We start from the raw sequence: 115,343 nt of genomic DNA, 5'->3' as shown, positions 1-115,343 counted from the left end.
GTATAAAGTATGTTTTACGTACCGACATCATGTTTTGCCTGGAAGAATAAAACTAATTGTTAGGCCCGGAAAAACAAGCCTGGCATGTAATTAAGCAACATTAAAAGATTTTCTGAGTTGCGAGCTTAATATGTTTGGAATGCTTTTCTAAGCTTGCGTGTATTGATAAATTGTTAATAAATAAATAAAATTGTTATGGTATTTTTAATAAAATATTCATTTTGTTATTAATATCGTATATTTGAATATGTAGAGGCCAGTCTTCTTACAACTTATAACTTAAAAGACATACTATGAAACAAGGACTTTTAATCGATATGGATGGTGTTATCTATAGCGGCGAGGAACTGATATACGGGGCGGATAAATTTATCAAATATTTAATTGACAGCGATATACCTTTTGCATTTATGACCAATAACAGCCAGCGAACAAGCCTGGAAGTTGTACGTAAATTGAAAGGTTTGGGAATTGAGGTTCAGGACAAGCATGTTTATACGAGTGCTATGGCTACCGGAAAGTTTTTGGGCGATCAGAGCCCCAACGGCACTGCCTATGTTTTAGGCGAAGGAGGTTTACTGACCAGCTTGCATGAAAATGGCATTACGCTGGTAAATACCGATCCGGAATTTGTTGTTTTGGGCGAGGGCCGCAATTTTACGCTGGAAATGGTTCAGCGCGCGGTAGATATGATTTTGGCAGGTGCCAAATTTATCACCACAAACCGTGATCCTTCTCCTAAAAAACCGGGGTGGAACAATTTGGGCATTGCTGCAACTACGGCGATGATTGAAGAGGCCACAGGCCGAAAGGCTTTTGTTACTGGCAAACCAAGCCCGGTAATGATGCGGTCGGCCCGTAAATTCCTGGGGTTGGAAACAGCCGAAACTACTGTGATAGGTGATACTATGGAAACGGATATACAGGGAGGCGTACAAATGGGTTACAAAACCATCCTGGTTTTGTCGGGTATATCAACCAAAGACAGGCTTGCGCATTATGCATTTAAGCCGGATATGGTAGCAAGTTCGGTAGATGAAATTAAATTCCCTTTAAAATGGTGGGATAAAGTTGCCGGTTAAATATTGGTGCATGCTATCGGGGGCTTAGTCATGAAGCCCCCGATGCCTGCCTTTTTTTGTAAGCAATAGCTGATATTTATGCTGCCGAAATTGAAAAATTGGTGCCTGCCTTACCGCATTTTTCCGGATAAACGTGGCGGTAAGCACAGGACTTTGTTTGTTAAATGATTGCCAGGTAATTTTCGATAACCTTATTGATTTCCGATTTATTTTTGGCGGTATCCCATTTTTCTTTTGCAGACCGATCGGCCAGGTCAAAAAGCCTTTCGTATAGCAGCTTTCCATCTGTTTTTCCTTTTAGTTTTACCTGTGCATGCTGCGCATAAACTTCGTCCCAAACCTGCCTTACAGATGTCCAGTAAGACTTCCGGGTTTTCCACCAGCCTTTGGCATAATTAAATTTACTTTCATCTGCTTTGGTAAATTCTTCGTAGCCCTTTTCGCATACCAGTAATTTATCTTCGGTGGCCGAACGTATAATTTTTTGATTATCTTGTTCAAACATCCAGCCGTTAGCTGTCAGGTAAATCCTGTTTCCCCTCCTGAGTACATTATAATCGCTGCGCTTGGTAAACTCCCGCCGGGGTAGGGGGGCATCACATTCGCTGTGCCACTCATGCCTGCCATCAACATGTACCCATGTGCCTATGCTTTCATAGCGGGGACTGTCATCAACCTGAAATACTTTTTGTACCCAGCGGCCTTTTACTTCGGCTGGTTTTAAGCCCACCTTTTTCCAGGTATTGTCCTTGTCAAATGTCAACAGGTTATCTTCTTCATAAACCCAATCCTCCCGCCAATGCTTGATTACAGAGGTATCACCGGTAACCAGGATATGCTGGATCACGATTTTTTTGGGCGATTCTTCCTCAACCACAGCCCACTCATAACCAGAGGCATGGTATTTAGGATGGTTTTTGTAAGCAGTATCGGGCGCAAAAGTTTCCGCATAGTCAAAGGTTACTTTATAAAAGCCGCCGAGCGAACGGATGGCCGTGCGGTCCTGGTCTGTTTTTGATTGCGCATACAGGGCCGCTGTAGTTATAACCAGCAGGCCAAGTGTTAAACATATTTGTTTTTTCATGATGATTTGAAGTGTTTTATTTGTTTCTTTTTTAAAGCAAACTATTGTAAACTGGTTGTGCCATCGCCCTGGTAAGCAAAACGGAAGGTATAATAGCGCGATGCCGGCCTGGTGGCCAGGTTGGCAAATTCGGCGGTTGTTGTGTTTGGGTTGCCTTTGTAATAACTTATCATTTCAATCTTGGCATAATTACCCGCCGATGTTTTAATCACGATAATCTTACCTGGCACGGTAAGGATAGCATGCTGTGGCTCGGTGGTAGCAGTGTAGGTGTACCATCCTGATATGGCAGGCGCACCGGTTGCATCCGTTTTATAATCGGCGGTTGGCGCCGTAGTTAAAGTTTCAAAAGTGCTGCTTACTATTTGGGCCTGGGTAGTTCCGGTGCCTGATGTGCCGCCGTTTATAAATATGCTTGTCCCCTTAAATTTGATATCCCATTTGGTAGTGGCCGTATCGGCACCGGTAATTTGCGCACCGGTTGAAAGGCTATAATAAACGTTAGTTGTTGAGCCGTCAAGATCGGTAACTGTTTTTGTGCTGAGTTTACTTACTGCCGGAGTAGCGTCGTCGCTGTTTTTACTGCATGATGATGTTAGTAAAATGATAGCGCTGCTTAATGCCAATGATAAAGTTGTGAATTTGTTCATGTGTTTTATTGTTTGAATGGTTATTTAATTTGTGTGTTGTTTTTTATTGAAATTATAAGCTATCCCGGCGTAGATGAGCCTGCCCGGCAGATTAAGAACAACCTGGGCATCTTTGTAATTCAGCAGGTTTTGCGCCGTAAGTTGTACCCTGATCGCATCTTTCAGTACGGACTTGGATAGTGACGCGTTAACCAGTACGTATCCTTTTGTATATTCATCATTGCGGTTTACAATGCCATTTCCATCCGCATCCTTATAGCCATACCTGCCACGATAGATGGCCCTTACTGAAGCATTGATGCCTGAACTTTCATGGAGATAGTTTACACGAATATTGTATGTGTATTTTGACCGGCCGAGCAGACCGCCGTAATCACTTCTTTTGATAACTTTAGTAAGATTGGTTTCGGGATCTTTGGTAAAAACTTTACCCGCGGCTATCTGGTTCAACACCTCCTGGTCATATGCTTCCAGGTATTGAAAACCGCCTGCCACCTGTAACGATTTGAATAGCTGGTAGCTCAGGTCGGTTTCAATACCCTGCGTATAAACTTTATTGAGGTTGAAGTAGGAGAAAACAGATTGACCATTGGTTTTTATAGCTATGGCCGCTGTTTCGATGAGGTTGGTGATGTTATTGCGGAAAAGGTTGGCTGTCCAATAGAGTTTGCCTGTTGGTTTGTACCGGTAACCTAAATTAAAAGCGGTGGAACTTTCGGCATTTAACCTTTTCAGCGTAGCGGGATCTATCAATATGGTTTCAATTTGCCCGGCCTGCTGTAAGCGCTCTATGCCTGCACTTGCTTCTTCGTAACCAAAAACACTGTAGCCAACCTCGGCATTAGTAAAGTTTAAATAAAGCTGGCGAAAGTCGGGGGCCTTATAACCTTTACCAACCGACCCTAATACCGTAAATTTTGGACTAAGTGCATAGCTTGCCGCCAGTTTGGGGCTTAACTGCGATTTATAAACACTGTGCACATCATACCTGCCACCGGCTATAATATCCAGTTTTTTTACCGGCAGCCAGTCGGCCTGGAAGTAGCCGTAGCCGGATGTGAACGATTGTAGTTTGGTGTAGCGTGTAGCCTCAACCGTTTCATACTGACCACCTGCACCGCCGGTTAGTTTCAGGTTATCCTTTAAAGCATAATCATTTTGCAGTTCGGCACGGTTAAAGGCCTGGTTAAAATAGGTCTGGTCGTATACAGACTGGTCATCCTCATACCTTACATCCGATTTTGTTTTATAGGTTGAGCGGTAAAGTTGTAAGGTTGAAAGTAGCTTATTGGTAAAGCGATGGGTAATTACCGGTGCTATGTTAAAATCTTTTTCGGTGCCCGTCCCTGCAGCATAACGGTTATCAACCAGGTACCTGCTGTCCTGGTCATTGGTATAATACCTTACAGAAAGTTTGATGGTTGTTCTATCGTCTATTTTGTAGGATGTTTTGCCATTAAACGTATAGCCCGCGAAGGGCGAAACCGTAGGCAGTCCTGATGAAGGCTGCAATGTATAACCGCCGCTGCTATAACGGTTGGCAAAGCCCGAAATGTAGAACCGGTCATTTTTGTAGGCCGAATTTAAGCTAAGATCTGCGGTATTGTTGGTACCGTACCTGGCTGCCGCCCCGCCCGATATTCCCTTTACCGGATCGGCAGTAATGATATTTACAACTCCGGCCATAGCTTCACTGCCGTACAGGGAAGATGTTGGACCTTTTACAATCTCAATCCGGTCGATATTATTAATGGTGATCCTCGAAAGCTCCAGTATACCCGTATTGCGGCCAATTAAAGGTAGCCCATCTATTAAAATCATGGTATAGGCAGGGTCAAATCCCTGGATTTGTATGCCCTGTCCGTGCGGGTCATCTAAAATGGTCATTCCGGTTTGCTCGGCCAAAATCTCGTTCAGCCGTACCAGGCCCTTTTTCTTTATTTCGTCAGCTGTGATGCGGGTAATTGGTATTGGCACCTGTTGCAGGCTTTTCTGCGTGCGGGTGCCGGTAACCACTACTTCTTTCAGCTGCTTAATATTTGCCGTATCCTTTTTTATCGTATCCCGCCTTTGCGCATAGGCCATATTGAATGTAAATGACATGACAAAAGCGCAAAGGATATATTTTATTTGCATTTATTTAGACTAATTAAAAATAATGATGCAAATTTGAGCGATTTACAAACAGTATGATAACGCCAGCGGGATTTTAATAAACGCGATACGGATTAATAATGATCAGGATTACTTCTGCCTTATTGGATGATGATGTTTACCATTTTGATGGTATTTTAAGGGATAAAGCCTTATTTAATCAAACCGGGAACTGGGGCCATGTAAGCATTATCACCGTAAAACTGGCTGATATCCATTTCTTTGTGATAGATTTCAAGAGTGATAAAATATGCCCGGCGACTGTGGAGATTGATACCTTATGCCTGATGATGAGCTTTACCTTATCAGGGCCAACACAACCAGGTTTAGCGGGCTTCCCATTTTGTGAAGGCGAACACAATAGCCTTTTTTCGCCCGGCCAGTTAAGATTTAAGGCCAGCCTTCGGGGCCATTTATTACTCTTTGTGGTTTGTTTCCTGGGAGATAGTTTGAAAAAAAGTATACCGGGTGCAATTGATCCCGAACAATTGGAGTTGCTGCAAGCAAGCAGGCCAACCACGCTGCAAATGAGCCAGGCTATTCAGGGCATAATGGCTAATATTGAAAAAAGGGGGAACCATCACATTTATTTTGAAGCGAAGGCGTTGGAGCTACTTTTCCTTGAATTGGAACAGGTAGCTGTTTTAGCCGGGCAACCGGCCAATTCATTTTTGAAAATGCACGACCTGGAGCGTATTAGCCGGGCCAAAACCATAGTAGAGGAAAATTTGTTAAACCCCTGTTCGCTTATTGAACTGGCGCATAAAGTTGGCCTCAATGATTTTAAACTAAAAAAAGGATTTAAGGAGGTTGTTGGGACAACGGTTTTTGGCTATTTATATGATTTGCGGATGGATAAAGCAAAACTGCTTTTAAAAGAGGGGAAACCTGTAAGGGAAGTAGCCTTTGAAGTGGGTTATAAAAACGCCCACCATTTTACAACGGCATTCAAAAAAAAATTTGGCTACCTGCCCAGTAAAATTAATAAGCTTTTGGGGCTATTGGCTTTTATGCTTTCACTTATTGATTAATGTTGCCGCCACCATCGGGGGCAGGCAACAAAAAGAGAAAGGGTTCGAAGGCAAGAAATGTAATCGTATTAGTTAAATGCCGCCTGGCAGCTTTAAAATATTATGAGCCATCCAGGCATTGTTATTGATTAACGGTTAAGCAATTATTTAAGAACATCCTAACTAATATTCACTTATCTTTACTTTCGGAGAAAATACTTTGACTTTATGCAAATGTTCAATCAGTATAATTTATCCTACATAGTGCTGAATGCACCGGTGGGTATTTGCATAGTAGATGCGGCCACCCTGGTGGTCGAAATGGTTAATGCTCATTTTTTGAAACTGACCGGTAAGCCGGAAGAGGCGGTTTTGGGGAAGCATTACCGGGAAGTATTTCCTTTGGACAGGCTTGATCAGGATGACGTGATCCTTAATAAAGCCGTTCGGGAAGGCCGCCCGTATACTGCCCGGGAAAGGGAGATCCCGCTGGTACATGACGGTGAGATGGAAACGGTAATGGCTAGTTTTGTTTATTCTCCTATAAAAAACAATGAAGGCAGCGTCACCAGTTTAGCGGTATGGCTGCTGGAGAATTCCGCCCATGGACTTAATGAAGAATTGGCTGCTACCAATGAAGAATTTGCCGCCGCCAATGAAGAACTCGCCGCGGCCAATGAAGAACTGGCGGCCACCAACGACGCATTAGTTGAAACCCAGGCCAGCCTGCAGCGAAGCGAGAAATTGTTCCGCTCCATCGCACTGAATATTCCCGGATCATTGATCATGGTGATTGACAGAAGCCACCGCTACATGACAATTGAAGGCGATATCATGGAAAAGATGGGCTTTAATCGCGATGGGTACGAAGGCAGGCACCCCGCAGAAGTATCGCCCGAAAGCTACGAAGTTTCAAGGCCCCTGTATGAAAGGGTTATCGGCGGAGAACAGTTTTCGATTGAATGGAAAACTGGTACCGGCGAGTTTTATATTGTTCATTTTGTGCCGTTAAAAAATGAAATGGACGAAGTAGATGCGGGTCTGATCATCACCCTGGATATCACCGGCATTAAACAAGCCGAAGAAAAAAGCGCGAAATTGGCAGCAATTGTTCAATCTTCTGATGATGCTATTATTAGCAAGACCCCGGAAAGCGTGATCACGAGCTGGAATGCGGCAGCCGAACGGATGTTTGGCTATACTTCAGATGAGATGATAGGCCAGACGATTTATAAAATTATCCCTCCCGACCGCCAGGATGAAGAGCCCCGCATACTGTCCCGGTTAAAAAGAGGCGAGCGCGTAGAGCATTTTGAAACTAAGCGATTAACAAAGGATGGGCATCTGCTGGATATTTCTTTGACAATTTCTCCCATCAAAGATGCCCGGGGCAATATTATCGGTTTATCCAAAATAGCAAGGGATATCACCGGGAAAAAACAGGAAGAGCAGCGTAAAAACGATTTTATTGGGATGGTTAGCCACGAACTTAAAACACCGCTTACCTCCCTTAGCGCTATCATCCAGGTAGGCACAAGCAAGCTACGGTATAATGAAGATGAGTTTTTATCCGGCGCCATGGAAAACGCCAACCGGCAAGTCCGAAAAATGACCAGTATGATCAATGGTTTTCTGAATATTTCACGGTTGGAGTCGGGGCAATTGTTCATTGAAAAAGAGCCTTTCGCGCTTGAGCAATTGTTACAGGAAAACCTGGAAGAAATCAGGCTTACCGTTAACAGTCATAGCTTTAGTTTGGCGGGATGTAATGATATCATCGTAAACGCCGACCGGGATAAAATCAGTTCTGTGATTTCCAACCTCCTCAGTAACGCGGTTAAGTATTCGCCAAAAGGTAAACTGATTGATGTTGATTGCCAAATTAAGGGCCAAACGGTAGTTGTGAGTATAAAAGATGATGGTATCGGGATTAAGCCACCAGATATTCACCGGATATTTGACAGGTATTACCGGGTTGAAAACAAACACTTGCGTCATATTTCCGGTTTCGGTATCGGCCTATACTTAAGCGCCGAAATTATTAAAAGGCACGACGGCAAAATATGGGTAGAAAGCGAAAGCGGCAAAGGCTCTACTTTTTATTTTTCGCTGCCCCTGGCCTGAGCACGTGCTCAAATTGCGTAGCTGCCACATCACCTTGACGTATTTATACGATTGTATATCTGTGCTTTAGGCTGGATATTTATCCCAATTTAATCATCTGATAAACATCATGAAAAAATTGATCATCCTGCTGCTGTGCGCTGCTATTGGCGTGCATACGGCCAACGCGCAAAGTTGCAACCAGTTCATCAACAACGTTAACGGCAAAAAACTCAGCTATATTAACCACGATGCCAAGGGCCAGCCACAAATGACCGCCGTTTATACCAGCATCAAAAAAGACGCGTTGACTGTGGCGGTGCATGCCGTTATCAGCGACCATAACGGCAAGGTTATGGGCACCGGCGATTCGGAGATGATTTGCAGCGGCAACGCAATTAAGATTGATATGAAATCGTTTATCCCGGCCGCCTCTATGAAGCAATACGGCGATATGCAGGTGAGCGGCGAAGCCAGGTACCTTACTTACCCCGCTGATATTAAAGCCGGGCAAACGCTTGACGATGGCTCGATAACTATTAATCTGAACAACGGCGGCGCAGCCAAAGGCGAGATGCAAATGGATATTGTTAACCGTAAAGTAGAAGCGGCCGAGACTATAACCACAGGCGCAGGTAGTTTTGATTGCTTTAAAGTAACGTACGATGCTACAAACACGATGAAGATGATGGGTATCAGCATACCATTCCGCATAAAAGTAACCGAGTGGTTTGCACCAAAACTGGGCCGTTTTGTAAAGTCGGAAACCTATAGTAAAAATGGCAAGCTAATGGGCACCATGACGCTGGAATCTATTAACTGACCAAACAATGGCGGTGCTTTTACTTTGCAGATACTGGAATAAGCGTCAATCACCGACTTGGTATGTTTCTGATGAATTGAACAAATTTGTTACGATTATACCCGGATAGTCGCCAGGGAATCCGTTGCTATAAAAAGGATTAGATTTCTAACTTTGGTAACGAAATGAAATGGATTACCCGCGAACATCCGAAGATAGACCGTATTGCCTGTCCCTGGCTCATTAAACGCTTTATTGACCCTGATGCCGAGATTGTTTATGTGCCGGTAGACCAGGTGATTGCGCAGGCGGCGATTTTAAATGCAACTCCTTTTGACCTGCCGGACGTTGAATATACCCATTATGATGACCAATGTACTTTTGATTATTTTATAAAGAAACATCAGCTTAAAGATGCAGCGCTTGATCGTATTGCTGCCATTGTTCGTGGTGCTGATACCGACCGGCATGATTTCGCCCCGCAGGCATCGGGTTTGTCGGCGATCTTTTTAGGGTTATCAAAAAACATCCCAGACGACCACGAACTGCTGGAACTGGGTATAAAAGTATATGACGGCTTATACACCTGGGCCAAATACCTGTACGAGCAAAAACATATACAGGAGCCTGTAGAATTCCTTTTACTGGAGGTTTTTAATAAATACCTGAAGCAGCAGGGATCAAAAAAAGCACCGGTATGGGCAAAGGAAATTAAGGAGATGATCCAGGACCAAATTGATACCAATATGAGCTTAAGCTTGCAACAGGTGTCGGAAGAACTAAAGATTAACCCGGCCTACCTGTCGCGGGAGTTTTCAAGGTACTTCGAAAATTTATCCTTCGGCGACTATATCCGTAAAATGCGCATCGAAAAATCAATAAACCTGATGGAAACCACCGACTACTCTTTAACGGAGATTGCTTACCTCACCGGATTTTCGGACCAAAGCCATTTTAACCGGATTTTCAAAAAACAAATGGGGATGAGGGCGTCTGAGTACAAAAAAAACGTGGTAAAAAAGTAAAGCAGATTCTATTCGGTAAAATCTGTTCTATTTTAAAATAGTAAATTGCCATAGTATTGCGCTTACATATACAGCACTGGATTTCCAGCTATGAAATATTCCGATTTACCCGCCTTTCCAAAAATCAGCATGCTTGCAGGTGTGCTTCTTTGTTTTTTACTTCCCAGGCAAACTTTGGGGCAGCAAAGTAAGCCCTATCTTGATTCCCTGCTGCATACTGCAACGGCTAATTATCCTTTGATAAAAGCCAAAAAGTTGCAAACCCAGGCCCTGCAATATGCTGTAAAGTATAAGCAGAACGGTTTAATCCCATCGCTAAACGCATCGTACCAGGTTGATTACGCCACCGCGAACAATATTACCGGGATGATTTATCCGCAATATATTACGCCCATCAGCGGGCCGCCAACGAGGGGCAATGATTACAGTGGCGTGCCAGGCAGCGCGGCCGCGCTTAACCTGCAATGGGAACCCATTACTTTTGGCCAGCGTAGCGCCGAAGTTGAATTGGCTAAAGGGCGGTTGAAATATGGGCAAGCCGACGAGAGCTTAACCTTGTTTCAGCACCAGGTAAATGTAATTGGCGCCTGGTTAAACTATTTACTGGTAAGCGATTTGGTTAAAGTTTACCAGTCTAACATCAACAAATCGGCTTTTAATTTAAAACAGGCGCAAACCCTTGTAATTAGCGGTTTGCGGCCGGGAACAGATTCTTCTTCCTTCCACTCAGAATACGCCCGGGCCCAAATGCAATTGATTGCTTTTGAATGGCAGCGGGATTCTACACTGATAGCCCTCAAAGAATTGGTTGGTGGCAAGTTACCAGCCGGCCTGGTGGTTGATTCTTCACTTTTTGAAAATCTACCGGTAATCGCTTTAACTGATACCATAACAACCGATCATCCCGAAGTGCAATTGGGGAAGGCCAATGTAAGCACTAACGAACTGGCTTTAAAATCGCTGAAGAAAAACATCCTGCCAAAGTTAACTTTATGGAGCACCGGCTATGGCAGGGGATCTGGTATCGGCGCGGATGGTACAGTTAACTCCGGCGACGGCTGGCATTTTCAGCGGTATAATTATGGGGTAGGTGCCCAAATCGCTTTTCCAATACTGGAAGTTTTTAGGCAGAAACCCCTATGGAAACAACAGGAACTCATTACAGCATCCAGCCGGGAACAACTTGCTCAAACCGAGCTGCACCTGAATACCCAAAAAGAAATCGCGGTATCCAATTTTCAAAAAGCAGTACAATCGGCACAGCTGGCGCCACAGCAATTCCATTCTGCCGAATATTCTTATAAAGCCATCCAATCCAGGTATAAATCGGGCCTTATCAATTATTATGATGTGATACAGGCACAGCAATTATTATTTCAGGCTGAAGCCACTGTCCGGATAGCTTATTACGGGGCATGGCGGGCATTATTAAATGAGGCGGCCTATAGCGGCAACCTGAACCTGTTTTTAAATCAATACGGCAAATGAACATCATCCAGTTTTTATACGCCTCATTAAGAAAGCCGGTCACCATCATCGTTGCCGTTATTGCCATAGTTTTTTTCGCGGTGGTATCCATCAAAACCATGCCGGTAGATATTTTCCCTAAGCTGGGTACCCCCACCATTTATGTGGCACAAACCTACGGCGGGCTGTCGGCCGAGCAGATTGAAGGTTTTGTAACCTCGTATTATGAGTACCATTTTTTGTATGTAACCGGCATTAAATCTGTCGAAAGCAAAACCATCCAGGGGGTTACTTTATTAAAACTTAATTTTTACGAAGGCACCGATATGGGGCAGGCCACCGGCGAGGTTGTATCAATGGTGAACCGCGCAAGGGCTTTTATGCCTCCCGGTACGGTATCGCCCTTTGTAACCCGTTTTGACGGGGGCAGCGTGGCGGTTGGCCAGCTGGTTTTCAGCAGCCCGACCAGGTCATTGGGCGAGGTATCAGATCTGGCCCTATTTAAAGTACGCCCTATGTTCTCCACATTACCGGGTGTTTCGGCACCGCCGCCGTTTGGCGGTAACCAGCGTTCGGTGCTCATCAAGGCCGATCCCAATAAACTAAGGAGCTATGGGGTTAGTCCCGAAGAACTGGTAACCGCCATTGCCAAAGGGAACACCATACTGCCGGCAGGTAACCTGCGTGTGGGCGATCAGATGCTCATTGCCCCCCAAAATACGGTGGTAGATAATATCCAGGATTTGGGCAACATTCCCGTAAAAACCGGCAGCGGCCCGGCCGTGTATGTACATGACCTGGCACAGGTAGATAACGGCGCCGATATTACAGCAGGTTATGCATTGATTAACGGCAAACGTTCGGTTTATATCCCCGTTACCAAAAGGGCCGATGCATCAACCTGGGATGTAGTACAAAAAGTGAAAGCAGCCTTGCCCGACATGCAGGCAGCTATCCCATCGGATATTAAAGTAAGTTATGAGTTTGATCAATCGGGCTATGTTATCAATTCATTAAAAAGCTTAATGACGGAAGGCATTTTAGGCGCTTTGCTCACCGGGCTTATGGTATTGTTATTTCTGCGCGATTGGCGTGGTTCGCTCATCGTGGTTTTAACTATCCCGCTGGCCTTGCTTTCGGCGGTTATCTGCCTCAAACTTTTTGGACAATCCATCAACATCATGACCCTTGGCGGCCTGGCACTGGCCATAGGTATTTTGGTAGATGAGGCCACCGTAACGATAGAAAATATACACCATCACCAGGAAAAAGGCGAACTGAAAGGGCGGGCCATTTTAGAAGCTTGTAAGGAAATTGCTTTGCCTAAATTGTTAATCCTCCTTTGTATACTGGCGGTGTTCTTCCCTGCTTTCTTTATGTCGGGTATTCCTAAAGCCATGTTTCTGCCGCTTTCGCTGGCTGTTGGATTTGCCATGATAGCATCTTTCCTGTTATCGCAATCTTTTGTGCCGGTTGTTGCCAATTGGTTGTTTAAAGACCAACCGGCCGAAACCGCAAAAGAAGGCAAGCGTATGACCCGCTTTAAAGAACAACATGAAGGACTGATTAACCGGCTTTCGCCCGGCAGAAACATCCTGATACCCGTTTACCTGATCCTTTCATTTGGCCTGGTGGCGCTGCTATTTTTAACAGTTGGTAAAGAGTTATTTCCGAAAGTTGATGCCGGGCAGTTCCAGGTAAGGCTAAGGTTGCCAGAAGGGACGCGTATTGAACGGACGGAAGCAAAAACAAAACAACTGCTTCACCTGGTAGATAGCCTTTCGGGCGGTAATAAAATTGCCATATCATCGGCCTATGTTGGTTTGATGGGTTCAAGTTACCCGGTGAGCGTTATTCACCTGTGGACGAGCGGACCCGAAGAGGCACTGCTAAAGGTTAAATTTATTACAGGCTCCGGTATCAAAATAGATGATTTCAGGGAAAAGGTACGCCAGGCGGTAAGTATGCAAATGCCCGGGGCACATATTTCTTTTGAACCCGCCGATTTGGTAGGCCAGGTAATGAGCCAGGGAACGGGCACTCCTATACAGGTGCAGGTTTTAGGTAAAAGCCTGGCACAGGACCGCCAGTTTGGGAAAAAGATTGTTGAGCGTTTGAAAACCCTGCCTTACCTGCGCGATGTGGCTTATAGCGCCCCGCAGGGTTACCCAGCCATGAAAATTGAATTTGACAGGGTAAAGCTGGGACAATTAGGCTTAACCGTGGAAGATGCCGGGAAATCATTGGCTGCGGCTACTTCATCCAGCCGTTTTACGCAGCCCAATTATTGGGTAGATAAAACAGCCGGGACAGCGTACCAAATACAGGTGCAGATACCAGAGCTGGTGATGAATGATCCTGCGCAGGTGGATAATATTTTGTTAAGCTCCAATAACGGCAAGCAGGTTTACATGCGCGATGTAGCAACCTGGAAAATGGGCAATACCGAAGGCGAGTTTGACCGCTTAAACCAAAAACGCTTTATTACCATAACTGCCAATTTGCAAGGCAAAGCGCTGGGTTCGGCCATTAACGATATCGATAAGATTATCAATGAAAGCGGCAAACTGCCCGAGGGCATGAAAATACAGCAACCGGGCCAGGCCGAAGTTTTTTTACAAACTTTCCAGGAATTGCAGAATGGTATTTTGCTGGCTATCGTGGTAATTTTCCTGTTGTTAGCGGTAAACTTCCAGTCGTTCAGGTTATCGCTGGTCATTATCTCGGTTATACCGGGCATATTAGCCGGGAGCCTGCTGTTGTTATGGATCTGCGGTAAAACACTGAATATACAATCCTATATGGGCTGTATCATGGCTGTAGGTGTGGCCGTGGCCAATGCCATCCTGTTTGTGACGCAGGCAGAAAAATATAGAAGTGAAAAATTACAGGAGCCCTATTTGCAAGGAATTAAAGACCGGATAAGACCTATCCTGATGACCAGCTTAGCAATGATTGCCGGAGTGATGCCAATGGCCTTAGGCTTAGGCGAGGGGGGCGATCAAACATCCCCCTTAGGTACAGCCGTGATAGGTGGCCTTATCTTTTCCATCTTCTCCAGCCTGGTTATTTTGCCGTTAATATACCAGTTCTCCATAGGTAACCGGCCGGTGCCTGTTATCTCTTTAGATCCGGATGATCCGCAAAGCAAATATCAATCCCTAACCGAAAATCAATCATGAAAGCTGTCAATTATATATTCTTAGTCCCTGTTTGCCTTTTGGCGGCCTGCGGGGGCAACCAAGCCGAAAAAGCAGCCCCCCAGGGCCTGCCGGAAAAGCCGGTGGTTAAACTGTTAACCCTGAAACCAGAACCCATTGCTAACAAACTGAACCTCACCGGAGAAATTATTCCGTTCGATCGCGCCAATATTTATGCCCGTACACCGGGCTATGTGAAGGAAGTAAAGGTTGATATCGGCTCAAAAGTTACTAAAGGCCAGGTTTTATGCGTCCTTGATGCTCCCGAATTAAAAGCGGCGCAAGCGCAAAGCCAAAGTAACAGCATGGGCACCAGGTCAAAATATGAATCCAGTAAATCAACATATTTAAGGTTATTAAAAGCTGCGCAAACGCCCGGTGCTGTGGCTGATAACGAGCTGGAAATTGCGCATAACCAAATGCGGACGGATAGTGCTGTTTACCAGGCTTCCCGTTCGGCTACCCAGGCCAATAAAGCGATAGAAGATTACCTGGTGATCCGGTCGCCTTTTAACGGTGTGGTTACAGCCAGGAATATATTTAAAGGCGATTTTGTAGATAATACCGGTAAAACGTTGCTGTTCCGTGTTGAAGATAACTCGTCGTTAAGGGTTGATGTAGCAGTGCCCGAGGCGTATAATTCCACCACGCTAAAAGATAATGAGGCAAGTTTTACGGTATCGGCCAATCCCGGCCAGGTGTTTAAAGCCAAACTGGCACGAAAATCAGATGCCATTGATCCGCAAACCCGCAGCGAAACCTGGGAGCTTACCTTTCCAAATACTAACGGTTTACTTAAGCCTGGCATGTTCGCCCAAATTGTATTGCCGGTTAGCCGTCCCAAAGAGGGCTTCCTGGTGCCGTTTAAAGCAGTGGTATCTACCCAGGAACGTAAGTTTGTGATTAGGGTAGTAAACGGAAAAACCCAATGGGTAGATGTAAAGACCGGTTTTACCGGCAAGGAAAAGACCGAGATAGCCGGCGATTTGAAGCCCGGCGACCAACTGGTGGCGCAGGCCAATGAGGAACTGAAAGAAGGTATAACCGTGCAGGTAAAGCAATAGGAAAAAGGCAAATATTGTAACCTGGCAAAATATGCGCAGAGAGGAGAAAATACCCATGGAAGAGCAATTAACCAAACAACAACCGGCCTATTCATTGCCGGATATTACAAAATACTTTTTAAAACTGGGCACCTGGGGTTTTGGCGGCCCGGTAGCTTTGGTAGGCTATATGCAGCGCGACCTTGTTGAGCAAAAAGGCTGGCTGACGGCCGAAGAATATAAAGAAGGATTAGCTTTGGCCCAACTGGCTCCAGGCCCTTTGGCTGCCCAATTAGGTATCTATATCGGCTTTGTTCACTACGGGCTCATTGGTGCAACACTAACAGGATTGGCTTTTGTACTGCCGTCGTTTATCATGGTGGTATTGTTAGGCATGGCTTACCAGCTTTACGGCGGCTTAACGTGGATGCAGGCCGTATTTTATGGGGTAGGTGCAGCGGTTATTGGTATCATCGCGATGAGCGCTTATAAACTAACTGTTAAATCTATCAGCAAATTTGAACCGGCTGCCATGAAATCCAAATGGTTGTTGTGGCTTTTTTATATAGCCGGCGTTGTGATTACGGTTATTACCGAAAGAGAAGAAATACTATTGTTCCTGAGCTGTGGCATCATGTACATGATTATCAAAGCGCCGCCGCGGTGGATTAAAAAGCCTGCGGTACTGCCGGCCGGAATATTGATAAGCACCGGTTTCTGGAAATACGATGGCAAGACCTTGCAGGAGATTGCCTGGTTTTTTGCGAAAGCGGGCGCGTTTGTATTTGGCAGCGGCCTGGCAATTGTGCCGTTTTTGCATGGTGGCGTGGTTAAAGAGTTTGGCTGGCTTAATGAACACCAGTTTGTTGATGCGGTTGCCGTAGCTATGATCACACCGGGGCCCGTGGTTATCACGGTTGGGTTTATCGGTTACCTGGTTGCCGGTTTTCCGGGCGCTTGTGTGGCGGCTTTGGCTACTTTTCTGCCTTGTTATTTATTCACTGTCGCCTTAGCGCCATCCTTCAAAAAGATCGCCAAAAATACCAGCATCAAAGCATTTGTAGAGGGCATCACTGCATCCGTAATAGGCGCCCTGGTAGGGTCGGTAATCATTATCGGGTTGCGGTCAATTGTTGATATCCCGACAGCACTGATTGCTTTAGCTACTATAGCGGCGCTTATCTATATCAAAAAAATACAGGAACCTTATATTATTGGTATAGCTGCCGTTATCGGTTTAATCATCAAAATCAGTAGTTAAAATGCTGAAATCAGTGTGAAATCACCGGAGCAGATGGAATAATTAAGGCTTGTTAACTTTATACAAGGCTTTTTTCAATCGTGCATCGGCATAAAAAATATCTTTATAGGTAACCAGCTGGCCGTTTTTGATATCGCAGGTAAGGTAAGTAAGCGATACAGGAACAGGCTGCTTTTTGCCGATGTTTGATAACTGTGCGGCAAGTTTAGCCCGGTGTGCAACGCTAAGCAGTATAGCGGTGGTATCCCGCCTGGCCTGGTTAACAACCGGGTTTATAGTTAACTCTCCCGGCTTTTGATATGCAGGCTTGCTTATCTGTAAAAAAATCTGCCCTTTATTGGTGATGATATTTATGGCCGAATAATCCAGTCCTGCCGCCAGCAGATCCATGCCAGGTTTGTCGATTTTTATTTTGAAGTATTGATCGCCGTTTTTGGTATGTACAGTTAAGATACCTGAAGGGACGTTGATATCTACAGGTGTTTTTTTCCTGGTGCTGCACCAGCGCAGGCGCTCCATATTGATGGCTACCCGTTGCACATCGGCTACGCTAAATTCGTAACAATCCAGCTCATATAGTCCTTTCATCAAATACATTTGATGTTTCAGGGAAGCGTAAGCCTTGGTTTGAGGTTGTACGTTGCTAATCTCTTTTTCAAATTGCTGGCTTTTAAGTGCCGTAATCAGCACCTTTTCGGCATTAAACCCATTTTTAATTCCCGAGTCGATTTTTGCGGCAGGGTAATTAGGGTTAAGCCGGCCATAATGGAGGTTGTTTTCAAAAGCGAGGATTGCATCGGTTAACAGGATGTCGAACATCGCTTTTTGCCTGTTGCTAACGGGGGCGGTAGTTGATCTGAGTAACTTTAACTTATCGTACAATAACTGATCGGGATGATAGTCAGCATGTTTTAGCCCATAGGTAACTACACAATCAAGCAACAGCATAGCATCGGTAGCATGAGTTTTAACCGTATCGGGCGCTATCCAGGCCAGCTTGAAGCCAGTTTGCCGGTAAAAGCGTTGAACGCTGTTTGGAAAATAAAGATCGTTACGTTGTGCCGCTAACTGGCTTTTTATAGCGGTTGCTATGGACGTATCTTTCCTGGCACTATGTGCGGCATTTGCAACAGTGCCAATTAACAATAACAACAAAGTTACTCCTGCCGAAAAGAAAAACAAGCGGTGATATTTTTGCATCTTTATCTGATTTTAGCTTTATAAAGATCGCGCTAAAACCTGCCATTGTTCATGATGGCCGTCATGGTAAAAACTGATATTGAGCACAAAACGCCAAATCAATTAACAATTAATATATAGATACGTTACTACGGTCTATACATTTTTTCGTAATATTCGGCTGCCAGCCGCCCGGCTTCGAATGCCGGTACCACATCCGCGGCCGCCTGTTTCATGATGCCTAACCATTTTTTTGGAGCGCCATAATACATGGGCAATACCGTTTTTTCCAGCACGTCCATCAGGTTCCTGTTTTCCTTGCTGTCTTTTTCGTGCTCCTGAAACTCGTTAGGTGCTGGCTGAACCAGGAAACAGTTTTTCAGGTCTTTGGCAAACTCAGGTACCCAGCCATCGGGCAGGGAGAGGTTAATGCTGCCATTCATGGCCGCAGTCATGCCGCTGGTGCCCGATGCCTCGCGGTACATCTGCGGATTGTTAAGCCAAACATCCGATCCTTTTTTTAGCAAGGCCGATAATTGCAGTTCGTAACCGGTTAACACGGCACAGTTAGTAAATGCCCGCGTACGTGCGATGATCTGGTTGAATAAGGCGATAGAACCTTCATCCTCCGGGTAGGGCTTGCCCGCCCAGATGATTTGTACAGGATATTTAGCATTATTTACCATGGCCACAAACCTGTCCCAGTCCTGCATTACCAGGTCGGCGCGTTTATAGCCGGCAAAACGGCGGGCCCATACAATGGTCAGCACATTTGGATCAAACAGTTTTCCGCACTGGTCTGCTATCACCCGGAACAGATCGAGCTTCATAGCCTTTTTACGGGCAACAATAGCTTCTGCATTGTTCGCAGCGATGGCCTCATCTAAAGCAGCATCCCGCCAATAGGCTTTATTTTGTGCGTTGGTAATGGATGTAATTTCGCAAACACCGGGATTATCGCCCCACATTTGCCGGGCTACCTCGCCATGAAGTTTAGATACGCCATTGGCTTTACCCGAAAATTTGAGTGCCGCCAGGGTGTAGTTAAAACTATCTCCGTCCATCCCTAACAACGATTTTACTTCATGCTCCTGTAAATGATAAAAAAACGACATTTTTTTTAGCAGGTCATATCTATGCGCTTCGTTACCGGCCATTTCGGGAGTATGGGTGGTGAAAACCACTCTTTTCTTCACTTCTTCCAGGCTTTTATATTTGGCGTACAGGTAAAAGTTTAATGATACCGAGTGCCCTTCGTTCATGTGGTAAACATCTGGTTCAAAGTTTAAAATATCCAACAGCATAGCGCCGCCAACGCCTAAAATAATGGTTTGCGCTATCCGGGTTGCCTCGTTTGAATCGTATAGCCTATAGGTAATCGACTTCGACACCTCATCGTTTTCCGGAACATCGGTGCTCAGCAAGAACAAGGGCGCCGAACCAAATGTCTCCGGTTTTAACAACCAGGCTTTAACATGTACAGGCGCATCATGTACCTGTACTGTAAAAACGATACCGGTATCCTGTAAAAAGGAATATTGCTTTTCAATAAAATCGGGCTTCATAAAGCCGTTGCCATCCCTCACCTGGTCATAATAACCGTATTTCCACAGCATCCCTATGCCTACCAGGTTTTGCTTCAACTCATAAGCACTTCTTAAATGCGAGCCGGATAAAAACCCCAGCCCGCCGCTATAAATTTTTAAAGCCTGGTCAACCGCAAATTCCATTGAAAAATAAGCAACCGATGTTTTATATTTCTGATCCGGCTCATAGCCGAAAATTTCTTGTTTATTCAGCATATTTAACTTTTAATCCTATAAGGTGTCCATTTAAAACATCTGTCCTCTGTTATTTTACGTTCAACCAATTGAATATTTGCATCAACAAGGTTTATGTGCAAATCTTCATAATGGTCCATCCGGTATTGCAATAATGCTGCCATACCGGCCTCGCCTTGCTTAATGTAAGCGTTTATGCAGGCCAGCGCGCCCTCCTTGGCTTTTTTCATGGCGTTTACCAAACTGGTGGTTTGATAATATAGGCGATAACCGTCCTGTAAAGTATAAACCGCATATTTACTGTAAACAAATAAGGAAGGTACCGGCTTAAAATCATTTGCCGATACCACTTTTATCCCGGTGTCGTTTTTATCAACGCGATAGCTGCGGTAATAGGTGTGCATATCGGGCCTTACAACTACCTCTTGCGCTATTGTTTCCATTTCCAGTTAAGTATTTCGGGCATATCCTTGCCGTTGGCTTTAATGTATTGTTTGTGCTGCGTTAGCTTATCTGTTAGTTGTTGTTTTAGATAAACGCCTTTGCTGCCTGTTTGCGGCAGGCGGTCAATAACATCCATCACCAGGTGAAAACGGTCCATTTCGTTAAGTACGGTCATGTCGAAAGATGTGGTGATAGTGCCTTCTTCTTTATAACCCCGCACATGCATATTAGCATTATTGGCGCGGTTATAGGTTAAGCGGTGTACCAGCCATGGGTAACCATGAAAAGCAAATACCACGGGTTTATCAATGGTGAACAACGCGTCATAATCCTTATCGCTGAGGCCGTGGGTATGTTCGGTGCTTTTTTGAAGTTTAAACAGGTCTACAACGTTAACAACCCTTATTTTTAGTTCAGGCAGGTGTTCCCTCAAAATCGAAACCGCGGCCAGGGTTTCTAAAGTTGGCACATCGCCGCTGCAGGCCATTACCACATCAGGTTCGGCTTCCCGGTCGTTGCTGGCAAAATCCCAGATGCCAATGCCGCGGGTACAATGCTCAACCGCCTGTTGCATATTAAGCCATTGCGGCGCTGGGTGTTTGCCGGCTACGATAACATTTACATAATGATAGCTGCGCAGGCAATGGTCCATTACCGATAACAGGCAATTGGCATCGGGCGGTAAATAAACCCGCACAATGTTGGCCTTTTTGTTCACCACATGGTCAATAAAGCCGGGGTCCTGGTGGGTGAAGCCATTATGGTCCTGCCGCCAAACGGTAGATGTTAATAAAATATTAAGCGATGCTATGCGCCTGCGCCAGGGCAGTTCGAGTGTTGTTTTTAACCATTTGGCATGCTGGTTAAACATCGAATCGACAATATGGATAAAGGCTTCGTAACAATTAAACAGGCCATGCCTTCCGGTAAGCAGGTAGCCTTCCAGCCAGCCTTCGCATTGGTGCTCGCTCAGCATTTCCATTACGCTGCCGTCTGCTGCCAGGAATTCATCGTACGGAATTATTGGTGCGTCCCACTGGCGGTTGGTTACTTCAAACACAGCATCCAGCCGGTTTGATACCGTTTCATCGGGGCCAAAGATCCTGAAGTTTCGCTTTTCCTGGTTCGCCTTGATCACATCGCGCAAAAAGCGGCCGCTTACGTAAGTATCACCTTCGCCATTAGCGCCGGGACTTTCTACCGTGGTCGCATAATCCCTGAAATCGGGCAGGCGCAGGTCGCGCAGTAAATTGCCGCCATTGGTATGCGGATTGGCCCCCATCCGCCGGTCGCCTTTCGGGGCAAGTTCGGCCAGTTCGGGCACCAGTTTGCCCTGTTCGTCAAATAATTCTTCCGGATGGTAACTTTTCATCCAGTCTTCCAGCATTTGTAAATGTTCGGGCGGTGCCGAAGCGGAAACTGCCAGCGGGATCTGGTGCGAACGGAAGTTACCTTCAATTTTATGACCATCCACTTCCTTTGGCCCCGTCCAGCCTTTGGGCGACCGTAACACGATCATCGGCCAGCGCGGGCGTTTGGTATTGGGTTGCCCGGCATCATATTTTATTTGTTTAATGCGGTCAACCGCGTAGTCAAGCGCGGCGGCCATGTCCTTGTGCATTTGCTCAGGGTCTTCGCCTTCCACAAAAATGGGGTTCCAGCCGTAGCCGCGGAATAGTTGCTCCAACTCTTCATGGGTGATGCGGGCTAAAACCGTTGGGTTCGAGATCTTATAACCGTTCAGGTGCAGTATAGGCAATACAGTTCCGTCGGTAAGCGGGTTCAGGAATTTATTGGAGTGCCAGGCTGTTGCCAAAGGGCCGGTTTCAGCTTCGCCATCGCCTACAACACAGGCAACCACCAGGTCGGGATTATCCAGCACAGCGCCGAACGAATGGCTTAAGGAATAGCCCAGTTCGCCACCTTCGTGGATAGAGCCCGGTGTTTGCGGCGAAGCGTGGCTGGATATGCCGCCGGGATATGAAAACCGGGTGAACAGTTTCCGCAGGCCGTCTTCATCCTGGGTAATATCCGGATAAACTTCTGTATATGTTCCTTCCAGGTAGGTGCCGGCAACAACAGCCGGGCCACCATGCCCCGGACCAGAAACATAGATCATATTCAGATCGTATTTATTGATGATACGGTTTAGGTGCGTATAAATAAAGTTTTGCCCCGGTGTAGTGCCCCAATGCCCCAGCAGCATGTTTTTTACATGCTCCAGCTTAAGCGGTTCTTTTAGCAAGGGGTTGTGGTGCAGGTACAATTGCCCCACCGATATGTAATTTGCAGCGCGCCAGTAGGCGTGTATTTTTCTTAATAGTTCGGGCGATAATTCAGCCTGTTCTATATCTAAAATTTCGGTTTCCATGGTGAGTTTTATTTTAAAATAATAGTTTGTGTATGTTTTGCAATCATTGCTTCTTCATTAGTTTTTAGTACCATAACCTTGACCTTGCCTGTTGGCGACGAGATGTTTTTGTTATGATGGTCGTTCAGTTTTTCGTCGATGCGGATGCCTAAAAAATCCAGGTCGCGGCAAATCAGTTCGCGGATAACGGCCGAATGTTCGCCTATGCCGCCGGCAAAAACCAGCAGGTCTAAACCACCCATCGCCGCAGCCAGCGAACCGATGAACTTGCGCGCCTGGTAACAAAATGTGGTAATTGCAGCGTGGGCTTTGGCATCATGGGCTGCAAGGCCCAGTAATTCCTGCACATCACTTTTGCCGGCAATGGCCTTTAGCCCCGATTGTTTGCTGAGTAAGGTATCAAGCTGCGTGGCTGTTAATCGTCCTTGTTTCAGCAGGAACAATAATACACCGGGGTCAAGATCGCCGGAACGGGTACCCATTACCAGCCCGCCAATAGGGCTAAGGCCCATAGTAGTTTCTACACTGGTCCCATTTTTTACCGCGGCCATGCTTGCACCGTTGCCCAAATGAGCTATAATTATTTTTTGCTCTTTTACCTTTACACCATCGGCAGCCAGTTTCTGCATAATGTATTCATATGAAAGGCCGTGAAAGCCATAATGCAGCAGGCCTTGTGCGCGGTATTTATCGGGCAGGGGGTAATATTTAGCTTCATCCGGCATATCAGCGTGGAAGGCTGTATCAAAGCAGGCTACCTGTGGTAACTGCGCAAAAGCTTTTTGAAAAGTCTTGATAGCTTTTATTTCATCGGGCAGGTGGTTAGGTGCCAGGTAAATAAATTGATGCAGGGTTTTCAGTAAATCGTCTGTTATGAGTTGCGGCGCCCTGTGGTTTGGCCCGCCCTGCACCAGCCGGTGCCCTATGGCCAACAGCCTATCGTTGTATGGGCTTTTTTTAACCCAACGGATCACCGCTTTTACCGCTGTATCCAGGTTTTTAAATCCGCCGGCCTGGCCGGGCAGCGATTTTTGCTGATTGGTTATAACCAGTTTACTTGCTGTACTGCCAATAGCATCAACACTGCCCGATAACTCCTGCTGCAGCGAACCTGTATGGTACAAACTAAATTTAAGGCTGGACGAACCGCAATTAATGGTTAATAGAAAAGTATTTAAGGAGACCGCCATACTTGTTTTTATCATGCAGTTTTAAATGGACTACAATGCAAAGCTATAGCTTACTACCGGCTCGCGGAATGACGCTCATGACCATAAATAGTGATGTATATCATATCCTTAGGTACAACTCGGCGGCCTTTGAAATGTTTTGAATGGTTTTACACAAACGTTCGCTTGAACGCTGGCGGCGACTCACCCGGTCGGGTTACGGCCGACCATCTTCTCTCCGGCTGCGCCGCGAAGAGGGTAACCTCAATTTTTTATCTTTCGCCCCCTATGCGCGAAGCGGAGGAGGGGCAGATGGGCGCGGCCTCGTTGGGGTGAGTCGACTCGCCGCTATGCGATATACGTCATTCCTCCTTCAGAATCCGCGGATTTGCCACTACCTATGACATAGTTAATTTCCCTGTCATCCTGAGGAACGAAGGATCTATCAGCTGTGCATGACCGATAGAAAAGTTCGCGAATAGATGCTTCGTTCCTACCCATGACATGTTATAAATAGCCCCTCTGTCATTCTGAACGGAGTGAAGAACTACCTCTTGAACGAAGTGAAAAATCTGTTAACCGACCTGCATAGCCGACGGAAAAGTTCGCGAATAGATCCTTCACTACGTTCAGGATGACAGTTCTCTTATTGTATGTCATTCTCCCTTCAGAATTTCGCGAAATTTTACCACTCAGCATGACAGTCTTTTATTTTTGAATGTCATTTCACCTTCAGAATTTCGCGAAATTTTACCACTCAGCATGACAGTCTTTTATTTTTGAATGTCATTCCTCCTTCAGAGTTTACCTAAATTTGATAACTACCCATGACTGGCATGTGTGATTTGCACGGGGGAGACGCAATTATGCGTCTCTACAGAACCCCATTTGCAGCCATGTCATTACTGTTTTTACCAGCTGAGCTGATGGGTTCCTCGCGATGATGTTACTTATTAATGTGATAAACAGATACTTAAAATTGTGTCATTTAAGGTACTGGTAATCCCTGCCTTACAGGTTGGCAAGCATAAATACCAAAAAGGCCCCATCAACTATGCCTGGAAAACCAGTAGTGGAACAGAAAGGTGGGCAGCCATTTTTTTTGTATGACTTAGGTTAAGAATATCGCCGATAACGCTATAAGGGCCATGGTTCATGGCCAGGATATCTACCTGCCCGTGTTCACATAGCCAGGTAAGGCCTTTTTCGGCATCGGTGTCCTCCAGCGCGCGGTAATAAATGTGGGGATAATCAGCTTTGTTAGATAGCTCGGTCATCAAGAGGTCTGTCAATGGTTGCATAACCGCAGCATCATGCTTGCCGGTATAAACGTGCGTAAGCAGAATTTCGGCTTTGAGCGGCCTGGCCAATGCTATTAATTCATATATTGATTTAAGGTCATTCCCAATCTTGTTAAAATCAGTAGCAAAGGCAATCTTTTTCACTATTTGCACGCGCGCCTGCGGCGGAACGATTAACAGTGGTTTTTTGGCAGCGTCAATTAGGGCACCGGAATGGTTTCCTAACAAAAAACTACTTAAAGAGCTGTTGCTATGTTGCCCTATCACAACCAGGCCAACGTGGGCAGCTGCGCTGTGGGTGTTCACTACATTGGTAACCCGGCCAGCTTCATTTACATAACCCACTTCGGGCCTGAAGCTATCGGTTTGGTCGGTAAGTTCGAGATGGGCTTTCAGGCGTTGTAACTCATCGGTACTGTCATCTATCAATAATTCGCTTTCTTCCGCCATGCAGCTTGTAAATCCTGTTTGCGGCATTTCTGCCGGTACAATTACCGCATTGCACAGTAATACATTAGCTCTCATCTGTTTGGCCAGGTAATAGCCGTATTCGGCAGCATGCCTGGCATTGGCCGAAAAATCGGTAGGAATTAATAATGTTTTCATTTTTTGCCGTTTTAACCGGGAGTAAAGTTGGCTAAAGCACCCGGCCAAAAGTATGACGATGGTCACGGCACAAAATGATATGTGCTACAAAATCAAAAGGGGTAATGGGTGAAACATGGTTCACCCAATAGCTACCAAAAATATTGTTGGATCTGGGTTATAAAACCTCCATTAAATGAAAACCGAAGGGCTCAATAATCAGGTATCCGCCACTATTGGCAATTTCGTATTCATTGCCGGTCCAATGGTCGGTTAACGGTGTTGTAATACCCTCATTTAACCCAAAGGCTTCCCATGCGAGATAGCATACCTCATTACTGAAATTAAATATCCCGTAAAAGGTTTTGTTTTCATAAGTCCTGGCGTAGCCCGCCACATGAATGTTATATGGCTTAAACCAAGTCAGGTTATTATGATCGGCCAAGGCTGGTATTTTTTTGCGGATGGCGATTAGCTTTTGGGTGCCCGAAAAAATAATATTTTCAACTGTTCCGGGGGTGTTTATCAATTCATTTTTGTGCCAGTCAATCACCGGGCGGTGCATCCACCGGTTATCATAACTTTTAGCCTCATCGGTTAAGTACGAATAGTCGTTAGTATAGCCGGCCTCATCGCCGTAAAAAATCATGGGTATGCCACCAAGAAAAAAGCTGTGCGCCTGCATCAGTAAAATTTTTTGAACGGCGGTGTTTATTGCACCTGTATCGTTACGTTGTATTGCCTTTTCAAGGCCGCATAATGAAGCCAGCGAACCGCTGATACGGGCATCGCCCGTTTGGGGGTTCGCCGAAAATAAAGCGCCTGCCGATGGGCTCGATACAAAATTACCTGTGTAATAATCCTGCAAAAACCGGCGATGGCGATAGGGATCGTAGCCCGCCCTCCTGATCATTTCATCATCGTAACCTAAACCAATATCGTCATGGCACCTGGTATAGGTAATCCACGAGGCGCCGTATGGTTTTTGTTGCAATTGGTTTTGCGCGGCAAGCATTACACGGGTGTCGCCGGTGGCCAGCATATCCCATTGTAGCGCCATTTGGGTGGCATTGTAGGCAAAATCACATTCTTTGGCGGCAAACCGGCCGCTGCCAAAGTATTTCATAATCTCGGCCGGGGCCACAATAGCTTCGCCAAGCAGCGCCATCCCGGGCGAGGCTACCAATACGCATTGCTTAATAAGGCGCAACAAGGCATGTGCCTGCGGCAGGTTTTGGCAATTGGTACCCAGTTGCTTCCAGATGAACGCGGGCGCGTCAATCCGCAGAAGATCTACACCCAGGTTGGCGTAAAAAAATACGATATCCAGCATCTCCAGGAACACAGCGGGGTTGGTATAATTTAAGTCCCACTGGTAGTGGTGGAACACGGTCATTACCCATTTATTACACTCCGGTACGTAAGTAAAGTTTCCGGGCGAACTTTCCGGGAAAATCTCGGGCATGCTTTGGTCGTATTGATCGGGAATTGCCCTGTCATCATACATATAAAAATAATCCTGGTATTTAGGGTCGCCATTTTTTGCCTTTAGCGCCCATTCATGCTGGTTGGATGTATGGTTAAGTACAATATCCGTCATGAGGTACATTTGTTTGGCGTCCATCTTCCGGCGCAACCGTTTTAAATCGGCCAATGATCCAAACCGCTCATCTATCTTCCTGAAATCGGATACCGCGTACCCGCCATCGCTTGCAGCGGGCGGGCTTTCAAACAGGGGCATCAGGTGCAAAAAGTTTACACCCAGTTTTTCAAAATGGGCCAGTTTATTGCCAAGGTTGCCTAATGTGCCGCAAAACCTGTCGACATATAAACTCATGCCGGTAATTTGGTTGCTTAAAAACCAGTTGCCCTCTGCAGCTTTTGCTTCATCTTTATTTTTAAACGCCGCCGGCCTTTTTGAATAGGCTTTGATGATATTTAAGAACAGTTGTTCAAATACAGGTGCAGCGGCCGCGTGGTTGCCGTAGATCTCCTGATAAAGGTCTTGTATGGTATCGGCACTGGTCATCAGCCGTATATAAAATGCGTTGTCGGTACCGGCAATGTCAATATTGTATTGGTTTAAAATACTGTTAACCTGCTGATGTAATTGATGGTTGTACACGATTATAATTTTTATCCAAAAATGGGTTGATAAAAGAAGTTCTATGACCGATGGTATGGTTAACCATTTTTAATCATTTTATTGGCCTTGTTTAATTTTTACCCCGGGCCACAACAACGGCGCGATAGCGAACCGGGCAGATACCCGATTTTTCAGGCTGCTTTTTCGGAAATTTTGCGCAAAAAACCTCCATTTTATTTTTTTGAAATTACTTGTATTATTTTTGAAATAAACTGCGTTTTTTTGTTTAAAAATTGAATTTAATTACCTTATTTTTAACTATTTATGGATGAATAAAGAGCGGTTTTTAAATATAAAAGCAAGCATGTAAATTTGTACTGTTTACCCATAAATAAAAACGGTTTCTATGTTGTTTTTCAAGCATTGGGTTTGTGGAATCCGCTTTAATTTCATGAATTAGCTTCTGTTAATTTTGTCCACGATATTATACGTCACAGATCCATAAAAGATGTTATCCATGTGGTTAATGCACAGCTCCGGCGGGCACTATTACATCATCTGTTATTTTATCTTTTTTAATGCGTATGGTTGCTGCGGCTGCAATTAATAACAATACTCCTGCAAAAGTGATGGCATTTAAGGGGTTATCGCCCAGGAAATTTTTATAAATAAAGCCAAAGCTAATGGTTTGTAATATCATAGGTACAACAATCATCATGTTGATGATGCCCATGTAAACGCCATACCGCTCTTTGGGGATGCTGCCTATTACCATAATGTAGGGTACGCCCATCATGCTGGCCCAGGCTATACCAAAGCCCACCATTGGCGCAAATAGCAAATTTCTGTCGGTAAGGTGCGGGAATATCAGCAAAGCGGCACCGGCCATGAGCAGGCAGCCGATATGCACATATTTGGCGCTGAACTTGTGCGCGAGCCAAACCAGGCCAAATGCCGAACAAAAGGTAACTATATTATAAAATCCGTTTACTTTGCCGGCCCATACTACGGCCTGCTCATACAACTCTTTGTTGCCGTCGGGCGTGGTATGAAATACCGATTTAGCTATGCTTAACGATACAAACTGCCAGTAACAAAACATGGCATACCATTGAAACAGGTATACCAATGCCAGTTTCCACATAACGCCGGGCATATCTTTAATGGCCGCAAAAATTTCTTTTACCGGTTCAAAAAGGCCTCTCTTCCTGCGCCTTAGTTCGGCCAATTCCGCTTCGGTAGGCGGGATCTCGGGCGTAGTGGTTACCGACCAGATGACCGAAACGATAGAGCATATGGCGCCCACAAAAAACGACCCGAAAACCCAGTAGGGGATACCCGACTGCCCGTCGCTGGTTTTTGTACTGCCCGATATAATGTTTTTAAAAAAACCAAGCGATAAGTTGGCCAGGGTAATACCCAGGCCAGTAAAAAAACTTTGTGTTAAAAAGCCAAAGGCCCGTTGCTTTTCGGGCAGTTTATCGGCAATAAAGGCCCGGTAAGGTTCCATGGCCGTATTATTGGCTGCGTCTAATATCCATAGTAAGCCAACAGCCATCCATAGCGCCCGGCTAAAGGGAAACGCAAACAGGCAAAGGCTGCAAAAAATGGCTCCTATTAAAAAGAAAGGCTTACGCCGGCCCCAGCGCGGGTGCCATGTCCTGTCGCTTAAGGCGCCAATAAGTGGCTGGATGAGCAAACCTGTCATTGGCCCTGCTAAATTGAGCAGCGGCAGGTCTTCGGGCCTGGCGTGTAGAAAGGTATATAGGGGATTTATAGCCGTTTGCTGAAGCCCGAAACTATACTGGATGCCAAAAAAACCGACATTCATGTTAATGATTTGCCAGAAACTTAAACGGGGTTTTAAAACGGACATGGATGGTTGTTAAATTGTGATGAGTTAAGAAAGTATAGCATATTTAAGCTGATTTCACATAACGGCCGGCTTCATTAAATGAAGCTTTAAACAAAGTAACCCCATCCGTGTCATCGGCAGGCATATTAAGCCTGGCCTTAACGCGCATTTTATAAACGTAGATGGTATTGGCCGAATATTCTAAAATGCCGGCTATAATTTCACAATCGGTAATGCCAAGTTTCATGAGGGCAAAAATGCGCAGTTCGGTATTTAACTGCCCGATGCGTTTTGGCCATATCTGGTCTTCCTTTTTCAGCATCGCGTTAAATTCCATAACAAAATTAGGGAAGGCTTTTAAAAAATATTTGTCAAAGTCGCGGCAAAGCGATTTGCGTTCCTGTTTAATGTCTGTTTCGTTGAAAAATGGAAGTATATCCCGGTAAGTTTTTACATCGGTATAGCGTTTTATGCTTCGGTGCAGTTTTTCAAATTTGGTAATATAGTCCGATACCAGGCAAACAAAGTAGCCTATATGGTCGGCTTTACTTTGGCCGTTCTGCTCTATTATGGTATTTAAACTATGTAACCTTGATTGCTGGTCCGCAATAATATCCTGCTGCAGCTTTGTTTGCTTTGATAATGTAAAAACTCTGGATATACAGGTAACCGATATCAATACTGATATTGCCAAAGCAATAGCCATACCGGTATTTATTTGCGGCACATGAAGCATAAGCGCAGGAATATCTTTTAAAAAAGATGTCCCGCTTATTTCTAAAAGGTACGTATAGCAAAAAAATGAAAAAACGGAGGCAGTATGATATATGCTCATGTCTTCGGTAATTTTAGCTGGCAAAAAAAAATAACAGGTTATAATTGGGAATACTTTGCTAAAAGTAGGGTTTAGCTTTCACGTTTTATACGCACGGCAAACAAAATAAGGTTCGCAAAACCCTGCAAACGTTTGCGATAATGTTTGTTGTTGAAAAATAGTTAGGAAATGCCGGCCATAAGCGCCGGATGAATGTAACGACAGCCCGGGTACGGACTTTGTTTAACAGGATATTAACAGTTAGCATAACTGTTTAAAGCAGGCACATGAATTGAAACAAAAAAATATACTACTTTTAATAACCGATTACCAACAGCCAATGCTATGCCCGATATAACTTTGAAAAAACTTGCCGAAATGCTTAATTTAAGTATCTCAACAGTTTCGCGGGCACTTAAAGACCATCCGGACATCTCAAAAGAAACCAGGCAAAAGGTTAAGGAACTTGCTGCCGTTGCAGAATACGAGCCTAATACCTACGCAATTAACCTGCGGACCAACCAAAGCAAGGAATTGGCGGTAATTATACCAACAATAGCCAATGATTTTTACCAATCATTCATCAGCTCGCTCGAAGAAGAGGTGAGGTTGTATGGTTATTCGTTAATGATGCTGCAATCTGGCGACGATCCGCTGGTAGAGCAGCAAAACCTGAAACGATGCAGGCAGGGGAGGGTTTCGGGTATATTTATCTCGGTAACTACCAAAACTACAGATATCAGCAGTTTTTTTAAGCAAGGCGATCATCCTATCCCCATTGTTTTTTTTGATAAGGTACCCGCGGCCGAAAGCTGTATTAAAATATGTGTTGATGATGTAATGGCGGCAACCATAGCAGCCAAAACACTGATAGCTAAAAACAAACAAAATATTCTGGGCATTTTTGGAAATGAGGAGCTATCCATCACCAAAAAAAGGTTATCTGCTTTTACCGAAACGATACAGGGGGCTGATCCCGAAGTTAGGTTAGCGATTCATCACGCAGGCTCAATAAATGAATCTTTTGAGGTTGTGATGAGTACGTTAGTCCGGCAGCAGGCCGATGCCATATTTTGCATGAGCGACGAGATATTGATAGGGGTAATGAAAGCTGTACAAACCTCACAGTTAAGGGTGCCTGATGATATAGGTATTATAGCAATAAGTGAGGGCCAGGTGCCCACATTTTATTATCCGCAAATTACCTATATTGAAACCAGCGGCTTTAAACTGGCAAAAAGCGCTTTTGTAAAAATGATGGCCTGCATAGCCGGAAGTACCGGTATGCAGGAGATAAAAATTAACTCCATCCTTGTAGAAGGTGGCTCGCTTTAGTACGCGGTGGTGGTATTACCAATACGCCTGTAGGGTTTAATAATGTTAATAAAGTAAGCCATAAAGACTGCTCCTTTATATATCTTTGAGATATAAACCCTTAATTTTAATTTCATAGTAGTAAAGTAAAAAACGAGCTGTGCCGGGCGCTATTTAGTTTACCTGAATATTGTTCCGTGAAGGGTTGGTTAATCAATTTGTTTAAACCTTTGAATTATATAAGCATGAAGTATTTTTTCTGTTTCTTATTGTTATTAACTTCTTTGTCAACATTTGCATCTGATACTACAAATAATTTACTTGAAGAATTAAAAACCGAGATTGGAAAAAAAAGCGCTTACGAGCATACTAAAGAGTTGCGGATTAACAAGCTGAAATTATACAGATCGAGGCTATCCAAAAATGATTATGACGCTCAGTTTTCTACATTAAACAGCATTTACAGCGAGTATAAGGGTTACCAGTTTGATTCGGCCTATGTTTACGTGGATAAGATGATAGCCTTAAGTAAGCAGCGGGGCGATAAGCAGGGCGAGTATTATAGCTATGTAAAAATGGCGTTCATCCTGCTATCATCGGGCATGTTTCACGAAGCTTTTGACTATTTGCACAAGGTTGATGTTAAGGTTTTGGAGAACCCGGCCAAAATTGATTATTATTTTTTTTTGGGCAGGTGTTATTACGATATAGCTAATTATAGCAACGATAAGTATTTTACGCCCGGTTACATTACAGCCGGCAATAAATCTATTGATTCGGCAATATCTTTTTGCGGCGATGATTTTGTGAGCCGTAATTACCTGCTGGGTTTACAAAAACTGCAGGAACGTAACTACGTTCAGGGTAAAGTTTGGTTTGGTAAGCTGCTTGAAAAAGACATGGTGATAACCATGCACTTAAGAGCGATGGTTTCCTGCTCGTTAGGGATGATTTATCTGCAGGATAATCAAAAAGAAGAGGGGATTAACCTGATGATTCAATCGGCCATAGCCGATATTAAATCTTCTACACGTGAAACGGTTGCACTTTATACCCTGGCCGACCTTTTATATAAAGAGGGTAATATAAAAGATGCTTATAGCTTTATACAATTGGCCAAAGAAGACGCCGATTTTTATGGCGCAAGGCAGCGAAAAATACAAATAGGGTCGATTTTACCGATTATTGCCGCCGCCGAACTCAATAACTCCGAACATCAAAAAAACCGCTTCCTGATCCTGCTGCTTACATTAACTGCCCTGGCATTGTTGGTAGTATTTTTCCTGGTGATGATTGTAAAACAGCTTAAAAAACTAAAAACCAAGGAAAAGATAATTGAAGGGAAAAATGTACAGCTTAACGATATAAACGGCAAGCTGCTGGTAGACGCCAAAATTAAGGAAGAGTATATCGGGCAGTTTTTTAAAGCGATCTCGGGATATATACTAAAACTCGAGAACCTGAAGGTTTCTATCGAAGCCAAAATTTCGATGAAAAAGTATGATGCCATTACCTCCCTCATCAATAATATAGATATTAAAAAAGAGCGCGAGAATTTATACTATAGTTTTGACCATATTTTTGTGAAAATATTTCCAAACTTTATTAACGTATTTAACAGCCTGTTTGACGAGAAGGATCAGATTTGGCCGCAGGAGGACGAGTTATTGAATACCGATTTAAGAATATTCGCGCTTATCAGAATGGGTATTTCCGATAACGAAACTATTGCAAAAATATTAGAATATTCTGTGAATACCATCTACGTTTACAAAATGCGCATCAAAGCCAAATCACTACACCCCGAACAATTTGAGCAACGCATCATGAATATCAAACCATTTGACATCAACTAATTCTTAGATACCCCAATAAGCGTTTATAAAGTTTAAAAAGTAATTTTTAGATAATTTAGTACCGGATTTTGTTAAAATAGAGGTAATAAAAACTTTATATTTTTATAGTGCTATTGTTTTTTAAATAGCTGATAATTAGATTAGTAAGAAATAAAAACATCGAAAATGTTTATATAAATTTAAAATTATCCACATTTTAGCAATCTTGTGTCCTTCATCACATTTTTCTACTGCTTTAATAACTAAATTGCATAAGATTTTCAGGTGTAATATTATAAACCATTACATTTTCAGTAGCCGGTATTGTTAGTTAAGTTCTTAGTAACGCCATGTTAATTGGCTTTAAACGAGAGTTTTTAACGTTTAACTAAGTATTTTTTTCTCAAGGTCTCAACTAAAAATACTTAAATATATGCCGGTCGCTAATTTGAAAGGTTATTTTATCAACCAAAAAGTCTAAACCAGTTAATTAAACCAATTCAACTAAATCTCAGTAATTATGCAATTTAAACACTTACTCAAAGTATGTTTCTTTGCTGTAATTCTCTTTTTCTCGGCCGCAGCAATGGCTCAGAATAAAGTAATCACAGGAAAAGTAACTGACAAGAAAGATGGATCAGCACTTCCGGGAGTATCGGTAACCGCCGTAGGCGCTACGGGTGGCGCCATTACAACCGCAGATGGTGATTACAAATTATCTGTTGCCGGTAACGTTACCGCAATTAAATTCACTTACATCGGCTACGTTGGCCAAACGGTAAACCTTGATGGCCGCACATCTATTAATGTAAGCCTTGAAACTTCAAGCAGATCATTAAACGAAGTAGTGGTAATTGGTTATGGTACCCAAAAGGTAAAAGATGCAACAGGTTCTGTAGCTTCTCTTAGTACCAAAGATTTCAACAAGGGTGTTATATCAACCCCCGATCAATTACTTCAGGGCCGTATTGCCGGTGTTACGGTAACACAGTCAAGCGGTGAGCCGGGCGCCGGAGCGTCAATCAATATCCGCGGTACAGGTTCTATCAGGGCCGGTAACGATCCTTTGTATGTAATTGATGGCGTGCCGGTATCAAATGATAGCTATGCTGCGTCAAGCGGTTCAAGCCCGATTGGTATGTCATCGGCCAGGAACCCTTTATCTTTCCTGAACCCTAACGATATCGAAAATATCTCTATATTGAAGGATGCTTCGGCTTCGGCAATTTACGGTTCACGTGGCGCCAACGGCGTTGTTTTAATTACCACCAGGAAAGGCCGTAAAGGACAAGGTATCCAGTTTTCAGAAAATACTTCATTAAGTACCACTGCAAGCCGTTATGATATCCTGAATGGCCCCGACTTTTTGAAGGCAGTTGCGGGTGTAGGCGCCGATGCTAACGCCATTAATAAAGGTTCAAACACCAACTGGCAGGATCAGATCTTCCGCAAAGCTGTTTCACAAACCGTGAACCTTGGTTTCGGTGGTGCTAAAGATGGTTTTACCTACAGGGCTTCGTTTGGTTACGATGACCAAAATGGTATCATCAAAAAATCTGGTTTAAAACGTTTAACCGGTCACTTGAACGCCAATCAGTCGTTATTTAAAGATGTGGTAAAATTAGACCTTACGCTGGCTGGTTCAAATGTGAAAAACCAATACGCCCCGGTAACCAACGATGCTGGTTTTCAGGGTAGTTTAATTGGCGCTACAATTGGCCTTAACCCAACCTATCCGATTAAGAATGCCGATGGTACTTATTACTTTGATGGCAGCAACCTTAACCCGGTTGATATGTTGAATAACACCTATGACAGCGACAATGTGAACAGGTTACTTAGCAATATAGGCATCACTGTAAAATTGGCCAAGGGCTTAAGCTACCGTGGTACTTTTGGTAACGACTATTCGCTGGCAAAACGCACCACGTTTTACGACCCAAGAATTCAAGGATATACCAGTAGCACCACTATTAGGGGCAAAACAGTATCATCAATATCGGGCATTGGCCAGGGCGATTTGCAAACTGTAAAATTGAGCAGCCAGATCACTGAGCAAACCTTAACCTATGAAAAGAAATGGAGCGATAACAGTTCATTTACTATTTTGGGTGGTTATTCATACCAGGTATTCAACAACAAAAGCCTTATTGATATCAGGACCCAAACCTCTACAAAAAACGTGTTGGTAAAAAACATGAATGATTTTACAACCAGGTTTCCCCTTTTTGGCGATACAACCAAGTCTGAACTGCAATCATATTATGCAAGGTTAAATTACTCTTATAAAGACAAGTATTTATTGACCGCTACAGTACGTACCGATGGATCATCTAAATTCGGTTCGAACCATAAATATGCTACTTTCCCGGCTTTAGCACTTAAATGGAAAATCATTAATGAAAGTTTTGCCCCTAAAAGCTTATTTGATGATTTAAGCCTGCGCTTAAATTACGGTAAAACAGGTAACCAGGAATTCCCTGCTTATCAGTCGTTGTCTGTATTCCAAACAGATTTGGCAGGCAACAGCAGCCAGCTTTATTTTCCTAACCCTAACTTGAAATGGGAAACAACCACTGCTTACGGCGCCGGTATTGATTTCACAATTGTTGGCGGCCGCTTGTCAGGTACCATTGATTACTTTAACAAAAGCACTAAAGACCTTTTGTTTTTCAATGCGTTCCCGCAACCTACAGCAGCTCCAGGTATCTGGATTAACTTACCAGGTAATGTTATTAACAAAGGTTTAGAGATTGGTTTAAATCTTGAAGCTGTTAAAAGTTCAAAATTTCAATGGGATGTTAATTATAACATGACGTTCCTGAAAAACAATGTGCAGAACTTTACAGGTCGTGTTGTACAAACAGGTGCTATCAACGGCCAGGGCCTTTCTGGTGCGTTCTCGCAGGTTATCCAAAACGGCTATCCATTGTTCACATTTAAAGTGGCCCAATACAACGGGTTAGATAAAGATGGTTTTGGTATTTACCCTAATGGTATTGACGTGCAGACTTTGCAAGGAAGCGCGCTTCCTAAATTTACCGCCAGCTTAACCAATAACTTTACTTATGGCAACTGGAATTTAAGCGTTTTCTTAAATGCGGTTACTGGTTTCTACGTGTATGATAACACTGCCAACGCTTACTTCTACAGAGGTAGCTTGCTTACTGGCCACAACGTATCGCGCGATGTAGCTTTCACTAACGAAAATGCGTTAAACTCTGGACAGGTATCAACCCGCTGGTTAGAAAAAGGCGACTTTTTACGTGTATCAAACGTTAACCTTGGTTATACATTCCCTATCAAAAACAGCAAGATATTTAAAACGCTTAGGTTTAGCTTAACCGGACAAAACCTGGCTTTAATTACAGGCTACAAAGGACTTGACCCCGAAATTAACGTTAACAAACAAATTAACAACGTGCCATCAAGAGGTATTGATTATACCGGCTATCCAAAGGCACGTACCTACACTTTTGGAATTAATGCAGGATTTTAAAAATATTGATATGAAAAAATTAACAATAAAAATTGGAACAACCTGCCTGGCAGTACTTGTGCTTGCCTCATTGAGTTGTACAAAGCTGAATGAAAAGGTTTATGGTTCAAAGGAAGTTAGGGCGGCAAGTAATGGATCTTCCGGTGACCTTGGTGGCGTATACTCGCAATTAAACGGTCAATCAAACCAGGCCAATACTTACGCTTTGCAAGAGCACCCAACAGATGAAATGATGGGCCCAACAAGGGGTACTGACTGGGGAGATTTTGGAACATGGCGTAAATTGCATACCCACACCTGGGATGCCTTCCACAACCAGGTAAATGATACCTGGGACGAATTGAATACAGGTGTTTACCGTGCTACACAGGTTATCAATGCATCTGGTGTAACCAACCAGGTAAAAGGCGAAGCCAGCTTTTTAAGGGCTTACTTTATGTTTGAAGTAGTTGATCTTTACGGTCAGGCACCTTTCAGAGACCCTGCCGGTTCGGTAGATGCAATCCCTACAGTATATAACCGTAGCGCAGCAACAGATTTTATCATTAAAGATTTGGAATTTGCAGAAGCTAACCTGGGTACTGCAGTTGATGTGGGCCATGCGGGCAAAGCTGCTGCCCAAGCGCTCTTAGCAAAAGTTTATCTAAATAAAGCGGTTTACAAAGCTACTGCAGTTGGTGGCCCTTTTACATTTGATGCTGCTGATATGAACAAAGTTATAGGTTATTGTAACGCTGTAACTGCCGCTGGCTTCCATTTAAATGGCCCTGGCAAGTACTTTGATAACTTTTCATGGGATAACACCACGTTAAGTACCGAGATCATCTTCGGTCGTATCAATACTTCAACAAATGCGCCTGCCAATACCCACAACCGTTGGAGAATGGGTATGCACTACAACCAAAGTCCAAGCAGCTGGAATGGTTTTACAACCCTTGCCGATTTTTATCACAGCTTTGAGGCCGGCGATGAGCGTGTTGGTGGTACTTATCCAAAACTAACCGAGTACAATGGTTTAAGAACAGGTTTCCTTATTGGCCAGCAATACGGCCCGGGAAATGTGGCCTTAAAACAACGTGGTGGCGCTCCATTGATTTTTACTCCGGATGTAAACTTAAATTACTCAACAGAGGCACAAGGTATCAGGGTTATTAAATATTTCCCTCAGCCTAAACCAGATGGCTCTGTAAATGATGATTATGCTACAAATACATACATCCTTTTACGTTACTCTGATGTGTTATTGATGAAAGCTGAAGCTATTATGCGTGGCGGTACCGATCCTAACGGCCAAACTGCTTTGGGTATTGTTAACAGCTTAAGAACAACACGTGGTGCTACTGCATTGGGCGCATTAACAGCAGCCAATATATTAGCCGAACGCGGCCGCGAGCTTTATTACGAAGGATGGAGAAGGAATGACCTTATCCGTTTCGAAAAATTCAATGACCCGGTTGATCAGCGGCCTAACAAAACTGATAAAACAAGAACTTTATACCCTATCCCTCAGCGTGCTGTGGATACCAATCCTAACCTTAAACAAAACGCAGGTTATTAATATATTGGGGTTTATTTGATTTATAACAGAACGTAGCGGAAAATTTCCGCTACGTTTGTTTTTTGCCAATTATATGATGCTATTTAAAAAGTGGTCCTTAGTTTTTACAGGAGTTGTTGTATTATGGAGCTGCAACGGTGGTAAAAAACACACGTTGTTTTCTTTACAACCCAACGATGAAACCGGCATAACTTTTATAAACCAGTTAACCGATAAGGACCGTACCAATGTATTTAGCTACCGCAACTATTATAACGGCGGCGGGGTTGCCATTGGCGATGTTAATAACGATGGGCTTAATGATGTTTACCTTACCTCAAATACCGGGGGCAACCAGCTTTTTATAAATAAAGGCAACTGGAAATTTGAGAATGTTACGGCCAAAGCAGGAGTAAAAGGCACCAAGTACTGGAGCACCGGCGCAACTATGGTTGATATTAATGGTGATGGCTGGCTGGATATTTATGTTTGCCATAGTGGCAACGCCCGGGGCAAAGAAAAAGGGAACGAATTATTTATTAACCAGCACGATGGGACGTTTAAGGAAGAGGCCGAAAAATATGGCCTGGTAGATAATGGTTTATCAACCCAGGCCATATTTTTTGACTATGATAACGATGGCGACCTGGATTGCTTTGTGTTGAATAACTCGTTCAGGCCAATTGGCTCTTTTGATTTCAGCAAAAACCTGCGCGAGGTTGTTGATCCGCTGGGTGGCGCACGTTTGTACCGGAACGATGGTGGCCATTTTACCAACGTAACGCAACAGGCCGGTATTTTTTCAAGCGATATAGGTTTTGGGCTTGGGGTATCCGTGGCCGACGTAAACCAGGATGGCTACCCGGATATTTATGTATCAAACGATTTTTTTGAACGCGATTACCTCTATATTAACCAAAAAAACGGAACTTTTAAAGAGGATATCCAAAACGAGACGGGCCACCTGAGCCTGGCATCCATGGGATCGGACATCGCCGATATCAATAACGATGGGCAGTATGATATTTTTACTACCGAGATGCTGCCCGAAGGCGATAAGCGCCTCAAAAAGATGACCTCGTTTGAATCGTACGATGTAATCAAGGCTAAACAGCATGATGGCTATTACAACCAGTACATGCAAAACTGCCTGCAGGTAAATAATGGCGACGGAACATTTTCCGAAACAGCTTTTTACTCGGGTATAGCCGCTACCGACTGGAGCTGGGGAGCGCTGATGTTTGATATGGATAACGACGGCTGGAAAGATATTTTCATCTCCAACGGAATTTACAAAGACCTTACCGATCAGGATTATATCGAATTTTTGGGCAATCGCGATAACATGGCTAAGATAGCCGAGGGGCGGAAAAAGTTTGATTTTAAGGATTTTACAGATAAAATGGTATCAACCCCTTTATCAAATTACGCCTATCTCAATAATCACAACCTTACTTTTAGCAATAAGGCAGCCGATTTTGGTTTGGATAAGCCATCCTTCAGCAACGGCGCCTCCTATGCCGACCTTGATAACGATGGTGATAATGACCTTGTGGTTAATAACGTAAACATGCCTGTATACGTTTATAAAAGTAATGCCGAAAAAAATGGCAATCACCGTATTCAACTAAAACTAAAAGGCACCGGGTTAAATACCTTTGGCGTGGGCACAACCATCAAAGCCTTTATGAAGGGCAGCGCGCTTATTTATTACAACCAGCCCACCCGTGGTTTTCAAAGCTGCACATCGCCCAATTTGCTTACTATTGGTATTGGCAAATTTAAACAGGTCGATTCGCTGCAGGTGATATGGCCGGGCGGTAAATATCAGCTCATTAAAAATGTTAAAGGCGATAGTGTTTATACCTGCAAACAGGTCAACGCAAATTTGAATTATAACTGGAACAAGCCGGTAATCAAATCATTATTTGCCGATGTAACCAAAGCTGTGTTTGATAGCATCCCCAAACACAAAGAAGATGACTTTATCGATTTTGATAACGAGCGGCTAATGCTGCAAATGCTGTCAACCGAAAACCCTTACATGGCAAGCGCCGATGTAAATGGCGATGGCTTAACTGATTTTTATTTTGGCAGTTCCAAAAACGGGGCGGCGGCTATCTACATACAGCAAAAAAGCGGCAGTTTTAAACAAACCATCCCCGATGATTTAGCTAAACAAAACTATCTTGAAAATGCAGGTGCTGTATTTGCCGATTTTGACGGCGATGGCGATCAGGACCTCATCATTGGAGTAGGGGGCAATGCCGATGAAGCAGGCACGCCGGTATATTTCCCCAGGTTTTATGAAAATGATGGCAAAGGGAACTTCCATCGTGATGCAAGCCGTACCTTACATGCGGGGGTTAACGCGTCGATGATCGTATCTGCAGATTATGATGGCGATGGTCACCCCGATTTGTTTATTGGCGGCAGGAGTGTACCGGGGCTTTACGGCTGTTCGCCCAAATCATACGTTTTTCATAACGATGGTAATGGCCATTTTACCGATGTGTCTGCTTCGGTATTAGGGAAGGATACCAAATTGGGCATGGTTACATCGGCCAAATGGGCCGACCTGGATAAAGATGGCTACCCCGATTTAATTGTAGCCGGTGACTGGATGGGCATCCGCATTTTCAGGAACAACAGGGGCAAATTTACCGAAGATACCCAACTGGCCAACTACAAAGGCTGGTGGAGCAGCCTGGAAGTAGTCGATGTAGATGGTGATGGCCACTTGGATATTATTGGCGGCAACATCGGGTTAAACTCCAAATTCAGGGCATCGTTTACCGAGCCGATGAAGATTTATATTAAAGATTTTGATAATAATGGCACAAAAGAATGCGTAACATCCATGTACCGCAGCGATGATATTAGCTATGTTTTTCATATGAAGCCCGATTTGGTTGGGCAACTGCCGATATTGAAAAAACGCTTCCTGCAATATGTGGATTATGCCGGTAAACCTTTTAATGAAGTATTTACCCCCGAGATGCTGGAAGGTGCCGAAACCCACGAGATGAACTTTTTAGCATCGGCCGTATTTTTAAATAACGGCAAAAAATTTACCTGTAAATTGCTGCCTGCCGACGCACAGTTATCTATGGTGAATACCATTTTGTGTGATGATATGGGTAGCGCCGGTAATACTAAAATAATTTTAGCCGGCAATTTTTATGGCTTTAAGCCAGAGATAGGCCGGCTTGATGCCAACCGCGGCCTGGTTTATCAATATAACAAAAATGGCTTTACCTATCTGCCTCCGGAAAAAACAGGGTTTGATTTACGTGGTCAGGTGCGGTCATCGCTGGTTATAAAAAATCCGCCGGGAGGCAAATACTACCTGTTTGGCATCAATGACGAACCTTTAAAAGCTTATAAACTCCGTTAATATTTAAAATGTTGTTTTACAAAATATACAAATCATTGCCGGCGAAGTTTTTGTTGTGGAGCTGTTTTATCGGGATGGTTTTGCTATCGGCCTGTAAGCCTAAAAAGGCTGGCGAGGGCGTTTTTAAATTGTTGCCTGCTGATGAAACCGGGTTGGATTTTGTAAATAAAAACACAGTTTCTGATTCTGTTAACATTCTCGATTACCTGTATTTCTACAACGGTGCCGGTGTGGCCGCTGCCGATTTTAATAACGATGGTTTGCAGGATTTGTATTTTGTATCTAACCAGGGTTCCAATAAACTATACTTGAACAAAGGCAATTTAAAATTTGAAGATATTACCGCCAAAGCAGGCGTAGCGGGTACCGGTAACTGGAAAACCGGCGTAACGGTTGTTGATATCAATGGCGATGGGCTTAAAGATATTTACATATCAGTAGTATCGGGCTACAAAGGTTTTAAAGGTAAAAATCAGCTTTATATCAACAACGGCGATTTAACGTTTACCGAATCTGCCGCCAAATACGGTCTTGATTTTGCAGGTTTTTCAACCCAGGTTTCGTTTTTTGATTATGATAAAGATGGCGACCTGGATATGTTTCTGCTCACCTCATCGGTACATAGCAATGATACCTACGGCGATTCTACCTTAAGGTTTAAGTACAGCCACGATGCCGGTGACCATCTTTTCAGGAACGATAACGGGCATTTTACCGATGTTACTGCCAAATCGGGCATTTACAGCGCCCCGATAGGCTATGGCCTTGGCCTTAGCATTGGCGATTTGAACAATGATGGCTGGGACGATATTTATGTAAGCAACGATTTTTTTGAGCAGGATTATTACTATATCAACCAGCACGATGGCACTTTCAAAGAACAGCTAAAAAGCGCTTTCGGTCATACCAGTTTATTCTCGATGGGTAACACCATCAGCGATATCAATAAAGACGGCCATCTGGATGTGCTCACCACCGATATGTTGCCCGAGGATTTGAAAGCGCTGCGGTCGACAATTAATGATGAGCCACTGGATATTTACAACCAGGAAGTTAATGCCGGTTATTACTACCAGTATTCAAAAAATTGCCTGCAGCTTAATGTTGGTAACGGCAATAAGTTTGTTGATATGAGTTTGTACAGCGGCGTATCGGCTACCGATTGGACGTGGTCGCCCCTGGTGCAGGATTTTGATATGGATGGCCGCAAGGATATGTTTTTTAGCAACGGCATAAAAAAACGGCTTAACGATATGGATTACCTGAAATACCTGGGCAACCCTGATGTAATGAGAGAATATAAAGCCAGCCGGGTATTTGATAAAGACAAGATCAACATGATGCCTGATGGAGCTGTGCACAACTTTTTTTACCATGGCGATGACTTGTTGAAATTTACCGATGCATCTTTTACCAATGATATGCAAAAGCCCTCTATCTCGGCGGGCTCGGTAGCGGTGGATCTGGATAATGATGGAGATCTGGAAATTGTAACCAACAACATGGATGAGCAGGCTTACATTTACAATAACACCACCATAGAAGGTAGGGGGAAAGATAACCCATCGTATTTGAAATATGCTGTTAAATATACCAAGGCCAATCCGGATGGTATTGGTACAAAGTTTTTTCTGAAATCGGGTAAACAGTTGGACCACCAGGAAATTCAAACCAGTAATGCCTACGCCAGTAACCTGAGCAACGAGTTGCTTTTTACTTTTTTGCCTAACGATAAACCCGGCGAACTGTTGGTGGTATGGCCGGATAACAGCTGGCAACTGGTACGGGATTTTAAGCCGGGGACTAAAACGGTAATGAAATTTGATAGCGCCCAAACGCAATCAACGGGTGATGTATCGTCGGTAATAAATACATTTATCAGTAATAAGCAACCCTTTGATTATACGCCGGTTCAGGCTAAGTTATTGGCAAGGTTAAAGCCTTTTGATACGCCCGATTTTAATTACTATTCGTTGTTGCCACATACTTATTTGCCGCACACGCCTGCTGTTGCTGTGGCAGACGTTAATGGCGATGGTATTGATGACATTTATGTGGGTGGCTTTGCAGGCGAGGAAAAATACCTGCTGGCAGGCGACAAAAGCGGCGGCTATACCAAAGTTGTGGTGCCGCAATTTAACCAGGTTAAAGATTACGGCGATGGCCAGGCAGTTTGGGCCGACGTTAATAATGACGGCAAACCCGATTTGCTGGTGATCAGCACCAATCATCCCTTACAGGAAAGTGATAAACTGCTGCCGCCACGGTTGTACATTAATAAAGGAAATTTCCAGTTTGAGTATAAGGCATTACCCAAAATAGTTAATCAAGCTGCTAAAATAGCCGTGTTTGATTTTAACGGAGATGGACGGACTGATGTTTTATTAACAGGCAGCATTTCTTATACCAACTATACCGCACCGCGCCCGTCGACCATTTTGATTAACAAGGGTAACGGGAATTTCGAGGTGAGTCATGATAAACAATACAACGATATTACAGCCATTCAGTACGTAACGGATACAGCCACAGCTGATATTGACCACAATGGTAAACCCGATTTGGTAGTCACCGCCGAGTGGCAGCCGATACAGATATTTTTGAATGATGGTAAAAAACTGAATAAATTTTCATCGTCGGTGCTGGATAGCCAAAAAGGCTGGTGGCAATCGGTAATGGTTGCCGATGTGGATGGCGATGGCAAAGCCGACCTGGTAGCAGGTAATTGGGGAACCAACAATAAATACAATGTATCGCCGGAACAACCATTATATGCTTACAATAACGATTTGGATAAAGATGGCAAAAACGATTTGATACTATCCTACTGCGTGAAAGGACTATACTATCCATTTCGCCCTAAAAACGATTTGGAGCAGGAGCTACCCTATCTGAAAAAAGAATGGCTGAGCTACCAAAAAATGGCCGATAAAACCACAGCCGAAATATTTAAAGATAAACTGGATGAAGAAAACCGTTTAACCGCCAATCAGTTCAGCAGTATTTTTGTGAGCGATGTGCTGCATGCCACCAAATTTGAGCCCTTGCCTTATCAATACCAGCAGGCACCCATCCGCTCGATTATGCGTGCGAATAATAAAACCGGCGATTTGCTGTTGAATGGCAACTTTTGGGGTGTGGTACCTTACGAAGGTAAGTACGATGCTTTAGGCCTGGTTGGCCTGCACTATGATAAAAATCAAAAACAGTTTTCGGCACCCGGCTATATGGTAAACGCGGCTTTTAATTTCCAGGAGCTTCCGTACATCAGTACTATAAAAAGGGCTACATCCACCAATTACCTCATCGTCACTTATGATGGCAGGCTGATGTTGGTTACCCAATAATCGCCTTTAAAATATGGGGTAATATATTTTGGTAACCCATTTTGAGGTGTCCTTTTCAAGATACCTATCGGTCACCATCGATTCAAAAGGCATGGCAGGGGCTATCAGTTTATGATCTTTCATGTAAATCCTCACTTCTTCAAATGCATCGTTCACTGTATTGGGGCCGCCTTTTACATCGGCTATCAGTAAATTGCCACCCATTACCAGGTTGTTGATAATTGATCCTTTACCCGGAGTTATTTTTTTATCAATTGGGATAGCATAGCTAATTTGGTATTCTTTACTGCCCACCTGGGTGATATTCAACATCGGGAAATTTGTCATTTTGGCCCCTTTGGCAATAGCTTCTTTTTTTAGGTTTTCGATACTGCTATATATACTTTGCATGTCGGGATAGGTAGCAGCGCTTGCGGTTGTTGTCAGTAAAAACGGGTCTGTTACTTTATTTATGTAAATTTTATAACCGTAGGCGTTTTTCTGATCCTCTAAAAATGTTTTAAAGCCGACTAAAACCTGCTCTGTTTTGTTTTGAAGATCGCGCGCGGCAAAATAATCCATCACCCTTTTTACCGGGTTTATGCTGCTTTGCCTTTGCGCCTGCAAAGATATTTTGGCTGCGAAATCTTCGGCTAAATAACTGACATCTGCATTGAGTTTGAAATTGCCTTGTTGCAGATCAACATTTGCGCCGCTGTTGGTGGTTTTATTGATGGTAAATTGCACGCCTTCAAAAGCAAACTGGTTGTCATTAACTTTTGTGCCCGGCCACCATTTTTCCCAACGATGCTGGTGTACCAGGAATTTAGCTACCACACCATCAGATGCTTCAACGGTTAATTGGTTGCTTACGGTTAGGGTAGATGGGATTATCAAATATATTGGGGCGGCAATAACTACAATTGCAGCTAAAATTATCAGTACGGTTTTCTTCATTTGGGTTATAAAGGGCATTCAAATTTAAAGATAATGGATCAATGCACGGCATTTGAAACGCAAATAAGCAGCGGTATATTAAAATAAAGCCGATGGCTATGTTATTCGGCTACTGTGCTCTTATCATAATGAAATTGAATATATCAGTTTTTTATAGATACTTTTTCATAATAACTTATCTTTGTATAAGACGTAAAAACTACGATTATGCAAACCTGGATATTGATTTCTATAGCTATAGTTTGTTTAGGATTGCCCCTTATACTTGCGATAATTAAGCTTGTTAGGATTTTAACTTCTGACAAGATTACTTTTATAAAAGGCGATAAACAATTAACAGTGTCAACAGGCCATTTAACATCAGAAGAAAAAAAGCAGCTTCTTGATTTTTAATGGCTATTTAACATGTAACTTTTTATTTAGAATTGCGTTATATTTGTGTAGGACTTATTAAACGAATACAAGGAGGTATCATGACCTTAAAAGTTAATATCATTAAAACTAATAATGCTTCCAACTTTAAAAGAGTAGAAGTAGATAAATATATTATATCCAGTCCGCCGGAATTAGATCAAGACCTGAAATCTGATTTTAAAGAATCATTACATCAAGCTTATGATATTTTAGAAGGTAAACAGCCTCATAGGACCATAAGAGATATGATTAATGGTTAATCAGGTTATCCCGACCCCTAAATTTGAAAATCAATATAAAAGGCTAAAGAAAAAATTCAAGACTTTAGACAATACTATATATGAATTAGAAAATCAACTAATTCAAAATCCGTATTTGGGTAAAAGGTTAAATCAAAATATTTTCAAAATAAGAATATCAGACCCAAGCAAAGGAAAAGGAAAAAGTGGGGGATTTAGGGTGATAACTTATGTAATAGAAGAAACATCGGATTTAACGAGCATATTTCTGCTGACAATTTATGATAAATCAGAACAAGGCAGTGCCTCGTCATCAGATATTGCCGGCTGGAAACGAGAAGTTGACAGTGAAAGAAAGTGAAGGTCGCCATCTTAGTAAGGCGACTTTTTTATTATAAAAGCTTAATGTTTTGATGAATGGGAGTGTGGTTGACTTATAGTTGGCATTTTAAGTTCTGAACGCCACAGGTGTAAACGAAGTTTGTTTTTTAAAGTATTTAGAAAAATGTGCAGGGTCATCATAACCCAGTGCATAGGCAATTTCGCTCACGCTCCAATGGGTTTGTTTCAACAGTATTTTGGCCTCCTGTATTATCCTGTTGCTAATAATTTCGGTTGTTGTACTGCCTGTAACCTCTTTTAGTACCTTGTTAAGGTGATTGACATGCACAGCCAGGCGGTCGGCATAATCTTTAGCAGTTCGTAAACCAAGTTTTTGGTGTGGCGGCTCAAGCGGGAATTGTCGTTCCAGCAATTCGATAAACAGGGAAGATATCCGTTCAGACGCGTTTTGCGCGGTACTTATGGCCAACATGGGCTGTAGTTTTTGGCCGTAATGAATAAGTTCTAAAACAAGGGTGCGTAAAAGGTCATATTTATACTGGTAATCGGCATCAAGCTCCCGCTGCATCTTCCTGAAAATGTACTCAATTTCGTTTATTTCTGTTTCAGAAACCTGGAAAACCGGTACCTGCCCGGGTTGAAATATGGGCAATTCATCCAACAATACCGTCGACTTGCCTGGCGAAAGAAAATCGGGTGTGAAAATGCAAAACATACCAGTTTGGTTACCATCTTCGGGCAGCCAGCGATAGGGGATTTTGGGCGTGGCAAACAGGAGGGCATTTTTCTGTATATCTATTACCTTATCGGCATACTCGGCCTTGCTTTTGCCTCTTAACCAGCTAATTTTGTAGTACGCCCGGCGGCTGTAGGGCATTATTCTTGTCCCTGTCGTTTTATCAAACAACTTTTCGGCTTCAAACACATTGAAATGGCCAAGCTCTTTACTCGTCCCATCATGAAACGGTGCGCCGTTCCGGTGGTAAAAATCTTCGAGGGATGTATTGGTGATCATGCTGCTTTTTCCGAAATTTAAAGTTAGCAATTTAATGCATTGTTATCAGCAATTGCCATTAGCGGCAGGTAAAAGCAGGACGCACCATTCAATCAAGTACTGCCCTGCTTTTTACTCAGTTTTATTATACCAGCATGCCGCCCGAAGCTTCGATGCGTTGCCCGTTTACCCAGCGTGCATCTTCGGTACATAAAAAGGCTACTACGCCGCCAATATCTTCGGCCACAGCCGGCCGGCCTAATGCCGTTACCGAGCTTACTTGTTTTTGTGTTTCTTCACTTGCCCGGAAGTGCCCGCCGCCAAAATCTGTCATTACCGCGCCGGGTGCCACAGTGTTGGCCCTGATGCCCCTTGAACCTAACTCTTTGGCGAGGTAACGGGTAAATACTTCAACCGCGCCTTTCATAGCAGCGTAAACCGACGACCGTGGAAAAGATACCCTGGTTAAACCGCTGGATATGTTAACAATGCCCCCGCCATCATTCATCAGCGGGATTAAGCCTTGGGTTAAAAAATAAACGCCTTTAAAATGAATGTTTAGCAGCTCATCAAAAAACTCGTCGGTAACCTCTTCAATCAATTTATATCCCCCGATGCCGGCGTTATTAATCAAAAAATCAATGCGGTTTGCACCAAAAGTATTGGTTAAAATATCTTTAACCTGATCAGTAAAAGCGGCAAAGCTTTTAATGTCGCCGGCATTGAGTTGTAGCGTTGCCGCTTTTCTGCCGCTTTGTTGAATTTGGTTAACCACATCTTGCGCCTCTGCCAGTTTGCTGTTGTAGGTAAGTATCACATCAATACCCTTTTCGGCAAGCCGAAGCGCCATATCTTTACCTAAGCCCCGGCTGCCACCGGTTACTAAGGCTATTTTATTTTTACTCTCCATTTTGATAATTTTTATGATACAAAATTGCCATTATTAGTATTGCAATCGTTTGTAATAATCAATCCGTTACTTGTACAATTCAAATGATATTGATGCTGCAGCCTTGTAATGGTTAATTAAAATTTGGGTAGCTTAAATTCCAGCAAAAAATCACATAACCCCCCCCCCCTTTTTATAGCGTAGTATAGGATATAAAAGCCTATATTAGCTGTCAATCAATGCAAAAAACAGCAGGATTATCCTCTTTGTCCGGTTTGTTTTTTAACCTATTTTATAATTTATGAGATCCTTTCTATTTTGTATTGCAGGCGGGCTATTTTTACTCTCCTCCTGCAAAAAGCCCGAGTACCAAAAAATAATGCACGATCCTGAACTGTACCGTGTTACCGTAAAGAAGCTGAACGATATTGTGCTGGAAAATAACTTTCCGCCAGTTACTGCTTCACGTAATTATGTGTATGCCAATATCGCGGCCTACCAGGTTATCGCGGCCGGCGATCCGGCGCATTTCAGGTCGCTATCCGGCCAGATCAAACATTTGCCGCCAACACCAAAGCCCTCAAAAGATACCACTGTTGATTACCAGTTTGCATCGCTGCTGGCATTTTGTTATGTGGGTAATGCGGTAACGTTTCCGGAGGGTAGTATGGACCAGTATGTAGATGGGCTTAAACAAAAAGCAAAAGATGCCGGCATGCCCGACGATTTGTTTGAAGGATCGGTAAATTATGCCAATAAAGTGGCCAAATCTATCATGAAATGGAGCAAGGGCGATAATTATTTAAAAACCCGTTCGGCAAGTAAATTTACGGTGAAACAGCAGGATGGCCGCTGGATCCCGACGCCGCCTATGTATGCCCAGGCACTGGAAGCACACTGGGGCGAGATAAGGCCAATGGTTTTGGATTCTGCTTCGCAATTAATCCCGCCAGATCCTCCGGCTTTTGATGTTAAAAACAAAAACGGAAGGTTTTACCTGCAGGCGCTTGAAGTGAAAAATATTGTTGACAGCCTTACCACCGAACAAAAGCACCAGGCCGATTTTTGGGACGACAATGCATTTAAGCTGAACGTAGTGGGCCATGCCTCTTTTGCCACCAAAAAGTTTTCGCCGGGCGGCCACTGGATGAATATTACCGGAACGGTTACCCGCGCCAAAAAGCTTGATTTTAACACCACAGTAAGTGTTTACACCGAAACTGCCATTGCCTTATTTGATGGTTTTATCAATTGCTGGTACCTCAAATACAGGTCGAACTACGTACGCCCGGAAACTATTATTACCAAATACATCAACCCGGATTGGAGACCGTATATTCAAACCCCGCCGTTCCCCGAATACAGCAGCGGGCACGCGGTGATCTCATCAGCCGCGGCCGAGGTACTGACCAGCAAGTTTGGCGATAATTTTGCCTATACCGATTCGTCGGAGATGGAATTTGGGATAGCGCCGCTCTCGTTCAAGTCATTCAGGGAAGCCGCGAAGTCAGCAGCTATGTCGCGGGTGTTGGGCGGTATCCACTTTAAAAATGCCTGTGTTGTGGGCAATGAACAAGGTGCCGAAATTGGGCAGCTGGTGGTAAAAAAACTGCAATTGAAGAAATAATATATACAATATTGATGATGAATAAGCTATCAAAATGGCTCATGTTGCTGGCCTTTGTTGTTCCTGTTGCAGCAAATGCCCAGGGTGCCGACCCCTGGACGGTTAAAGCAGATAAAATAGACCCGGCAAATTATTACGGTATCACGGTTGCCAACGGGATGATAGGTATTGTATCGGCACCCGAGCCTTTTAAAGTAAAAAATGTGGTGCTGGCAGGTGCGTACGACCTTTACGGCCGGGGCAGGGTAAGCAATTTTTTGAACAGCTTTAACCTGTTGAATATGTACCTGGAGATTGATGGCCGACGTATTGATGCCAAAAATATCAGCAATTTTAAGCAGGAACTGGATATGCGGCATGCCGCCTTTACCACCACGTTTGATTATGGAGATAAAGCAACCATCAAATATACTTACTATTCCCTGCGTCAATTGCCTTTTACCGTATTGATGGATGTGGCCGTTATAGCCAAAAAGGCCATTAATATTACATCGGCCAGCGTAATGGAAGCGCCGGATGCTTTAAAGGAAGTTCAAAACTATTATAACGAGATTGACAGGCCACATGTAACCATCAGCCTGTTAACCTCTACAGCGAAAAGCCCCACAGGCAAAATGCAGCTATGTGCGTCCACCTCGTTTTTATTCAACGAACCACACGGCCAGGAACCACGCATTATCCACGAAATGTGGGATAATAACATGCACCTGATGAAATTCGGCAAAGCCGTTGCCGCAGGCGAAACTTATAAATACGCGGTTACGGGCTCATCCATAACTTCGGCGCACCATGCCGATCCGTTAAACGAGGCCGAACGCCTCACTATTTTTGCCAAACTGGAAGGCCGCGACCGGCTGATCAAATTTCATAACAAAGCCTGGGACGACCTTTGGGCCAGCGATATCCAGATTGAAGGCGATGCGCAGGCGCAGCAGGATGTGCATAGCATGCTGTATCACCTGTATTCGTTTTCGCGCGCGGGTACTGCTTACTCGCCGTCGCCAATGGGACTTTCCGGTTTAGGTTATAACGGCCACATTTTTTGGGACTGCGATATCTGGATGTATCCCGCTATGCTGGTGCTACACCCCGAGATTGCCAAATCTATGGTTGAATACCGTTTTGAACGTCTGGATGCTGCCCGAAGAAATGCTTTTTCGCATGGTTATAAAGGGGCTATGTTCCCTTGGGAAAGTGCCGATAGCGGGGTAGAAGAAACCCCTGTTTGGGCCCTGAGCGGGCCGTTTGAGCACCACATTACAGCCGATGTTGCGCTGGCTGCCTGGAATTACTATTGCGTAACCCAGGACAAACAATGGCTGCGCGAAAAAGGCTGGCCCATACTATCGGCCACTGCCGATTTTTGGGCAAGCCGGGTTGAGCGTAACGGCCCAGGGCACTACGATATCAAAAACGTGGTAGCCGCCGATGAGTGGGCCGAAAATATTGATAACAACGCCTTTACAAATGCTGCCGCCATTGCCAACCTGCAAAACGCAACCGCCGCTGCCAAAATATTGGGCGAAAAAGTGGATGCCGACTGGCAGCTGGTAGCGCAAAATATCCCTATCCTGAAAATGGATAACGGCGTAACCCGCGAACATGCCACCTATAACGGCGAAGGTATTAAGCAGGCAGATGTTAATCTGCTGGCCTATCCGCTGAAAACAATTACCGATGCCGGCCAGATTAAAAAAGACCTGGAATACTACGAAACCCGTGTACCCAACGAAGGGACCCCGGCTATGACCCAGGCTGTTTTTGCCCTGCTATATGCCCGCCTGGGTAACGGCGATAAAGCATATCACTTTTTTAAGGACGCTTACGAGCCAAACCTCAACCCGCCATTCCGCGTAATTGCCGAAACCAAAGGCGGTACCAATCCCTATTTTGCAACAGGCGCGGGCGGTATTATCCAAAGTTTACTCATGGGCTTTGGAGGGCTGGATATAACCCCCACAGGTATTACACAGATTAAAAGCAAGCTGCCATCCAACTGGAAATCGTTAAAGATAACCGGCGTTGGGGTGGATAAACGTACTTACGTTATTAAATAGCCGATGGGTAGATCTGCTTCATGTGAATGTTTGAGAAACGGAAATTAACGACTAACTCTTTTGTTGCAGATGATAAAAATGAGAGGTAGTATTTGTAAATGCTGTGTAAGGAGATCGAAAAAGCTTTGATATAATGAAAAGCTTTGTAAGGAGTTTTTACGAAAATAGCTATATTTGTATTGAAGTTTATCAAGTACAGATTTAAGAACCACCAAATTATGGCAAAGCCTATTAAAGAAACGCCAATTCTTCGAGGTAAGGATGCCGTTAAATTTTTTCAAAGAATAAAAGAATCAGAAAACGTAAAGATTTCAGCTGAAAAACTGAATCAAATTAAAATGGATGCTAATAAACTAATCTCGATTGCTAAGTTTTAATGGAGTTATTAAATACCGAGTTTAAGAGAATATCTCTTGATTTCGAAATAAAACCATTTGATTGCGGCGATGAAGATTTAAATGATTTCTTTTTAAATAGTTCAAAAAACTTTTACAAGCAACTTTTAGCTGTTACATATGTAATTGAAAGCGATGATAAAACCATCGCTTTTTTTAGTATAATGAACGATAGGGTTTCTGCTGATGAATTGGAAAGTAATAATCAATGGAAAAAATTCAAACAATTGATATTTCCACCCGATAAAAACTTAAGAAGTTATCCTGCGGTTAAAATAGGTCGGTTGGCAGTACATAAAGACATTAAAGCATCTGGTTTTGGTAAAGCCATAATAAATTATCTGATATATAGTTTTACAAACGGGAATAAAACAGGGTGCAGATTTATCACTGTTGACGCTTATAAAACATCTTTGAAATTTTATGAAAAATGCGGATTTGTTTTCATGACAGAAAAAGATAAGGAACGAGATACACGGTTAATGTATCTGGATTTATTACCGTATACAAAATGAAAAAGCCACTACTCTAAATGAGGGCACTGAAAAAGTCCCGTTAAATCGGAGAAAAAAAAAGGGGTTGTGTCATAAATCATGAACAACCCCTTTTCCTTGCCCTAAAGCAGGTAACGACATATCTTTGATTCGTATAAACGATTCTCAGGGCATCAAATTGGATTTTTAACTTCCTTTTTTCCGCCTAAAATATTGAGGGGACTTTTTCAGTGCCCTCCTCTAAATGAAGTGGCTTTTTTATTTTCAATCAGGCTAAATAAGCCATTATTTTAATCCGGCATCGTTATCCCTGTCAAAAACCGAACGCTTTTTTAATTCTGATTTTCCGGCAAATCTTTGCTTTCATGTTCGGTATCTATATGGTACCGGTTAATCAGGTGGAGCAATACCCCGTTGGTCCAGCCGAAGCCGTCTTGTAGTGGGTACTCGCCGCCGCCGGCGGTAACTTTGGTGTCTACCACGTTATATTTTTCCAATAGCTTTCCGGTCTGCTTAAACACTCTGATGTTCAGCCTGAGCCAGCGCGTAGCAATTTCTTTGGCCAGGGTGTTGTAATGGTAATTTTCTAAGCCATCAATAGCCATATATTGTAACGGGGCCCAGCCATTTGGCGCATCCCATTGCTGGCCCGAAAAGTTAAGGGTAGTAACCAATCCTCCGGCTTTCAGGAAGTTGTTCTTTAGTCCTTCGGCTACCAGGCGGGCCTGCTCAACGGTAGCTATTTTAAATTCCAGCGGGAACTCGGCTGCCAGGGTGGGCACAGTTGATAGCTGGTTTAGCTGCCAGTTATAGTCATCAAACCAACCTGTCTTCTGGTTCCAGCAGTACTTTAAAATGGCTGCTTTACGGCGGGCGGCCCTTGCGCTGTATAGCTTGGCCAGCTTGGCGTTTTGAATTTGGTTAAGGCTTCTGGCTATGGTAAGTTCAAGGTTATACAACAAACAATTCAAATCAACAGGTACCAGGTCGGTTGTTTGTATGGTTGGCAGCTTGCCCGATGCATCAAACCAGCGTGTGCTGAAATCCCAGCCCGAAGCTGCTGCCGCCCTGATGTTATGGTAAAACTGTGGCAGCGGCTGTTGGGTTTCTTTGCCGGCGGTTACATCCTGCACAAATGACTCCTCGCGTGGTTGATCGCTTTCGTCCCAGTAGCGATTCAAAAGTTCGCCATCTGCCATTCTCACCACCCTGTGCGAGGCCTGGTTGGCAGCCAAACCTTCCCAGCCCTGCATCCAGTACAGATATTCTTTAATTAACTGTGGTCTGAAATGGATCAATACTTTCTCTCCTTCGTTTTTTGCCAGCAGGTTTACCATCATGGCAAAAAATGGCGGTTGCGACCGGGTGAGGTAATAAGCCCGGTTACCATTGGGTATAAAACCATATTTATCAATCAGGTATGCAAAATTCTCAACCATATTGTGGATCACCTTTACCTGGTGACTTTCCTGCAGGCCCAGCATGGTAAAGTACGAATCCCAATAGTAAATTTCCCTGAACCTGCCACCCGGTACTATATAGGGGTTTGGCAAGGCCAGTGATGACGAAAATGGTTTGGCCTCATCCGGATGGCGTTGTAAAACATGCCATAAGGTATCAATGTGTTTGCGGATACCCGCCTCAATATCGGTCTGGAACGAGTTATGGCTAACCGGCATATCAAAATGTGCCAGTACAAATGTTTTAATGTCAAAGCCAGGTTTATCCTTTTCGTCCTGGTAGGCTTTCATGATCATGGCCGGGTCCTGTTTGGGCACCGCATCTACAAAAGTTTTATTATCCGGAAAAATCTGGCCAAGCTGAACGGCTTCAAATAAGCCCGGAAACTGCTGTCGCGGTGTTAGCGTTTGTGCTTTAACGCCAAGGGTAAAAAATAAAAACGCGAGTAAAAAGAGTTTTCTCATTTAACGTATTGATGTGCCTTTTTAAGGGTAAGGCAATTGGTTTATAATAATGTATAAATTTAATGTTTTTAAGTATAAATGTGTATTGTTAACACTATTAATTTGCGGCGTTTTTTAAACATATTTTGCAGCATGCATAAATTGTTATAACTTGAACATTATTACCAGGAACGCCAATTTAACCTGCTGCTGTTTAGTTATTTGCTCATCATGAAAATTTTTAACACGCTTATCATAAGTGCTGCCTTTTTGCTATTGGGTAGTAATTACAGCTGTGCCCAAAACACCCAGCCCCATAAAGATAGCCTTGATCGTAAATGGTGGAAAGAGGCTGTTGTTTACCAGCTTTATCCGCGCAGTTTTAATGATGTAGATGGCGATGGCATTGGCGATTTAAAGGGAATAATTGCCAGGCTTGATTATATTAAAAGTTTAGGTGTCGACGCAGTGTGGCTTAACCCGATATATGGGTCGCCAAATGACGATAACGGTTACGATGTGAGCGACTACCGCGACATTATGAAAGATTTTGGCACCATGGCCGATTTTGATGCCATGCTTAAAGGCATGCATGCCCGAGGCATAAAGCTGGTGATGGACCTGGTGGTAAACCATAGCAGCGATGAGCATGAATGGTTTAAAAAAAGCCGCAGCTCGCGCAACAGCCCTTACCGCGAATATTACCATTGGTGGAATGCCGAAAAAGGCAAACCGCCTTACCGTTACAGCCTTTTTGATGTAAACCATGATGCGTGGCGGTATGATTCGCTTACCAATGCCTATTACCTGCATTATTTTTCGCGCAAGCAGCCCGATCTTAACTGGGAAAACCCCAAATTAAGGCAGGAAGTATACGATATCATGAAGTTTTGGGGCGATAAAGGCATCGATGGTTTTAGGCTGGATGCTTTCCAGTTTGCGGCAAAAGATACCACCTTCCCGGCTTTCCCGAATGGGTTTGAAAAAAACTTTACCCAATATTACGGCATGCAGGGCAACCTGCACGGTTACCTGCAGGAAATGAACCAGCAGGTTTTGAGCAAATACAATGTAATGAGTGTGGCCGAGGGGGCTGGCAATACGTTTGAAGATGCACACAATTTGGTTGATGCCGACAGGAATGAACTGAACATGGCTTATGCATTTGAAGCAGTAGACATAGCCAAGCCCGAGGGTTATAGCGTGTTGCGTTTAAAGCAGATATTTACCAAATGGGATAGCGCGTTTGCTGCAAAAGGATGGTTATCCATTTTCCTGGCCAATCATGACCAGGCAAGGCTGGTTACCCGGTTCGGCAACGATAGCCCGGAGTTTAGGGCGGTATCATCAAAAATGCTGACCACCTTTTTAATGACGATGCGCGGTACCCCTTATTACTATAATGGCGACGAACTGGGAATGACCAACGCCGGATTTAGTAAAGCAGAAGACTATCGTGACGTGCAAACCCTGAACGAATACCAGCGCCAGAAAAACCTTGGCACCGATATGCAAAAGTATTTACAGCGTATGAGTTTTGAAAGCAGGGACAATAGCCGCACACCCTTTCAATGGAACAACCGCAAAAATGCCGGCTTTTCGACCGGAAAACCATGGATTGCGGTAAATCCCAATTATATCACCATTAATGTAGCTGCCCAGGAAAAGGATGCCAATAGTACCCTTAACTATTTCAGGAAGGTTGTAAAACTGCGTAAAGACAACCTGGCGCTTGTATATGGCAAATACACGTTGCTTGATGGCCAAAACGCCGATACTTACAGCTATACCAGGGAACTGGATGGTAGAAAATTGCTGGTATTATTGAATTTTACAAGCAAGGCGGCCACAACCAACACCGGGGTAGATTTTAACAAAGCCAGTGTTTTATTGGGTAATTATCCCCAATCTTCAACAAACGGAACGCTTAGACCTTATGAAGCGGTAGTTTACGAATTGAAATAAAGTATTTGAAATCAGTTATTTGATTGCGAATGGCTGCGATTATTGCGGCCATCGATTTTCTGCGTTTATACCTAATGGCGAGGGCTTTGTTGTCACCCCTTAGAAATCTATAAACTCCACACAAATTTATTGGATAATCACCGCCGCCTTTGCCGGTACCATGCTTATGGGCTACAGTTATTGATGTATCAATGAGGGATAAATATTTTTTTTAAAGCACATGTCCTATTCTGTACATCTCAATCGCTATCAGGGCATAAGTAAAACATCAATAAATAACACCATGAAACAACGACTCAATGTTTTTGAAAAAGGCCAGGGCGCTATGAAAGCTTTGTATGGCCTGGGTATCTACCTGGCTAAGTCGCCGGTTGATCAAAGGCTTTTAAATTTAATTTATTTCCGGGTATCGCAGGTTAACGGTTGCGCCTATTGCCTGGATATGCACTCGAAAGACCTGCGTGCTAACGGCGAAACCGAACAACGCCTGTATATGTTAAATGCCTGGCGGGAAGCCCCTTTTTATACAGATCGGGAACGCGCTGCATTGGCATGGGCCGAAGCTTTGACAAAAATTGCAGGTGGCCCCGTACCCGACGAAATTTACGCAGCAGCCCGTGAACAGTTTACTGAAGAAGAATTGGTTGATTTAACGTTGGCTGTTATTACCATTAACAGCTACAACCGCGTTAACCTTGCATTCCCTAATGTGGCTGCTGTTGGTACGTACAAAGTTGGCGCGCACGCCGTTCAATAATCAACAAAGCATAAGGTAACAAATTGAACACCTTAATTAAATAAGCCCGGGTATTTATCGAAAGATAAATACCCGGGCTTATAAATACAATTTCAAACATACGTTCTGCCGGTTTTGGCTTCTGTATCAACGGGATAGCATCAAATGGTTACAACCAGGCGTTGCCCGTCGGGTACATCTAAATTCCAAAGTTCGGCAATGTCTTCCAGTTTAACAGCGATGGTATCCACTTTGAGTTTTCCTTCGGCCGCAAGGGCAAACATTTCGGGCAGTATAGTGGTAAAAAGCTGGCCAACCTCCTGCTTTGACCATGCGCCAAGCCCCGACCCGGTGAGCTGAAGATCGACGCTTCGTAAATTAGCGGCAGATAGCTGGATGATATCACCCGCCATGCTGCCAACCGATACATACCTTACCTTGTTTGTAAATGAACCATCGCCCTTTAAACAAGCAAGTATCATTTCGGCGGTGTGGCCCCACAGGTAATCTATAATAATGTCAATAGGTGTCTGTGAATGGATGGCTTTAATACGGGCCTTAAATTGTTCATCATCCTGCAAAACAGAAACCGCCTCATCGCCACCCATCGTCAGCAGGTCATCAAGCGATTTTTGATTTCTGCCGGTTACAATCACCCTTTTTGCGCCATAATGTTTGGCAATTTGCACGGCTACCCGGCCTGTAAAACCGGTAGCGCCATTTACCAGTACCACATCGCCCGGTTTAGTACCCGCTTTAAACCGTAAACCCATTGCCGCGCCTATTATGGCGTTAGGCAAGGCTGCTGCTGCCGCATCATCAAGTCCATCGGGTATTTTTACTATCCGGTCTTTGTTAATGGTTGCTTTTTCGGCCAGCATACCACTCACACCCATGCCATAAACCCGGGTTCCATCTTCCAACAGGCAAACGCCATCGCCTCCAATTACCCGGCCGCTTGCCGCAGGCGCATCACTTGAGTAATGTTTGCCGGCGGCACGCCCCTTATCAAAGTGTTTAATGGCCACGGCCTTCACCGTTACCAATAGCTCATCGCTATTTTGAATTGCCGGCTCCGGAAAATCTACATATTGAGGTAATTCCCCTTTTTGATACATTACTGCTGCTTTCATCTTTTTATTTTTTTGTTAAGACAAAATTAACTGCAACGTTAGCAGCGCAACGATAACATATGTTATCAAGTTCAGAAATGTAATTTGCCTTTTGCAAGCTTGCTTTTGATACGGCTTAAGTGTACTTTGCTGATACCCAGGTATGATGCGATATAATGTTGTGGTATCCGCTGCACAATATGCGGCCTTTCGGTCAGCAGTTTCTGATAGCGCTCTTCGGGCGTATCCCTGATGAAAGAAACAAGTTCATTAATGTAATGGGATTGCCTGGCGGCAGATAGCCGAAGGGTCAATTGTGCAAAATCGGGCTCCCGGCTTAGTTCATCCATCAATTGAGTTACGTATTGTTTTGGAAGCAAATAAACTATGGAAGGCTCTATCGTTTCAACAGTGAACGCGCTTGGCGTATTATTGACAAAACTTTCGAGCGAAGCGAGACCTTCATCTTCAAAAAAAAATTGTACAGTTTTGTCATCCCCCTTGTTGTAAAAAAACGCGCGCACACAGCCTTTCTCAATGAAAATATAATGCTGCGATACCTTTCCTTCTTCCAGCAAAATGGTTTTTGCCGGTACCTCCAGCCGTTTCTGATATTCCAGGTACTTATCCCAAAAAGGATTCAATTGGGGAAACTTATTTCTGAAATGGAAAATCATAACCTGTATAATTAATATGCTAAGATAAGCTCCCTGTTTATAAAATACGTTTTTTATAAAACGAGATGTAAATTCGGCATTAATGATCAAGAGGCTTAAAGAGCCATTTGCGGCAGGTAGCCCGCACTAAAGGCATTGACTGTTGATCGGGGTGTGAGTACAGTAACCTGTTCCGCCTTTATTGGTAAGCCCGGTTTTTCATACCCCGCAGGCGTCCAACGATAAAGCTGGTTATTGGCTACCAGGTAGGGTTCGCCGTCAACCTGGATAAAAGTACCGTTGGGCAGGCCCTGTACATCGGCTTCGAACATTACTTTGTTGGCATCTTTATCTATCCTTTGCTGGTGAATGATCTCATCAATTTTGCTGATAGCTGTTTTTTTGTCGAACCCATATTCGGGGTTGCCCTTAAGCCAGGCTGTTTTAAAACGATTGGCGTCATCGCGACGGCATTCAAAACAAGGGCGGTGACCGGCTGCAAAAGCCGTGGCCTCATCCAAAAAGAACAGTTCTGTCCACAACCCCGGCGACATTACCTCGCGGTGCCTGCCTTTAAACTGCAACAGGCAGGTAATCCAGGCCTTTAACTTAAAGGGGCGCAGTATGGTTTTGGTATTGCCATGCAACTGACCACGGTTACCTATCCAGGCACCACGTGCACTGGTTTTGATAATATCGCCATGAGGGCTTACACGGTTTTGCAGCATGTTGAATAATTATATAGAAGCTAAAAGCAGAATGCAGAAAGCTTAAAGCTAATGGATTGATCGATAGATGTTATGTGAATTTTACCCAAAAAGCCTTTTTTGCTTTTAGCTTTCTGCCTTCCGTTTTCAGCTCCTTCGCTAATCGCACTCAATATTGTGGCCTACCCGCAAAATGTGCCCATCGGGATCTTTTACCAGCATCTCGCGCATAAACCAGGGTTTATCTTCGGGGGGCGATAAAATTACAGCGCCTTTTTCTTTAATAGCTGCGTAATATTCATCCACATTTTCAACATTAAGGCAAAGCCATGTTCCGGCATGTCCCTGGTTGCCTTTGCAAAAAAAGATGGTGGTATTGCCAACCAGTACACCTCCAAATGTAGGCACATCGTCCCATGTCCACTGTTCTTCAAAACCCAGTACCTGTGTATAATAGGCAAGGCTGCGCGGAACATCGTCGGAATAAAGCACGGGGATAACGGATTCTATTTTCATGAGGAAAAGGATGTGTAGAGAAGCTAAATATGGGAATTAATCTACGTTTCAAACCAATCTTTAATGGTTAAATCAAGATATGCATATTAGTTATAGCAAACAAAATAAATGAGAAAAGGTCGTCATTTTTCAAGATATGCGACCCTTATTTATTGTATATATCCTCTAAGAATTTATTAAATGAAGTTAAAATTAAATGTTTTAGTGGGTTATCTCTTACAATCATCAATGATCCATACACATAAGTGTTTTCATATGGAATAACATTGTCGTGCTTTTCAACAGATAAATCTAAATCGCTGCACCACTGGTTAAAAACAATTTTTCTATGTCTTGAGTATCCGTCGTCGCCGAAACAAAAATATATAAGTACTCGGTGGTCGTTTTTATTAAAAAAGTCATTAACGATAGACATAATAGTAGCTCGTATTAATCTATCATACTTGAATGAGAAAGGGGTAGATGAATGATCCCCGTCCCTGCTAAACCCTAAATTATAAACTATATGAATATTACCATCTGAATCGGGCAAAGTAGATTCGGAAAAGTAAATTAAGTAATGATGGTTTTGTTCAGAAATGAAACTATAAGAACCGTCTTCAGTTACATCAAAGCTATACAGGAGAGACAATTTTAATTCCCTTTAGCGTAGATAAACTTTCTCCATTTTTAATTGCCTTAACAATCCTTTTTTTATCCTCAATCATTTGGATGATTGGATTGGAGTTTTTTTTGGGTTCAGAAACAGTGTTTTTATTTACTTGTTCCATGATGCGTGTTTTTTTGATATACTTTAAAGTGAATACAAATTTAAACAAAAAAGAAGAAATATTTGTTCGGTGTATGCAATTTATCCTGGCAAATAGAATAGATGTTATATACATCACAACCCATTAATAACGTTTATTGTTCATTTTTCCAGTCCGAATATTTAGTCTCCTCCGGTACGTCTGTCGGGCTTTCAAAATCCAGGTTATAGCCGTCGGGATCCTTTATGGTAACTACCCACATGTTGTTTCCAACAAAAGGCTCATTGGGTTTAAGGCCTTGTTCCACAAACTCGTGATATAATGCCAGCGCATCCTGGCACTGAAAGCAAACAGATACCCCAAAACCGCGCCCGGGCATGTCCTTATGCAGGGTTTGCAGCATGAGCGCACCACCGCCACGTTGAAGCCAGCACCATTCTATTTTATCTTTTGGTACCCATTGATTAACCAGTGTAAAGCCTAATCCTTCCACATAAAAGTGTAATGATCGCTCCATTTCGGCGATCATAAAAAAAGGTACCGATTGTGTAATGTTTGGGGCTTTGATGGTTTGACTGGCCATAGCGTGGATGGTTAATAGTGGTGTGTATCACAAAGTTAAGGTGTGGGATTGGTTTTAGCAATGGTAGTTTGGGGGAGAGTAACGTATATCGTATGGCGGCTACGACTCACCCATGACGAGTTAAAAAACGGAAGTCATCCCGAACTTGTTTCGGGATCCCACAGGACAGGTGACCCGCATGAAGTTAACTTAGCATGTGGGGTGCCGAAACAAGTTCGGCATGACATCGGGGGGACGTTGTCATTACTCCTTCAGAATCTGCAAAATTTCACGACTCAGCCCAACAAATCTTTAAAAAACATTATTCAAGCATAGCCATAACTCACACCCTAATCAATCACCCCATTAATATCAGTCACCAGCACCTCGCTCATGTAATCTAAAAACGGGCGCATATCCTGCAGTGCCTGGCAAACACTTTCAAAAAAGCCGGAACTCAAAAATTCCTCGTCGGTAAAGCGGTGCACAACCAGGTATTGCTTGTACCGCAACAAGTCGATAGCCTCATGATCGGCGGGGTAACCTTTTGGTGTGGTTTTCACGGTTTCACCACGCAGCGTGCCAAAGCTTTTGATAAAAGTTGCGCTGTTGAGGATATTGCGGAGCGGCTTATCATCAAAAGCGATATCATCCCTGATGCGTTTTAAATCCTGCGGATTGGGTGCCCAAAATCCGCAGGCAATAAAGGTGTTTCCGGGCTCAAAATGGTAATAGTAGCCGCCGCGCCTGTATTTGGTGGCACGCCTGAAACTGCCGCTCCAATTGATTTTATAGGGCGTTTTATCTTTACCAAACCGGGTATCGCGGTAAATGCGGTGCATGCTTTTTTTACCGGTTGGCGTTTCAATAACATCGTGCAGGTTTAAGTTGGCCAGTATGGCATCTACAAAACCCTCCACAAAACCAAGCTGTTGCTGGTAAAACTCCTTATGCGCGGTAAACCATTCCCGGTTATTGTTATTTTTCAGGTCGGTTAAAAAATTGATGGCAGAATGGGGCAATACAGGTTGACTCATGGCGTCAAAAATAACTATTTACGCCTTAAAGTAAGCACGGCAATTTCGGGCCAGATGCCTATACGGCCTTTCAGCCCAAGAAAACCGAAACCGCGGTTTACATATAAATATTTGCCGCTTTGCTCATAAAGGCCCGCCCATTGCTTATACACATACTTAATGGGGCTCCACTTAAAACCAAACAATTCAAAGCCAAATTGTGCACCATGGGTGTGGCCAGATAAAGTAAGGTGAACGTGCTGGTGGTGACCCATAGTTACCGCATCCCAATGCGATGGATCATGTGACATCAGTACTTTAAAAGCATCATCGGGCACGCGGGCGGCAGCCTTTTCCAAATCGCCATATTTATGAAAACCGCCCTTGCCCCAGTTCTCTACGCCGATGAGCGCCAGCGATTCGCCATTTTTATCTATAGTTAACGATTCGTTTAAAAGCAGGCGGAAACCTATTTCCTTATGCACATTTTTCAGGCGTACAAGGTTGGCATCCTTATCGTTCACGTTATCCCAGCGCATATAATCGCCATAATCATGGTTCCCCAATACCGAATATTTGCCATAAGGCGCTTCCAGTTTGGCAAAGGCCGGTATCCAGGGATCCATTTCGGCAGCGTGGTTATTTACAAGGTCGCCCGTAAATAATATCATATCGCTCTGTTGGGCATTCACCAGGTCGAGGCCTTTTTGCACACCTTCGGCATCGCTGAAACTGCCGGAATGGATATCAGATAACTGGGTAATGGTAAAGCCATCAAATTCTTCGGGCAGGTCGGGGAAGTACAAGGTTTCGCGCCTTACTTTGTAATAGTGGCGGCCGCGGGTAACGCCAAACAACAGCAGCAGGAAAAACACCCCGGCTATGATGAGCACAAACTGGCTTACGCCCACGCTATGCGGCGGAAAGCCACGGAACAGGCGCGTAACATCTTCCAGTAATAAAACAATGCTGCCAATAAGTTTGGGCACAAATGATAACAGCATTAATGCCATTAACCACGATATAACTTTGGTTTTGCCGGTAAAGGCGCTGAAAACGATTGTGGCGCCCAGCAAGCCATCAAATAACCAATAGGCCAGGTAAACCGTTGTATTGGCGGTAAGCGTTTGTACCGCCGCAAAAAAATAAACATCAATAATAAGCCATAGCAATACAATGGCAAGTACTCTTTTCTTCATACTTAGGTTAGACGAACAAGTATCAAAAAGATTTTAACCATTTAAACTTCATTGCGTTAAGATGACAAATGGGGGGTATTGAACGGTCGGATTCGTAGGTGTTTTTTTCTGTAGAGACGCATCACATGCGTCTCCTTTAGGATATTCAGGATTTGCAAGGCCGATTGCAAAAGTCTGATTTGCATGGGGGAGACGCATGTGATGCGTCTCTACAAAAAGGGAAAATATAAAATCATATCACCACCCTAAACGTCAAATTAACCCTCGCTTTCATCGGTTTTACAGATTTGGCTATGCGGTGTTCCCAATGCTCCTGCAATCCGGCTTTCATCAGCAGGAAAGAGCCATGCTCCAGCCGTACCGAATATTTTTCATGGTGATGCTGTTTGCTGCGGATATCAAAGCTGCGCACCTGCCCAAAACTTACCGATGCGATGACCGGGTTTTTGCCCAGTACATCTTCGCGGTCGCTGTGCCAGGTTACCGAATCGTTGCCATCGCGGTAATAATTGAGCAGTACGCTGTTGAATTGGATGCCGGCCAATGGTTCTATTTTATTTTTAATCATCAGCAGTTCGGGCGTCCAGTAATTGGGTGTGCTTTGGGTTAGGGAAGCATAATCATAAACCTCCGGGTCGCCGTACCAGGCGGTCAGGCGTGGGGTGATGATGTCTTTATCATAAATCCTTTGCATGCGCTGTTTCCAGGGAGTTTCGGCAATAAACTTTTGGAGCAGGCTGTCGCTTTCCTGTTCACTAAAAAGGCCGGGGCGGTAATCTAATAAATGGGTGGGCAGGCCCTTACTTTGCCCGGCATCGGGAAAAAAACATAGCTGTTCCATATCAACCTCCAATTTTTTCTAAAACAAATCTGTGCTAAAATAACTTCCGCGAAAGCCCCCTCTAAATCTCCCCCGGTAGGGGAGACTTTAGCTTCACTACTGAATAAAGTCAGCATAGAACATTTGTCATCCCAATCGAAGTGCGTAAGTTATTTTGAAATTCTCTAAAACAAATCTTTGCTAAAATTTTTTTACAAAGATATTAAAATGCTAATATTTTTAGTATTAGATTTGTAGTCTGTTTCTGATGGAAGAATTTTATATCGATGTGAAGCTCAGCCGGGGCATGACCCGGATACAGGTGGACGAGGTGCCGCCTGAGCAATGGGATTTGCCCTATGCGCCGCAATTTATCATCGAGTTTTATAATGGCCGGGAATTTATCACCATGATGCTGCAACTGGAGCAGGGGGAGTGGTACGACCGTAACGCCCGTGTGCAGGATGACGACATACAGCGTTATTTTGAACCTGTGCCCGACCCGCGTAATGCCGATTATGAAAGCCCGTTAAGTGTACAGGCCATCCATGAAATTGGGCAGGCTATCAGCAGGCACATGGTAGTACACCTAACGGTTTATATGGGGTTATTTATACCTGTTTTTCGTGAACCAACTTTAAACTGAAACTCATGGAAGCAAAAAAGGATATTATCAGCCAGCTGAAAAAAGATATTTTATTGTGGGAGGGTTTTAAAGCGCCCATTGCCGGTGCCGACGATAGCTTTGGCCTGGGGCCTATTGAGGCTGCTTTTCCAAATGGTATTTTCCCGGTAGGTGCGGTGCATGAGTTTTTAACTACCGAGCCGGAGCATGCCGCGGCCACCAGCGGTTTTATGGGCGGCATACTGGCCCAACTGATGCGTAACAATGGGGTTTGCTTGTGGATAAGCAAAGCGCGTACGGTTTTCCCACCCGCGCTTAAAGTATTTGGGGTACCGCCCGAGCGGGTGATATTTATAGACCTGCAGCGCGAAAAAGATTTGCTATGGGCAACCGAAGAAGCCCTGAAATGCGATGGCCTGGCAGCCGTTATTGCCGAGTTACCCGGCATCAACTTTACCCAGTCGCGCCGTTTACAGCTGGCGGTTGAAAGCAGCAAGGTCACCGGATTTGTGTTGCGCACGGATGCTAAAAAGCTAAGTACCACCGCCTGTGTGTCCCGCTGGCAAATAACGCACCTGCCCAGCGAGTTGGAAGATGGTTTACCCGGCGTAGGCTTCCCGCGCTGGCAGGTAGAACTTTTAAAGGTGCGTAACGGCAACCCCGGCTGCTGGCAGGTAGAATGGGTGGCCGGCAGCTTTGCGCTGGTTGTTGAAGAGAAGGCGGTAACAGAAATAGCATACCATCAATATGCCTAAGCGGTTTATGTCCATATGGTTCCGTCATTTAACTACCGACTGGCATACCCTGAAGCAGCCGGAATTGAAAGATGTGCCTTTTGTTTTTGCGATAAAAGATCACGGCCGCATGGTAATAACCGCCACCAACCGTGCCGCCGAAGTGCATGGTGTAAAAGCAGGCATGGTTGCTGCCGATGCCAAAGCCATAATAGTTGGCCTGCAGGTGATAGATGAACAACCCGATAGGGCCGCCAAATTATTACATGCCTTAGGCGAGTGGTGCATCCGCTATACGCCCACCATCGCCATTGATTTGCCCGATGGATTGATCCTTGATGTATCCGGCTGTACCCATCTTTGGGGCGGCGAGCGGGAATACCTGAAAACGATAGTACTTAAATTAAGAAGCAAGGGCTACGATGCCCGCGCCGCCATGGCCGATAGTATTGGTGCGGCCTGGGCCATTGCGCGTTTTGGCAGGCTGAGCCCCATTGTTGAAAGTTATGGGCAGGCAACGGCATTGCTGCCATTACCGCCGGTGGCCTTGCGGCTGGAGCCGGTTATTACCGAACGTTTGCAAAAACTGGGGCTGCGTACCATTGGCAGTTTTATCCGCATGCCACGGTCGGTACTACGCCGCCGGTTTGGGGAGCATTTGCTGATGCGGCTTAACCAGGCTTTGGGCAACGAGGATGAGCCGATGCAATTATTACAGCCGGTTGAACCCTACCAGGAACGCCTGCCCTGCATGGAACCCATCAATACGGCTACCGGTATCGAAATTGCCATCAGGCGGTTACTGGAAAGTATGTGTAAAAGGTTGCAGCAGGATGGCAAAGGGTTACGAACGGGTGTACTGAGGTGCTACCGGGTGGATGGCAAGGTTGAGCGGGTGCAGATAGGTACCAACCGGGCATCGCACCATGTGGAGCACCTTTTTAAATTATTCGAGCTTAAAATAGCCACCATAGAGCCTGCCCTGGGGATTGAACTTTTTGTGCTGGATGCCCCCAAGGTAGATGATGCCGACCCTGTACAGGAACGCCTGTGGTGCGAGGTTGGCGGCCTGGATGATACAGGAGTAGCCGAACTGCTGGACAGGATTGCCGGTAAAATAAATACCAATGTTATTCACCGTTACCTGCCTGATGAGCATTACTGGCCCGAGCGATCTGTCAGAAAAGCCGCTACTATACTGGAGAAACCAACTACCGCCTGGCGCATCAGCAGGCCGCGGCCCACACAGCTTTTAGCCCGGCCCGAACCGGTTAAGGTCACTTCGCTGGTGCCCGATTATCCGCCCATGCTTTTTATCTACCAGGATAAGGTGCACAACATTAAAAAGGCAGATGGCCCCGAGCGTATTGAGCGTGAATGGTGGCTTGAAAATGGCGAACGCCGTGATTATTACCATGTTGAAGATATGGATGGCAAGCGTTACTGGATCTTTCGCCTGGGGGCCTATGTGGCCGGTGAAACAAATCAATGGTTTATTCATGGCTTTTTTGCATAGGTTATGGAGTACACGGAATTACAGGTTACCAGCAATTTTAGCTTCCTGCGTGGCGGCTCGCACCCCGCCGAACTGGTTGAGGCAGCCGTAAAGCTGGGCTATACTGCTATTGCCATTACCGACCGTAATACCGTTGCAGGTGTAGTGCGTGCCCATGCCGCTGCAAAAAGTGCCGGCATCCGTTTTATCCCGGCCTGTCGGCTTGATTTGTTGGACGGCCCCAGTCTGCTGGCTTATCCTACCGATATTACAGCCTGGGGGCGTTTGTGCGCTATGCTTACCAAAGGCAATCTGCGTACCGAAAAAGGCAAATGCGATCTGTATAAAAACGATGTATTTGAACATGCCGAAGGCATAAAATTTATAATTATTCTCCCCGATGAATTAAACACCTGTTTTGATTTTGATGATTCATTTAAGCAGGATTTAAAGGAGTACCAGGCAGTTTTGGGCCATGATTTATATATAGCTGCAACCCGATCCTACCATGGCGATGATGCTAAACGCTTTTACCGGCTTTCGCAATTAACCATCCCTATGGTGGCTACCAATGATGTGCATTATCATGAGGCCGAAAGACGCGAGTTACAGGATATAGTAACCTGTGTACGCGAAAAGTGCACCATTCATAACGCCGGTTTCCGGCTGCATGCCAATGCTGAAAGACACCTGAAACCTATTGAAGAGATGGAACGCTTGTTTAAGCAATACCCTGATGCTTTGGCACGTAGCCAGGAAATTGCCAATGCCTGTCATTTTTCGTTAGATACTTTAAAATACCTGGAGCCGGAGTGGATTAGTCCCGATGGGCGCACGGCAGATGAGCACCTGGCATCACATACCTGGGCCGGTGCCAAAAAAATGTTTACCGATGCGGAATTTGAATTACAAAAGAAACAGATCCAGTTTGAGCTTGATTTTTTTAAGAAGCGAAAACTGGCCCCTTATTTTTTACGGATTTTTGAATATACCCAAAAGGCCGAGGAGTTAAAAATTTTGCACCAGGGAAGGGGCTCGGCGGCAAATTGCGCGGTTTGTTTTTGCCTGGGGATAACTCCCGTTAATCCTGCTAAATCTAACTTGCTGTTTTCACGCTTTATGTCCGATTCGCGGGAGGAATGGCCCGATGTGGATGTTGATTTTGAGCACGAGCGCCGTGAGGAAATTATCCAATGGATATATGAAACCTATGGCCGCGAACATGCGGCTATTGTTGCCACGGTTACACAGGAGCGGCATAAAGGCGCAATCAGGGATGTGGGTAAGGCTATGGGTATTTCGGTAGATACCATTAACAGGCTTTCGGGCGCTATCCGGGACTTTTCGGAAGATGATTTTGACCGTGAGTGTATTATTGCACAGGGGCTGAACCCTGATGATCCGCTCTTGAAAAAAGTACTGCAACTAACCGAAGAACTGATGGGCTTTCCCCGACAGTTGGGGCAGCATACCGGCGGTTTTGTGATTACCCAATGCAAGCTTTCAGACCTTTGCCCCGTAATGAATGCCCGCATGGAAGATCGCACCCAATTGGAATGGAATAAAGACGACCTGGAAGATTTGGGCATTTTAAAGGTAGATGTGCTGGCTTTGGGCATGCTCACCTGCATCCGCAAAGCGTTTGACCTGGTTATGCAGCATTACGGGGAAGAACTGACCCTGGCAAACGTGCCGCAAGACGACCCGGCGGTATATGAAATGATTTGCCATGCCGATACACTCGGCGTTTTCCAGATAGAAAGCCGCGCACAAATGTCAATGCTGCCGCGATTGAAACCACGGGTATTTTATGACCTGGTGATAGAAGTAGCCATTGTGCGCCCGGGCCCTATACAGGGCGATATGGTGCACCCTTATTTACGCAGGCGCGATGGGATAGATAAAGTTGAATATCCTTCGGAAGAACTGAAAAAGATATTGAAACGGACATTAGGGGTACCTTTATTCCAGGAGCAAGCTATGGAGATTGCCATGGTAGCGGCAAATTTCACCGCTGCCGAAGCCGACCAGTTACGCCGCAGTATGGCTACGTTTAAGGCCAAAGGATTGGTGAGTAACTTTCGTGATAAACTGGTGGCCGGTATGATGGGTAAAGGCTATACCGAAGATTTTGCCAGACGTATTTTTAAGCAGTTGGAGGGCTTTGGCAGCTATGGTTTCCCCGAAAGCCATGCTACTTCATTTGCCCATTTGGTATACATTTCATCATGGCTTAAGTGGTATTATCCGGATGTTTTTGCCGTGGCTTTGCTCAACAGCCAGCCAATGGGTTTTTACCAGCCGGCGCAGATAGTGATTGATGCCGAAAGGCATGGTGTAGTTGTGCGCCCGGCAGATGTAAACCACTCCATGTGGGATAACACGCTGGAAGAAAAAGATGGTAAGTTTTGCGCCGTTCGTTTAGGCTTCAGGCAGGTGAACGGCCTGCGTGAGGACGACATGCAGGCGCTGATAACAGGGCGCGGAACAGGTTATACCAGCATCAGCCAGTTAAGCGATGCCGGTGTACCGCAGGCCGCCATTGAAAAACTTACCGATGCTGATACATTCCGCTCCCTGAAGCTCGACCGCCGCGAAGCTTTATGGGAAGTGCCCGCACTTAACGATAAGCCTATCGGCCTGTTTGCCGGCCAGCTATCCGAAAGTGCTATGGAGGCTCAGGTTACGTTGCCATTAATGACCCAGGCCGAGCATGTGGTGCAGGATTATGTCTCTACAGGTTTATCGCTAAAGGCACACCCCGTTAGCTTTGTACGCGAAAAACTGGATCTGTTAAAAGTAACAGCTACCGGCCGGCTGGCGCAGCTAAAAGATGGCGACCCGGTTAAAGTTACCGGCCTGGTAACCGTACGGCAAAGACCCGGTACAGCTAAGGGGATTTTATTTATTACCATAGAAGACGAAACCGGCTTTGCCAACCTGGTGGCGTTTGAAAAGGTTTTTGATAAATACCGGAAGGAAATAGTGCAAGCCCGCCTGCTGATGGTAGAGGGTAAATTGCAGATCGAGGGGGAAGTAATTCACGTGATAGCACATCGCTTTTTTAACCTGTCGACACTATTACGCGGCCTTACCGCCGCCCACACCGAAGATTTGCCGGTATTAACCTTATCGCGTAGCGATGAAACAACGTCGTTGGTTACGCCGGTTAAGGAGGTTTTTCACAAAGGCAGGAATTTTAAATAACAGGGGAAAAAGGAAAGTCAAGAATTAAGAGTCAGGAATCAAGAATCAAAAAAAATAAAACTGTCGCGGGGTTATAACCCGTGACGAAAGGCTGGTTTCAGCTTTCAGCTGAACTCCGTAAGCTATAAGCTTACACCAGTTGTACCCACGAGTTACGCTACGCTAACCTCGCGGGAGTGGAAGAAAAAGGCAAAACAAAAAATGAGCTTCACCCTCTATGCGGCGCAGCCGGAGGAGGGTCGGCCAGCGCAGTGTAGCCGGGGTGAGTCGTGACCGGCGTTCAAACCTGGCACTGCCCCAAATGCAAAATGTTATGGAAAAAGACAAAACAAAAAATGAGCTTCACCCTCTATGCGGCGCAGCCGGAGAGAGGGTCGGCCAGCGCAGCGTAGCCGGGGTGAGTCGTGACCGGCGTTCAAAACCGCCATTGCTACCAATACTAAATGCTCCTGAAAAAGCTGTTTGTTAATTGAAGTTGAGTGTTAACCATGAATATTTATAATATGTTAATTATCAATTATTTATAATTTAATTTTTTAAAAATGTGTTAAGTTATGTTAACCCAATTTATATGCGTTTGCCATAATTCATGACTTTAATATCCGGCTCAAATAAAATTTATATTAACATTGCAACCGAAAATATGAACGAGACAAACCCGGCAATGCAGATGGCTTTTGATTACCTGGAAACAACCAACACGGTTGTTTTTTTAACGGGTAAGGCAGGCACGGGTAAAACCACTTTTTTACAGCGGGTACGGCAGGAATCAAAAAAGAAAATGGCTGTTGTAGCGCCTACGGGCGTAGCTGCTATTAATGCGGGCGGCATGACTATTCATTCGCTGTTCCAGATCGCCTTCGGTCCCATCATCCCGGTAGGGAATACCCGGCCCGAGATGCATTATAGCCCGGAAAAAAAGGAATTGCTTTCCAGCCTGGAGCTGCTTATCATTGATGAAGTAAGTATGGTTCGGCCCGATGTGCTTGACCAGATAGACCTCATATTACGAAACCTAAAAGGTACCACCCAGCCTTTTGGCGGTGTACAGCTTTTGCTCATAGGCGATCTGTCGCAACTAAGCCCCATCATCCGCGATGAGGAATGGATGCTGCTTGGGCGGTATTATAGTACCCCCTATTTCTTCAGCAGCCTGGTGATGCAAAAGGCACCTTATGTAAAAATCGAGCTCGATCATGTGTACAGGCAAAAGGAACAGGCCTTTGTTGATATCTTGAACGAAGTGCGTAACCAAACCATCAGCCCCGGTAACCTGGAGTTGCTGAATGCACGTCATCAGCCGGGTTTTCGCCCTACGGCCGAAGAGCCTTACATCACCCTTACTACACATAACTCCATTGCCCAGCAGCTGAATAACGAATTTGTGGAAGCATTGGAAGGGCAGGAGTTTGAATTTGCGGCCACTATCCGCGGCGAGTTCCCCAAGGATGCTTATCCTACAGAAATCAACCTGAAGCTTAAAATAGGCGCCCAGGTGATGTTTGTTAAAAACGATAGCTCGGCCGAAAAACTTTTTTATAATGGGAAAATAGGGGTGATCACCCGGATAGAACCCGATACTGTTTTTGTACGCTGCGGTCATGAAGAACGTGAAATTGCCGTACAGGCTTTGGAGTGGACCAATATTAAATATCAACTGGAAGATCAGCAAATTAACGAGACCAATGCCGGTAGCTTTGCCCAGATCCCGCTGAAACTGGCCTGGTCTATCACTATTCATAAAAGCCAGGGCCTGAGTTTTGATAAAGCCATTATTGATGTAAGCGAGGCTTTTGCCCACGGGCAGGCTTATGTAGCACTCAGCCGTTGCCGGACACTGTCGGGCATGGTATTGCGTAACCCCATTGCCGCGCACAACATCATCGGCGACCCGGCCGTTGCCCGTTTTAATGAGCAAGCAAAGTCCCTTAAACCGGATGAGGAAAGACTGGAACGCGACCAGGAGCTATATCGTCAATCGTTACTGGCCGAGTTGTTTAACTTCAGTGGATTACAAAATCGGATTACTGGCTTTGAAGAGGCAGCGCCTGACATGGAAAAAGATATTTTTGATATAGCAGAAAAGCTATCCCAGCAATTAGCCACTTATCAGCCCGAACGCATCCAAAAAGCGGCCCTCTATTTCAAAGATAAACTGGCTTTAGCTGTCGAAAACCTGCATCAGCAAATCCCGGTGCTTATGGGCTTATCTAAAGATAAAGAAACCAAAGCGGCCAAAGCAGATAAACTGATTCAATGGATGATGGCCCGGATTGTGTTAATGGACCACTTTTCTGAAAATACTTTTACCGCTATTACATATCTTGAAGAAAAGCGGAAGGCACAAGATCAGGCTGGTTCAAACCAATCGAACTCCTACGTTAAGGCTTTGAACGAAAAGCCAAATCAACAGCTTTTTGACCAGCTGATGGCTTGGCGCGATACCGCGGCTGAGAAGGAAAATATAATGCCGGGAATGGTGTTGTCCGAGAAAACAGTTGCTGCAATTGCCGAAAAATTGCCACCTACCATCAAAGCTTTGGGTGCCATTAAAGGGGTCGGCCCGCAAAAAGCCACACAATATGGCCCGCAGCTCATCGCCATGATCCGCTCTTATCTGCAGGAAACATTGGGTGCCGAAATGGAGCAGGGGAACTTGTTTTAGGGGCAAGCGTAGGTTTAATAGAATCATGTCATTGCGAGTGACCATCAGGATGATCCTTAAAAAAATCGTTGTGACGTGCAACGAAATATAGTTAAACCAATGTACTAAACTACCGTCATTGCGAGGTACGAAGCAATCCTGAACTATGTAGGACTTAGCATGTCGGGGATTGCTTCGTACCTCGCAATGACGGATATTCGATACTGTTACGAAGCAATCGCAAGGAGCAAGGCGAATCTGCGCAGTTCGCGATTGCTTCGTGCCTCGCAATGACATGATTTTTGTTGAGTCTTAAACTCCTGCGGCATTTACATTTTTATATGTAAATGGCTCCGTAGGTGTCTCGCGTTGTGATCCGAATTTGAAAATGATTCTCTGAAATCTGAAAAAGAACCTTCCCGATTAATTAAGTTGAAGTATCTTAGGCTATTGAGAGAGGATATAAATAAACATCATCTTTCAATACTACATCTATAAAAACAAACTTCTTTTAAAAATGGTCATCAAAAAAGCATTTCCCATTTTGTTTGCGACTTTAGTTTTAAGCGTTGTAACCCAGGCACAGCTTTATAAAAATCCTAAAGCGCCCATTGCACAACGCGTGGCCGATTTGTTAAAACGGATGACACTGGAAGAAAAAATTGGGCAGATGAGCATGTCATCGCTAAGCGAGGCAAGCAAAAGCAAGATTGCTTACGGTGTATTGGAGAGCCCTTTTACCAATGTTTATGATATTGCCCAACAAGCTGTTGCCGCTAAGAAATACTCGCGCGAGCATACCCGGCTTGGTATTCCACCCATACAAATTGGCGAATGCCTGCATGGGCAATTGTCGGCCGGCGCTACTACATTCCCGCAAGCGATAGCGCAGGGGAGCACCTGGAACCCGGCACTGATTGAGCAAATGGGAGCTACCATTGCTTACGAGGCATCAACATCGGGTGTTGATGAAGCGCTTTCGCCGCTTTTTGATTTGATCAGGGATGCCCGCTATGGCCGGGTAGAGGAATGCTTTGCCGAAGATCCGTACCTGGTTGGCCAGTTGGGTTCGGCATTTGTACGGGGCATGCAGGGCGACCCAGCCAAAACAAAAACAAGCTTTGCCTTTGATAAAGTAATGTGTACAGGCAAACACTTTGCCGCCTACAGCAAACCTATTGCCGGTATTAACCTGGCCCCATCCGAACTTGGTGAGCGTGAGCTGCGATCAATGTTTTTACCACCGTTTAAAGCAGCTGTACAAGAGGCCAACATAGCGGCTATTATGCCATCATATAACGAGATTGACGGCATCCCGGCCCACAGTAACGAGTTTTTGCTAAAACAGATTTTGCGTAAGGAATGGGATTTTAAAGGTTATGTTTTTTCAGATTATGGCGGCTTAAGCCAACTTTACAATTTCCACAAGGTGGCCAAAACTGCCTCAGATGCGGCACTGTTGGGTATCAAAGCCGGGGTAGACCTGGAAGCATCGCGCCCGGATGTTTATGGTCATTTGATTGAGCTGGTGAAGGCTGGTAAAGTAAAGGAAGCGCAGATAGATACAGCCGTAGCCCGTATCCTGACTATGAAATTTAAGGCAGGCCTTTTTGAAAAACCGCTGCCCGATACGGCACGCATTAAAAGCAGGTTGCACACCGAAGAGCATATCAAACTATCGCAGCAAATAGCCGAGGAGTCTGTCATCTTACTAAAAAATGAAAAAAGCCTGTTGCCTTTAAATATCAGCAAATTGAAATCGATAGCTGTTATTGGCCCTAATGCTAATAAAGTGCAATATGGCGATTATAGCTTTACGCGTGATAACCTATCGGGCGTAACCGTTTTGGAGGGGATAAAGCAGTTTGTGGGCAGCACCGTTAAGGTAAATTATGCCAAAGGCTGCGAGTTATCCGGACTGGATAAAAGCGGCTTTGATGAGGCTGTAAAAACCGCCAATGAATGCGACGCGGTTGTTGTAGTGCTTGGCACAACAAGTGTAGTATGGTCGGGCGTGGGTTGGAACGGGCAAGCGCCGGGTAACGAGCCGAAAGACCCTTTTACCTGCGGCGAGGGTTATGATGTAACCGACATTAATCCGCAAGGTGTTCAGCGCGAATTGTTGCAGGCCGTTTATAAAACCGGCAAGCCGGTGATATTGGTGTTGGTACACGGTCGCCCGTGGAGTATTAGCTGGGAAAAGGAGAGTATCCCGGCTATTTTAGAAGCCTGGTACCCTGGCGAAAAAGGCGGGACTGCCATTGCTAATATTCTTTTCGGGAAAGTAAACCCATCCGGCAGGTTAAACATGAGCGTGCCACAATCAACTGGACATATCCCGGTATTTTATAACTACGTTAATTCATCAAAAGGAATTAACCGCCAGCATGGCACCGTTGAAAAGCCAGGGCAGGATTATGTGTATTCGTCAACCGATCCTTTGTTTGCTTTCGGGTATGGCTTAAGTTACACCACTTTTCAATACGATAACTTAAAGGTATCTAAACCCGTATTTAGTAAAAATGAACAGGTAACTGTTTCGGTAGATGTTAAAAATACAGGTGCAGTTGTGGGCAAAGAGGTGGTGCAATTGTACCTGGGCAACAAAATTAACTCAGTAAGTACGCCCGAAATGAGCTTAACACGATTTAGCAAAATAGCCCTTGCCCCGGGCGAGGTAAAAACAGTGAGTTTTACCATTAGCTATAAGGATTTAGCAATTTGGAACAGGCAAATGAAATTGGTTACAGAGCCGGGGATTTTTGATGTGATGATTGCAAAAGCCGCCGATAATGTGGTGCTGAAAAGACGGCTGGAATATAGATAACCATTTAAGGTTAAGCCGAAAGCTCATTAAATATGCCTTTAGGAGGTTTTATAACTCACCCAAAATATTTTCCAGGAAAAATTGTAATCCGCTAACAATCGTTTTTTCATCCAGGTTGTAATGCTTTTCGCCGGGAGTTATTACAAAAGCCCTGGTTACCTGCAAGTCATCAAGCACATTATAGAAACCTTTAGAAAGGGACGGAGTTGTTGCATATTTAATTTCGATAGCGGCCAGTGGTTTGATGCCATTTACAAGTACCAGATCGCATTCCGCACCATTATGGGTGCGGTAATAATACATGTCCAGGTGCCTGGGTTTTAATTGATAAATTTGTTCAATTACATAACCTTCCCACGAGCTACCCACAATTAAATGTAATGGCAATTCGTGGCTATTTCTAATGCGGTTTAATTCATGCAGTAATCCACTATCCCGTATATAAACTTTAGGTGCTTTTACTACACGTTTTTTAACGTTAACGTACCATGCAGATAATTGTCTTATCATAAAAGCGCCTTCCAAAAAATCCAGATACTTTTTTATCGTTACGCCGCTTACACCTAAAGCTCTTGCATAGCTTTCTGCCATCCAGATACCTCCGTTATTTGATGCCAGCATGTACCAAAAATTGCGAATAAGCTTTTCTGAAAGATTGAAGCCAAACAGTAAGGCAAGGTCGCGTTCGATATAAGCCCGGATAAAATGTTCTGCCCATCGGCTAAAAGCCTGGTCAGTTTTGCTTGTGAGTGCATTTGGAAACCCTCCTCTAAACCAATGTTGTTCCTGGCCGATGCCGCTTTCTAAAGCTTCCAGTAAATTTATCGGCGATAATTCTACAAAAGCTACCCGGCCGGCAAGTGACTCAGATACGCCTTTAACCAATGCCGGTGATGCAGAGCCTGTCAGGATAAAACGGCCTGGTTGGCGGTTCTTGTCTATCGCAGGTCTTAATTGCCTGAATATATCAGGCTGGCGTTGCACTTCGTCCAAAACAATGCAACTATCGGTGTATTGCTCAAAAATAAATGCAGCATTTTGCATTCTTGCTATATCTTCATCATTTTCGAGATCGAGATATAAAACGGCTTTATCTTCTTTATTACCCAACTCTTTCGCCAGTGTAGTTTTACCAACCTGCCTGGGTCCTAATAAAGCAATTGCCGGAAATTCTGCTAATAAATGATTTAACTCCTTTTCTAATCTACGTTTAATCATATTCAAAGTTAGTGTTTACCATGAAATATTAAAACTAAACTTTAATATTTCATGGTAAAATACTTGATTAAATCATTCGATAGGCAAAATCATACCTACACTATCTTCATCTCTTCTGCATTCCACTTAATTACCTTGTTTTCAAAATAGCTATCGTTACAAGCCAGGCAAGGCGCCGCAGCCCTGAAACCGAATACGGCGTCTTCTACAACGGGTTTGCCTGTACGTATCGAGTCAAAGAAGTTGGCAAAGTGATCATTTGATGCATTATACCCTTCCGGGGCGCGGTAGCTCTCGCCAGGGAGAGTGGGTTGCTGCTGATCAGCCTGAGAGAAACGTTTGTTATAATCGTCCATTAACGCTTTTTGCTGGGCTTCGGTAAAGGTTGATAATGAGTCCCAGCCTCCGATGCCCGTAGCTACCGGCATTTTGTTTTTGCGGATAGAAAAGCTATCGTCGCCCATCAGGTCCATCACACCTTCCGAACCTACTATTTTGGTGGTACTATGATCGCCCTCGCCGCTGATGAAGTTTACCCGCAGTGTTACCTGGAAAGCGGGATGTTCTTTTGTTTCGCCGTAGTGGATCACCGCGCTCATTACATCTGGCACGTTGCGGCCATCTTTCCAGTACGCCAGGTCGCCGATGGAATAGATTCTTTCGGGTCCTTTGGAGCCGGTTATAAAGTGTATGCCGCTTAGCAGGTGAACAAAAAGGTCGCCGGCAACCCCGGTACCATACTCGCGGTAATTGCGCCACCTGAAAAAGCGCTTGCTATCATAATCATATTTCAATTTGGCGTTTGATTGAAACCTTGCCCAATCTACGGTTTGCGGCGATGCATCAAACGGAATAGTGTATTGCCAGGCCCCGAGTGCGCTTTGCCTGTTAAAAGATGCCTCGATAGAGTTGATTTTGCCAATGGCACCGGCTTCATATAACTCCTTTGCTTTTTTATAGGCAATGCTGCTTACCCGCTGGCTGCCAACCTGTAAAACCATTTTTGTTTCCTGCTGCGCCTTAATCTCGGCCAGGCCCTGGCTTATCTGGTGTACCATTGGCTTTTCGCTATAAACGGCTTTGCCGCTGCGCATGGCATCAATGGCTATTTGGCTGTGCCAATTATCGCTGGTTGCTACAATAACGGCATCTATATCCTTGCGGGCCAATATTTCGCGATGATCGCCGGTAGTGAACAGGGTAGATCCGTAAAGTTCTTTAGCCCTGTCAAGGCGGCCTTTGTAAAGGTCGCAACAAGCCACCAGCTCAACACCGGGTACAGTTAACGCGGCCTTGGTATCGGCAAAACCCATAATGCCCATGCCGATGGTAGCAATCCGGATTTTATCATTAGGCCCTACGCGCTTTTCGGCACTCAGGATGCGGAGTTCATTTTCTTCTTTGGCGGCCAGGCTATTAAGCGTAGCCGAAGTAAGCAAAACGGAAGCACCCAGGTGCTTAATAAATTTTCTGCGGTCGGTTGACATGGTGGTAAATAAAGTTTAATAATGTTGGCACAAACCGCAAGGGGCGGTTACAGAGGTTTGCAAGAGGCAATTTAGCAAACCAAAACTAAAATGCAACCAAAATTTATTAATACTTAAATCACACGTATCAATCACCTTTGGTGTTTTTACAACGCTATTAAGTTGAGGCGAAAACAAAGGCATATAATATCGAACAATGAATTTTGAATGTCCAATACCGAAGTTTTTACTTCATTATTCGATATTGGACGTTCAGTGTTCGATATTTAATCTTTCTTAACTTAATGGCATTTGACTTTTACCTCAGCCCTTTCTCCTTCAAGAATTTTACTAATAAGGCAGGATGGTCTGTCAGCAGGCCTTTTAATCCTTTATCTAATGCTTTGTTCCAATCGTTTGGTCCTTCGCCTGCGCTTTGGATATCGGGCCAGGCCGGGATGTTGTATTTGACTGCAAGGGTTACCATCTCATTGGAGTATTGGTTGTATGAGCCGTCAAGGATATCGGGTTGATATTTATTGATAAAGCTTTCCATTGCCGCTACCGTTTTAACGCTATCGGGCATGCTCAGCATCAGGGGCATTTTTGGCGCGGCCTTACGCCAGCCTGTAAACTGGGCAGCGCTATTGATGTATACCAGCACTTGTTTTTCCATGCCGTATTGTTTTATCATCTGGTAAGCTTGTTCCGGGTCGGCTGCTTTAAAATCAAGATAAATATTGATCTTGTTTTTGCAGGCAGTAAGTATCTGCTTAAAAGTAGGGATACGGTATACGGTTTTATCTGTGGTATCCTTGCTTTTTACTTTTAGCTGTTCCAGCTCGTCAAGGGTAAAATCTTTAACATTGCCTTTGCCATCGGTCATGCGGTTGATGGTGCCATCGTGCATACTCACCAACTCGCCGTCTTTAGTAGTGCGCAGGTCAATCTCTACGTAATCAGCCTCGTTTTTGATGGCTTCCTGGTAGGCGGCTAAAGTGTTTTCGGGATAGATGACATGATCTCCGCGGTGGGCGGCTACTATGAATTTATGCTTTGATTTAGGGGCGGGGTTGGGCGTAAACAAGGTTAGGCCTGCTATGAAGGTTATAATGGTGATAAATGAAAGTTGCATTTGTTTTTTAAGTTTTGTGGTAGATGAATTTTGTAATCGCAATATCGTTTTAGCAAAAAATTGACTTACTGAATGGTTTGCGATGCTTTGAGCGAAGTACTATGATACCTTTAAAAGTTTAATATAGATTCTTTGTTTTTGTTCCATAAGGTGTTGAGGTTTATATATAAATAACTGTTTAAACGCTGGTTAATACTCACCCGACGAGGCTGCGCCGCTATGTGATATACGCCATTCCTCCCTTCAGAATTTCGGGAATTTTATTATTGCCATGAAAGTGTTGCGGTTTTGTTGCGTTTTTAATTTTATGACAATTTGTAATTTGTTGAATACCAGGTATTTAATTTTTTATGCTGTTTCACCTGTTGCGAAACGCAACAGTTTGGAATAATATCGGATAGCGCTTTGCCCGCCATCCGATACATTGCTCCTTTAAGCATTCCATGAAACTTCATCACCCAGGGTTACCGGTTGTTATTTATTTCAGGGATGCCACTGTAATCAGTTACAGCACTTTTTAATTCACTATTGTGCCCGATGTTTTTTTGCCTTTTTGTTTGTAATGGTCGTTGCGCTCCCGGTCTTCATCATCCATATCAACACCTTTTTTAATTTTGCGCCAGTTGGTGTTTTTGCTGTAACGCGCCATTGCCTTTTTAGTATCAAATACGCGCGTATCGCTTGGTATAAAAGTATATGGGGTATAGTCGGGCTTATCGGTAAAAAAATCTTGTAATAGCGATGCAGTAACATCGTACTGGTTTACATAAGGCACATCCAGCACGTTATAAATGGTTTTTAATATCGACCCAAAATTGGCGTGGGTGTGGCTAACATAGCCCTTTTTAACATACGGACCAGCCAGCATCAGGATAGAGCGGTGGGCATCCACATGATCGACGCCACCTTGCGGATCATCCTCGGTAATAATCACCAGCATGTTTTTCCAGTATTTGGTATGCGACAGAAAATCGAGCATGCGGCCCACAGCAAGATCGTTATCTGCCATGTACGATTGCCGGTAGGGATAACCATCCTTTGGCCTTACATCGGCCCCGTGATCATTAGGCACCTGCATAGTAATGAGCGAAGGCATTTTCTTTTTACCGGTAATCCACATCTTAGTAAACTCGCTTTTAAACTGCTCTACACGGAATTGGTCGGGGATGTTGGTGTTAAAGCCGGCGTAGTTATGGCTGGTACGTGTGTATAGCGCTTTTTGCATAGGCACCATAACAATATGTGCTGCGCCGGTGTTGGTATCTTCCCATTCTTCGCGCACGTGCGCGGTTTCGTTGGCCTCGCCAAAATTATAAAACTCTACATGCCTGCGCTCAAGGGCCTCCCAAAGACCACCTGTTTCGGCATAATCTTCGGGGTCCATGCTACCTGTTGAGCCAGGAAAGCGGCGACCGGGCGCCTTTGAAAACAGCTTGGCTGTTTTGCTTACATTGGAGTTGGCTTCCACCCATTCGTTGGGGATAACGCCCATCATCCAATGGTGGCCGTGGATAGATGCATCGCTATCGCAATAATAATTATCACTGAAAGCGTACTGCGTGGCTACCTTAATATGGTTTGGTGATACATTAAGGTTGCGGAACTGCATCCGGGTAGCATCCGGCAACGTATACTCGCAATGCACGCCGAAACGGGCCAGGGTGCTGTCGCCTTTGGCGTTTTTCATTTGCCCTAAAACCTCGTCATAAGTGCGGTTTTCTTTGGTAATGTATACAATGTATTTGATAGGCGTGGGCGATGTGCCCGGCAATACAGGTAACGGGTTGTTGGTAGCAGCATCAACTGGTTTACTTATGAAAGTATTGCTGATAACCTGTTGTGTGTACGCAGCCAGTTGCGCATTATCGGGCATGGCAACTTTTTGAAAGGTGCCTAACTGAATATCGCCGATGTAGGTACCTTGCGGTGGGGCAACAAAGCCGTACCCACCGTTGGGGCCCGCGCCGTACCCCCGGCACGATGTAATATAAAGTTCTTTTTCATCGGCCGATAACTTTACCCTTGATGTTCCCCAGCCGGTGGGGATAAGCCCTTTGGTGGTTTGGGTAGGGATATCAATTACAGCAACGGCATTGAAGCCTAAAAGCGCTACGTATAGCGTTTTCTCATCTTTACTTAAGCTGATGCCAAAAGGTAATAGTCCGCGGAATTTATCAATACGGGTATCAACTTTAATCGGGATATCGCCCAGCAGTTTATTGTTTTTGTAATCGATAATGGTGATATTATCATTTGTGGCATTGGTAACATAGGCATATTGGCTGCCAACAGCTATTGAATTTGGGCTTGCACCGCCGGTTACTTCGGCATCTTCCAGCATTTGGCCAACCTGGTGGCCTGTTTTAAATTTATTGGTCACTTTATTGGTAGCCAGATCAATGGTGAAAACACTCATGGCCTCGGGCGAGGAAGGGCTGCCGACACCGGGGATCTTTCGGCCTTCAACAACAGTGCCCTCGCGTGATTCTTTGGTGTTATCGCCATAAGGATGCCTGGAGATCATGATCGAATCGGCATTTTTGGGGGTAGCACCGGTTATTAAGGGATAGGAGTACATACCCACATTGGCCACAAAGGCTGTCTTTTTATCGGGACTTAAAGCCAGGCCAAAAGGCTGGCGGCCTACATTGATAGATGCGGTTATTTTTTTTGTTGCCAGGTTAATCCGCACCATGCGAAAGTTTCCCCTATCCAGCACCAATAACTCATTTTTATCCGCATTAAAAAGCAGGTCGGATGTGAAGCTGTCATCATAATCTTTATTGCCAACGCGGCCATTTAATGATAGCGAATCGGTTTTTATAAACTTCCCGGCATCGTATACAATCACAGCGCCATTATCGCCACCACTCAGGTACAGTGTTTTTGAATCGGGAGAAAAGGCTACACCCAAAAACGAACCGTTGGATAAAGGAGAAGCGATCTTTTTATCGTATGATGGTACTCTTGAGCTGCCCATGGTGGCAATATCAATAAGGGTGATAACACCGTTGTGAAGCGTTACCGCTTTTTTGCCATCGGGCGATATGGATAAGCCAAAAGGATCATGCGTAATGCGAATGGTTTGTCCGGCCGGCGATATCAATCTTCCGCTGGGTAAAACTGAAGTGCCGGCGGTGTCTATTTTACAGTATTGATTAATCCCCGGCACCTGTAAAATGCTTACCTGCTTTTGGGCAAAGGCGCCTGGTATAAGCCCAATGCCGATAGCGAACGATAGAAGAAACTTATTTTTAACTGGCATAGATAAATTGTTTTTAACCAAACAAAGGCCCCCGTTTAATGAGGGCCTTTGCAAAGTTGAGGTTAATAATTTTTATTTAAGAATGTACATAATGCCATTAATATCATCATTGCCACCAAATTGGCTTGATAATGCTTTATTATAGTTAACAGCATTTGAAGTACGCTCGGAACCAGGGTACTGGAAACGCAATGCTATACGACCACTATTACCTGTACCCGGACCAGTTGTAAATGTTGGTACACCGGTACGGCGGTAGTTGTAGTAGGCTTCTAAACCTGAGTGACGGAACAACGCCAGGTATTTTTGCTGTAATATTTTGGTAAGTCCGGCAGCATCGGCGGTATACTTAACGCCTGACTGTGCATAGTAGGTAGCCCAATCAACATTAATAGTGTAATTATCATAATTAGCAGGATTTTTAGTGCTTGTAGAGCCAGGGCGGTAAAACGAGGCCGTAAAAGTACCTGAACCCGTTGGGATACCGTAATAAGCAAAGGAAGCCTGGATGCCTTTGATGTAATAGTCTTCGGCGTTACCTGTTGCCCAGTCACGGTTAATACCTTCGGCAATGTTAAACATGAGCTCAGGGTAACCAACCTGGATGCTTGGCTCGCCGGTGTAGGTTGAGTAATAACGTTTCCTGTTCAGGAACGAATATTTCTGTAAACCTGCGTTGTTATACATCACACCTAAATCCAAACCCGGATCGGCACCTATGAATGATGAAAACGCTGTAGGGCTTTGGTGTAGGTTATCAACATTATAACGGGCAGGCTCGGCGGTTACATAAACGCGCGGGTCTTTTAAGTTTGTTAATAAACCTATATACGTAGCCGAAGTGTTTTGTCTTGAACCGTTTTGACCAAAGTTATCAGGTGTTTGCGGATAATAATTGGTTGGGTCAAGAAAAGTATATTGAAAGTTATCGGCGGTGCTGGTCATAACAGGATATTTGGTTGGGTTGCCAACAACGGTAGCAAACTGGCTTGCAACATCAATGTCGCCGGCTTTTTTACTTAGTTGTACCAATAATCTTATCCTGAATGAATTTACTACTTTTTGCCATGCGGCTAAGCTATTACTCATATAAATATCACCCGCCAGGGTAGTATTGCCAGATGCAATTAAGGCGTTCATATCGGCATTTGCACTTTCTAACCAGGCTAATGATTGTGTCATTACAGTTTTTTGCGAATCATAAACAGGAGTGAGGTTCTTTTCGCCCTGTAAAGCCTGGGTCATAGGGATATCGCCTTCTTCCATGCTCATTTTACTAAAAAGGTAAGCCCTGAAAAATTTACCCAAAGCGCTGTAAGGGTTAACAGCTGGGGCACCCGATTTAACAGCCTGGGCTTCCATGGCTACTACGTTTTTTAAAGTAGTATAATAGTTATCGCCGCTACCAAAATCATAACGGTTATTACCGTAATAATCGTAGTTGTAAATGTAGTATTGACCGTAAATTTCTTTTGATCCATCCGGAAATTCAGCGATGTTATTTAATATGCCGGTTAAAAGAAGCGATGCCGGCACCGAGTTTGGCACGTTTTGGTTAACGGTTAATTCCTGGAAACTCTTTTTACAGCTGGTTACTGTCAGTATCATAAATACCGGCAGTAAATAAATTTTAAATATCTTTTTCATATTCATCTGTAGTTTAGAATGATAAATTTAAGTTGAAGCCGTAGCTACGTACAGTTGGCGATTGCAATACAGTTTGGGCCTGGGCACCGTTGTATTGGTCAAGATCCACATCTTTAAAGCGTTTGTCTTTGTAGAAGTACAATAGGTTACGGCCGTAAAGCGACGCAGAGATTTTCTGGATAAAGCTTTTTTGCAACCATGCTTTAGGGAAATCGTAGCTGAAAGTTACTTCGCGCAGCTTGGTGAAAGTTTTATCCATCAGGTTTGACTCATCAACGTTGTAATATTTACTTACATAATCCTGAACCAATGCGGTTTGCTTGTTTGTAGAAAACTGTAATGCGCTGTAGTTTAATATAGCACCGGTTTTTGAATCAAGGTTGATTGGAACTGGTTTGTTATCGCTACCAAGGTTTGATACATATACACCCGGGCCAACATAAGTGCCATTGTAGCCTGTTACACCAAAGTTTTTCCAATCCTGGTAACGGGCATCTCCAAGGGCGCCTGTAGCAGTTTCGATATTGGCACCACCACGCATGGTTTTGTTGTGCATATAATCAATAATAACACCACCAACAGCACCATCAAACTGGAAGCCCATGCTGAAGTTCTTGTATCGGATTTTGTTGGCAATGCTCCAGTTATAATTAGCATTTTCGTGGCCTAATACCTGCCCACCAACTGAAAGTGGCTTACCTGCCGCGTCATTGATAATCTGGCCTTCTTTGGTTCTTAAAAATTTGCTGCCGCGCAGTATGTCAGTACGGTCGCCCACGCTGTAATAACCTAAATAGGTGCCGTTTTGGCCCGGAGGCAATTCTTTAAATACCTCTTTATTGTTTGCAACGTTTACTAAGATATTCCAGGTAAAGCCACCCATGTTTTTGATAGGGGTACCTTCCAATGATCCTTCATAACCTGTGCGTTTAGTTTTTAACGCGTTTAAGTATAATGTGGTGTAACCAGTTGCAGTTGAAATTGCACTTGGGAAAATCCTTGGACCATCGATGTATTGGAACGCACTGGCGCTAAAACCTAAACGGTTTTGCAGGAATTTGATATCAAAACCTTCTTCGTAGTTTACACGGGTAGATGTTTTAATGTTAGCAGCATACAGGTAATCTGTTGCGTAACCAGCAGTTTGACCGCCGTAAGGCTTGTCTGTGCGGAATGATGTGTTCAATGAATAATCCGGCCCGTTATATGGCGATGTGTAAGTAGAGCCATAACCCAGTGGGTTGTTAAATAATGACGCACCTGTGCTGCCACCAAACGCTGTGATAGAACTAAAAGGGGCAGGTCCAATTGTTGAGCTTGATGCATCAGCCTTAACGTTTGCGTATGATCCGCGTAATTTCAGGAAGGAAATTACACTTGGCAGCGGGATATAATCTGAAACTACAGTGGCTGCCGATACACTTGGATAAGTGTAGGTAGTAGGAACCTGGAAAGCGCTGGTATGATCGCTACGGTAAGTTGCGGATAGTGTGGCATATTTACCAAACGTCATATCTAATGAAGCGTAGTAACTCAATACACGTTCAGATGATTGGAAGCTGGTAGCCTGTATTGGGTTTTTTGAGTTGCTGAAAGCATATACCTCTGGCACGTTCAAATAATCGGTAGATACCCAACTTGAGTTGTAGCTCATGGTACGTAAGTTTGAACCTACTAAGCCCGATAGATTTAAGAAATTCTTGATGGTATAATTGTAGTTTAAAATCAACTCGGTGTTGTTATCAAACAAATCACGGCGATCTTCGCGGTAGTCGCCCTGGTTACCTTCACGGCCATAAGGGTGGGCCGAGAATGGCAGGTCTTCGGTACGTAAAATGTTATACGTATCAATTTGCGAACGTAACCTTAAATTAAGGTTGTCATTAAACTTGTAAGTACCGCCCAAATAACCGTAAGTGTCATTTTTGTAATGGCCACGGGTCCATTTTTGAGTTAACAAATATGGGTTATGGTAACGTTGGTATTCTTCAAATTGTGATTGTACACCTACTTTACCTGGCTGCCATATAGCTTTAATGTCAGGAGCATTAACATCCCAGTCGGCACCGGTCCAGATAGAGATGTTATAGATAATACTGTTAGGGCCGTACTGAACATCCGGGAAGTTATCAGTTGATTGCCTGTTGAAATCGATATTACCTTCAAATGTCAATTTAGGGGTTGGCGTAAATGACGCGTATAAGTTGGCATTGGCTATATTCAGGTACTGCGAAGGAATATAGCTGGTTTGGTGTTGTTGCGAAACCGAAAAACGGGTTGTATAGTTATCGCCAACTACGCCTAATGCAACGTTATTATTGGTTTGTGAGCCTACTTTTAAAAAGTTTTTCAGGTTATCCTTACCACGGGCTAACCAAGGAGTTTTTGAACGTACACCAGTTACGGGATCAACCGGACTATCATACTGCGCAATTAGCTGGCCATTAAAGTACGGTCCCCAAACGTCATAGTCACCATCTACACCACCTGGTGCGCCACCTTTACCATCAACAAATTGGTAAAAAGTATTTTCGCCTGGTCCGAAAGTGTTCTGGGTACGCGGGAACGCTAAAAAGCCGGAATTTAATACTGTACTGCTGTTTACATCAACAGTTAAGCCTTTTTTGTTTTTATCACCTTTTTTGGTGGTAATTAAAATAGCGCCATACTGTGCGCGGCTACCGTAAAGCGCTGCAGCGGCAGGGCCCTTCAATACAGTATAGGTTTCAATATCATCCGGGCTGATATTATAGGTATCTGTGTTGATAGGGAAACCATCAACAACATATAAAGATACCTGGTTACCACGGATTAACACGTTAGGATTGCCCAATAACTCGGCAGACGGGCCTACCGATACACCGGCAACCTTACCTATTAAACCCGCAATAGGGTTAGGGTCGCGCGCTGTAGTCAAGGCATCGCCTTGTACGGTTTGAACGGCGTAACCTACCCGGCGGGTTTCTTTTTTAACACCAAGCGCGGTAACAACTACCTCGTTTAATGTTTTGGCATCGCCTGTAAGGCTAATGTTTATTATTTTTTTATCGCCAACCACTACTGATTGTGTGGCGTAGCCAATAAAAGAAAACGACAGCGTTTGGCCTTCATTTGCCGAAATAATGTAACGGCCCTCAATATCGGTAACCGTACCTTTGTTTTGTTCTTTAATGCGTACACTTACACCGGGTACTGGTAAGTGGTTCTCGTCGGTAACTGTACCGCTTATTTTGCTTTGAGCTAATAATATAGATGGCGCAATACAAAATAACAAAACCGTAATAACGGTTTTTAATCTCTGGTAAAACTTATTCATCTGCTAAAATTTAAGGGTGAAACATTTGCTTTTTTCATACAGCAATGCTAAACTTTGTTTATTATTAGTAAACCAATTTAGTATTAAGCAATACTTAAGCTTTTGTTTGCCCTGTGTTAAGCAGGTGGTTTTTGTAACGGAAATATCATATCTCCGTTACAAAAAATTAACACATTCCTGTTAAGCGTTTACCTGTTGCAAATGAGTAAGGGCAATGCTTTTTAAATAGTCGATGTTATCAACGGGCGTATTCATTTCTTTGGCCATATCGTCCCAGTACCTGAGGCGTATAATCAGTTCAGCGTCTGGATTAAGTTCAAAGTCGTCGGCTTCGTCGGCTGTCATTACCCCGCCCTGGAAATTAAGGGTAGCTTTGCTGGCATCTGACAGGCGATTGTAGTATTCCGGGTATTTAAAAGTGAGGTATCTTTTGGCAATTACGTGGCCTTGCACCAGGGCGGCAACTCGTTCGGAAAAACCACGTTCCAGTAAAAAATCGGCGCCAATTTGTTCATGATCAACATTGCCCATGCCATCCATACTTTCGGCTTCGCCGGCCTCGGCACATAAATGGCCAATGTCATGAAAAAAAGCGGCTAATATTACTTCGTCGTCAAATCCCTCGGCTTTAGCCAGGGCAGCAGCCTGCGACATGTGCTCCAGTTGCGAAACAGGCTCGCCTATGTAATCTTCGTCGCCATATTTTTCATAAAGAGAAAATACTTCTTTCACTACAGCCTGGGGGTCATATGCAGAATATGTCATGTTGTTAGGTTTTTATTGCAAATTAAGCCGATTGAGGTTACGATATTATTAAATGTTTATGAAAAAAGCCCCCTAACCCCCTGAAGGGGGAACATTTTGATTGATACGTTTTTTATCTGTTTTATGTATAAGATACCAAAAAGTGAACAGTCAAGTTTATTATAATAAGGGGGCTAAGCACCTTGCAATTCAAAAGCTCCCCCTTCAGGGGGTTGGGGGGCTTAACAATTTTTTTTTTACTTTGCGAAAGTTTACCAATACTAAACAAAATGGAACAAGACATACTGATACAAATCAGTAACCGGATAAAAGAACGCCGTCGCGAAAAAAATATAACCGTACAGGAACTGGCCATACGCGCTAACGTAAGCAAGGGACTGATATCGCAAATTGAAAATAGCCGTACCATACCATCGCTTATTGTATTAATAGATATTATTAAAGCGCTTGAGATAGATATGAACGATTTTTTTAAAGATATCCGATCGAAAAGCAATTATTTTCCGGTACTCATTAAACGTAAAGATGAGTATGAGCATTTTGAAAAAGAGCATGCATCGGGCTTTCATTACCATAGGATATTTACCCAATCCATTAACCGGTCAACTGTTGATATTGTGGTGCTTGACCTTATGCCCGGTTCATCGCGGCCCATGGTTACTACTGAGGCTTTTGAATACAAATATATTTTAAGCGGCGATGTAGAGTATCATTTTGATGACTACAAGGTGCTATTAAAACAGGGTGATTCGATGCTGTTTGACGGCCGCTTGCCGCACACGCCTAAAAATACGGGCAGCAAAACTGCAAGCATGCTGGTTGTTTATTTTTTTGAGGAAAAGAAGTAGGGTTGATTTGAAAATTTGAGAATTTGAAGATTTGAAAATTGCCTAATTGGGTTTAATTTTCAAATTCTCAAATCTTCAAATTCTCAAATTGATATTAACCAAACCTTAACATAAACTTAGTTTGTCATTAATGAAATAAGTTTAGTATTGCTAAACATTTGAAATTTTACATTGATTAACCAATGACGGGTATGAGGCTGATAGAACAGTTAAGGGGCAAAGTTGCCAAATGGCCTTATTCCTTGTTGTCGGTAATGGCGGCCGTGTCTGCGTTTGGGTTGTATACCTCAATGTATGCGTTCCGAAAAGCTTTTGCCGCCGGTACTTTTACCGGGCAGCAATATCTGCATATTGATTACAAGGTTTGGCTGGTTATAGCGCAGGTAGTGGGTTATACTTTCAGCAAATTTTATGGCATCAGGTTTATTGCCGAGGTAAATGCTAAAAACAGGGGCCGGTACATATTAACATTAATTGGCATAGCATGGGGGGCATTGCTTTGCTTTGCTTTTGTGCCTGCGCCATGGAATATCGTTTTCCTTTTCATTAATGGCTTTCCCTTAGGGTTGATATGGGGACTTGTTTTCGGTTACCTGGAAGGGCGCCGGTCCACCGAGTTTATGGCGGCTGTATTATCTATCAGCCTCATATTTGCATCGGGTTTTGTAAAAACGGTGGGGCGCACGCTGCTTACCGTATTTCATGTAAATGAATTTCACATGCCTTTTTTAACGGGCGCCATATTTGTTTTGCCCCTGTTATTATTTGTTTTTTTTATGGAGTTAATGCCCGCACCAACGGCGGAAGATATCAGCCTGCGGGCCGAACGCAGCCCCATGAACGCCGCCGAACGCAAAGCTTTTTTGATGCGCTTTTTGCCCGGTATTATCCTCACCATTATCATTTATGTATTACTGACCATTATGCGCGATGTGCGCGACAATTTTGAGGTGGAAATATGGGCCGACCTTGGTATAAAAAGCAACAGTATTTATACAGGAATTGATTCTATAATTTCGGTGATTGTATTGGTAGGTATTAGCTTGCTGATATTGGTTAAAAAGAATTTGCGGGCGTTTAGCATCATCCACCTGTTTATCATAGGCGGATGCGTATTGGTGGGTGGTGCCACTTTACTTTTCTCGCTTAAAATAATTGGCCCTGTAACCTGGATGACGATGGCCGGCCTTGGCCTTTATATGGGTTATGTACCTTATAATGCCATCTTTTTCGACCGGATGATTGCCACCTTTAATTACCGCAGCAATGTAGGCTTCATTATGTACATAGCCGATTCGATGGGCTACCTGGGCAGTGTAAGTATTTTGTTTATAAAAGAACTTGGCCGACCCACCATCAGCTGGGGTGCTTTTTTTAAAGAAGGTGTAATGATAGTGGCTGTAGTAGGCGGCATATGTGGTGTATTATCGCTGCTGTATTTTCTGCAAAGCGCGAGATCAAGTCAAAATTCAAAATTAAAAAGTCAAAATGAAAGCGTTGACCTGGTGACAGGACCAATGAACTAATGAACCATTGAACCAATGAACAAAAAAGCTATAGTAATAGGTGCGGGCATAGTTGGCCTGGCCACTTCGCGGGCGTTGGCCATGCGTGGCTACAAAGTAACCGTATTTGAACGTAATGAGCGCGCGGTTGGCGCATCCATCCGCAATTTTGGGATGATATGGCCAATAGGGCAGGCTACCGGCCCCATGTATGAGCGGGCCATGCTATCGCGCAGCATCTGGAAAACCATTTGTACCGAGGCTAAAATATGGCATGATGAAGTTGGCTCCCTGCACCTGGCTTATCACGATGATGAGCTACTGGTGATAAAGGAATATGTGGATGCCAACCAGGCCTATCGTGATTGCGCGTTGCTAAGCCCCGGCGAGGCATTTGTAAAATCACCGGCCATTAATACCGATGGTTTAAAAGGCGCTTTATGGAGCGGCGAAGAAATGATTATTGAATCTCGGGAAGCTGTTGGGCAGGTGGCTGCATACCTGGCCGATAAATACGGCGTTGAATTTCATTGGAATACCGCTATCAGTCGTATTGAATATCCAACAGTATATTCGGGAAAAAGTACCTGGGAGGCCGACGAAATTTACGTTTGCAGTGGTGCCGATTTTGAAACGCTTTACCCGGAGTTATTTGCTCAAACAGATATTACCAAATGCAAGCTGCAAATGATGCGGCTGGTGAGCCAACCGGATGGATGGCGCATTGGGCCATCACTTTGTGGCGGCTTATCTATGATACATTATCCTGGTTTCCAGGTTGCTGCTTCGTTACCTGCCTTGCGTGCCCGTTACCAGGAACAATATGCTACACATTTGAAATGGGGTATCCATGTAATGGCGTCACAAAATGGCAATGGGGAACTAACCATTGGTGATTCGCACGAATATGGCCTGGTGCATGATCCGTTTGATAAGGCGTTTATTAATGAAATGATAACAGGCTACTTACATACCTTTGCTAATTTTAAGGACTGGCAATTGCTGCAATCATGGCACGGCATATTGCCTAAAATGACCAATGGCGCAACCGAACTTATTGTTGATGTGGAGCCGGGCGTAACCATCATTAATGGCCTTGGCGGTAACGGGATGACCCTTTCATTAGGCCTGTGCGAGCAGGTGATAGCCGCCAGATCATAGTTGATGGTTCATAACCACCAGATCATGGTTCATGGTTGATAGTTCATGGATCATAGTTGATGGGGCTGGTTGATGGATCATACTATATTAAATATTTCACGTACAACGTATAACGTAAAACATACAACCCAATAATATGCTCGATTCAAGACGGGATTTTCTTAAAAAAGCGGCTTTGCTAACCGGGGCGGCCGGATTAACAAGCCTTTTGCCCGAATCTATTCAAAAGGCCATGGCCATTAACCCTGCACCTGGCAGCACTTACCTTGATGCAGAACATGTGGTAATCCTGATGCAGGAAAACCGTTCGTTCGATCATACCTACGGGATGCTGAAAGGTGTGCGTGGCTATAACGATCCGAGGGCTATCGATTTGCCCAATAACAATAAAGTTTGGTTGCAGTCAAACCATAAAGGCGAAACTTATGCGCCTTTTCACCTGGATATTAAAAACACCAAAGCCACCTGGATGGAATCGCTGCCGCACTCCTGGGCCAACCAGGTAAATGCCCGCAACGATGGTAAGTTTGACCAATGGCTGAATGTTAAACGCAACAGCATCAAAGAATATTCGGATATGCCTTTAACCATGGGTTTCCACAATCGCGAGGATATTCCTTTTTACTATGCTCTTGCTGATGCCTTTACCGTTTGCGACCAGAATTTTTGTTCGGCCTTAACCGGTACCAATCCCAACAGGCTTTTCTTTTTTACGGGCACCATCCGCGCCGAGCAGCATGAAAATTCCTTAGCCCACGTCTGGAATGATGATATGGATTACGGCACGCTCAACTGGGGTACGTTCCCCGAGCGTTTGGAAGACCATGGCATCTCCTGGAAACATTACCAAAACGAGATTGCCATAGATACTGGTTTGGTTGGCGAGGAAGACCCCTGGTTATCCAACTTCCAGGATAATGCACTGGAATTTTTTGGCCAGTATAATATTAAACTGTATGATAAGCACATAGCCCATCTGCAGAAGCAATCGACAGATTTACCAGGGGAGATAGATGTGATTGAAAAGCAAATTGCTGCCCTACCAGTGGGCGATGCGCATATCGATCACCTTAAAAAACAGCGTAAGCAAAAACGCCGCGACCTGGAGAGTGTTAAAAAAGACATGGCCAGCCTTGATCCGGGTAAGTTTGCCACGCTATCGCAACGCGAAAAAAATCTTCACCAGAAAGGTTTTGTAACCAATACCAACGATCCGCATTACCGCACTTTAAGTCCGTTAAAATATAATGACAATGGCACCGAGCGTGAATTATTGGTACCTAAAGGCGATGTGCTGCACCAGTTTAGGGAAGATGTAAAAAGCGGCCAGTTGCCAACAGTTTCCTGGCTATCAGCACCCGAGCATTTTTCTGATCATCCCAGCTCGGCATGGTACGGTGCCTGGTATGTATCCGAAGTGATGGATATATTAACCCAAAACCCCGAGGTTTGGAAAAAGACCATTTTTATTTTGGCTTACGATGAAAATGATGGTTATTTTGACCATGTGCCACCTTTTACGGCCCCGCATCCGCATAAAGCAGGAACAGGCAAGGTATCGGAAGGGATTGATACCAGCGTTGAGTTTGTAACCTACGAGCAGGAAAAAGCACGAAACAACTTCCCCGAAGTTTTTGATCGCGAAAGTCCTATTGGCCTTGGCTTCCGTGTGCCATTGGTTATCGCATCACCCTGGAGCAGGGGAGGTTGGGTAAATTCGGAGGTTTTTGACCATACATCAACCCTGCAGTTTTTAGAAAAATTCCTGAGTCATAAAACCGGCAAAAAGGTTGTTGAACCTAATATAAGCAACTGGCGCCGTACGGTTTGTGGCGATCTTTCAACCACCTTCCGTCCGTACAATGGCGAAACTATTCCTAACCCCGAATTTGTAGCCAGAGAGATGTTTTTAGAAGGCATCCATAAAGCGCAATTTAAAAAACTGCCAAATGATTATAAGTTGCTAACTGCTGAAGAGATAGCGCTGATTAACAAAACTCCGCATGCGTCACCTTACATGCCGCAACAGGAGAAGGGAATAAAACCATCATCGGCCCTGCCTTACCAGTTGTATGCTGATGGGAAATTAAGTGCCGATAAAAAATCATTCGGGATAAAATTTAATGCGAGCAAACAATTGTTTGGTGATAAAGCTTTGGGCTCGCCGTTCAATGTATATGCCCCTGGCAAATACGCCAGTTTTAAAGATCCGCAAAAAATGGAGCCTTTGCGTACCTGGGCATACGCGCTAACCGCTGGTGATAGCCTTGCAGATGTTTGGCCTTTACATGAATTTGAAAATGGCGAATACCACCTGCGTGTGTACGGACCAAATGGTTTTTATCGCCAATACAAGGGTAACGCGGCCGATCCGCTACTGGATGTGGCCTGCGATTATCAGCAAGCTAACATCGCGCTGAAAATGGCCAACTTAAGCCATGATGAGGCCTACAGTGTGCAGGTGACTGATCATGGTTATAAAACCAATAATCATAAAGTTGTAGTAAATAAAAAAGGCCAAAACACGTTAGTTCTTGACCTTTCCAAAAGCCATGGCTGGTATGATTTCAGCATAAAAGTAACCGGGTCGCACGCTTTCGAAAAAAGATATGCCGGCCGTGTAGAAACCGGTAAACATAGCTTTAGCGATCCATTGATGGGCAAAATGGTTTAAAGATTCATTTGTACGTTTATTTTTAGCCCGGTAACTTTGTTAAGTTGCCGGGTTTTTTTGTGATCGGGCAGCGTAATTTGGCTACGCCGAATTTGCCCGAAACAAAAAAGAATTTTTTATTTAAAAATAATCTTGTAATTATGCCTATCCAATTCAGAAACCGTTTTACAGTCCATTTATGCTTCCAGGCGAGGAATATCAAATGTGGCCCGATGCTAAATTGTTAGATTTACTAAGGCTGGATGACCGTGAGGCATTTGAATTACTGTACAAAAGATATTCGGCCAAGCTATTCCACGCTGCTTACAACCTTTTTCGCGACCGCGATGTTTGCGAAGACCTGGTGCAGGAGTTGTTTATTGCCCTATGGACAAAACGCCACCAGCTTAACATCACCTCGCTTGAAGCGTACCTGAAGGTGGCTATCCGTCACCGGGTTGTCTACTATATTCGCACCAAAAAGGCCACGCTTGATTTGGAAGTTGTAGAAGAACTGATAGAAAAATATACAGCAGACAGCAAATTGTTACAGAGCGACATCAGCCAGCTGCTGGAAAACAATGTGGCCCTGCTACCCGAAAAATGCCGCCAGATTTTTACGCTAAGCCGCAAAGAGTACCTCTCCAATAAAGAGATAGCCTCACGGCTAAATATCTCTATCAAAACCGTCGAAAACCAGATAACTATTGCCTTGCGCTATCTGCGCACCGGGTTAACAGATTACCTGCCATCGGTTGTTGCCCTGTTAATGATGTATATGATGCAATAAGGATTATTCATCCGGCGGGTATTTAAAAACTATTAATTAAATTTGTTAGTACCGATAGCAGCCCGGCTTTTATCGGTCTCCAATTACAAACTTTACCGGTTGCCTGTTTATAATTCACGTCTGTTAAAAAAACTACAATGAAAAAGGTATCGCTTTTTTTTGTGTTCCCCGTTATTTTCACCGGGACCTGCTTGCTTGCGTTCAAACTGCATAATTCATCTGGCAAAGAAAATCTAAAAAAGAGCTACCCGGTTACCTGTGGATCATTTGCTGCAGACATCATCGATACTGCAGCCAGCGGAAAATATATGATAAAGCTGCCTGGATGGGGCGACTATAGCTATCCGATTTCAACCCATAATGATAGCGCCCAGTTTTACTTTAACCAGGGCCTAACTATGTATTATAGCTATCACATGAAAGAGGCGTTGGCATCATTTAAAGAAGCCACCCGGTTTGATCCGTCTTCGCCGATGGCTTATTGGGGGCAGGCTTTAACTATGGGGCCTTACTATAATGCGGTTCACCTTTATAAAGTGCCACAGGGGCTACCTGGTGTTTTAAAACAGTTAAATGCAACTGCCGGTAGCGCGTCGGAGAAGGAAAAAGCGCTTATCAACGTCATGAATTTGAGATATCCGTTGGTGAAAAATCAAACAACGCATGACGAAAACGCCTATGCGCAAGGCATGCGGAAACTGATATTGACATACCCCACAGACGCGGATATAAAAATGCTGTACATAGATGCCATGATGCTGATACACCCCTGGGATTTTTGGACGCCTGATGGATTGGCGAAAGAATGGACGCCCGAACTGGTGGATTTATGCAAAGGCGTATTGAAAGTAAAACCCAATAATCCGGCCGCATTGCATTATTATATTCATCTTACAGAAGCATCCCATAATCCTGAAGTGGGTATAGCTAATGCCGAAGCCTTAAAGCGGCTTTTCCCGGCGGTAGGGCATATGGTACATATGGCAAGCCATGTTTATCAACGGAACGGGCTTTATTTTCAGGGTGTGGATGCCAACGAAAAGTCGGGCAAAAGTTCCATTTTGTATGCCTCGATAGTGAAGAATCTATCCCTTGCCAAATCAATCCCTCATGTGTACGCCGTAGAAACCTACTGCGCCTTTAGCGGAGGGATGTATGAAAAGGCGCGGGAAGTTGCCCTGCGTTGCCGCAATAGCGTTAAGCCAACAGCTACAGATAGTTATGCTCAGTATTTATATATGATGCCCGTGCTCACGATGGTACGCCTTGGTAAATGGGAGGAAATATTGAAGGATAATAACCCGCCGGCCGCCGATTGGACTTACGCGCAAGTACTCCATGATTTTGCAAAAGGACTGGCCTTTATTTATACCGGTAGGCCGGATTCGGCAAATAGCCAGCTGGGGTTAATACGTGATAAAATTAATGCCCCGGTATTAAAAATAAGAGATATCCCTTTTAATACACCGTTTGAAGGCGCTACCATAGCCGAAAATATATTGGAAGGCGCGATTTTATTGACACAAAATAAATATGAAAGCGGTATAGCCAGCTTTAACAAGGCCGTAGCAGTTGAAGATCACATGATTTACTCCGAACCCGCCCAATGGCCTATTCCTGCCCGTCAGTTTTTGGGTGCATATCTTTTAAAAAACGACGATAATATCAGGGCCGAAGAAGTTTACCGGGCCGACCTGGTGCACAATCCTGGCAATGGATGGTCGTTATTAGGGTTGTACCAGAGTATAAAAGCGCAAAATCATAAACAAAACCTGGCCGAATATAAATCGGGTTTCCTTCGTTCGTTTTCGCATGCGGATGTTGTGCCAACAGGGTCGGTTTTTATGAATTAAGATCCACAATAACTCCATTTGAACTGGTTTTTAGGAAAAAAATAAAAGTCCCTAAGCGCTCGCCGCCGGGACTTTAAACCTAAACCTTATCACAAAGAGGCCGACAGGATGTCCGCCCCAAGTAAGATCAGCAAATTGCAAAATTTATACCGTAATTGCAAATCTGTAATGTGAAATTCGCTTTTCGCGTTCAATTTGTTTTTTGGGCCGTTGCGGCCAAGCCGAAATTAAGATCGCCAGGTACCTTCGTTCATAAAATTCAGGGAATCGCGGCGTATAATTGCAACTGTAAACGGTATTACCGAGATTTATCCCAATAAAGCCCAGTTGTTTTATAATTAAATACATGCCCGACGGAGCCCTTAAAATTTATTACTTAAGCGAAGTAGCCGTTACCATTGAGTTTGGGCAACAAATTGCCGAAAACTTATTAAACACGGTTAATGGCTTAGGCCGATTGCTGTATCAAAAGCCATTTCCGGGGTTTAACACAACGGTGCCGGCTTACGCTACCCTAACTGTTTTTTACGACCCCGTTTTGGTGATCAAATCTGATTTACCGGGAGCCGGCTGCTTTGAAAAGGTATCGGCCTATCTGAATGACTTAAACCTTCAAATGACAACGACCAAGTCAGCGCCGGGGGATATAGTGACTATTGAAGTATGTTACGGCGGCGCTTTTGGCCCTGATTTGGCCGAGGTAGCCGATTTTAACAGTTTGAATATCAATGATGTGATTAAGTTGCACACTGCGGCCACGTATAAAGTTTACATGATAGGTTTTGTACCCGGATTTGCCTACCTGGGCGGGATGGATGAACGATTGGCAACGCCACGTAAAGCAACGCCCCGAAAGTTGGTGCCGGCCGGGGCAGTAGGCATAGCCGGGCAGCAAACGGGCGTATACCCATTGGATACCCCGGGAGGCTGGCAAATCATTGGGCAAACGCCGCTTAAAATGTTTGATCTGGACCGCGGGCAGCCATCTCTATTAAAAGCAGGCGATATAGTGATTTTTAAATCTATTGATATACAGGAATTTAACGACTTATCTGCCGGGTAATATGCAAATCAAAATACTAAAGCCCGGCATCATGAGCACCATACAGGATATGGGCCGTCACCAATATCTTTCGCAGGCGGTGCCGGTATCCGGAGCTATGGATACGTTGTCGGCCCGTATTGCAAACATGGTCGTTGGTAATGGCGACAATGCAGCCGTAATTGAATTTACTTATGCTGATGCGGAATTTGTTGCGGAAACCGACCTGCTGATTGCTTATGTTGGAGATGGTGCGATATTTCAATCGGGCGAACAAATATTACCGCCAGAGCGCCCTCTTTTTATCCCACCGGGAACAATTATAAAGCTAACAAACAACCCATCGGGCAGCCGCACCTACCTGGCCGTTTCGGGGGGATGGGACGTGCCGGAAATTTTGAGAAGCAAAAGCACCTGCCTGACCGCCGGTTTTGGCGGATGGGAAGGACGGGTGTTAAAACGAGGCGATGTGCTTAAAAACAGGCAGGAATCAACAAGTAATGCTCAAATAATAGTAGAAAATTTCAAAAAAATACAAAAAAGTGTAAAGAAAGATCAGGTTTTTTACCTTCCATGGAGCATCCCCCGGCGGCTGCTTTTGCCGGCCGATCGTAAAACGATAAGGGTGGTACCGGGAAACGAATTTGGGTGGTTTGAGGGCCGGAGTATCGCCGGATTTTTGTCGGCACGATACGTCATCGGCAGGCAAAGCAACCGCATGGGGTACCATTTGGAAGGAGCGGTTTTAGCGCGTATCAAAAAGGACGAATTACTTAGTACTGCCGTAACGCCGGGCACCATACAAGTTACCGGCAGCGGTAGCATGGTACTTTTAATGGCCGATTGCCAAACAACAGGTGGTTATCCGCGCATAGCACAGGTAGCAGCGGTGGATATGCCCTTATGCGCCCAGCTGAAACCCGGCGACACCATTTATTTTAAAGATATCACCCGGCTTGAAGCAGAAATGCTGTATATTGAACGTGAACAACAATTGCACCAGCTAACCATAGCAGTGCAAAGCAAATTTTTATAAGATACCACCATGCAAAGCATTGATCTGAACTGCGATATGGGCGAAGCATTTGGCAACTACCCCATGCCCAATGATGATATCCTGATGGACTACATCACATCGGCCAACATAGCCTGCGGCTTTCACGCCGGCGACCCGGAGGTAATGCAGCATACCGTTGGCATGGCAGTAAAAAAAAGCGTAGCTATTGGCGCGCACCCCGGCTTACCCGATTTGCAGGGCTTTGGCAGGCGCGAGATGAAGATATCGGCAAACGAGGCCTACCAGATGACCCTGTACCAGATAGGCGCCTTATCGGGCTTTGTGAAAGCAGCCTACGGGAAACTTCACCATGTAAAGGCGCACGGGGCATTATACAATATGGCCGCTAAGGATGTTAATTTAGCTAAGGCTATTGCCGAGGCTGTGCACGATTTTGATTCTTCGCTGATATTATACGGGCTGGCCAACAGCGAAATGATTACCTGGGCCAAAAAACTGGGTTTGACAACCGCATCCGAAGTATTTGCCGACCGTACCTACCAGGACGATGGCTCGCTTACCCCGCGTATCCAGAGCAACGCGCTGATAACCGATGAGCAACAATCTATCAGCCAGGTGCTGATGATGGTAAAGCAACAGCAAGTGATATCGGCCAATAATAAAACCATCAGCCTTAAAGCCGAAACGTTATGCCTGCATGGCGATGGTGCCCATGCTGTTGAATTTGCCAAAAAAATAAACGAGAAACTGAAAGCCGAAGGCATAAGGATTAAAGCACCGGCACAATAAATGAAAAAGCAGCGCAACTGGAGTGTTTTAATGGGTGCCGCCTTCCTGATGGCATCGTCGGCTATAGGGCCGGGGTTTTTAACACAAACGGCTGTGTTTACCGCGCAGTTGGGTGCAAGTTTTGGTTTTGTGATACTGCTGTCGGTGGTGCTGGATGCTATAGCCCAGCTAAACATCTGGCGTATTATTACCGTGGCCGGTAAACCCGCGCAGGATATTGCCAACCAGGTTTTTCCTGGCCTGGGTTATTTTATTTCGTTGCTGGTGTTTTTGGGTGGTATGGCGTTTAATATTGGGAATATTGCAGGGGCTGGCTTAGGATTGAATGTGCTGTTTGGCGTAAGCGTAGGGCAGGGGGCCATAATGAGTGCTATCGTCGCAATCGGCATATTTATTTATAAAGAATCGGGTAAGGCGATGGATTTGTTTGCCAAATGCATGGGATGCCTCAAAATAGCGCTGGCCTTGTATGTTGCTTACATCAGCAACCCGCCGCTGGCCCAGGCGGCCATCAGGGCGGTAAACCCCACGCAGTTTAGCTTTACGGCGGTGCTAACCATTGTTGGCGGTACTGTTGGCGGCTACATTACCTTTGCCGGAGCACACCGCCTGCTGGATGCAAAGATCACCGGGCAACAGAATTTGCCGGTGGTTAATCGTGGGGCTTTAAGTGCAATTGGCTTGGCATCGTTGATGCGGTTGTTGTTGTTTATAGCTGCTTTGGGGGTTATAACTGCCGGTGGCAGGCTCGATCCGGCTAATCCGGCGGCCTCTATATTTCAATTGGCTGCGGGGCAGGTGGGTTATAAACTTTTCGGGGTTATTATCTGGGCTGCCGGGATCTCTTCGGTAGTGGGCTCGGCTTATACATCGGTTTCGTTTATCAGGAGTTTTAGTCCGCTGATATTGAAATGGAACCGCGAGATTATTATCAGCTTCATTATCATCTCCTGCTGTATATTTCTGGCTATAGGTAAGCCGGTGAAAATACTATTGGTAGTGGGGGCCATCAACGGCTTTATATTGCCCGTTGCCCTGGGCGTAATGCTGGTTGCGGCTTACCGGTCAAAAATCATCGCGACCTACAAACAGCCTTTATGGCTTACTATTTTGGGCGTGCTGGTAGTTGGCACCATGACCTGGATGAGCATTGGGGCGATAGGGCAGATGTTGGGGTGGTGAAGTAGTGAGTGGTGAGTGGTGAGTGAGTCAGTTCGCTGTCCGATTCTCTGGGTTCGGATGATTATGTCGATAGTCTCCGACTATCGAATGATCAGGTCAAACGCATCTTGTTGGGTTAACATAACTTAACACATTTTAGATAAAATATTTACAAGTACTTGATAATCAATATTTTATATTTTATTATGGTTAACACTAAACTGATAGCGCAATTTGGGCGCATCCACATATTTGTGCCTGTTGCTGACCAATACAAGTCCCTTTGGTACCTGTTGCCCGATTCTTTGGATGATTATGCCGATAGTCTGTGACTATCGAATGATAAGGTGATGGATCGGCAATTGAAGCAACATGGATTGCCTATTTTAAAAATTGGTCAAAAAAACTTATTTTTGATCAATTGATCATTAATGAAAAACATCAAAGATGAACTACAAAATATCATTCTCGGAGATGAACCTGCTGGCCAGGCAAATAAACTCAAAAAAGCCCAATGTTTCCTTAGATCAGATGCGGCAGCAGGCTTCACAGCTAAAAAACAGCAGTACGTCAAAAGTAAAGAAACAGCAAAACTCTTAACTTTCGCCGAAAGGGAGAATCTTTTCTATACTCCGCTAATCCTGCAAAGTGATTTTATCAGCGAAGGCGCCGAACAAAAAGTATACAGGCTTAATGGAACCCACGTTATTAAAACCAATGCAGGTATCTTTTATGAAAGCTGGCTTGATTATTTCACTAGTCTAATTATTCACAATTACTTTTTCCCAGCTACTGCATATACATTCCTCGGTTTCAAAATAATTAACGATGAGCTTAATGCAGTAGTTATGCAAGAGTTTATAGTTGCTTCAGAGCCAACAGACCTTACTGCCGTTAAAAACTTTTTAGAATTCAATAATTTTCGCAATAATCGCAATAACGATTATATCAACAATAAGCTGGGTTTAATTTTTGAAGATCTGCATGATGAAAAATGTGCTCTCTTTCAATGGCGTCCTTTTCTTTATTGACACTATATTTTATTTAACACCAGATTTTTATATTTCCTGAGTTCCTCCGCTGTCCGATTCTCCGACTTCGGATTTAGAATTTACAACACGTTCGCTTGAACGCGGGCTACGACTCACCCGGTCGAGGCTACGCCCGACCACCCTCTCTTCACCTGCGGTGGAAAGAGGGTTTTGTATGTAATTATTTCATAATCAGTTATTTAAAAATATATATTTCCAAGCTCCTCTTTCCGGCGAAGCCGAAGAGAGGGTGGCCCTCGATGCATCGGGGCCGGGTGAGTCTTCGTCGTCACGCGATATGGATCATCGTCCCTTCATTGGAAGCATAAAAACATTGGTAAACCAATTTTAAACAGCCTCTAATAATCCTGTAGTCGGAGAAACAGGCGTAATGGTTCGAAGTCCAGAGAATCGAACAGCGGGGTGTTAAGTCAACAGTCCGAAGTCGTAAGTCAACAGTTTTTTTGGGGCTTAGAACTTAAGATTTTGGGCTAAAGGCTACCCGTCAATGGGTAACTAACCTACTATTTACCATTATTTACAAAGTTTACATTTTTATTTACAATCCAAATTCGTGGCACCGAAAAGTATCAAAGTAGGTTTGCTGAATCAATTTTAACAGGATATGAAAAATAAAAGAAATGTTTTGTACAGCGTGGCTATCATGCTGGTTGGAGTAACTTATTTCCCCGTACAGGCTCAACAAAAAAATGGCGCTCATCGCGCTGATTTTTCTGGCGAATGGAAATCCAAAGAGTCGATAAGTATGGGCGGAAATATTGTTTGCACCTATGATGAGGGTGATCGTATGCTATCTAAAACAATGAAAATAACAGCGCAGGCAGATTTTATGACCATAGACGTGTCAAACCCGTCTGCTGGCGCAGCGCCTGTTACAAGCCAGGAGAAACTGGCCTTCGACGGTAAAGCAAGCGAAATTAATCATGGCCGGGGAAGAGGAAAGAAGTTTACCGTAAAGTTGTCGGCTGATGGACAAACGATGACTGTTAACTCCATTGTACACCTGGTGATTGATCAAAAACAAGTATTTGTTAACGTAACAGAGGTTTGGAAGTTGAGCAATGATGGCAAGTCTATTTCTGTTCAGGCCAATGCAAAATCAACCATATTCGACAGCGGGCGTTCCTGGAAGACCGTATTCGAAAAAGCCGGTTAGTATTCAAAAACTCCGCTGCCCGACATTCGAACAGGCAATTGGTATAACCTCCGCTGTCCGAAGTCTCTGACTTCGGACGATTATGCCGATAGTCTCCGACTATCGAATGATAAGGGTTATGGATCAGCAATTGCTAAATGAATACATTAAAACTATCGGCGGTAATAATCCTGTAGTCGGAGACTACAGGCATAGTGGTTCGAAGTCGGAGACTTCGAACAGCGGGGATGTGGGTGGCTGACTTGTGATATGCGGAACTTTTTTAGGACGAGACACTTCATAGAGGCAAAACTTTCAGACTAAGAAAGTCACAAGTCCGCCATCGCTCAATGTCCACAACACAAGACTTGCGCCAAAGAGGGGGGATTACTTAGTTATATAATTAAGACGAAAACGTAAATCATCGATAGATAGGACTGTTTATTGTAATTATGCGGTTTAATTACGTTTTCAGTTTGACCATTATTTATAAATGCTATTGATACATTAACTCTTTTAAGATATCCCAAGTAGCATTGGTAATTTGGCTTGCAATAAAGTAGTGCTTATTATTTAAGATTATCAACTTAGAATAATAATTTTAATAAGACGCCGATTTAAAATTAAGATATTTAATTAAAAATCAAAATCCGGGAATAAGGAACACGTGTTTTATTTTTTAAAAACAATTGCTATTAATAGGTTTAGTCTGTAACTTGTTGGTTCTTAAACTGCTCAAAATTTTTGCACCTAAATTTAAAGAAAATGTCTCTCCGAAAAACCTTATTCTTTCTTGATTTTGCAAACATTAACAGGACAGCAACCGATAAAAACATTGAGTTAGATTTCAAGCACTTGAAAAACTACATGGGAGAAGACCGTGACTTATTGGACTCTTATTGCTATGTCCCTAAAGATCCTCGAAATGAACACAAATTTGATGGAGATATAGAAAGACTTCAAAAAGCAGGCTATTTTTTAACGACTAAGATAGGAACTTATGCTGGGGATACTTATAAATGTGATTTTGATGTTGAAATGGCTATTGACATAACCAAAATGGCTCATGTTATACGACCGGATATTATAGTCGTCGCCACTGGAGATAGCGATATGATACCAGTAGTTAAAGAATTGCGAAGAATGGGCATAAGAGTAGAAATAGCAGCATTTAACTCCTCAATGAGTAAACAGCTCAGGTTGGAAGCGACCAGTTTTGTTGATTTAGATATATATTATCAAAGTGAATATCTTGAAGCTGTTGAAGGAAGTGAAAATGATAGTATTTTTAATGACGAACTATTCCCAATCCCCGAAGATGAGATAGAAATTGCTACTGAAATCATGGAAGATGAGGGGGTTGAATCATATATTTTTGAGCAGAATAAAAGATATACCATTGTTAAAGACAATGAAATTATAAGGGAATCAGTGGAAGTTATAAAAGAATTTACCAATGATTTTGGAACCTATTTAATTTACAAAACAATAGATTATTCACCAAATTAAAACCATAATTTATGCCATACGTAGAGATAAATGGTCGTCAAATGTTTGTCCCAGATGCGGGTCTTTCAGGACAAGAACTTATTAATTCTGTGAACCCGCAAAAAAAGCCTGGCAGGGGAACTACCATAATTAAGGGTCCTAACGCCGAAAGGGTAAATCCACAAAAGGTATATAGAGCATCGGATCTCGTTGGAAAAAACGGGCAGCCAGTAAAATGGGGCGATATGCCAGACAGAACAAAAGGCGGTTGGTTTGATGAAATAATTAATATGCTCTTTGATAAGCCTGCACCTATACAAAGAAATACATACAATCAACCCACTACAGCAAGGCAATTTACCCCGCCCACCGAAAAAAAAAACACCGCACTTTTTTGGGGCGACCGGTCTCCTTTATCGAAACGTATTATAATTGAACAGTGCGAAGACATCGCGAAAAATCGTTTTGCAAATGATGTGCAAATTGATTATGATGGTGCGAATACATTGGTTATCAATAACTACTTGCTTCCTTCCGCTTGGCACAATACTCCAGGCGTCTATAACCAAAGGACACCGTTGGCTATAGTTTTCCCTACCGAATATCCCAAAATTGCGCCTATTGGCTTTTATCTAAAAGCAAAAATTGCCGATGCCCCTAATGGGCATTTTTACAATCAAGCATATCATGATGCGGATAAGGTAATGTTAGACCATGGGTGGAAATGGTATTGTGTTTATGTAAATTCCGGAACATGGCAACCTGCTATGTATAGAAAACCCAATGATTGGCGATTTGGCGATAATTTGTGGACTTATTTTGATTTGATTAAAGAGGCACTAACATCAAATGACTAAAAAATCCTTGTTAAAATTTGGTAGAGTCCCGAAAGATTCATCAAACTCAAGTAAGGACTTAGGTTGTATTATTAAATTTAAACAAGGCGACTTAGGTTATTTGCGAAGAGAGATTTTGTCGGATCTTTCAAACGAGCAGTTTGCAATCTTGCTTGGTAAAAAAGAATCAATTGACGGACACTCTTTCGTGAATATAATTGATGTGCGCTTTTTAAATAATGAAGATTATTTAGGTCAAAGTTTAACTCACTTAAGCTTAAACAAAGAATTTATTGGCGAGATTTTGGTTGAACTTCAAAATCGTTTTGATATTGATACAATAATTGATGTGCATACACATCCATTTTCTATAGGAAACGTTGGATTTTCCGGTGTGGATGATAGAGATGAGCGAAACTTTACATTTTTTCTATCTGAACATTTTGAAAACGTTAATTATGCAAGCATTGTGTTTTCACAAACTGAATATTCGGCAAGGATTTGGGAGGTTAAAAATGGAAGCCCCATCTTTAAAATCGCTTTAATAAAAACCCAAACACCCCCCGAGAATATCATTAGTTCTGATTTTAGAAACACGAAAGAGGATGATTATGACCATTACTCTTTACTGGAAAAGGACAGTTTTTTAAATCGGTCGACCTTGGCCTTGGGGTTAGATACTATGCGATTAATAACCAAAAACCAATCGATTACAATAATAGGTATTGGGGGGTTGGGTAGTATAATAGCGGAGAATTTAATTCATCTTGGGTTTTCCTATCTAAATATTGTTGACAATGACTATGTAGAAATGTCTAATCTAAATAGGATAGTTGGCGCTTATTATTCAGATGCAGAAAGTAAAACCAAAAAAGTTAACGCAATTAAAAGACACTTAAATAATATAAATCCAAAAGCAACCATAAATGATTATTTGAATGATGTTCATGACGATGAAATCGAAAGTGTTATAGCTCAGAGCGATTGGGTATTTCTAGCGACTGATAATCATTCTAGCCGATTTAAAACCCAGGAGCTTTGTCTGAAATATTTTGTTCCCCTTATTTCAGTGGGTGTAAATATTACTATTGAGAACGGCGAAATACAAGATATGAGCGGAGAAGTAATAACTGTTAGAATTGGTGATAAACTATGCTTAAACTGTTTAGGAAGAATAAACCAAACAAAAGTGGCCTTTGATTTACATCCAGACTCTCAAATAAAAGAAATTCTAGTCAATCGAGGTTATGTTAGCGGTCAAGAAGTAAAAGAACCCGCAGTTAAAACACTTAATTCATTCCTAGCTACTATGGCGGTCGAAACAATAGTTAATCAATTTACTCTGCGACAAAAGCATAAGGCGGTATTAGTATTTGAAAATAATCAATCTATGTGTATAAGTGAAGATACAAAAAGTGTGATGAATAGAAATATGAATTGCTTTTATTGTGGATTTTAATGTGGGTTCTAGCCTTAATATGTCTCCTGTTTTTGGGCTATAAAATTTATGGCAACGAAAGAAGAAAGAAACTATCAGAAAAAATCATCCAAAGATTTTATGTTGAGGGTTTTTTCTATCCACACGAAAGTTATATATCGGCGAACCTCACTAATGCTATATCAATAGATAGGGAGAATAATATAATCGGTTTCCAGAACAACGGGCATAGTTGCGCTTACTTTACAGAAGGGAATATTATATCGTCCCAGATTATAATTGATGAACAATCCTATCAAAAACATTCTCCTATTAATACTTGGGGCAGGTATTTACTGGCGAAATATATTTTTAGTGAGAAAGTTGCAGAAATTTCAGCATTAACTAGCAAAGTTAAAGTTGAGAAATCGGTGACCTCAATAAATTTGAAAGTTACAGTTAATAGCTTAACAGCTCCTGTTTTTATAATAAATTTTCTTTCCGGCAACACTTCTAAACGTAAACAAAATACTGCCTTACAAGATGCGGAATATTGGGATGGTATTTTAAGAATATTTATCTGGCGGCAAAACTAAATGAGAACTGTATTTAGTAATTCTGCTTGCCCTTTGTTGGTGTTGTCACCAACAAATTCGGCATGCACATGGCTTTAGCTCTCATTAAATGCTTTTTTAATCAATAACTTTGGCTTGTTGACGACAACTCCAACAAGGGCACAGCGGCCAAACCCTTTAAATCCCAAATCTTGTAACTCGAATATGCAGGTAGTGGTGTCGTTTAATTAGATCATCATAAGTTAACAACCTTACGTTCGCCTTTGGCATTGCCATGAATGCGTTTAAACCAGAAAGGTTTTGCAATTTGTCTTCATCAGTTCCCATTAATAAAGAATATTGAAAATCTAAATTTTTTATTGATGCGTCATGTTGAAGCGATTTTGATTGTATTTCTTCCAAATTAGCGGGGTCAGAAAAATAATCAAAATACTTTGTGCCTATTTGATGAAAATACTTTTGAGCAGGTTTAAGCATGGTGAGAGTTTGTTTGGAGAAAAAACGCTGGTTTGGCAGCTTGACCTCGAAAAGCTCATTCAAATTCATAGAATATTGATGTGCGATATTGAAAAAATCAACTTCTTCATATTTCCTGGAATTGTTGTGGTAATAGTGCTGTTCGTAAATTGATTTATGAAAATGCTCAGACTTTAAAAGGTGGTGATAAGTCTGAAGGAATACGTGAATTTGTTTCTCATTTCGTAAAGATGGGTTCAGATTATACGTTTTCAACAACTTAATTAAAGTATCGGCAGTAGATTCAACAATTTGCAGACCGTTGCTAACCCATAAATAGTCCAGTGGCTTTTTGTTTTCAAAGAACACTTCCGACAACACTTTTAACTTATAGGCTCTCGCATTAAATATGCACATATTCATTTTTGTAAAATCCGAACCGCTATCTAAATCCAAGTCATCAATGTCCGATTTTAATCTGTCTAACCATCTGTCCATTCCTTTCGCTAAGGGATTATTAGTGATTCCTATTCTTTTATTATTTTCCGGTTTATAAACCAATCCATCAAATACATTTTCAATCAGTTCATCCACGTGTTCATAGTGCTGGCGCTCATATCCAAGCATGTTGTTCATCAGAAATAGTGGCAATGAGGAAAGTCTGAAATTTCTGTCCGAGTAGGTAAAGGATGAATCTCTTAACCACTGCGCCAGTTCAGTATAGCTTTGAGAAAAAGTATCGCTGGTAAAATCGGCTATGATAAAATCAATATGTTTTTGATTCTCTATCAATTCCGTTTCAATGACCGTTTTAGCATCGGCAACAGAATACTTGATAATCACATCGGTTTCGTGCTCTATGTACTCACCTATATACATTTTAAGATATTGCTCGACATCAATAGTTGCTTCTGAAATGAGAATAAACTTCATATCGATTTAATCCCCCTCATAGAAGTTACCCATAGATCCCAACACCTTTTGAAATATATCTCGCCCAATATTTTTTTAAAGTTTAGTACAGGATATAAATTTAGGGAAAGCCTATTACACTTCGCTATATTTTGCTAATAAACCTTCAAGACAAATAAATAAAAGTAACCTGATTAAGAATCGCAAATCATAAGTTCCTGCACTTTGTAGGGTGTTGTCACCAACAAATTTCGGCATGCACACGGCTTTAGCGCCTCACTAAATGCTTTCTTAATCGATTAACTTTGGCTTGTTGTAGACAACTCCAACAAGGGCAGAAGATGATTATACTTTTTATTTTAATTTCTTTTTACTTTAGTAATGTAGTTGTAACCCAATCACAAGACAAATGACAAAGTATCCTGAAATTAAAAATAAAGACTTAGTCGGTTCATATCCGGCATTTGTAAAATCCGGTGGAGGTTACGTTTGGGATGAAGTATTGGAATATCGGGTCTGGTGCCATCCCCATGATGGGGCTCCTGATGTTTATGAAGGGGAAGATTATTATTATGCTTTTGAAACCTATGAAGATGCCATTGGATTTTCAACAGAAAATGCAGGATCAGAGGAACCATTGGCTCTTATTTTGCAAGAGGAATATATAGACGAGCCTGACCCGGGCAATTATACCCATGTTAAAGAACAAAGAGTAACGGAATGGCCAGTGGAGTTTCTTAGTCGTCCGAAAAGAAACCCAAACACTATCGCAGACTTTCTCTCTCCAAATGCTCCGGGTAATAGATTGCAGATATTACGTGGATTGGCTTGAGATATCGGAAAGTCAAAAATACCCCAATCATCGTATAAACCCTGAAGTTGGCGCACGCGTGCCGCGTGTGCCCCGTGTGCAAATCACAATCTCATTGTATAGCCCTAACCCCACAATCTCCCCGCGTTCGCGTTAGGGATATTAGCGGATACCGGCCTCGCGCCTAATGCCTTGTGCGCGTATGAGCGGTTAGCCCGACCCGCTTCTACCAGCGGGAACGCCCGGTTTAGAGTCAAGAATCAAGAATCAAGAGTCACTGTTGTCCGGTAAACATATTAAAGAAAAAGAAACAGGGGCATGATGCCCCTGTAAAGTTTAACTTTGAATTACCACACCCAAAGTTTGAACGATGCCCAAAAGTACATTTTTTACCGGACAGCCGATATTTAATCAGCTACTTTCTTATATACCACGCACAAAGGTTGAGCAGTTAACACGTAAGCACAATTCTGATCATTATTGTAAGAAGTTTAAAGCATATGATCACTTGGTAACTATGCTTTTTTGCTGTTTTCACCATTGTACATCGCTTCGCGAACTGATAACCGGCATCCAGGTAAACGCTCATCGGTTAAACCACCTCGGAATGGTGCATACTCCCCGCAGAAGCACGCTGGCAGATGCGAATGAACGCCGTTCTGCTGATTTCTTCGAAGACCTGTACCATGAATTGTTCAAACATCATTTTGGTGTTTTACCGGACAGCCTGTCTAAGACTAAACTGTCTAACAAGCTATTTATAGTCGATTCAACAACAATAACGTTATTTTCCGAGATTTTTAAGGCTTGCGGAAATGCCAATGCCAATGGAAAAAAGAAAGGAGGCGTTAAAGCCCATGTTTTGATCAGGGCTAAGGATAACGTTCCTTGTTTTATTAACATTACCAGTGCCTCGACCAACGACAAAACGGTAATGCCCAAACTGGAATTGCCCAAAGGCTCGATCCTGGTTATGGATAAAGGCTATAACAGCTATATGCCCATGGCTGAATGGACGAAAAAAGGCATTAGTTGGGTAACCCGCTTAAATAAAAGAGCAAGATGGGAATGTGCAGAAGAGAAACAAGTGAGTGAAAAGATGGCTGCCCATGGTGTGCGCAGCGATAAAATCATATTGTTAGGTAACCCCGAAAAAGCTCATAAAGTGCCGTTGCAGGAAGCCCGGTTGGTTACTTATTATGATGAAGAAACAGGCAAGGAATTCGAGTTCCTTACTAATAATACGGAACTCAGTGCCTTAACAATAGCAGGTATATACAAACGAAGATGGCAAATTGAAATTCTATTTAAGCGCATTAAGCAAAACTTTCAGCTTACTAATTTCCTGGGAGACAATCAAAATGCTATTAAAATACAACTATGGTGCACTTTAATAGCAGATCTGCTGGTTAAAACAGTAAAAGACAAAGTTGATAAGCTAAAGAACAACAAATGGTCATTTGCAAATGTTGCCGGTCTTATAAGGCAACATCTGGGAACCTATATCAACCTGTTTGAATTTCTCGTAAATCCAGAAAAAGCCATTGTCGAATATAACAAAGAAGTAAAAAACTACCAGCTATCACTTTTTAAAACCTGATTGGGGGGCTTTGATTTCAAATTATACTTAAAATACCCCTCTATTAATCCCAAACCGCATTTTTATTTCATTTATTATTTTTACCGGACAACAGTGAATCAAGAGTCAAAACAGCAGGTGAAAGGTTAAAGGCGAAGGGTAAAAATTCTTCGCTGTCCGATTCTCGGACTTCGAACCATTATGCCTATATTTTGCAACTGTAGAATGATAAGGTTATAGATCAGCAATTGCTAAATGAACACTATAAAACTATTGGGCAAAGGCGATAATAATCCTGTAGTCGAAGAAACAGGCATAATGGTTCGAAGTCTGGAGAATCGAACAGCGGGGGCTTTCGACTCAAAACTCAGAACCCAAAACTCAAAACAACCAACCATATGAAATTATCTAAACTGATACTGTTTTTATTGAGCTTAAATGTTGTGGTATATGCCCAGCAGCGTGTTAAACCTGTTGCTGTTGAAACGGGGGTATCGTACGGGTTGGCGCAGTACAGGCATTCGGTGATCAGTAGTGTGGAGTATGATTTGTCGTTTTTGGTGCCGTTGAAACGGGCTGATGATATCGCCGGTGTGGAGCATATCGCATTTGATTTAAAAAACACCGGTCAGCCGCTGCAAATTGATTTTAAGCAGGATGCGCAGCACATTAAAAATGTGCGGTTGGCCCGGGGGCTGGTAATCCCTTTTGAGGCGAAGGACGAACATATCATTATAGCTACTAAATATTTAAAGGCCGGGCGTAATGATATTACGATTGATTTTGTGGCCGGTAATGGATCGTTAAACCGGAACGATGATTACCTGTACGCCCTATTTGTGCCCGACCGCGCCCGTACCGTTTTCCCCTGTTTTGATCAGCCGGATTTGAAAGCTACTTTTAAATTAGGCCTGCGGGTACCAAAGGAATGGAAAGCATTGGCCAACGGGAGCATAAAGGATGTAACTGATGAGGGCGACTTTAAGCATTATGTTTTTAATACCAGCGATAAATTGCCCACCTACCTGTTCTCTTTCACCGCGGGGGCGTATGCTGATGTAAGGCAGGTGATAGGGGGGCGCAGCGCCGAATTTTTGCACAGGGAAACAGATTCTACCCAGATCAGGTTGAGTGTCGATTCTATTTTTAAAACCCACCGGGATGCCATTAGCTTTTTAGAAAGCTGGACGGGCATACCTTACCCTTTTCAAAAAGTGGGCTTTGTGGCCGTACCCGATTTCCAGTTCGGCGGTATGGAGCACCCGGGCGAGGTGCAGTACAAGGCCTCGGGTTTGTTTTTGGATGAGGGGGCTACCAAAGATCAGTTCATCGCCCGGTCTAACGTAATTTCGCACGAGACAGCGCACATGTGGTTTGGCGATATGGTGACCATGGAGTGGTTTAACGATGTGTGGATGAAGGAGGTGTTTGCCAACTTTATGGCCGATAAGGTGACCGAAAAACTAATGGGTGCCGAAACCTTTAACCTGAAATTTTTGCAGGACCATTACCCGGCCGCTTACGGCGTTGACCGCACCATGGGCGCCAATCCAATTAGGCAGCAGCTGGATAATTTACAGGATGCGGGTTCGCTTTACGGCAATATTATTTACCACAAAGCCCCCATTATGATGCGCCAGCTGGAAAGCCTGATGGGGAAGGCCAACTTTCAGAAAGGCATCCGCGAATACCTCAAAAAATATGCTTACGGCAATGCTACCTGGCCACAGCTGATTGCCATCCTGAGCAAATACAGCTCCGCCAACCTGTACACCTGGAACAAGGTTTGGGTAAGCCAGCCCGGCAGGCCGGTGTTTGATTACAAGGTGAGTTACAGTGATGGTAAAATCGGCGCTCTTAACATCAGCCAGCATCCCGAAGTTGGCGCGCCACGCATATGGCCGCAGGTATTTAATATTACGTTGGTGTATCCGGCTTACAGCAAAACCATCCCGGTGAATATGAACGCGCGGCAGATTGTACTAAAGGCGGCTGCGGATTTGGCGAAGCCGCTGTTCATTTTATTTAATGCGGACGGGATGGGCTATGGATTGTTCCCGGCGGATAAGGCGATGACAGCCAGTCTGTTTAATTTAGAAAGCCCGCTGCAACGGGCTTCGGCTTATATTAACGGGTACGAGAATATGCTGGCCGGGCGTGCTTTTAAACCGGCTGAACTGTTAAAGCTTTACCT

At 43.8% G+C, this 115,343-nt stretch carries 85 protein-coding genes (2 of these 85 cut by a window edge); 51 read left to right on the top strand and 34 right to left on the bottom strand.

Translation table 11 applies throughout. The features are described from left to right. Positions 1-50: the 3' portion of a 2OG-Fe(II) oxygenase gene (locus AC1RM2_RS04085; protein WP_492983646.1), read on the top strand. The gene continues 502 nt to the left of window position 1, outside the view; only the last 50 of its 552 coding nucleotides appear in the window; the start codon falls outside the window, past its left edge; the stop codon is at positions 48-50. 243 nt (positions 51-293) lie between these two features. Next, positions 294-1,082 (top strand): HAD-IIA family hydrolase, encoded by a 789-nt coding sequence (locus AC1RM2_RS04080; RefSeq protein WP_492983644.1) that lies wholly within the window; start codon positions 294-296, stop codon positions 1,080-1,082. 160 nt (positions 1,083-1,242) lie between these two features. Here AC1RM2_RS04080 and AC1RM2_RS04075 read toward each other — a convergent pair whose 3' ends face one another. From AC1RM2_RS04075 to AC1RM2_RS04065, 3 genes are read right to left on the bottom strand one after another with little or no spacing between them, the layout of a single operon-like run. Further along, the gene (locus AC1RM2_RS04075) at positions 1,243-2,166 is read right to left on the bottom strand and encodes a DUF6607 family protein (protein WP_492983642.1); all 924 of its coding nucleotides are present in this window, start codon (positions 2,164-2,166) and stop codon (positions 1,243-1,245) included. Positions 2,167-2,207: 41 nt separating this feature from the next. Next, on the bottom strand, positions 2,208-2,816 hold the full coding sequence (locus tag AC1RM2_RS04070) for an HmuY family protein (protein WP_492983640.1): 609 nt from the start codon (positions 2,814-2,816) through the stop codon (positions 2,208-2,210). 24 nt (positions 2,817-2,840) lie between these two features. Further along, positions 2,841-4,919: a TonB-dependent receptor plug domain-containing protein gene (locus AC1RM2_RS04065; RefSeq protein WP_492983638.1), complete on the bottom strand. Its 2,079-nt coding sequence runs from the start codon at positions 4,917-4,919 to the stop codon at positions 2,841-2,843. Positions 4,920-5,050: 131 nt separating this feature from the next. Between AC1RM2_RS04065 and AC1RM2_RS04060 the strand changes: the two genes are divergently transcribed. From AC1RM2_RS04060 to AC1RM2_RS04025, 8 genes are all read left to right on the top strand, one after another. Beyond that, complete coding sequence (locus AC1RM2_RS04060; protein WP_492983636.1) at positions 5,051-6,001, top strand: helix-turn-helix transcriptional regulator; 951 nt, start codon at positions 5,051-5,053, stop codon at positions 5,999-6,001. Positions 6,002-6,214: 213 nt separating this feature from the next. Further along, complete coding sequence (locus AC1RM2_RS04055) at positions 6,215-8,104, top strand: PAS domain-containing sensor histidine kinase (RefSeq protein ID WP_492983634.1); 1,890 nt, start codon at positions 6,215-6,217, stop codon at positions 8,102-8,104. A 109-nt stretch (positions 8,105-8,213) separates the two neighbouring features. Further along, the gene (locus AC1RM2_RS04050; protein WP_492983632.1) at positions 8,214-8,906 is read left to right on the top strand and encodes a TapB family protein; all 693 of its coding nucleotides are present in this window, start codon (positions 8,214-8,216) and stop codon (positions 8,904-8,906) included. A 164-nt stretch (positions 8,907-9,070) separates the two neighbouring features. Beyond that, positions 9,071-9,910, top strand: a complete 840-nt coding sequence (locus tag AC1RM2_RS04045; RefSeq protein ID WP_492983630.1) for a chromate resistance protein ChrB domain-containing protein — start codon at positions 9,071-9,073, stop codon at positions 9,908-9,910. Positions 9,911-10,000: 90 nt separating this feature from the next. After that, positions 10,001-11,398, top strand: a complete 1,398-nt coding sequence (locus AC1RM2_RS04040) for a TolC family protein (RefSeq protein ID WP_492983628.1) — start codon at positions 10,001-10,003, stop codon at positions 11,396-11,398. Next, positions 11,395-14,559, top strand: a complete 3,165-nt coding sequence (locus AC1RM2_RS04035; protein ID WP_492983626.1) for an efflux RND transporter permease subunit — start codon at positions 11,395-11,397, stop codon at positions 14,557-14,559. Before AC1RM2_RS04040 ends, AC1RM2_RS04035 begins: the two co-directional genes overlap by 4 nt. Further along, on the top strand, positions 14,556-15,641 hold the full coding sequence (locus AC1RM2_RS04030; RefSeq protein WP_492983624.1) for an efflux RND transporter periplasmic adaptor subunit: 1,086 nt from the start codon (positions 14,556-14,558) through the stop codon (positions 15,639-15,641). The genes AC1RM2_RS04035 and AC1RM2_RS04030 overlap by 4 nt, the downstream gene beginning before the upstream one ends. Before the next feature lie 55 nt (positions 15,642-15,696). Continuing rightward, positions 15,697-16,881: a chromate transporter gene (locus AC1RM2_RS04025; protein WP_492983622.1), complete on the top strand. Its 1,185-nt coding sequence runs from the start codon at positions 15,697-15,699 to the stop codon at positions 16,879-16,881. 42 nt (positions 16,882-16,923) lie between these two features. Here AC1RM2_RS04025 and AC1RM2_RS04020 read toward each other — a convergent pair whose 3' ends face one another. From AC1RM2_RS04020 to AC1RM2_RS03980, 9 genes are all read right to left on the bottom strand, one after another. After that, complete coding sequence (locus AC1RM2_RS04020; RefSeq protein WP_492983620.1) at positions 16,924-18,081, bottom strand: L,D-transpeptidase scaffold domain-containing protein; 1,158 nt, start codon at positions 18,079-18,081, stop codon at positions 16,924-16,926. A gap of 128 nt (positions 18,082-18,209) precedes the next feature. Then, on the bottom strand, positions 18,210-19,862 hold the full coding sequence (gene glgP, locus AC1RM2_RS04015) for an alpha-glucan family phosphorylase (protein ID WP_492983618.1): 1,653 nt from the start codon (positions 19,860-19,862) through the stop codon (positions 18,210-18,212). A 2-nt stretch (positions 19,863-19,864) separates the two neighbouring features. Then, the gene (locus AC1RM2_RS04010) at positions 19,865-20,284 is read right to left on the bottom strand and encodes a hypothetical protein (RefSeq protein ID WP_492983616.1); all 420 of its coding nucleotides are present in this window, start codon (positions 20,282-20,284) and stop codon (positions 19,865-19,867) included. After that, complete coding sequence (locus tag AC1RM2_RS04005) at positions 20,272-22,656, bottom strand: phosphoketolase family protein (protein ID WP_492983614.1); 2,385 nt, start codon at positions 22,654-22,656, stop codon at positions 20,272-20,274. Before AC1RM2_RS04005 ends, AC1RM2_RS04010 begins: the two co-directional genes overlap by 13 nt. A gap of 8 nt (positions 22,657-22,664) precedes the next feature. Then, positions 22,665-23,861 carry an acetate/propionate family kinase gene (locus tag AC1RM2_RS04000; protein ID WP_492983612.1) on the bottom strand — a complete coding sequence of 399 codons (1,197 nt, stop codon included), beginning with the start codon at positions 23,859-23,861 and terminating at the stop codon, positions 22,665-22,667. Positions 23,862-24,877: 1,016 nt separating this feature from the next. Then, a complete protein-coding gene (locus AC1RM2_RS03995) occupies positions 24,878-25,732 on the bottom strand; it encodes a universal stress protein (protein ID WP_492983610.1) in 855 nt (284 codons plus the stop codon). A gap of 157 nt (positions 25,733-25,889) precedes the next feature. Further along, a complete protein-coding gene (locus tag AC1RM2_RS03990; protein ID WP_492983608.1) occupies positions 25,890-27,836 on the bottom strand; it encodes an alpha-amylase family protein in 1,947 nt (648 codons plus the stop codon). 484 nt (positions 27,837-28,320) lie between these two features. Further along, positions 28,321-29,673 carry an MFS transporter gene (locus tag AC1RM2_RS03985; RefSeq protein ID WP_492983607.1) on the bottom strand — a complete coding sequence of 451 codons (1,353 nt, stop codon included), beginning with the start codon at positions 29,671-29,673 and terminating at the stop codon, positions 28,321-28,323. 43 nt (positions 29,674-29,716) lie between these two features. Beyond that, positions 29,717-30,487, bottom strand: coding sequence for a DUF6377 domain-containing protein (locus AC1RM2_RS03980; RefSeq protein ID WP_492983606.1), 771 nt, complete (start codon positions 30,485-30,487; stop codon positions 29,717-29,719). Positions 30,488-30,811: 324 nt separating this feature from the next. Between AC1RM2_RS03980 and AC1RM2_RS03975 the strand changes: the two genes are divergently transcribed. The 6 genes from AC1RM2_RS03975 to AC1RM2_RS03950 all read left to right on the top strand — a co-directional run bounded on the left by AC1RM2_RS03975 (position 30,812) and on the right by AC1RM2_RS03950 (position 45,395). After that, positions 30,812-31,801 carry a LacI family DNA-binding transcriptional regulator gene (locus AC1RM2_RS03975; protein ID WP_492983605.1) on the top strand — a complete coding sequence of 330 codons (990 nt, stop codon included), beginning with the start codon at positions 30,812-30,814 and terminating at the stop codon, positions 31,799-31,801. A 224-nt stretch (positions 31,802-32,025) separates the two neighbouring features. Beyond that, positions 32,026-33,636, top strand: coding sequence for a SusR family glycan utilization regulator (gene susR, locus AC1RM2_RS03970; protein WP_492983604.1), 1,611 nt, complete (start codon positions 32,026-32,028; stop codon positions 33,634-33,636). Between the two features lie 499 nt (positions 33,637-34,135). Continuing rightward, positions 34,136-37,114, top strand: a complete 2,979-nt coding sequence (locus tag AC1RM2_RS03965) for a SusC/RagA family TonB-linked outer membrane protein (protein WP_492983602.1) — start codon at positions 34,136-34,138, stop codon at positions 37,112-37,114. 10 nt (positions 37,115-37,124) lie between these two features. Next, positions 37,125-38,672 carry a RagB/SusD family nutrient uptake outer membrane protein gene (locus tag AC1RM2_RS03960; protein WP_492983600.1) on the top strand — a complete coding sequence of 516 codons (1,548 nt, stop codon included), beginning with the start codon at positions 37,125-37,127 and terminating at the stop codon, positions 38,670-38,672. Between the two features lie 73 nt (positions 38,673-38,745). Beyond that, positions 38,746-42,048, top strand: coding sequence for a VCBS repeat-containing protein (locus tag AC1RM2_RS03955; RefSeq protein ID WP_492983598.1), 3,303 nt, complete (start codon positions 38,746-38,748; stop codon positions 42,046-42,048). Positions 42,049-42,056: 8 nt separating this feature from the next. Further along, positions 42,057-45,395, top strand: coding sequence for an FG-GAP repeat domain-containing protein (locus AC1RM2_RS03950; protein ID WP_492983596.1), 3,339 nt, complete (start codon positions 42,057-42,059; stop codon positions 45,393-45,395). A 6-nt stretch (positions 45,396-45,401) separates the two neighbouring features. On the opposite strand, the gene AC1RM2_RS03945 is transcribed toward AC1RM2_RS03950, so the two are convergent. Further along, complete coding sequence (locus tag AC1RM2_RS03945) at positions 45,402-46,331, bottom strand: GyrI-like domain-containing protein (RefSeq protein WP_492983594.1); 930 nt, start codon at positions 46,329-46,331, stop codon at positions 45,402-45,404. 207 nt (positions 46,332-46,538) lie between these two features. Between AC1RM2_RS03945 and AC1RM2_RS03940 the strand changes: the two genes are divergently transcribed. From AC1RM2_RS03940 to AC1RM2_RS03930, 3 genes are all read left to right on the top strand, one after another. Next, the gene (locus AC1RM2_RS03940; RefSeq protein ID WP_492983592.1) at positions 46,539-46,724 is read left to right on the top strand and encodes a hypothetical protein; all 186 of its coding nucleotides are present in this window, start codon (positions 46,539-46,541) and stop codon (positions 46,722-46,724) included. An 80-nt stretch (positions 46,725-46,804) separates the two neighbouring features. Further along, a complete protein-coding gene (locus AC1RM2_RS03935; RefSeq protein ID WP_492983590.1) occupies positions 46,805-47,005 on the top strand; it encodes a hypothetical protein in 201 nt (66 codons plus the stop codon). After that, complete coding sequence (locus tag AC1RM2_RS03930; protein ID WP_492983588.1) at positions 46,998-47,345, top strand: addiction module toxin RelE; 348 nt, start codon at positions 46,998-47,000, stop codon at positions 47,343-47,345. Before AC1RM2_RS03935 ends, AC1RM2_RS03930 begins: the two co-directional genes overlap by 8 nt. A gap of 87 nt (positions 47,346-47,432) precedes the next feature. Here the strand turns inward: AC1RM2_RS03930 and AC1RM2_RS03925 are convergent, their stop codons facing one another. Continuing rightward, positions 47,433-48,341: a helix-turn-helix domain-containing protein gene (locus AC1RM2_RS03925; RefSeq protein WP_492983586.1), complete on the bottom strand. Its 909-nt coding sequence runs from the start codon at positions 48,339-48,341 to the stop codon at positions 47,433-47,435. Between the two features lie 124 nt (positions 48,342-48,465). Continuing rightward, complete coding sequence (locus AC1RM2_RS03920; protein ID WP_274212165.1) at positions 48,466-49,230, bottom strand: SDR family NAD(P)-dependent oxidoreductase; 765 nt, start codon at positions 49,228-49,230, stop codon at positions 48,466-48,468. A gap of 280 nt (positions 49,231-49,510) precedes the next feature. Here AC1RM2_RS03920 and AC1RM2_RS03915 point away from each other — a divergent pair, with 280 nt between their 5' ends. The 4 genes from AC1RM2_RS03915 (at position 49,511) to AC1RM2_RS03900 (ending at position 53,803) form a co-directional block, all read left to right on the top strand. Beyond that, positions 49,511-50,836: a vanadium-dependent haloperoxidase gene (locus AC1RM2_RS03915; protein WP_492983583.1), complete on the top strand. Its 1,326-nt coding sequence runs from the start codon at positions 49,511-49,513 to the stop codon at positions 50,834-50,836. A 14-nt stretch (positions 50,837-50,850) separates the two neighbouring features. Beyond that, a complete protein-coding gene (locus tag AC1RM2_RS03910; RefSeq protein WP_492983581.1) occupies positions 50,851-52,893 on the top strand; it encodes a kojibiose hydrolase in 2,043 nt (680 codons plus the stop codon). Positions 52,894-53,111: 218 nt separating this feature from the next. Next, the gene (locus tag AC1RM2_RS03905) at positions 53,112-53,270 is read left to right on the top strand and encodes a hypothetical protein (protein ID WP_492983579.1); all 159 of its coding nucleotides are present in this window, start codon (positions 53,112-53,114) and stop codon (positions 53,268-53,270) included. Beyond that, positions 53,270-53,803 (top strand): GNAT family N-acetyltransferase, encoded by a 534-nt coding sequence (locus tag AC1RM2_RS03900; RefSeq protein WP_492983577.1) that lies wholly within the window; start codon positions 53,270-53,272, stop codon positions 53,801-53,803. Before AC1RM2_RS03905 ends, AC1RM2_RS03900 begins: the two co-directional genes overlap by 1 nt. A gap of 311 nt (positions 53,804-54,114) precedes the next feature. Here AC1RM2_RS03900 and treF read toward each other — a convergent pair whose 3' ends face one another. After that, positions 54,115-55,707 carry an alpha,alpha-trehalase TreF gene (gene treF, locus AC1RM2_RS03895; protein ID WP_492983575.1) on the bottom strand — a complete coding sequence of 531 codons (1,593 nt, stop codon included), beginning with the start codon at positions 55,705-55,707 and terminating at the stop codon, positions 54,115-54,117. Between the two features lie 210 nt (positions 55,708-55,917). Here treF and AC1RM2_RS03890 point away from each other — a divergent pair, with 210 nt between their 5' ends. Both AC1RM2_RS03890 and AC1RM2_RS03885 read left to right on the top strand, forming a co-directional pair. Continuing rightward, positions 55,918-57,651 (top strand): glycoside hydrolase family 13 protein, encoded by a 1,734-nt coding sequence (locus tag AC1RM2_RS03890; RefSeq protein ID WP_492983573.1) that lies wholly within the window; start codon positions 55,918-55,920, stop codon positions 57,649-57,651. Between the two features lie 283 nt (positions 57,652-57,934). Next, complete coding sequence (locus AC1RM2_RS03885) at positions 57,935-58,408, top strand: carboxymuconolactone decarboxylase family protein (RefSeq protein WP_492983571.1); 474 nt, start codon at positions 57,935-57,937, stop codon at positions 58,406-58,408. Positions 58,409-58,548: 140 nt separating this feature from the next. Here the strand turns inward: AC1RM2_RS03885 and AC1RM2_RS03880 are convergent, their stop codons facing one another. The 10 genes from AC1RM2_RS03880 to AC1RM2_RS03835 all read right to left on the bottom strand — a co-directional run bounded on the left by AC1RM2_RS03880 (position 58,549) and on the right by AC1RM2_RS03835 (position 65,745). Further along, positions 58,549-59,520 carry a quinone oxidoreductase family protein gene (locus tag AC1RM2_RS03880; RefSeq protein ID WP_492983569.1) on the bottom strand — a complete coding sequence of 324 codons (972 nt, stop codon included), beginning with the start codon at positions 59,518-59,520 and terminating at the stop codon, positions 58,549-58,551. A 71-nt stretch (positions 59,521-59,591) separates the two neighbouring features. Beyond that, a complete protein-coding gene (locus AC1RM2_RS03875) occupies positions 59,592-60,176 on the bottom strand; it encodes a Crp/Fnr family transcriptional regulator (protein WP_492983567.1) in 585 nt (194 codons plus the stop codon). Between the two features lie 95 nt (positions 60,177-60,271). Next, complete coding sequence (locus tag AC1RM2_RS03870; protein WP_492983565.1) at positions 60,272-60,883, bottom strand: hypothetical protein; 612 nt, start codon at positions 60,881-60,883, stop codon at positions 60,272-60,274. A 138-nt stretch (positions 60,884-61,021) separates the two neighbouring features. Then, complete coding sequence (locus AC1RM2_RS03865; RefSeq protein ID WP_492983563.1) at positions 61,022-61,378, bottom strand: VOC family protein; 357 nt, start codon at positions 61,376-61,378, stop codon at positions 61,022-61,024. A gap of 145 nt (positions 61,379-61,523) precedes the next feature. After that, complete coding sequence (locus AC1RM2_RS03860) at positions 61,524-61,910, bottom strand: DUF6169 family protein (RefSeq protein ID WP_492983561.1); 387 nt, start codon at positions 61,908-61,910, stop codon at positions 61,524-61,526. An 82-nt stretch (positions 61,911-61,992) separates the two neighbouring features. Further along, on the bottom strand, positions 61,993-62,148 hold the full coding sequence (locus AC1RM2_RS03855) for a hypothetical protein (RefSeq protein WP_492983559.1): 156 nt from the start codon (positions 62,146-62,148) through the stop codon (positions 61,993-61,995). Positions 62,149-62,281: 133 nt separating this feature from the next. Next, positions 62,282-62,710: a VOC family protein gene (locus AC1RM2_RS03850; RefSeq protein ID WP_492983557.1), complete on the bottom strand. Its 429-nt coding sequence runs from the start codon at positions 62,708-62,710 to the stop codon at positions 62,282-62,284. Between the two features lie 329 nt (positions 62,711-63,039). Further along, positions 63,040-63,726: a DUF2461 domain-containing protein gene (locus tag AC1RM2_RS03845; RefSeq protein WP_492983555.1), complete on the bottom strand. Its 687-nt coding sequence runs from the start codon at positions 63,724-63,726 to the stop codon at positions 63,040-63,042. 14 nt (positions 63,727-63,740) lie between these two features. Beyond that, a complete protein-coding gene (locus AC1RM2_RS03840; protein WP_492983553.1) occupies positions 63,741-64,904 on the bottom strand; it encodes a metallophosphoesterase in 1,164 nt (387 codons plus the stop codon). A 232-nt stretch (positions 64,905-65,136) separates the two neighbouring features. After that, positions 65,137-65,745 (bottom strand): alpha-ketoglutarate-dependent dioxygenase AlkB family protein, encoded by a 609-nt coding sequence (locus AC1RM2_RS03835; protein WP_492983551.1) that lies wholly within the window; start codon positions 65,743-65,745, stop codon positions 65,137-65,139. Positions 65,746-65,992: 247 nt separating this feature from the next. On the opposite strand from AC1RM2_RS03835, the gene AC1RM2_RS03830 reads away from it, so the two are divergent. From AC1RM2_RS03830 to AC1RM2_RS03805, 6 genes are all read left to right on the top strand, one after another. Beyond that, positions 65,993-66,370 (top strand): hypothetical protein, encoded by a 378-nt coding sequence (locus AC1RM2_RS03830; protein ID WP_492983549.1) that lies wholly within the window; start codon positions 65,993-65,995, stop codon positions 66,368-66,370. A gap of 5 nt (positions 66,371-66,375) precedes the next feature. Beyond that, on the top strand, positions 66,376-67,104 hold the full coding sequence (locus tag AC1RM2_RS03825) for an ImuA family protein (RefSeq protein WP_492983547.1): 729 nt from the start codon (positions 66,376-66,378) through the stop codon (positions 67,102-67,104). After that, positions 67,097-68,599 carry a Y-family DNA polymerase gene (locus AC1RM2_RS03820; RefSeq protein WP_492983545.1) on the top strand — a complete coding sequence of 501 codons (1,503 nt, stop codon included), beginning with the start codon at positions 67,097-67,099 and terminating at the stop codon, positions 68,597-68,599. Before AC1RM2_RS03825 ends, AC1RM2_RS03820 begins: the two co-directional genes overlap by 8 nt. A 3-nt stretch (positions 68,600-68,602) precedes the next feature. After that, positions 68,603-71,785 (top strand): error-prone DNA polymerase, encoded by a 3,183-nt coding sequence (locus tag AC1RM2_RS03815; RefSeq protein WP_492983543.1) that lies wholly within the window; start codon positions 68,603-68,605, stop codon positions 71,783-71,785. A gap of 643 nt (positions 71,786-72,428) precedes the next feature. Then, positions 72,429-74,450, top strand: a complete 2,022-nt coding sequence (locus tag AC1RM2_RS03810) for an HRDC domain-containing protein (RefSeq protein ID WP_492983541.1) — start codon at positions 72,429-72,431, stop codon at positions 74,448-74,450. A 496-nt stretch (positions 74,451-74,946) separates the two neighbouring features. After that, on the top strand, positions 74,947-77,256 hold the full coding sequence (locus AC1RM2_RS03805; RefSeq protein WP_492983539.1) for a glycoside hydrolase family 3 N-terminal domain-containing protein: 2,310 nt from the start codon (positions 74,947-74,949) through the stop codon (positions 77,254-77,256). 48 nt (positions 77,257-77,304) lie between these two features. Here AC1RM2_RS03805 and AC1RM2_RS03800 read toward each other — a convergent pair whose 3' ends face one another. The 7 genes from AC1RM2_RS03800 to AC1RM2_RS03770 all read right to left on the bottom strand — a co-directional run bounded on the left by AC1RM2_RS03800 (position 77,305) and on the right by AC1RM2_RS03770 (position 90,068). Then, positions 77,305-78,474, bottom strand: a complete 1,170-nt coding sequence (locus tag AC1RM2_RS03800) for an ATP-binding protein (protein WP_492983537.1) — start codon at positions 78,472-78,474, stop codon at positions 77,305-77,307. A gap of 95 nt (positions 78,475-78,569) precedes the next feature. Beyond that, the gene (locus tag AC1RM2_RS03795; protein ID WP_492983535.1) at positions 78,570-79,961 is read right to left on the bottom strand and encodes a Gfo/Idh/MocA family protein; all 1,392 of its coding nucleotides are present in this window, start codon (positions 79,959-79,961) and stop codon (positions 78,570-78,572) included. Between the two features lie 298 nt (positions 79,962-80,259). After that, complete coding sequence (locus AC1RM2_RS03790) at positions 80,260-81,075, bottom strand: glycerophosphodiester phosphodiesterase (RefSeq protein WP_492983533.1); 816 nt, start codon at positions 81,073-81,075, stop codon at positions 80,260-80,262. Between the two features lie 517 nt (positions 81,076-81,592). Next, positions 81,593-84,340 carry a YncE family protein gene (locus AC1RM2_RS03785; RefSeq protein WP_492983531.1) on the bottom strand — a complete coding sequence of 916 codons (2,748 nt, stop codon included), beginning with the start codon at positions 84,338-84,340 and terminating at the stop codon, positions 81,593-81,595. A gap of 72 nt (positions 84,341-84,412) precedes the next feature. Continuing rightward, positions 84,413-85,987, bottom strand: a complete 1,575-nt coding sequence (locus AC1RM2_RS03780; RefSeq protein ID WP_492983529.1) for a SusD/RagB family nutrient-binding outer membrane lipoprotein — start codon at positions 85,985-85,987, stop codon at positions 84,413-84,415. Positions 85,988-86,000: 13 nt separating this feature from the next. After that, positions 86,001-89,303 (bottom strand): SusC/RagA family TonB-linked outer membrane protein, encoded by a 3,303-nt coding sequence (locus AC1RM2_RS03775; RefSeq protein WP_492983527.1) that lies wholly within the window; start codon positions 89,301-89,303, stop codon positions 86,001-86,003. A gap of 180 nt (positions 89,304-89,483) precedes the next feature. Next, entirely contained in the window at positions 89,484-90,068 is a 585-nt protein-coding gene (locus AC1RM2_RS03770) for a phosphonate degradation HD-domain oxygenase (RefSeq protein WP_492983525.1), read from the bottom strand. Positions 90,069-90,337: 269 nt separating this feature from the next. Here AC1RM2_RS03770 and AC1RM2_RS03765 point away from each other — a divergent pair, with 269 nt between their 5' ends. From AC1RM2_RS03765 to AC1RM2_RS03685, 17 genes are all read left to right on the top strand, one after another. Continuing rightward, the gene (locus tag AC1RM2_RS03765) at positions 90,338-90,916 is read left to right on the top strand and encodes a helix-turn-helix domain-containing protein (protein WP_492983523.1); all 579 of its coding nucleotides are present in this window, start codon (positions 90,338-90,340) and stop codon (positions 90,914-90,916) included. Positions 90,917-91,107: 191 nt separating this feature from the next. After that, positions 91,108-92,442 (top strand): DUF5690 family protein, encoded by a 1,335-nt coding sequence (locus tag AC1RM2_RS03760; RefSeq protein ID WP_492983521.1) that lies wholly within the window; start codon positions 91,108-91,110, stop codon positions 92,440-92,442. A 15-nt stretch (positions 92,443-92,457) separates the two neighbouring features. Beyond that, entirely contained in the window at positions 92,458-93,582 is a 1,125-nt protein-coding gene (locus tag AC1RM2_RS03755; RefSeq protein WP_492983519.1) for a TIGR03364 family FAD-dependent oxidoreductase, read from the top strand. Positions 93,583-93,718: 136 nt separating this feature from the next. After that, positions 93,719-96,256, top strand: a complete 2,538-nt coding sequence (locus AC1RM2_RS03750) for a phosphocholine-specific phospholipase C (RefSeq protein ID WP_492983517.1) — start codon at positions 93,719-93,721, stop codon at positions 96,254-96,256. 178 nt (positions 96,257-96,434) lie between these two features. After that, positions 96,435-97,025 carry an RNA polymerase sigma-70 factor gene (locus AC1RM2_RS03745; protein WP_492983514.1) on the top strand — a complete coding sequence of 197 codons (591 nt, stop codon included), beginning with the start codon at positions 96,435-96,437 and terminating at the stop codon, positions 97,023-97,025. A gap of 137 nt (positions 97,026-97,162) precedes the next feature. Next, positions 97,163-98,878 (top strand): hypothetical protein, encoded by a 1,716-nt coding sequence (locus AC1RM2_RS03740; protein WP_492983512.1) that lies wholly within the window; start codon positions 97,163-97,165, stop codon positions 98,876-98,878. A 346-nt stretch (positions 98,879-99,224) separates the two neighbouring features. After that, entirely contained in the window at positions 99,225-99,941 is a 717-nt protein-coding gene (gene pxpB, locus AC1RM2_RS03735; RefSeq protein ID WP_492983510.1) for a 5-oxoprolinase subunit PxpB, read from the top strand. Between the two features lies 1 nt (position 99,942). Further along, complete coding sequence (locus AC1RM2_RS03730; protein ID WP_492983508.1) at positions 99,943-100,956, top strand: 5-oxoprolinase subunit C family protein; 1,014 nt, start codon at positions 99,943-99,945, stop codon at positions 100,954-100,956. Positions 100,957-100,965: 9 nt separating this feature from the next. Beyond that, positions 100,966-101,727, top strand: coding sequence for a LamB/YcsF family protein (locus AC1RM2_RS03725; protein ID WP_492983507.1), 762 nt, complete (start codon positions 100,966-100,968; stop codon positions 101,725-101,727). After that, positions 101,728-102,909, top strand: coding sequence for an NRAMP family divalent metal transporter (locus AC1RM2_RS03720; RefSeq protein WP_492983505.1), 1,182 nt, complete (start codon positions 101,728-101,730; stop codon positions 102,907-102,909). 185 nt (positions 102,910-103,094) lie between these two features. After that, on the top strand, positions 103,095-103,220 hold the full coding sequence (locus tag AC1RM2_RS03715) for a hypothetical protein (RefSeq protein WP_492983503.1): 126 nt from the start codon (positions 103,095-103,097) through the stop codon (positions 103,218-103,220). 99 nt (positions 103,221-103,319) lie between these two features. Then, a complete protein-coding gene (locus AC1RM2_RS03710; RefSeq protein ID WP_492983501.1) occupies positions 103,320-103,919 on the top strand; it encodes a putative polyvalent protein kinase domain-containing protein in 600 nt (199 codons plus the stop codon). Positions 103,920-104,544: 625 nt separating this feature from the next. Further along, entirely contained in the window at positions 104,545-105,096 is a 552-nt protein-coding gene (locus tag AC1RM2_RS03705) for a hypothetical protein (RefSeq protein WP_492983499.1), read from the top strand. Between the two features lie 744 nt (positions 105,097-105,840). Next, positions 105,841-106,584 carry a LabA-like NYN domain-containing protein gene (locus tag AC1RM2_RS03700; protein WP_492983497.1) on the top strand — a complete coding sequence of 248 codons (744 nt, stop codon included), beginning with the start codon at positions 105,841-105,843 and terminating at the stop codon, positions 106,582-106,584. A gap of 11 nt (positions 106,585-106,595) precedes the next feature. After that, the gene (locus AC1RM2_RS03695; RefSeq protein WP_492983495.1) at positions 106,596-107,420 is read left to right on the top strand and encodes a hypothetical protein; all 825 of its coding nucleotides are present in this window, start codon (positions 106,596-106,598) and stop codon (positions 107,418-107,420) included. Next, positions 107,413-108,858 carry a ThiF family adenylyltransferase gene (locus AC1RM2_RS03690; RefSeq protein WP_492983493.1) on the top strand — a complete coding sequence of 482 codons (1,446 nt, stop codon included), beginning with the start codon at positions 107,413-107,415 and terminating at the stop codon, positions 108,856-108,858. The genes AC1RM2_RS03695 and AC1RM2_RS03690 overlap by 8 nt, the downstream gene beginning before the upstream one ends. A gap of 32 nt (positions 108,859-108,890) precedes the next feature. Further along, entirely contained in the window at positions 108,891-109,412 is a 522-nt protein-coding gene (locus tag AC1RM2_RS03685) for a hypothetical protein (RefSeq protein WP_492983491.1), read from the top strand. Between the two features lie 156 nt (positions 109,413-109,568). Here the strand turns inward: AC1RM2_RS03685 and AC1RM2_RS03680 are convergent, their stop codons facing one another. After that, positions 109,569-110,780, bottom strand: a complete 1,212-nt coding sequence (locus tag AC1RM2_RS03680) for a hypothetical protein (RefSeq protein WP_492983489.1) — start codon at positions 110,778-110,780, stop codon at positions 109,569-109,571. A 388-nt stretch (positions 110,781-111,168) separates the two neighbouring features. On the opposite strand from AC1RM2_RS03680, the gene AC1RM2_RS03675 reads away from it, so the two are divergent. The 3 genes from AC1RM2_RS03675 to AC1RM2_RS03665 form a co-directional block, all read left to right on the top strand. Next, positions 111,169-111,591 carry a hypothetical protein gene (locus AC1RM2_RS03675; RefSeq protein WP_492983487.1) on the top strand — a complete coding sequence of 141 codons (423 nt, stop codon included), beginning with the start codon at positions 111,169-111,171 and terminating at the stop codon, positions 111,589-111,591. Between the two features lie 349 nt (positions 111,592-111,940). Next, complete coding sequence (locus tag AC1RM2_RS03670) at positions 111,941-113,170, top strand: IS4 family transposase (protein ID WP_492983485.1); 1,230 nt, start codon at positions 111,941-111,943, stop codon at positions 113,168-113,170. Positions 113,171-113,547: 377 nt separating this feature from the next. Beyond that, positions 113,548-115,343, top strand: the 5' portion of a protein-coding gene (locus tag AC1RM2_RS03665; RefSeq protein ID WP_492983483.1) for a M1 family aminopeptidase. The gene runs 772 nt beyond the window's last position; 1,796 of the gene's 2,568 nt are visible here — the first part of the coding sequence; it begins with the start codon at positions 113,548-113,550; its stop codon lies off the right edge, out of view.

Source organism: Mucilaginibacter sp. GW822-FHT03E02 (genome assembly GCF_058801545.1).
The sequence above is the reverse complement of the archived record's forward strand: the minus strand, read 5'-3'. Positions and strand labels throughout refer to the sequence as shown.

Excerpts from the sequence above, each read along its gene's own strand:
- AC1RM2_RS03920 (WP_274212165.1), bottom strand. The coding sequence starts at position 49,230 with ATGGAGAGTAAAAATAAAATAGCCTTAGTAACCGGTGGCAGCCGGGGC.
- AC1RM2_RS03850 (WP_492983557.1), bottom strand. The coding sequence starts at position 62,710 with ATGGCCAGTCAAACCATCAAAGCCCCAAACATTACACAATCGGTACCT.
- susR (WP_492983604.1), top strand. The coding sequence starts at position 32,026 with ATGAAGTATTTTTTCTGTTTCTTATTGTTATTAACTTCTTTGTCAACA.
- AC1RM2_RS03965 (WP_492983602.1), top strand. The coding sequence starts at position 34,136 with ATGCAATTTAAACACTTACTCAAAGTATGTTTCTTTGCTGTAATTCTC.
- AC1RM2_RS04025 (WP_492983622.1), top strand. The coding sequence starts at position 15,697 with ATGGAAGAGCAATTAACCAAACAACAACCGGCCTATTCATTGCCGGAT.
- AC1RM2_RS03770 (WP_492983525.1), bottom strand. The coding sequence starts at position 90,068 with ATGACATATTCTGCATATGACCCCCAGGCTGTAGTGAAAGAAGTATTT.
- AC1RM2_RS03885 (WP_492983571.1), top strand. The coding sequence starts at position 57,935 with ATGAAACAACGACTCAATGTTTTTGAAAAAGGCCAGGGCGCTATGAAA.
- AC1RM2_RS03915 (WP_492983583.1), top strand. The coding sequence starts at position 49,511 with ATGAGATCCTTTCTATTTTGTATTGCAGGCGGGCTATTTTTACTCTCC.
- AC1RM2_RS03720 (WP_492983505.1), top strand. The coding sequence starts at position 101,728 with ATGAAAAAGCAGCGCAACTGGAGTGTTTTAATGGGTGCCGCCTTCCTG.
- AC1RM2_RS03985 (WP_492983607.1), bottom strand. The coding sequence starts at position 29,673 with ATGTCCGTTTTAAAACCCCGTTTAAGTTTCTGGCAAATCATTAACATG.
- AC1RM2_RS03800 (WP_492983537.1), bottom strand. The coding sequence starts at position 78,474 with ATGATTAAACGTAGATTAGAAAAGGAGTTAAATCATTTATTAGCAGAA.
- AC1RM2_RS03695 (WP_492983495.1), top strand. The coding sequence starts at position 106,596 with ATGCCATACGTAGAGATAAATGGTCGTCAAATGTTTGTCCCAGATGCG.
- AC1RM2_RS03755 (WP_492983519.1), top strand. The coding sequence starts at position 92,458 with ATGAACAAAAAAGCTATAGTAATAGGTGCGGGCATAGTTGGCCTGGCC.
- AC1RM2_RS03935 (WP_492983590.1), top strand. The coding sequence starts at position 46,805 with ATGACCTTAAAAGTTAATATCATTAAAACTAATAATGCTTCCAACTTT.
- AC1RM2_RS03820 (WP_492983545.1), top strand. The coding sequence starts at position 67,097 with ATGCCTAAGCGGTTTATGTCCATATGGTTCCGTCATTTAACTACCGAC.
- AC1RM2_RS03925 (WP_492983586.1), bottom strand. The coding sequence starts at position 48,341 with ATGATCACCAATACATCCCTCGAAGATTTTTACCACCGGAACGGCGCA.
- AC1RM2_RS03995 (WP_492983610.1), bottom strand. The coding sequence starts at position 25,732 with ATGAAAACATTATTAATTCCTACCGATTTTTCGGCCAATGCCAGGCAT.
- AC1RM2_RS03865 (WP_492983563.1), bottom strand. The coding sequence starts at position 61,378 with ATGAAAATAGAATCCGTTATCCCCGTGCTTTATTCCGACGATGTTCCG.
- AC1RM2_RS04070 (WP_492983640.1), bottom strand. The coding sequence starts at position 2,816 with ATGAACAAATTCACAACTTTATCATTGGCATTAAGCAGCGCTATCATT.
- AC1RM2_RS03905 (WP_492983579.1), top strand. The coding sequence starts at position 53,112 with ATGGCAAAGCCTATTAAAGAAACGCCAATTCTTCGAGGTAAGGATGCC.
- AC1RM2_RS03725 (WP_492983507.1), top strand. The coding sequence starts at position 100,966 with ATGCAAAGCATTGATCTGAACTGCGATATGGGCGAAGCATTTGGCAAC.
- AC1RM2_RS04055 (WP_492983634.1), top strand. The coding sequence starts at position 6,215 with ATGTTCAATCAGTATAATTTATCCTACATAGTGCTGAATGCACCGGTG.
- AC1RM2_RS03785 (WP_492983531.1), bottom strand. The coding sequence starts at position 84,340 with ATGCCAGTTAAAAATAAGTTTCTTCTATCGTTCGCTATCGGCATTGGG.
- AC1RM2_RS04060 (WP_492983636.1), top strand. The coding sequence starts at position 5,051 with ATGATCAGGATTACTTCTGCCTTATTGGATGATGATGTTTACCATTTT.
- AC1RM2_RS03805 (WP_492983539.1), top strand. The coding sequence starts at position 74,947 with ATGGTCATCAAAAAAGCATTTCCCATTTTGTTTGCGACTTTAGTTTTA.
- AC1RM2_RS04075 (WP_492983642.1), bottom strand. The coding sequence starts at position 2,166 with ATGAAAAAACAAATATGTTTAACACTTGGCCTGCTGGTTATAACTACA.
- AC1RM2_RS03760 (WP_492983521.1), top strand. The coding sequence starts at position 91,108 with ATGAGGCTGATAGAACAGTTAAGGGGCAAAGTTGCCAAATGGCCTTAT.
- AC1RM2_RS03910 (WP_492983581.1), top strand. The coding sequence starts at position 50,851 with ATGATGAATAAGCTATCAAAATGGCTCATGTTGCTGGCCTTTGTTGTT.
- AC1RM2_RS03690 (WP_492983493.1), top strand. The coding sequence starts at position 107,413 with ATGACTAAAAAATCCTTGTTAAAATTTGGTAGAGTCCCGAAAGATTCA.
- AC1RM2_RS03740 (WP_492983512.1), top strand. The coding sequence starts at position 97,163 with ATGAAAAAGGTATCGCTTTTTTTTGTGTTCCCCGTTATTTTCACCGGG.
- AC1RM2_RS03670 (WP_492983485.1), top strand. The coding sequence starts at position 111,941 with ATGCCCAAAAGTACATTTTTTACCGGACAGCCGATATTTAATCAGCTA.
- AC1RM2_RS03750 (WP_492983517.1), top strand. The coding sequence starts at position 93,719 with ATGCTCGATTCAAGACGGGATTTTCTTAAAAAAGCGGCTTTGCTAACC.
- AC1RM2_RS03980 (WP_492983606.1), bottom strand. The coding sequence starts at position 30,487 with ATGAGCATATATCATACTGCCTCCGTTTTTTCATTTTTTTGCTATACG.
- AC1RM2_RS03710 (WP_492983501.1), top strand. The coding sequence starts at position 103,320 with ATGAAAAACATCAAAGATGAACTACAAAATATCATTCTCGGAGATGAA.
- AC1RM2_RS03955 (WP_492983598.1), top strand. The coding sequence starts at position 38,746 with ATGATGCTATTTAAAAAGTGGTCCTTAGTTTTTACAGGAGTTGTTGTA.
- glgP (WP_492983618.1), bottom strand. The coding sequence starts at position 19,862 with ATGCTGAATAAACAAGAAATTTTCGGCTATGAGCCGGATCAGAAATAT.
- AC1RM2_RS03790 (WP_492983533.1), bottom strand. The coding sequence starts at position 81,075 with ATGCAACTTTCATTTATCACCATTATAACCTTCATAGCAGGCCTAACC.
- AC1RM2_RS03705 (WP_492983499.1), top strand. The coding sequence starts at position 104,545 with ATGAAAAATAAAAGAAATGTTTTGTACAGCGTGGCTATCATGCTGGTT.
- AC1RM2_RS03880 (WP_492983569.1), bottom strand. The coding sequence starts at position 59,520 with ATGAAAGCAGCAGTAATGTATCAAAAAGGGGAATTACCTCAATATGTA.
- AC1RM2_RS03810 (WP_492983541.1), top strand. The coding sequence starts at position 72,429 with ATGAACGAGACAAACCCGGCAATGCAGATGGCTTTTGATTACCTGGAA.
- AC1RM2_RS03890 (WP_492983573.1), top strand. The coding sequence starts at position 55,918 with ATGAAAATTTTTAACACGCTTATCATAAGTGCTGCCTTTTTGCTATTG.
- AC1RM2_RS03945 (WP_492983594.1), bottom strand. The coding sequence starts at position 46,331 with ATGAAGAAAACCGTACTGATAATTTTAGCTGCAATTGTAGTTATTGCC.
- AC1RM2_RS03795 (WP_492983535.1), bottom strand. The coding sequence starts at position 79,961 with ATGTCAACCGACCGCAGAAAATTTATTAAGCACCTGGGTGCTTCCGTT.
- AC1RM2_RS03780 (WP_492983529.1), bottom strand. The coding sequence starts at position 85,987 with ATGAAAAAGATATTTAAAATTTATTTACTGCCGGTATTTATGATACTG.
- AC1RM2_RS03950 (WP_492983596.1), top strand. The coding sequence starts at position 42,057 with ATGTTGTTTTACAAAATATACAAATCATTGCCGGCGAAGTTTTTGTTG.
- AC1RM2_RS04010 (WP_492983616.1), bottom strand. The coding sequence starts at position 20,284 with ATGGAAACAATAGCGCAAGAGGTAGTTGTAAGGCCCGATATGCACACC.
- AC1RM2_RS03975 (WP_492983605.1), top strand. The coding sequence starts at position 30,812 with ATGCCCGATATAACTTTGAAAAAACTTGCCGAAATGCTTAATTTAAGT.
- AC1RM2_RS03870 (WP_492983565.1), bottom strand. The coding sequence starts at position 60,883 with ATGCTGCAAAACCGTGTAAGCCCTCATGGCGATATTATCAAAACCAGT.
- AC1RM2_RS03680 (WP_492983489.1), bottom strand. The coding sequence starts at position 110,780 with ATGAAGTTTATTCTCATTTCAGAAGCAACTATTGATGTCGAGCAATAT.
- AC1RM2_RS03700 (WP_492983497.1), top strand. The coding sequence starts at position 105,841 with ATGTCTCTCCGAAAAACCTTATTCTTTCTTGATTTTGCAAACATTAAC.
- AC1RM2_RS04030 (WP_492983624.1), top strand. The coding sequence starts at position 14,556 with ATGAAAGCTGTCAATTATATATTCTTAGTCCCTGTTTGCCTTTTGGCG.
- AC1RM2_RS03715 (WP_492983503.1), top strand. The coding sequence starts at position 103,095 with ATGGTTAACACTAAACTGATAGCGCAATTTGGGCGCATCCACATATTT.
- AC1RM2_RS03900 (WP_492983577.1), top strand. The coding sequence starts at position 53,270 with ATGGAGTTATTAAATACCGAGTTTAAGAGAATATCTCTTGATTTCGAA.
- AC1RM2_RS03940 (WP_492983592.1), top strand. The coding sequence starts at position 46,539 with ATGCAAACCTGGATATTGATTTCTATAGCTATAGTTTGTTTAGGATTG.
- AC1RM2_RS04080 (WP_492983644.1), top strand. The coding sequence starts at position 294 with ATGAAACAAGGACTTTTAATCGATATGGATGGTGTTATCTATAGCGGC.
- AC1RM2_RS04065 (WP_492983638.1), bottom strand. The coding sequence starts at position 4,919 with ATGTCATTTACATTCAATATGGCCTATGCGCAAAGGCGGGATACGATA.
- pxpB (WP_492983510.1), top strand. The coding sequence starts at position 99,225 with ATGCCCGACGGAGCCCTTAAAATTTATTACTTAAGCGAAGTAGCCGTT.
- AC1RM2_RS04045 (WP_492983630.1), top strand. The coding sequence starts at position 9,071 with ATGAAATGGATTACCCGCGAACATCCGAAGATAGACCGTATTGCCTGT.
- AC1RM2_RS04005 (WP_492983614.1), bottom strand. The coding sequence starts at position 22,656 with ATGGAAACCGAAATTTTAGATATAGAACAGGCTGAATTATCGCCCGAA.
- AC1RM2_RS03675 (WP_492983487.1), top strand. The coding sequence starts at position 111,169 with ATGACAAAGTATCCTGAAATTAAAAATAAAGACTTAGTCGGTTCATAT.
- AC1RM2_RS04020 (WP_492983620.1), bottom strand. The coding sequence starts at position 18,081 with ATGCAAAAATATCACCGCTTGTTTTTCTTTTCGGCAGGAGTAACTTTG.
- AC1RM2_RS03830 (WP_492983549.1), top strand. The coding sequence starts at position 65,993 with ATGGAAGAATTTTATATCGATGTGAAGCTCAGCCGGGGCATGACCCGG.
- AC1RM2_RS03730 (WP_492983508.1), top strand. The coding sequence starts at position 99,943 with ATGCAAATCAAAATACTAAAGCCCGGCATCATGAGCACCATACAGGAT.
- AC1RM2_RS03775 (WP_492983527.1), bottom strand. The coding sequence starts at position 89,303 with ATGAATAAGTTTTACCAGAGATTAAAAACCGTTATTACGGTTTTGTTA.
- AC1RM2_RS03765 (WP_492983523.1), top strand. The coding sequence starts at position 90,338 with ATGGAACAAGACATACTGATACAAATCAGTAACCGGATAAAAGAACGC.
- AC1RM2_RS03930 (WP_492983588.1), top strand. The coding sequence starts at position 46,998 with ATGGTTAATCAGGTTATCCCGACCCCTAAATTTGAAAATCAATATAAA.
- AC1RM2_RS03845 (WP_492983555.1), bottom strand. The coding sequence starts at position 63,726 with ATGAGTCAACCTGTATTGCCCCATTCTGCCATCAATTTTTTAACCGAC.
- AC1RM2_RS03840 (WP_492983553.1), bottom strand. The coding sequence starts at position 64,904 with ATGAAGAAAAGAGTACTTGCCATTGTATTGCTATGGCTTATTATTGAT.
- AC1RM2_RS03825 (WP_492983547.1), top strand. The coding sequence starts at position 66,376 with ATGGAAGCAAAAAAGGATATTATCAGCCAGCTGAAAAAAGATATTTTA.
- treF (WP_492983575.1), bottom strand. The coding sequence starts at position 55,707 with ATGAGAAAACTCTTTTTACTCGCGTTTTTATTTTTTACCCTTGGCGTT.
- AC1RM2_RS03815 (WP_492983543.1), top strand. The coding sequence starts at position 68,603 with ATGGAGTACACGGAATTACAGGTTACCAGCAATTTTAGCTTCCTGCGT.
- AC1RM2_RS03855 (WP_492983559.1), bottom strand. The coding sequence starts at position 62,148 with ATGGAACAAGTAAATAAAAACACTGTTTCTGAACCCAAAAAAAACTCC.
- AC1RM2_RS03875 (WP_492983567.1), bottom strand. The coding sequence starts at position 60,176 with ATGATTTTCCATTTCAGAAATAAGTTTCCCCAATTGAATCCTTTTTGG.
- AC1RM2_RS04050 (WP_492983632.1), top strand. The coding sequence starts at position 8,214 with ATGAAAAAATTGATCATCCTGCTGCTGTGCGCTGCTATTGGCGTGCAT.
- AC1RM2_RS03835 (WP_492983551.1), bottom strand. The coding sequence starts at position 65,745 with ATGGAACAGCTATGTTTTTTTCCCGATGCCGGGCAAAGTAAGGGCCTG.
- AC1RM2_RS03960 (WP_492983600.1), top strand. The coding sequence starts at position 37,125 with ATGAAAAAATTAACAATAAAAATTGGAACAACCTGCCTGGCAGTACTT.
- AC1RM2_RS04000 (WP_492983612.1), bottom strand. The coding sequence starts at position 23,861 with ATGATAAAAACAAGTATGGCGGTCTCCTTAAATACTTTTCTATTAACC.
- AC1RM2_RS04040 (WP_492983628.1), top strand. The coding sequence starts at position 10,001 with ATGAAATATTCCGATTTACCCGCCTTTCCAAAAATCAGCATGCTTGCA.
- AC1RM2_RS03745 (WP_492983514.1), top strand. The coding sequence starts at position 96,435 with ATGCTTCCAGGCGAGGAATATCAAATGTGGCCCGATGCTAAATTGTTA.
- AC1RM2_RS04035 (WP_492983626.1), top strand. The coding sequence starts at position 11,395 with ATGAACATCATCCAGTTTTTATACGCCTCATTAAGAAAGCCGGTCACC.